The sequence below is a fragment of the Bradyrhizobium sp. IC3195 genome, assembly GCF_020193585.1.
Taxonomy (GTDB): Bacteria; Pseudomonadota; Alphaproteobacteria; order Rhizobiales; family Xanthobacteraceae; genus Bradyrhizobium; species Bradyrhizobium yuanmingense.
The window spans coordinates 1-111061 of sequence record NZ_JADYVG010000008.1 but is presented as its reverse complement, the minus strand read 5'-3'; the positions used below and the strand labels follow the sequence as shown (position 1 = coordinate 111061).

General features: G+C 63.4%; 109 protein-coding genes and 1 pseudogene. 65 read left to right on the top strand and 45 right to left on the bottom strand.

Annotation, left to right across the window (positions count from 1 at the left end; genetic code table 11):
- Nucleotides 1-18 precede the first annotated feature (18 nt).
- On the bottom strand, nt 19-219 hold the full coding sequence (locus I6F09_RS17830) for a hypothetical protein (RefSeq protein WP_036007702.1): 201 nt from the start codon (nt 217-219) through the stop codon (nt 19-21).
- 223 nt (nt 220-442) lie between these two features.
- Here I6F09_RS17830 and I6F09_RS17825 point away from each other — a divergent pair, with 223 nt between their 5' ends.
- On the top strand, nt 443-1417 hold the full coding sequence (locus I6F09_RS17825; protein ID WP_036007700.1) for a quinone oxidoreductase: 975 nt from the start codon (nt 443-445) through the stop codon (nt 1415-1417).
- A 164-nt stretch (nt 1418-1581) separates the two neighbouring features.
- Here the strand turns inward: I6F09_RS17825 and I6F09_RS17820 are convergent, their stop codons facing one another.
- Complete coding sequence (locus I6F09_RS17820; RefSeq protein ID WP_225188646.1) at nt 1582-1857, bottom strand: hypothetical protein; 276 nt, start codon at nt 1855-1857, stop codon at nt 1582-1584.
- A gap of 100 nt (nt 1858-1957) precedes the next feature.
- Nucleotides 1958-2566 (bottom strand): S24 family peptidase, encoded by a 609-nt coding sequence (locus I6F09_RS17815; protein WP_036045323.1) that lies wholly within the window; start codon nt 2564-2566, stop codon nt 1958-1960.
- A gap of 155 nt (nt 2567-2721) precedes the next feature.
- Here I6F09_RS17815 and I6F09_RS17810 point away from each other — a divergent pair, with 155 nt between their 5' ends.
- Together I6F09_RS17810 and I6F09_RS17805 are read left to right on the top strand one after the other, a co-directional pair.
- A complete protein-coding gene (locus I6F09_RS17810; RefSeq protein WP_036007691.1) occupies nt 2722-3258 on the top strand; it encodes a GcrA family cell cycle regulator in 537 nt (178 codons plus the stop codon).
- A 45-nt stretch (nt 3259-3303) separates the two neighbouring features.
- Nucleotides 3304-3879 carry a hypothetical protein gene (locus I6F09_RS17805; protein ID WP_225188645.1) on the top strand — a complete coding sequence of 192 codons (576 nt, stop codon included), beginning with the start codon at nt 3304-3306 and terminating at the stop codon, nt 3877-3879.
- Nucleotides 3880-3924: 45 nt separating this feature from the next.
- Here I6F09_RS17805 and I6F09_RS17800 read toward each other — a convergent pair whose 3' ends face one another.
- Nucleotides 3925-4281: a hypothetical protein gene (locus tag I6F09_RS17800; protein ID WP_036007687.1), complete on the bottom strand. Its 357-nt coding sequence runs from the start codon at nt 4279-4281 to the stop codon at nt 3925-3927.
- Nucleotides 4282-4851: 570 nt separating this feature from the next.
- Here I6F09_RS17800 and I6F09_RS17795 point away from each other — a divergent pair.
- Together I6F09_RS17795 and I6F09_RS17790 are read left to right on the top strand one after the other, a co-directional pair.
- The gene (locus I6F09_RS17795) at nt 4852-5037 is read left to right on the top strand and encodes a hypothetical protein (protein WP_036007684.1); all 186 of its coding nucleotides are present in this window, start codon (nt 4852-4854) and stop codon (nt 5035-5037) included.
- 133 nt (nt 5038-5170) lie between these two features.
- On the top strand, nt 5171-5512 hold the full coding sequence (locus tag I6F09_RS17790) for a phasin (protein ID WP_036007681.1): 342 nt from the start codon (nt 5171-5173) through the stop codon (nt 5510-5512).
- A gap of 287 nt (nt 5513-5799) precedes the next feature.
- Here I6F09_RS17790 and I6F09_RS17785 read toward each other — a convergent pair whose 3' ends face one another.
- Entirely contained in the window at nt 5800-6117 is a 318-nt protein-coding gene (locus tag I6F09_RS17785; protein ID WP_036007678.1) for a cytochrome c, read from the bottom strand.
- A gap of 531 nt (nt 6118-6648) precedes the next feature.
- The gene (locus tag I6F09_RS17780; RefSeq protein WP_225188644.1) at nt 6649-8445 is read right to left on the bottom strand and encodes a POTRA domain-containing protein; all 1797 of its coding nucleotides are present in this window, start codon (nt 8443-8445) and stop codon (nt 6649-6651) included.
- A 131-nt stretch (nt 8446-8576) separates the two neighbouring features.
- On the opposite strand from I6F09_RS17780, the gene I6F09_RS17775 reads away from it, so the two are divergent.
- The 5 genes from I6F09_RS17775 to I6F09_RS17755 all read left to right on the top strand — a co-directional run bounded on the left by I6F09_RS17775 (nt 8577) and on the right by I6F09_RS17755 (nt 17680).
- Nucleotides 8577-9818 (top strand): FecR domain-containing protein, encoded by a 1242-nt coding sequence (locus I6F09_RS17775; protein WP_225188643.1) that lies wholly within the window; start codon nt 8577-8579, stop codon nt 9816-9818.
- A gap of 47 nt (nt 9819-9865) precedes the next feature.
- Entirely contained in the window at nt 9866-12607 is a 2742-nt protein-coding gene (locus tag I6F09_RS17770) for an EAL domain-containing protein (RefSeq protein ID WP_225188642.1), read from the top strand.
- Nucleotides 12608-13263: 656 nt separating this feature from the next.
- Complete coding sequence (locus I6F09_RS17765; protein ID WP_249784521.1) at nt 13264-13719, top strand: ABC transporter substrate-binding protein; 456 nt, start codon at nt 13264-13266, stop codon at nt 13717-13719.
- Between the two features lie 237 nt (nt 13720-13956).
- Nucleotides 13957-15297 (top strand): adenylate/guanylate cyclase domain-containing protein, encoded by a 1341-nt coding sequence (locus tag I6F09_RS17760; RefSeq protein WP_225188641.1) that lies wholly within the window; start codon nt 13957-13959, stop codon nt 15295-15297.
- 445 nt (nt 15298-15742) lie between these two features.
- The gene (locus I6F09_RS17755) at nt 15743-17680 is read left to right on the top strand and encodes an adenylate/guanylate cyclase domain-containing protein (protein ID WP_225148124.1); all 1938 of its coding nucleotides are present in this window, start codon (nt 15743-15745) and stop codon (nt 17678-17680) included.
- Between the two features lie 5 nt (nt 17681-17685).
- Here I6F09_RS17755 and I6F09_RS17750 read toward each other — a convergent pair whose 3' ends face one another.
- Nucleotides 17686-18519 carry a metal-dependent hydrolase gene (locus tag I6F09_RS17750; RefSeq protein ID WP_050992072.1) on the bottom strand — a complete coding sequence of 278 codons (834 nt, stop codon included), beginning with the start codon at nt 18517-18519 and terminating at the stop codon, nt 17686-17688.
- Between the two features lie 190 nt (nt 18520-18709).
- Here I6F09_RS17750 and I6F09_RS17745 point away from each other — a divergent pair, with 190 nt between their 5' ends.
- Nucleotides 18710-18898 (top strand): hypothetical protein, encoded by a 189-nt coding sequence (locus tag I6F09_RS17745; protein WP_225188640.1) that lies wholly within the window; start codon nt 18710-18712, stop codon nt 18896-18898.
- Nucleotides 18899-19508: 610 nt separating this feature from the next.
- On the opposite strand, the gene I6F09_RS17740 is transcribed toward I6F09_RS17745, so the two are convergent.
- From I6F09_RS17740 to I6F09_RS17735, 3 genes are all read right to left on the bottom strand, one after another.
- Complete coding sequence (locus I6F09_RS17740) at nt 19509-19724, bottom strand: hypothetical protein (protein WP_036028847.1); 216 nt, start codon at nt 19722-19724, stop codon at nt 19509-19511.
- Between the two features lie 764 nt (nt 19725-20488).
- Complete coding sequence (locus I6F09_RS37565; protein WP_260343353.1) at nt 20489-20623, bottom strand: hypothetical protein; 135 nt, start codon at nt 20621-20623, stop codon at nt 20489-20491.
- Between the two features lie 328 nt (nt 20624-20951).
- Nucleotides 20952-21212: a hypothetical protein gene (locus I6F09_RS17735; protein ID WP_036007657.1), complete on the bottom strand. Its 261-nt coding sequence runs from the start codon at nt 21210-21212 to the stop codon at nt 20952-20954.
- Between the two features lie 262 nt (nt 21213-21474).
- Here I6F09_RS17735 and rocF point away from each other — a divergent pair, with 262 nt between their 5' ends.
- Nucleotides 21475-22452, top strand: coding sequence for an arginase (gene rocF / locus I6F09_RS17730; RefSeq protein WP_225188639.1), 978 nt, complete (start codon nt 21475-21477; stop codon nt 22450-22452).
- A gap of 72 nt (nt 22453-22524) precedes the next feature.
- Here the strand turns inward: rocF and I6F09_RS17725 are convergent, their stop codons facing one another.
- Nucleotides 22525-22941, bottom strand: a complete 417-nt coding sequence (locus I6F09_RS17725) for a hypothetical protein (RefSeq protein ID WP_063888446.1) — start codon at nt 22939-22941, stop codon at nt 22525-22527.
- 332 nt (nt 22942-23273) lie between these two features.
- Between I6F09_RS17725 and I6F09_RS17720 the strand changes: the two genes are divergently transcribed.
- The gene (locus I6F09_RS17720) at nt 23274-23483 is read left to right on the top strand and encodes a hypothetical protein (RefSeq protein ID WP_225111972.1); all 210 of its coding nucleotides are present in this window, start codon (nt 23274-23276) and stop codon (nt 23481-23483) included.
- 292 nt (nt 23484-23775) lie between these two features.
- A complete protein-coding gene (locus tag I6F09_RS17715; protein ID WP_225185414.1) occupies nt 23776-24054 on the top strand; it encodes a hypothetical protein in 279 nt (92 codons plus the stop codon).
- 94 nt (nt 24055-24148) lie between these two features.
- On the opposite strand, the gene I6F09_RS17710 is transcribed toward I6F09_RS17715, so the two are convergent.
- The 6 genes from I6F09_RS17710 to I6F09_RS17685 all read right to left on the bottom strand — a co-directional run bounded on the left by I6F09_RS17710 (nt 24149) and on the right by I6F09_RS17685 (nt 28689).
- Nucleotides 24149-25363, bottom strand: a complete 1215-nt coding sequence (locus tag I6F09_RS17710) for a mandelate racemase/muconate lactonizing enzyme family protein (protein WP_036007646.1) — start codon at nt 25361-25363, stop codon at nt 24149-24151.
- A gap of 138 nt (nt 25364-25501) precedes the next feature.
- Nucleotides 25502-26788, bottom strand: coding sequence for a divalent metal cation transporter (locus I6F09_RS17705; RefSeq protein WP_036007761.1), 1287 nt, complete (start codon nt 26786-26788; stop codon nt 25502-25504).
- 151 nt (nt 26789-26939) lie between these two features.
- Nucleotides 26940-27125, bottom strand: coding sequence for a hypothetical protein (locus I6F09_RS17700; protein WP_036007759.1), 186 nt, complete (start codon nt 27123-27125; stop codon nt 26940-26942).
- A gap of 211 nt (nt 27126-27336) precedes the next feature.
- Nucleotides 27337-27963 (bottom strand): hypothetical protein, encoded by a 627-nt coding sequence (locus I6F09_RS17695; protein WP_036028865.1) that lies wholly within the window; start codon nt 27961-27963, stop codon nt 27337-27339.
- Between the two features lie 50 nt (nt 27964-28013).
- Complete coding sequence (locus tag I6F09_RS17690; RefSeq protein ID WP_036028868.1) at nt 28014-28334, bottom strand: hypothetical protein; 321 nt, start codon at nt 28332-28334, stop codon at nt 28014-28016.
- 157 nt (nt 28335-28491) lie between these two features.
- Nucleotides 28492-28689 carry a hypothetical protein gene (locus I6F09_RS17685; RefSeq protein WP_036028871.1) on the bottom strand — a complete coding sequence of 66 codons (198 nt, stop codon included), beginning with the start codon at nt 28687-28689 and terminating at the stop codon, nt 28492-28494.
- 128 nt (nt 28690-28817) lie between these two features.
- Between I6F09_RS17685 and I6F09_RS17680 the strand changes: the two genes are divergently transcribed.
- From I6F09_RS17680 to I6F09_RS17660, 5 genes are all read left to right on the top strand, one after another.
- The gene (locus tag I6F09_RS17680; RefSeq protein WP_225130315.1) at nt 28818-29045 is read left to right on the top strand and encodes a hypothetical protein; all 228 of its coding nucleotides are present in this window, start codon (nt 28818-28820) and stop codon (nt 29043-29045) included.
- Between the two features lie 185 nt (nt 29046-29230).
- Nucleotides 29231-29422, top strand: a complete 192-nt coding sequence (locus I6F09_RS17675) for an SANT/Myb domain-containing protein (RefSeq protein ID WP_225188638.1) — start codon at nt 29231-29233, stop codon at nt 29420-29422.
- Nucleotides 29423-29753: 331 nt separating this feature from the next.
- A complete protein-coding gene (locus tag I6F09_RS17670; protein WP_225111968.1) occupies nt 29754-29945 on the top strand; it encodes a CsbD family protein in 192 nt (63 codons plus the stop codon).
- Between the two features lie 274 nt (nt 29946-30219).
- Nucleotides 30220-30468, top strand: a complete 249-nt coding sequence (locus tag I6F09_RS17665) for a hypothetical protein (protein ID WP_225111967.1) — start codon at nt 30220-30222, stop codon at nt 30466-30468.
- Nucleotides 30469-30585: 117 nt separating this feature from the next.
- Entirely contained in the window at nt 30586-30855 is a 270-nt protein-coding gene (locus I6F09_RS17660) for a hypothetical protein (RefSeq protein ID WP_057028648.1), read from the top strand.
- Here I6F09_RS17660 and I6F09_RS17655 read toward each other — a convergent pair.
- Complete coding sequence (locus I6F09_RS17655; RefSeq protein ID WP_225188637.1) at nt 30849-31073, bottom strand: hypothetical protein; 225 nt, start codon at nt 31071-31073, stop codon at nt 30849-30851. The two genes, I6F09_RS17660 and I6F09_RS17655, sit on opposite strands and share 7 nt — an antisense overlap.
- Nucleotides 31070-31270, bottom strand: coding sequence for a hypothetical protein (locus tag I6F09_RS17650; protein ID WP_036007627.1), 201 nt, complete (start codon nt 31268-31270; stop codon nt 31070-31072). Before I6F09_RS17650 ends, I6F09_RS17655 begins: the two co-directional genes overlap by 4 nt.
- A 329-nt stretch (nt 31271-31599) precedes the next feature.
- On the opposite strand from I6F09_RS17650, the gene I6F09_RS17645 reads away from it, so the two are divergent.
- The 4 genes from I6F09_RS17645 (at nt 31600) to I6F09_RS17630 (ending at nt 35765) form a co-directional block, all read left to right on the top strand.
- Nucleotides 31600-31773: a hypothetical protein gene (locus I6F09_RS17645; protein ID WP_225188636.1), complete on the top strand. Its 174-nt coding sequence runs from the start codon at nt 31600-31602 to the stop codon at nt 31771-31773.
- Between the two features lie 463 nt (nt 31774-32236).
- Nucleotides 32237-32962 carry a DUF4261 domain-containing protein gene (locus I6F09_RS17640; RefSeq protein WP_225133182.1) on the top strand — a complete coding sequence of 242 codons (726 nt, stop codon included), beginning with the start codon at nt 32237-32239 and terminating at the stop codon, nt 32960-32962.
- 251 nt (nt 32963-33213) lie between these two features.
- Entirely contained in the window at nt 33214-33837 is a 624-nt protein-coding gene (locus tag I6F09_RS17635) for a DUF1629 domain-containing protein (RefSeq protein ID WP_225188635.1), read from the top strand.
- A 317-nt stretch (nt 33838-34154) separates the two neighbouring features.
- On the top strand, nt 34155-35765 hold the full coding sequence (locus tag I6F09_RS17630; protein ID WP_225188634.1) for a hypothetical protein: 1611 nt from the start codon (nt 34155-34157) through the stop codon (nt 35763-35765).
- Between the two features lie 140 nt (nt 35766-35905).
- Here the strand turns inward: I6F09_RS17630 and I6F09_RS17625 are convergent, their stop codons facing one another.
- Together I6F09_RS17625 and I6F09_RS17620 are read right to left on the bottom strand one after the other, a co-directional pair.
- Nucleotides 35906-37429 (bottom strand): FAD-dependent monooxygenase, encoded by a 1524-nt coding sequence (locus I6F09_RS17625; RefSeq protein WP_225188633.1) that lies wholly within the window; start codon nt 37427-37429, stop codon nt 35906-35908.
- 187 nt (nt 37430-37616) lie between these two features.
- Nucleotides 37617-37832 (bottom strand): hypothetical protein, encoded by a 216-nt coding sequence (locus tag I6F09_RS17620; RefSeq protein ID WP_225188632.1) that lies wholly within the window; start codon nt 37830-37832, stop codon nt 37617-37619.
- 614 nt (nt 37833-38446) lie between these two features.
- Here I6F09_RS17620 and I6F09_RS17615 point away from each other — a divergent pair.
- Nucleotides 38447-38785, top strand: a complete 339-nt coding sequence (locus I6F09_RS17615) for a hypothetical protein (protein WP_225188732.1) — start codon at nt 38447-38449, stop codon at nt 38783-38785.
- A gap of 98 nt (nt 38786-38883) precedes the next feature.
- On the opposite strand, the gene I6F09_RS17610 is transcribed toward I6F09_RS17615, so the two are convergent.
- On the bottom strand, nt 38884-39579 hold the full coding sequence (locus tag I6F09_RS17610) for a hypothetical protein (protein WP_225188631.1): 696 nt from the start codon (nt 39577-39579) through the stop codon (nt 38884-38886).
- Between the two features lie 360 nt (nt 39580-39939).
- Between I6F09_RS17610 and I6F09_RS17605 the strand changes: the two genes are divergently transcribed.
- The 6 genes and pseudogenes from I6F09_RS17605 to I6F09_RS17580 all read left to right on the top strand — a co-directional run bounded on the left by I6F09_RS17605 (nt 39940) and on the right by I6F09_RS17580 (nt 45580).
- Nucleotides 39940-40758, top strand: a complete 819-nt coding sequence (locus I6F09_RS17605) for a M23 family metallopeptidase (protein ID WP_225188630.1) — start codon at nt 39940-39942, stop codon at nt 40756-40758.
- A gap of 18 nt (nt 40759-40776) precedes the next feature.
- Nucleotides 40777-41391 (top strand): annotated as a pseudogene (locus tag I6F09_RS37720) (phage terminase large subunit); the annotation flags it as partial.
- Between the two features lie 411 nt (nt 41392-41802).
- Nucleotides 41803-42231: a GNAT family N-acetyltransferase gene (locus I6F09_RS17595; protein WP_225188628.1), complete on the top strand. Its 429-nt coding sequence runs from the start codon at nt 41803-41805 to the stop codon at nt 42229-42231.
- Between the two features lie 212 nt (nt 42232-42443).
- Nucleotides 42444-43712 (top strand): CoA transferase, encoded by a 1269-nt coding sequence (locus I6F09_RS17590; RefSeq protein WP_225188627.1) that lies wholly within the window; start codon nt 42444-42446, stop codon nt 43710-43712.
- Nucleotides 43713-43777: 65 nt separating this feature from the next.
- On the top strand, nt 43778-45007 hold the full coding sequence (locus I6F09_RS17585) for an acyl-CoA dehydrogenase family protein (protein WP_225188626.1): 1230 nt from the start codon (nt 43778-43780) through the stop codon (nt 45005-45007).
- Nucleotides 45008-45016: 9 nt separating this feature from the next.
- A complete protein-coding gene (locus tag I6F09_RS17580) occupies nt 45017-45580 on the top strand; it encodes a flavin reductase family protein (RefSeq protein ID WP_225188625.1) in 564 nt (187 codons plus the stop codon).
- 7 nt (nt 45581-45587) lie between these two features.
- Here the strand turns inward: I6F09_RS17580 and I6F09_RS17575 are convergent, their stop codons facing one another.
- Nucleotides 45588-46496 (bottom strand): NAD(P)-dependent oxidoreductase, encoded by a 909-nt coding sequence (locus I6F09_RS17575; RefSeq protein ID WP_057028660.1) that lies wholly within the window; start codon nt 46494-46496, stop codon nt 45588-45590.
- 159 nt (nt 46497-46655) lie between these two features.
- Between I6F09_RS17575 and I6F09_RS17570 the strand changes: the two genes are divergently transcribed.
- The 6 genes from I6F09_RS17570 (at nt 46656) to I6F09_RS17545 (ending at nt 52973) form a co-directional block, all read left to right on the top strand.
- Nucleotides 46656-47639 carry an ABC transporter substrate-binding protein gene (locus I6F09_RS17570; RefSeq protein WP_225188624.1) on the top strand — a complete coding sequence of 328 codons (984 nt, stop codon included), beginning with the start codon at nt 46656-46658 and terminating at the stop codon, nt 47637-47639.
- A gap of 74 nt (nt 47640-47713) precedes the next feature.
- Entirely contained in the window at nt 47714-49408 is a 1695-nt protein-coding gene (gene ilvD, locus I6F09_RS17565; protein WP_225133170.1) for a dihydroxy-acid dehydratase, read from the top strand.
- A gap of 94 nt (nt 49409-49502) precedes the next feature.
- Nucleotides 49503-50348 carry an ABC transporter ATP-binding protein gene (locus tag I6F09_RS17560; RefSeq protein ID WP_050996053.1) on the top strand — a complete coding sequence of 282 codons (846 nt, stop codon included), beginning with the start codon at nt 49503-49505 and terminating at the stop codon, nt 50346-50348.
- On the top strand, nt 50345-51130 hold the full coding sequence (locus I6F09_RS17555; RefSeq protein ID WP_036028933.1) for an ABC transporter permease: 786 nt from the start codon (nt 50345-50347) through the stop codon (nt 51128-51130). Before I6F09_RS17560 ends, I6F09_RS17555 begins: the two co-directional genes overlap by 4 nt.
- Complete coding sequence (locus I6F09_RS17550) at nt 51127-51894, top strand: ABC transporter permease subunit (RefSeq protein WP_225188623.1); 768 nt, start codon at nt 51127-51129, stop codon at nt 51892-51894. Before I6F09_RS17555 ends, I6F09_RS17550 begins: the two co-directional genes overlap by 4 nt.
- A gap of 32 nt (nt 51895-51926) precedes the next feature.
- The gene (locus I6F09_RS17545; RefSeq protein WP_036028939.1) at nt 51927-52973 is read left to right on the top strand and encodes a peptidase M29; all 1047 of its coding nucleotides are present in this window, start codon (nt 51927-51929) and stop codon (nt 52971-52973) included.
- Here the strand turns inward: I6F09_RS17545 and I6F09_RS17540 are convergent.
- The 5 genes from I6F09_RS17540 to I6F09_RS17520 are packed head-to-tail and all read right to left on the bottom strand — an operon-like array spanning nt 52955 to nt 58688.
- Nucleotides 52955-53962, bottom strand: coding sequence for a 3-hydroxybutyryl-CoA dehydrogenase (locus I6F09_RS17540; RefSeq protein ID WP_036007580.1), 1008 nt, complete (start codon nt 53960-53962; stop codon nt 52955-52957). The genes I6F09_RS17545 and I6F09_RS17540 overlap by 19 nt on opposite strands.
- Nucleotides 53963-53965: 3 nt before the next feature.
- Complete coding sequence (locus I6F09_RS17535) at nt 53966-55054, bottom strand: NAD/NADP-dependent octopine/nopaline dehydrogenase family protein (protein WP_225188622.1); 1089 nt, start codon at nt 55052-55054, stop codon at nt 53966-53968.
- On the bottom strand, nt 55051-56586 hold the full coding sequence (locus I6F09_RS17530; RefSeq protein WP_225188621.1) for a long-chain fatty acid--CoA ligase: 1536 nt from the start codon (nt 56584-56586) through the stop codon (nt 55051-55053). Before I6F09_RS17530 ends, I6F09_RS17535 begins: the two co-directional genes overlap by 4 nt.
- 2 nt (nt 56587-56588) lie before the next feature.
- A complete protein-coding gene (locus tag I6F09_RS17525; RefSeq protein WP_225148152.1) occupies nt 56589-57878 on the bottom strand; it encodes an acyl-CoA dehydrogenase family protein in 1290 nt (429 codons plus the stop codon).
- Nucleotides 57879-57890: 12 nt separating this feature from the next.
- A complete protein-coding gene (locus tag I6F09_RS17520) occupies nt 57891-58688 on the bottom strand; it encodes an alpha/beta fold hydrolase (protein ID WP_225148153.1) in 798 nt (265 codons plus the stop codon).
- Between the two features lie 211 nt (nt 58689-58899).
- On the opposite strand from I6F09_RS17520, the gene I6F09_RS17515 reads away from it, so the two are divergent.
- The 3 genes from I6F09_RS17515 to I6F09_RS17505 all read left to right on the top strand — a co-directional run bounded on the left by I6F09_RS17515 (nt 58900) and on the right by I6F09_RS17505 (nt 62087).
- Nucleotides 58900-59661 carry an SDR family oxidoreductase gene (locus I6F09_RS17515; RefSeq protein ID WP_225148154.1) on the top strand — a complete coding sequence of 254 codons (762 nt, stop codon included), beginning with the start codon at nt 58900-58902 and terminating at the stop codon, nt 59659-59661.
- A gap of 41 nt (nt 59662-59702) precedes the next feature.
- On the top strand, nt 59703-60539 hold the full coding sequence (locus tag I6F09_RS17510; protein ID WP_036007565.1) for an enoyl-CoA hydratase family protein: 837 nt from the start codon (nt 59703-59705) through the stop codon (nt 60537-60539).
- A gap of 297 nt (nt 60540-60836) precedes the next feature.
- Nucleotides 60837-62087, top strand: coding sequence for a flavin-dependent oxidoreductase (locus I6F09_RS17505; protein ID WP_225130375.1), 1251 nt, complete (start codon nt 60837-60839; stop codon nt 62085-62087).
- Nucleotides 62088-62096: 9 nt separating this feature from the next.
- Here I6F09_RS17505 and I6F09_RS17500 read toward each other — a convergent pair whose 3' ends face one another.
- Nucleotides 62097-62552, bottom strand: coding sequence for a cupin domain-containing protein (locus tag I6F09_RS17500; protein WP_036007559.1), 456 nt, complete (start codon nt 62550-62552; stop codon nt 62097-62099).
- A gap of 106 nt (nt 62553-62658) precedes the next feature.
- The gene (locus I6F09_RS17495; RefSeq protein WP_036028956.1) at nt 62659-63834 is read right to left on the bottom strand and encodes an ABC transporter substrate-binding protein; all 1176 of its coding nucleotides are present in this window, start codon (nt 63832-63834) and stop codon (nt 62659-62661) included.
- Between the two features lie 278 nt (nt 63835-64112).
- Between I6F09_RS17495 and I6F09_RS17490 the strand changes: the two genes are divergently transcribed.
- The 3 genes from I6F09_RS17490 to I6F09_RS17480 all read left to right on the top strand — a co-directional run bounded on the left by I6F09_RS17490 (nt 64113) and on the right by I6F09_RS17480 (nt 66920).
- Nucleotides 64113-64604 carry a MarR family transcriptional regulator gene (locus I6F09_RS17490; RefSeq protein WP_036007554.1) on the top strand — a complete coding sequence of 164 codons (492 nt, stop codon included), beginning with the start codon at nt 64113-64115 and terminating at the stop codon, nt 64602-64604.
- 144 nt (nt 64605-64748) lie between these two features.
- Nucleotides 64749-66440, top strand: a complete 1692-nt coding sequence (locus tag I6F09_RS17485) for a benzoate-CoA ligase family protein (RefSeq protein ID WP_225188620.1) — start codon at nt 64749-64751, stop codon at nt 66438-66440.
- A 15-nt stretch (nt 66441-66455) separates the two neighbouring features.
- Entirely contained in the window at nt 66456-66920 is a 465-nt protein-coding gene (locus tag I6F09_RS17480; protein ID WP_192893131.1) for a RidA family protein, read from the top strand.
- A 12-nt stretch (nt 66921-66932) separates the two neighbouring features.
- Here the strand turns inward: I6F09_RS17480 and I6F09_RS17475 are convergent, their stop codons facing one another.
- Nucleotides 66933-67661, bottom strand: a complete 729-nt coding sequence (locus tag I6F09_RS17475) for a CBS domain-containing protein (protein WP_225188619.1) — start codon at nt 67659-67661, stop codon at nt 66933-66935.
- 219 nt (nt 67662-67880) lie between these two features.
- On the opposite strand from I6F09_RS17475, the gene I6F09_RS17470 reads away from it, so the two are divergent.
- Nucleotides 67881-69707 (top strand): alpha/beta fold hydrolase, encoded by a 1827-nt coding sequence (locus I6F09_RS17470; protein ID WP_225188618.1) that lies wholly within the window; start codon nt 67881-67883, stop codon nt 69705-69707.
- On the opposite strand, the gene I6F09_RS17465 is transcribed toward I6F09_RS17470, so the two are convergent.
- Genes I6F09_RS17465 through I6F09_RS17455 form a run of 3 tightly spaced genes read right to left on the bottom strand, consistent with a single transcriptional unit; the run spans nt 69704 to nt 73235 of the window.
- Nucleotides 69704-70690: a CHAD domain-containing protein gene (locus I6F09_RS17465; protein WP_225188617.1), complete on the bottom strand. Its 987-nt coding sequence runs from the start codon at nt 70688-70690 to the stop codon at nt 69704-69706. The two genes, I6F09_RS17470 and I6F09_RS17465, sit on opposite strands and share 4 nt — an antisense overlap.
- Nucleotides 70690-72228 carry a bifunctional aminoglycoside phosphotransferase/ATP-binding protein gene (locus I6F09_RS17460; protein ID WP_225188731.1) on the bottom strand — a complete coding sequence of 513 codons (1539 nt, stop codon included), beginning with the start codon at nt 72226-72228 and terminating at the stop codon, nt 70690-70692. The genes I6F09_RS17465 and I6F09_RS17460 overlap by 1 nt, the downstream gene beginning before the upstream one ends.
- 23 nt (nt 72229-72251) lie before the next feature.
- On the bottom strand, nt 72252-73235 hold the full coding sequence (locus I6F09_RS17455) for a zinc-dependent alcohol dehydrogenase family protein (RefSeq protein ID WP_225142913.1): 984 nt from the start codon (nt 73233-73235) through the stop codon (nt 72252-72254).
- 178 nt (nt 73236-73413) lie between these two features.
- Here I6F09_RS17455 and I6F09_RS17450 point away from each other — a divergent pair, with 178 nt between their 5' ends.
- Together I6F09_RS17450 and I6F09_RS17445 are read left to right on the top strand one after the other, a co-directional pair.
- A complete protein-coding gene (locus tag I6F09_RS17450) occupies nt 73414-74247 on the top strand; it encodes a universal stress protein (RefSeq protein ID WP_225130392.1) in 834 nt (277 codons plus the stop codon).
- Nucleotides 74248-74311: 64 nt separating this feature from the next.
- On the top strand, nt 74312-77005 hold the full coding sequence (locus tag I6F09_RS17445; RefSeq protein ID WP_109143021.1) for a bifunctional acetate--CoA ligase family protein/GNAT family N-acetyltransferase: 2694 nt from the start codon (nt 74312-74314) through the stop codon (nt 77003-77005).
- Nucleotides 77006-77014: 9 nt separating this feature from the next.
- Here I6F09_RS17445 and I6F09_RS17440 read toward each other — a convergent pair whose 3' ends face one another.
- Together I6F09_RS17440 and I6F09_RS17435 are read right to left on the bottom strand one after the other, a co-directional pair.
- On the bottom strand, nt 77015-77503 hold the full coding sequence (locus I6F09_RS17440) for a phage holin family protein (protein ID WP_036007507.1): 489 nt from the start codon (nt 77501-77503) through the stop codon (nt 77015-77017).
- Nucleotides 77504-77779, bottom strand: coding sequence for a hypothetical protein (locus tag I6F09_RS17435; RefSeq protein ID WP_036007505.1), 276 nt, complete (start codon nt 77777-77779; stop codon nt 77504-77506).
- A gap of 175 nt (nt 77780-77954) precedes the next feature.
- Here I6F09_RS17435 and I6F09_RS17430 point away from each other — a divergent pair, with 175 nt between their 5' ends.
- The 3 genes from I6F09_RS17430 to I6F09_RS17420 are packed head-to-tail and all read left to right on the top strand — an operon-like array spanning nt 77955 to nt 80968.
- Nucleotides 77955-79091 carry an ABC transporter permease gene (locus I6F09_RS17430; protein WP_225188616.1) on the top strand — a complete coding sequence of 379 codons (1137 nt, stop codon included), beginning with the start codon at nt 77955-77957 and terminating at the stop codon, nt 79089-79091.
- A 2-nt stretch (nt 79092-79093) separates the two neighbouring features.
- A complete protein-coding gene (locus I6F09_RS17425) occupies nt 79094-79861 on the top strand; it encodes an ABC transporter ATP-binding protein (protein ID WP_225188615.1) in 768 nt (255 codons plus the stop codon).
- Nucleotides 79862-79864: 3 nt separating this feature from the next.
- Nucleotides 79865-80968 carry an MlaD family protein gene (locus I6F09_RS17420; protein WP_225188614.1) on the top strand — a complete coding sequence of 368 codons (1104 nt, stop codon included), beginning with the start codon at nt 79865-79867 and terminating at the stop codon, nt 80966-80968.
- 7 nt (nt 80969-80975) lie between these two features.
- Here the strand turns inward: I6F09_RS17420 and I6F09_RS17415 are convergent, their stop codons facing one another.
- Nucleotides 80976-81293: a cytochrome c gene (locus I6F09_RS17415; RefSeq protein ID WP_081493895.1), complete on the bottom strand. Its 318-nt coding sequence runs from the start codon at nt 81291-81293 to the stop codon at nt 80976-80978.
- Between the two features lie 151 nt (nt 81294-81444).
- Between I6F09_RS17415 and I6F09_RS17410 the strand changes: the two genes are divergently transcribed.
- From I6F09_RS17410 to I6F09_RS17380, 8 genes are all read left to right on the top strand, one after another.
- Nucleotides 81445-82158, top strand: a complete 714-nt coding sequence (locus I6F09_RS17410) for a helix-turn-helix domain-containing protein (protein ID WP_036029009.1) — start codon at nt 81445-81447, stop codon at nt 82156-82158.
- Between the two features lie 95 nt (nt 82159-82253).
- Nucleotides 82254-82379, top strand: a complete 126-nt coding sequence (locus I6F09_RS37560; RefSeq protein WP_276573865.1) for a hypothetical protein — start codon at nt 82254-82256, stop codon at nt 82377-82379.
- A gap of 309 nt (nt 82380-82688) precedes the next feature.
- The gene (locus I6F09_RS17405; RefSeq protein ID WP_036007486.1) at nt 82689-83417 is read left to right on the top strand and encodes a Crp/Fnr family transcriptional regulator; all 729 of its coding nucleotides are present in this window, start codon (nt 82689-82691) and stop codon (nt 83415-83417) included.
- Nucleotides 83418-83715: 298 nt separating this feature from the next.
- Nucleotides 83716-84687, top strand: a complete 972-nt coding sequence (locus I6F09_RS17400) for a TRAP transporter substrate-binding protein (protein WP_036029010.1) — start codon at nt 83716-83718, stop codon at nt 84685-84687.
- Between the two features lie 65 nt (nt 84688-84752).
- On the top strand, nt 84753-85304 hold the full coding sequence (locus I6F09_RS17395) for a TRAP transporter small permease (protein ID WP_036029012.1): 552 nt from the start codon (nt 84753-84755) through the stop codon (nt 85302-85304).
- A complete protein-coding gene (locus tag I6F09_RS17390) occupies nt 85295-86587 on the top strand; it encodes a TRAP transporter large permease (protein ID WP_036029014.1) in 1293 nt (430 codons plus the stop codon). Before I6F09_RS17395 ends, I6F09_RS17390 begins: the two co-directional genes overlap by 10 nt.
- A gap of 22 nt (nt 86588-86609) precedes the next feature.
- Nucleotides 86610-87416 (top strand): SDR family oxidoreductase, encoded by an 807-nt coding sequence (locus tag I6F09_RS17385; RefSeq protein ID WP_225111932.1) that lies wholly within the window; start codon nt 86610-86612, stop codon nt 87414-87416.
- 165 nt (nt 87417-87581) lie between these two features.
- A complete protein-coding gene (locus tag I6F09_RS17380; RefSeq protein WP_225111931.1) occupies nt 87582-89708 on the top strand; it encodes a molybdopterin oxidoreductase family protein in 2127 nt (708 codons plus the stop codon).
- On the opposite strand, the gene I6F09_RS17375 is transcribed toward I6F09_RS17380, so the two are convergent.
- Nucleotides 89681-91060 carry a caspase family protein gene (locus tag I6F09_RS17375; RefSeq protein WP_225188613.1) on the bottom strand — a complete coding sequence of 460 codons (1380 nt, stop codon included), beginning with the start codon at nt 91058-91060 and terminating at the stop codon, nt 89681-89683. The two genes, I6F09_RS17380 and I6F09_RS17375, sit on opposite strands and share 28 nt — an antisense overlap.
- A gap of 166 nt (nt 91061-91226) precedes the next feature.
- Between I6F09_RS17375 and I6F09_RS17370 the strand changes: the two genes are divergently transcribed.
- On the top strand, nt 91227-92009 hold the full coding sequence (locus I6F09_RS17370) for an enoyl-CoA hydratase/isomerase family protein (protein WP_036007523.1): 783 nt from the start codon (nt 91227-91229) through the stop codon (nt 92007-92009).
- Between the two features lie 212 nt (nt 92010-92221).
- Here the strand turns inward: I6F09_RS17370 and I6F09_RS17365 are convergent, their stop codons facing one another.
- The 3 genes from I6F09_RS17365 to I6F09_RS17355 all read right to left on the bottom strand — a co-directional run bounded on the left by I6F09_RS17365 (nt 92222) and on the right by I6F09_RS17355 (nt 96468).
- Entirely contained in the window at nt 92222-92650 is a 429-nt protein-coding gene (locus I6F09_RS17365) for a heme-binding protein (protein WP_109143030.1), read from the bottom strand.
- Nucleotides 92643-95618, bottom strand: coding sequence for an FAD-binding and (Fe-S)-binding domain-containing protein (locus I6F09_RS17360; protein ID WP_225188612.1), 2976 nt, complete (start codon nt 95616-95618; stop codon nt 92643-92645). Before I6F09_RS17360 ends, I6F09_RS17365 begins: the two co-directional genes overlap by 8 nt.
- Before the next feature lie 103 nt (nt 95619-95721).
- Nucleotides 95722-96468: a GntR family transcriptional regulator gene (locus tag I6F09_RS17355; protein ID WP_225188611.1), complete on the bottom strand. Its 747-nt coding sequence runs from the start codon at nt 96466-96468 to the stop codon at nt 95722-95724.
- A 133-nt stretch (nt 96469-96601) separates the two neighbouring features.
- Here I6F09_RS17355 and I6F09_RS17350 point away from each other — a divergent pair, with 133 nt between their 5' ends.
- The 3 genes from I6F09_RS17350 to I6F09_RS17340 all read left to right on the top strand — a co-directional run bounded on the left by I6F09_RS17350 (nt 96602) and on the right by I6F09_RS17340 (nt 100006).
- Nucleotides 96602-97804 carry an alanine--glyoxylate aminotransferase family protein gene (locus I6F09_RS17350; RefSeq protein WP_225188610.1) on the top strand — a complete coding sequence of 401 codons (1203 nt, stop codon included), beginning with the start codon at nt 96602-96604 and terminating at the stop codon, nt 97802-97804.
- 147 nt (nt 97805-97951) lie between these two features.
- A complete protein-coding gene (locus I6F09_RS17345) occupies nt 97952-99151 on the top strand; it encodes an aminotransferase class V-fold PLP-dependent enzyme (protein ID WP_225188609.1) in 1200 nt (399 codons plus the stop codon).
- 57 nt (nt 99152-99208) lie between these two features.
- Complete coding sequence (locus I6F09_RS17340) at nt 99209-100006, top strand: enoyl-CoA hydratase/isomerase family protein (RefSeq protein WP_225152437.1); 798 nt, start codon at nt 99209-99211, stop codon at nt 100004-100006.
- A gap of 870 nt (nt 100007-100876) precedes the next feature.
- Here I6F09_RS17340 and I6F09_RS17335 read toward each other — a convergent pair.
- Nucleotides 100877-101338, bottom strand: coding sequence for a hypothetical protein (locus I6F09_RS17335; RefSeq protein ID WP_225130432.1), 462 nt, complete (start codon nt 101336-101338; stop codon nt 100877-100879).
- A gap of 266 nt (nt 101339-101604) precedes the next feature.
- Nucleotides 101605-101958, bottom strand: coding sequence for a hypothetical protein (locus I6F09_RS17330; protein ID WP_109143036.1), 354 nt, complete (start codon nt 101956-101958; stop codon nt 101605-101607).
- A gap of 279 nt (nt 101959-102237) precedes the next feature.
- Here I6F09_RS17330 and I6F09_RS17325 point away from each other — a divergent pair, with 279 nt between their 5' ends.
- The 4 genes from I6F09_RS17325 (at nt 102238) to I6F09_RS17310 (ending at nt 106535) form a co-directional block, all read left to right on the top strand.
- Nucleotides 102238-103212 carry a tripartite tricarboxylate transporter substrate-binding protein gene (locus I6F09_RS17325; protein ID WP_192893135.1) on the top strand — a complete coding sequence of 325 codons (975 nt, stop codon included), beginning with the start codon at nt 102238-102240 and terminating at the stop codon, nt 103210-103212.
- Between the two features lie 211 nt (nt 103213-103423).
- On the top strand, nt 103424-103966 hold the full coding sequence (locus tag I6F09_RS17320) for a tripartite tricarboxylate transporter TctB family protein (RefSeq protein WP_225188608.1): 543 nt from the start codon (nt 103424-103426) through the stop codon (nt 103964-103966).
- 15 nt (nt 103967-103981) lie between these two features.
- Nucleotides 103982-105499, top strand: a complete 1518-nt coding sequence (locus tag I6F09_RS17315) for a tripartite tricarboxylate transporter permease (RefSeq protein WP_225188607.1) — start codon at nt 103982-103984, stop codon at nt 105497-105499.
- Nucleotides 105500-105668: 169 nt separating this feature from the next.
- On the top strand, nt 105669-106535 hold the full coding sequence (locus I6F09_RS17310) for an outer membrane protein (RefSeq protein ID WP_036007452.1): 867 nt from the start codon (nt 105669-105671) through the stop codon (nt 106533-106535).
- Nucleotides 106536-106622: 87 nt separating this feature from the next.
- Here the strand turns inward: I6F09_RS17310 and I6F09_RS17305 are convergent, their stop codons facing one another.
- Together I6F09_RS17305 and I6F09_RS17300 are read right to left on the bottom strand one after the other, a co-directional pair.
- Nucleotides 106623-107816, bottom strand: coding sequence for a CoA transferase (locus I6F09_RS17305; protein ID WP_036032141.1), 1194 nt, complete (start codon nt 107814-107816; stop codon nt 106623-106625).
- 118 nt (nt 107817-107934) lie between these two features.
- Nucleotides 107935-108237 (bottom strand): hypothetical protein, encoded by a 303-nt coding sequence (locus I6F09_RS17300; protein WP_225185647.1) that lies wholly within the window; start codon nt 108235-108237, stop codon nt 107935-107937.
- A gap of 196 nt (nt 108238-108433) precedes the next feature.
- Between I6F09_RS17300 and I6F09_RS17295 the strand changes: the two genes are divergently transcribed.
- Nucleotides 108434-111061: matrixin family metalloprotease (locus I6F09_RS17295; protein ID WP_225188606.1), on the top strand; the 2628-nt coding region annotated here is incomplete at its 3' end.

Sequence of the window (111061 nt, the reverse complement as noted above, 5' to 3'; positions counted from 1 at the left end):
GCTTCGCTGTTGGCGCGATCAGTGCCGCAGCAGCTCCGGCTTGCGGATCGTCTGCCTGAGCTCGGCGCCGCAATCGGCGCATTCATAGACGAAGTCGATCTTGGCTAGGCTCCAATGCGGCTCGACCTCGCGCACATACATCGGCAGGAACCCCATACAGGTAGGGCAATTCACTGGCGCGATTTCGACGTCCTGATGATGCTGAACGTAAGCTGGCATCTCGGCTCTCCTTCGCAGGCGACCATCAAACCCCGCGCAAGGCTACTGCGGGTCGCCGCGGGGCCCTCATCAACTCTTTCGAACGGAGGCGGAACGGCGGCTGTTTGTGGTTCGCTGTGACATTCTTGTTACGGCTTCTATACTGTAACGGGCGGACCAAATGCCTATTTCACAGGCCGATCCGGTGTTCGAACTTTCATTTCAACGATAAAGGAGCACGCCCATGACGCATGCCATTCGCTTTCACAAAACCGGCGGTCCGGAAGTCCTGGTCTGGGAGGAGGTCAGCGTCGGCAAACCTGGGCCCGGCGAGGCGCGCATCCGCCACACCGCGGTCGGCCTCAATTTCGTCGACATCTATAACCGTTCCGGCCTCTATCCGGCGCAACTGCCGAGCGGGCTCGGCAGCGAGGCGGCTGGCGTCGTCGAAGAGGTCGGGCCTGGCGTCAGCGATCTGAAGCCGGGCGATCGCGTCGCTTATGGCGCCTCGCCGCTCGGGGCGTATGCGGAGGCGCGGTTGATCCCCGCCGACCGGCTGTTGAAATTGCCCGACGGCGTCGACGACAAGACGGCGGCGGCGATGATGCTCAAGGGGCTCACCACGCAATATCTGATCCGCCAGACCTATCGGGTGAAAGCCGGCGATACCATCCTGCTGCATGCGGCCGCCGGCGGTGTCGGCCTGATCTTGAGCCAGTGGGCCAAGCATCTCGGCGCGACCGTGATCGGCACCGTCAGCAACGACGAGAAGGCGAAGCTCGCCAAGGCGCATGGCTGCGACCATGTCATCATCTATACAAGGGAAGATTTCGTGAAGCGGGTCGACGAGATCACCGGCGGCAAGAAAGTGCCAGTGGTTTACGACTCCGTCGGCAAGGACACGTTCCTGAAATCGCTGGATTGCCTCGCCCCGCTCGGCGTCGCCGCGCTGTTCGGCCAGTCCTCCGGCGCGGTGGAGCCGCTTAATCTTGGCCTGCTCGCCCAGAAGGGCTCGCTCTACGTCACGCGTCCGACGCTGTTTACCTACGCCGCCAAGCGCGAAAATCTGGTGGCGATGGCGAATGAGCTGTTCGACGTCGTCAAGTCCGGCGCGGTCAAGATCGAGGTGCACCAGACCTACCCGCTGAAGGACGCCGCCAAGGCGCATGCCGATCTTGCGGCACGCAAGACCACGGGATCGACCGTTCTCCTGGTGTAATGCCCAACGGGACGGTGGCGCGAGCTCTAAAGCGCGATGCGATTAGGATGAATCGTCACGTCATCGCGCTTTAGGCTGTTGATTGATCATGATCGTTTCGGAAAACCGCTGCACACTTTGCGCTAACGCGGCCCTTCAGGTCCGGATCATGCTCTAGGCCTGCGTCACGTCCTCTCGTGCTTGCGCAGATCGCGGACGTGATCGAGGCGGATTGCCTGGCGATCGACGTCCTCGGGCTCGATCCGTGGGAGGGCCGCCTCGGCCAGGATGGCCGCGGTGACATCTTCGACCGAGTTCTCCACGATCTCGTGGATGAACGAGACGTTCCGATACTCACCCGAGGCGAGGCGGGAAATGACCTCGCGCCGGGTGATTTCGGGATCGACGACCGCCTCGCGGCCCCGCCGTCCGTAATCGATCATCACGACGAAGTATTGCATGAAACGACCCTGCCGCGCCCCATGGTCGGGACGCGGCAGATTATTTCCGAAAATCGGAACTATGTCAAGTGTGATTTCTATTAATCAGAAGCGGCGGCTCTCATTTGCCCTTCTTGCGCGGCCGCGCCGACTTCGCACGCAGCCGCTCAAGCTGTCCCTTGGGCATGGACAGGCAGATCTCCCCGACCCAGTCAAGCTTGACGCCGACGATCGGCTTGGCATTGAAGCTCGTGAGGTTGACCACTGAGGGAGATTTGCCCCGCTCGATGGTCTTCAGATAGCGCTCGCCGGTCTTGAGGCGGACCACTGCCTCTTCGCCGTAGAAGCTCGACAGCGGGTGGCGCTGGTCCTTGTAGACGACGATCACGTCGCCGCTTTCGTATTTGGGCAGCATCGAATCACCCACGATCTCGAATGCGATCGTCTCTTCCATGATCGGGAAGGGCAACGCGACGTCGCCGAGACCTTCCGGCGGAACCTGTTCGTAGTCCGGCTCGATCACGGCGCCGGCTCCGACGCGCCCCATGATCGGCGCGAGATTGAGCTCGAGATATTCCATGATCGGAATGATCTCCGAGGCCTTCACCAGGCGCTCGCCGCCGAGAATCTCCGAGACCGCGCCGGGCCGCACGCCCATGGCCGCAGCCAGGCCGCCCTTGCTCTTGCCCGTCTTCTCCAGGCCCCGCTCGATCATTGCTACGTCCAACATGGTGATTCCCTCGATTGCGCACCGTCTCGCCTCTTGTAATCCGAAATTCGGAATTGATGCAATTATGAATATCAGAAATACGGCTTGACTCTATATTCGGAAAAACGGAATGTGCGTTTCGCCTCCCGGGTGGAGGCGCATCACAGGACAGCAGCATGGAACCGGGCCATTGGCCGTCGGAGCACTCCGACGCGCTTCGCGACTATTTTCACAAAGGCATGTCTTATGCGGAGATCGGAAGACAGATAAACGCAAGGTTTGGAACGGCTTATACGCGCAGCGCGGTGGTCGGCCGCGCCAAGCGGCTCCGGCTCATCGTGCCGCAATGGATGACGAGCCCGGCGCTCGCGCCGCCCTTGCCGGGTGAACCAAGCCTGCTTTCGCCGCGCCGGGTGGCGTGGCCGAGCCTCAATCTGCCGCCGAAGTCCGCCATGAAGCCTGCGGCGCGGGTGAAGTTGCGCTGTGTCGGCATCCAGCCGCGCCTGATCCAATTGGTCGAGCTCGAGCCGGCCGACTGCCGCTATCCCTATGGCGGCGACAAGGACGGTGAGGAGATCACCTTCTGCGGCCACCCGCGCCAGCCGGGCTCGAGCTATTGCGCGCCGCATGGCCGTCTGACGCGCCGTTCCGAGGCTGCGTCGGCGGCCCGTGCCGCAGGCCCGGTCGTGCTGAAGCTGGTCTCGGCGCTCTGACGGTGCCGCCCTCCGTTCAACTCTCAGTCTTGCAAGGAGATCCGAGTGGCTCGTGCCCGACGCAACAAGTCCTACAAATTGGCGCAGATCTACGACCGGCGGTCGCGGGAGGTGCCGTTCAACGCCGAGATCGCGGAGGTGGAGGTCGACAATCCGCTCGCGCTCGATTCCGGCGAGAAGATCCTGGCGATCCGATCGGTCCGCGGCGATCCGCTTGGCCGGCTGCACGCGCACCATCAGATCGACGAGGCGCAGTACCGCGGCGGCCGCGCCTTCCAGAACGATTGGGAGCGGGCGGAGCGCGGCCCGCAGGCGGTGGATACGACGCGCGAATATATCGATGGGACGGGCACGCGTGAGCCCGTCACCGAAAGCCAGCGCCAGGCGGTGCTGCGGCTCAACAGGATCGAACGAGAGCTCGGCACCGACGGCGCCGCGCTGGTGCACGACGTGCTGGTGCTGGGTCTGACCATGGATCAGGTTGGGCAGCGTCGTGCCGTCCGCACGCAACGCTGGAACGATTACTTCGCGCGGCGTTTCCGCGAATGCCTGGACCGGCTGGCGCTGATCTACGGCTTCGCGACGGAGACGGGAACGGCGCGCGGGGGCCGACGTGGATGATTGCGGAGCGCCGGCGGTCTCGGCCGCCGGCGTCCCGCCCATTGCTTACGGGTGAGGGACGATCTGGTAAGGCGTGGTGTAGGGCTCGACGCGCAGCGAGGCATGGGCCAGCAGCCCGATCTTGGCTGTCGGTGCCTGCTGTAATTCGCCGTTGGGGCCACGATGCACGTTGTATTGCCAGACGGTGAGATCGCCCTTCTGTGCCAGCGCGTGTGCAACGGCGCTCGCATCATTGCCGCCGAGCGCCTGAAGCTCCTGCGCCGACAGTCCGACGACGATTTCGTCCTTGACGGTGACGATCTTGAACAGGTTCATCTTGGTCTCCTGCGCCCATGCGCCTTGTGTCGAGAGGGTGAGAAGCGCGATTGCGGCGCCCTTGATGAGATCGCAGCGAGAAAGCATGCCGTCGTCCTTTTGGTGCTGAGGCGCGCCCAAATCGAAGAGTTTTCAGCCATGGCGCCCGTGTCTGCGTGGCCGTGCCGCAACGGCTTGGTCGCTCGCGCGTGGACGGCGGTTCACGGTGGACCGGCCGCGAGATCGACTTTCACGCGCTTAATGCAACCGCCGGGACGGATTCAACAAATGCGTGTATCTTGCTGAAGAATCGCCAATTCGTGCGCGCTAACGTGCATTTAACATCGGAAACACGACGAAACCCCGTGTTGATTGACAGCAAGAGGGGCTGTGCGCGTGATTGATGACGCTTCTTGACGCAGGTGGGTGACGGCGATCGATATTCCTGTTATCCGGAAAACGCTGTGGCGCGATGCAGACCAAGCATCCCTATACCCACGGTTGGGCTTGCCGGATGGGTTGTTGCTTGGCATAGTTGCAACCAGATGGAAGCCGTCGTTTGGACGCGGTTCAGCCTGCAACCCGGCGGGTCCCTTCGGCCGAACGTTCGTCGCCATAGTTCTGTTGCGGCGTTCGGTTCTCGAGCGGATCACGACCGATGCTTGTCATAGGTGCGAGATGAAAAACCTCAATTTCGCGGCTGAGCTGCATCTCAAGCTCGGTGTGCCTGCAGGCAGCACCGTGGAAAGTCTGCGTCTGCTCCGGGCCTTCCTGAAGCTCGCGCCGCGACAGCGCTTCGAGGTGATCAAGCTGGTCGAAGATCTCGCCACCGACGAAGCTCTTCCCGAGCACCCCTTATCCTAGAGCCCGGCCGCGCGCCTATCCTGCCCATTTTCCTGCCAGAGCAGGCTCCCCGGCATCGTTCGCCGGAACGCTGGCGGCTGGATGGCGGTCAGGCAAATGTGGTATTCAGACGGAAAAAGGGAGGAGTGAGACCATGATCGAACCGAAAATCGAAGTTCCGGCCGAACTGCGTGATTTGGCCGAGAAGACCATCGACCAGGCCGAAAAGGCCTTCGGCATGTTCTTTGAAGCGGCGACCAAATCGATGTCGTCCGTTCCGGGGGCGGGGACAGAGGTGTCGAAGCAGGCGTTGGCTTTCACGGAGCAGAACATGAAGTCGGCCTTCGAGCATGCGCGCAAGCTGGTGCATGCCACCGACCTCCAGGAGGCGATGCGAATCCAATCCGATTTCCTCCGCAGTCAGTTCACCAGCGCCGGAGATCACATGCGTCAGATGACCGGCAGTCTCATGCAACCCGGCAAGGGCAAGTCCTGATTTTCGGTCTGTGTACAGCGTGCCCACAAATTGATCTTGTATGACGTGAAGATCCGCGCTTCGATACCGGTGCAGGTCCATGATGGGCCACCGAATGATCTCATTCGCCGTCTGTCATCCTTTCTGCTGATCCCTGCCGGTCCACCGGCAGGGATTTGCATTTGCAGCCTTCGTGCAGCCCGGCGTGACCATCCGGGATGAAGCTCAGACTATTGCTGAAGTATGACCTTCGGAAAAGCGCGCCGCTCGGTTTGCGCGAGCGCGGCCTTCGGCGGCCGATCAGGCATCTAACGCAGCGATGCGATGTAGGCCGCGATATCGCCGGCTTCGGTTCGGCTCAGGGGAAAATTCGGCATCTTCGGGTGCGGATCGAGCAGGAAGAATGCGAGCCTTTCCGCACTGAAATCCGGCCTGCGCGCGACGGACGCAAAGGAAGGGACGTCGGCGCTCGCCTGAGCCTGTCCGTTCGCCACGACATGGCAGCTCGCGCACCAGCGCCTGGCGAGTTCGGCGCCGTGACCGGCATCAGCACCGAGAGCGGACGACGAGCCGAAGCCAGAGACGAGGCCAAGCAGCAGGAAAATCCGTCTCACATGTCGGAGCATAGGGCAATCTTTCTGCATTCGCTTGCGGCTGCCGCGCTCATCCGCAGCAGGATCCTGGAAATTGCGAGAGATCGATGCGAGCGACGATCGAGCGCAGCAGCCTGCGGGTCGAACGATAGAGATGCCGCATGAATGCCGGCACCCTCGCCGCGGGCAGGCCCTTCGGAACAAGGCTTTTCGTACCAAGACTTCCGGTATAGTGCGACACGTGTCTCTCCGACAGCATGTGGTTTCTTAGCGTGCCGTGTCGGAGCCGCCTTGATCTGCCGCAAAGCGTCCCGGCCAATAGTCGCCCGGGTTCATGATCATTGGGCTCTTCGTATCCGCAGGCGTGAGCGCGCTGCTGGCGCTGTCACGCAGGAAGCGGTCGAGCGTCTCCTCACGATGAGGCTCATCAGCGTCTGTGCCCGTGGAAACTCCGGCCGCGCACTCCGGCCTCATTCTGAGGAGCCCGCCTCAAGCGGGAGTCTCGAAGGATGGCCGCGGGGAAAAGCTGTCAGGATGCGACATCCCGCCCGAAGGACCGGGCGGCTAGAGACAGCTCGCCCGGCCGCGTTCGGGGCAGAGCCGGAACGCGCTCGACAGCGTGAAAAGAAAGCGTGGGCTGCGACGCTCGTTGTCCGGCGCCCGGTAGCTTAAGGGGACGGCGACGCCGAAATCGGCCTGGAGGTCGTCCGGCAGGAAGAAGCGCACACCGGCTCCGGCCGATGTCAGCGACAGCCCGTCGCTCAGGCGATAACCGTGGTTCCAGACTGCGCCAGCGTCGCCAAAGGCATAGAGCTGGTAGCCGGTCCAATAGCGGAAATTGAGCTTCTGGTCGAAGCGCAGCTCGAGCGAGCCGGCAAGGCCGTTGTCGCCGCTGATCTCGGCTGCGCCATAGCCACGGCCGAAGGCCGCGCCGCCGAGATAGAATTGTTGCGAAGTGAACAGCGGGCGCGACGCCGTCTGGCTCGCGGCAGCGAGCTTGAGCGACCAGACATCGTTGAGTGTCTGGTAGCGCGTGAACCAGAGGTTCAGGACCGAGAAGTTCGAGGAGGCTCCGTCGCGTGACAACAGATCGTCCTCGAAATGTGAGGCGCCAAAAACGTCGAGCCCCTGACGGTAGGTCAAAGTCGCAAAATTGGTGCCGCCAAAAGGATCCAACAGCCGGTAGTCGGCGGTCAGGCTCGCCGTCCTGATGTGATCGTTGTACCAGGGCCCGTAAAGGTCATGCTCGGACACATTGCTGAAGGTCGTGGCGGCGGTCAGCGTGAGCGTGGAGGATTGCGACTGCAACGGGACCATGCTGGCACGCAGCTCGAACGCCTGGGTCGTGGTGATGTCGCTATCGAGCCGGCGCATATCGCCCGGCCTTACCGCGCTGTACAGCACGGAAGCACCCAGGCGGACACCGTCGACGCCGACGGGCGCATCGTACGACAGCCGTGCGAAGCCGAGTTGGCGGGGGTCGTTGGCAATGGTCGACAGGTTGACCGCCAATGCATCGCCGGGCGTGAGGTAAGAGTTGAACGCGCCGGTGGCGTAGGTTTGCCAGGGACCGACCGACGAGGATCCGAGATTGTCGAGGCCGAACGAGGAGAAGACGTGCCAGGTTTTCAAGTAGATGGTCAGGCGGAAGCGGCCCGTCGTACCGCCGATCTCCTCCAGCGCAGTGTCGGTGATCCGGACGCCCGGCCTGCCATTGATCAGGAAGAGCTGGCGTTCGAGCGTTGCCAGTCGCGAAGGATGTTCGGTCAGAACCGGCGCCAGCATCGGCCTTATGCCGAACCGCTCTGCACCGTCGCCCTTCAGCTCGGCCTGCACGATCGCACCTTCCAGGACCTGAATCCGGACACGGCCGTCGGCGATGTCTTGTGGTGGCACGATGGCGCGGCTCAGATGAAAGCCAGCTTCGCGGTAGAGGTCGCTGATGGCGCCTGCGATCGCGGCCAGATCCGCCTGCGAGACCTTCCGGCCGAGATAAGGCTGGTAGACAGCGGCGATGCGATCAGGGGAAACCGCATGGGCGCCGCCGACGCTGACGCCGCGCAGCACGAATTGCGGCTTGGTATCGCCGCCCGTCGTGGGCTGTCCGACGCTCGGCAACCGGACCGGCGGCCGGCCGAGCGATTCCTGCTCGGTCTGGTTATCAAAATATTTCTCGGGCTGGCGCGGGTCGAAACCCGGCTGGTTCGCCTGTTGAGCAAATGCCGCTGGAGTTGCCGCCAAAATTACTGTCGCCGATACCAATGCGGTAAGGCGATGCCGCGTCTCACCGCGCGCGTCGACTTTGTCTCCGTAGTTCAACGGAGGATCTGCCACGGGACGGTAAGGGTTCGTTAGCCGCATGATTTTTCATAGGTTTTTATGGTCAACGATTGGTTAATCCGGCCGCTCCGCTGGCCGCTTTCCGATAATCCTATCTTGAGTGATTTCGGATACCCCTCGGGCTTGGCTGTAAACGCGGGCTGAGGATCATCATGTTCGGCAGAGTTGGAATGCGGCGCGCCCTGGCGGCGGCGCTGATCCTGGGATCGGCCTCCAGCGCATTCGCGGCGGACGACGGTGTGTGGTCGGTCAGCAAATCCTCGGGCGAGGTCTGGCTTGCCACGAGCGGCGCCCAGCAGGTGTCGTTGACGTCAGAAGGAACGCTGAAACCTGGCGATACCATTCGCACCGGTCGCAACGGGCGCGTCCTCCTCGTCCGCGGCGAGGAAACGATCCTGATCTCTCCCAATTCGGTGGTGGGCCTGCCGGCCGAGAAGAAGGACGGCCTGTCGACCACCATCATCCAGCAGGCGGGTTCGATCCTGCTCGAGGTCGAGAAGCGCAACGTCAAGCATTTCGAGGTCGAGACGCCCTATCTCGCCGCCGTGGTCAAGGGAACGCAGTTCAGCGTCACGGTCGGTGCCGGTAGCACCAAGGTCGGCGTGCTCCGCGGCCAGGTCGAAGTCTCCGATTTCAAGACGGGACAGATTGCGCAAGTGATGCCCGGACAAGCGGCCACCGTGTTCGAACACGGCAAGCCCGGTCTCAGCCTCAGCGGTGCGGGGACGCTCAATCCGATCGAGCAGGGCAAGCCCCGTGCACCCACGATCGAGCGTGTCCCAGTGCCGAAGTCGGGCCTGTCGGCGCCGCGCCATGCGGCCAATGGCCATGCCATCCATGCGCTCGGCCCAGTCGACAAGGGAAGCAAGGCGGCCGGCGCACCCAAGGCCTCGGGGCAGGCGGCCGGGGGGCATGCCCCCAAGGCAGGAGCCGTGCGCATTTCGGCCGCGCTGGGAGAGGTCAAGCTGAACGTCCACAAGGCGACGCGCGGCCTTGCGCACGGCGGCGTTCCGCCGGGGCAGGCACGTAACGCGAATGCCAGGGGCGACAGTCAGACGGTCTGGAACGATGGCCAGACGAGCCCGGCTGCATCCAACGGTGCGGCAAGCAGCGGTGCCGCCAGCGCGAACGCCACGATCGCCGCAACGACGGCCGGCGCATCCAGCGATGCCCCGCGAGCAAACAACGGAAATGCCGGCGGCAACGGTAATTCGGGTAACAACAACGGCAACGGCGGCAACAGCGGCAACGGCGGCAATCAAAACAATAGCGGTAACGGCGGCAACAACGGTCACGGCAACAGCAGCCATGCCGACAACGGCGCCACCGGCAATGGCAGAGGCAACAACGGCCACGGCCACGGAAATGGCAGCAATGGGCACGGCAGACGCTGAACTCTAGGTTGACGCGTCCGTCGGGGCGGGTGTGGGGGGAGGCTCGGGTGAAACGCTATCGGCCGCATATTCTTGTCGTGATCGCGCTCGCGGTGGTGTTGTCCACGGGCTGGCACGCTGCGCTTCGCAATGCGCTCACCGATCTTCGATTCAAGTGGCAAACGCGTGCGGCCACCGGCGACATCGTCGTGGTTGGTATCGATGCGCCGTCGATCGACCATATCGGAGTGTGGCCCTGGCCGCGGCGTCTCCATGCCGAAATGCTGCAAAGGCTGGAAGCGGCAGGCGCGCAGGAGGTTGCCTTCGATGTCGATTTCAGCACGCCGTCGGATCCCGCCTCCGACGTGGCCTTCGCCAAGGCATTGCGAGACGTCGGCGGTTCGACGATCCTGCCATCCTTCAAGCAGCCGACACCGAGGGGCGGCCCGGCTCACGTCAACCGGCCGCTGAAGTCGTTCAGCAACCAATCGTGGCCGGCCGTCGTCAATGTCGCGATCGAATCCGACGGGCTGGTTCGCCGCTATCCGTTCGGCGAGAAGCTCGGCGACGCTTTCATGCCTTCGATGGCCGTCGTGCTGGCGGGCCAGGACGCCAATCGGCGACCGCCCTTTCTGATCGATTTCAGCATTCGCGCGCCCTCCATTCCCGCCGTCTCCTATGTCGACGTGCTGCGTGGCGATCGCGCCACGCTCGACAAGCTGAAAGGCAAGAAGGTCATCATTGGCGCCACGGCGCTCGAGCTCGGCGACCGTTTCAGCGTTCCCAACGGCAGTATCATCTCGGGGCCGGTCCTCCAGGCGCTCGCCGCTGAATCGATCCTTCAGAACCGGACCCTGCGCTGGACCTCCGATGTCGGCATGGTGGTCGGACTGGGCGCGATCTGCCTGCTGATGCTGTATTCGTGGCGCCGTATCGCGCCAGGACTTCGCGTCGCAATCCTGATCGCAGCCGGGGCGGTGGTCGAGCTGGCCGCAATCCTTGTGCAGGCAAGATGGCCCCTGGTCATCGATACGTCGCTGTTCCACATCGCCATCGTCGCTTACCTGACCGCGATTGCGCTCGACGAAATCGACTTCCGCAGCCTGCTCGGACGCATCGCCGAGAGCCGCTTTCATCGCATCGCGATGTCGCTCGGCGACGGGCTGGTCTGCACCGACGAGGATCACCGCATCACGGTCTGGAATCCCGGCGCCAGCGCGATCTTCGGCTACATGCCGGCCGAGATCATCGGCCGCCCGTTCGAAACGCTGTGCGCTTTGCCGGCACACGCCGGCGCAAGGCCGTCCATGCACGACGCCGCGCGCCAGGCGCTTCTGGTTCCGGGCGGCGCCGTCGTCGTCGAGTTCGAAGGCCGGCGCAAGAGCGGGGAAACCTTCCCGGTCGAGGCGAGCTTCTCGGGCTGGCAGGGAACGGACGGCTTTCAATATGGTGCGATCCTGCGCGATATCTCCGTGCGCAAACGTGAAGCCGAACGCATTCGATATCTCGCCGAACATGACGCGCTGACGGGGCTGGCCAACCGGAACATGCTGCATGTGGGCCTGACCGATCTGATCGCCGCGGCGGAGCGACGGTCTTCGAGCGTCGCGTTGCTCGTGCTCGGGCTCGACGGCTTCCAAGAGATCAACAACATGCTAGGTCACTCCGCCGGCGATCTCGTGCTGCGCGCGGTCGCCGAGCGGCTGCGGAGCGAGGTCGGTGGCAAGGCGATCGTCGCCCGGCTCAGCGGCGACGAATTTGCCATCGCGATCGATTGCGCAGAGATCACCGAGCCGGTCGCGGCGGTGACCGAGCGAATCGCGCGCGCGTTCGAAGCCCCTCTCGCAACCGGCACGCGCCAGCACCGGGTCAAGACCAGCGTTGGCGTCGCCGTCTATCCTGAAGGCGGGAGCAACGCCGATGATCTCCTGAGCAACGGCCATCTCGCGCTGACGAAAGCCAAGGCGACCAGGCGCGGCGGCCACGTCGTATTCGAAGCCGCGATCCGGCAGGAGCTCGAGAACCGCTTGAGGCTGGAGGGCGAGCTGGCGCTTGCCGCCGATCGCAGCGAATTCGAGTTGTTCTACCAGCCGCAAGTTCGTCTGATCGACGGCAGCCTGGTCGGAGCCGAAGCGCTGATCCGCTGGCGGCATCCGGTGCGCGGCTACGTCTCGCCGGCCGAATTCATGCCTGTTGTCAACACCTCTGCGCTGTCGGAGCGGATCGCGAACTGGGTGATGGAGACCGCCTGCCGCCAGGCGCGGGCTTGGGAATTGTCCGGCAGCGATGTGCGCGTCGCGATCAACCTCTCACCCTCGCAGCTTCAGTCCGGCGACCTCGCGCATTCCGTTGCAGCGCTGCTCGAAGAGACCGGGCTGGCGCCGTCGCTGCTCGAGATCGAAGTCACCGAAGACATCCTGCTGCATGACGAGCGCCGCGTGCTTGAAATGTTCAAGCGAATTCAGGAGCTCGGCGTCCGGATCCTGTTCGATGATTTCGGCACCGGTTATGCGAGCCTGAGCTATCTCAAGAAGTTTCCGCTCGACGGCCTCAAGATCGACCGGTCGTTCGTCTTTGGTCTTTTGTCGAATTCCGACGACGCCGCCATCGTCGGCTCGACCATCGGCCTCAGCAAGCAGCTCGGTCTCACCGTCGTGGCCGAAGGCATCGAGAACCGCGCAACGGCCGACTTCCTGGTCAGCATGGGATGCGAGGAAGGGCAGGGCTATTTCTTCGGCCGTCCGATGCCCGCCGAGGCGTTTGAGAGACAGTTCCTGGCGGCTGAACTCCAGACTGTCAGCGCCGCCTGAGCGAGCGGCTTTGGCCTGCGCGTTGACACCAGCACTCCGAATGGAGGCTCGTTGTTTTGGCGAGCACCGTCGCGCGGGTCAACATCCGGTATTCAGCGTCCAGTGACGGTGCCCCCACATTCCTTGCTTCCCGCGAGTTCGCATCGCGATCTGAGCTCGGAAATGCGCCACGGGGATTGGCCTCGCATGGTCTGCTTTCGAAAGCTGAGCGGGAGGCCTCTTGAAGTTGCGCAGGGCAGCTTTTGACCCAACTCGGACATCGGACCGCGGAGAAGCCGGTTTCATCCCTACCAAAACGCTGGCCTCAGCCATATGATGCCGTCGTCTGCGGTTGAGGTAGGTATGAGGCGCCGGGATTTGCTTGGTGCTCTTGCTGGTCTGGTGGCCGTGCGGCCGGTAACGGGCCGCGCGCAGCAATCCCCTCGATTGCCAACCATCGGGTTCTTGGGTCAGAGCACCCCTTCGGTCGAGCGCCAACGGCTTGCTGCATTCTTGAAGCGACTGAGTGAACTCGGATGGATCGAGGGGCGAACAGTCGCGATTGAGTATGCGTGGGGCGAAGGAAACAGTGAACGCTTCGCTAAATTTGCGACGGATTCGTTCGGCTTAGGGTCGACGTCATTGTAACCTCGGGGACCGCAAACGTTATCGCGGCGATGCAGGCAACATCGGTTATTCCGATCGTGTTCGCGGTGGCGGGAGACCCAGTTGCAAACAAACTGGTTGCGAGTTTGGCGAAACCTGGCGGCAACGTCACGGGCCTCTCGACGGTAGCAACCGATCTTGCCGGCAAGCGCCTAGCCGATCCGCTTGTGAATACCCACCGCGATCGGATCCAGACTTTAGCAATGGGAGCGCGACTGCCAACAATCTACAACGCCAGAGAGCACGTCGAAGCGGGTGGCCTCATGTCTTATGGGCCGAATTTTATGGATTTGTATCGCCGCGCTGCCGAATACGTCGACAGGATTTTGCGTGGAGCAAAACCCGCTAATCTTCCGGTGGAGCAGCCGGCCAAGTTCGACTTCGTCGTAAACTTGAGGACCGCCAAGGCCCTCGGCCTAGCTTTGCTGCCGTCGATGCTTGCCCGCGCAGATGAAGTGATCGAATAGAGCTGTTGTTTGCTGCGGTGCATGAGTCCGTTCATGGCCCATCGTGTCACATTGGTGAGCAAGATCGGCCGGACCGGTCGCGTTTGACCCGAAACGCACATCGCGGCCGCACCTGGTTCCCCAGTCGCGCCGGTACTTACGGGTGGGCGGCAGCCAAATTCTCCACCGAATTTCGCTAGCCTGACGCGGAATGAGGTGCGACACTCGCGCCCGCGGTTTGTCACGCAGTAGGCCACCATGGCTGACATCCCGGCCACTCACTATGTCAAAAGTGACGACGTCCATATTGCCTATCAGGTGATGGGCGACGGTCCGCGCGACCTGCTGTTCGTCCCAGGTTTTGTCTCCAATGTCGAAGCGCTCTGGCAATCGCCGGCACGCGCTTCCTTTTTCCGCAAGCTTGCAACGTTTGCGCGGGTCATCACGTTCGACAAGCGCGGCACCGGAATGTCCGATCGCGGTTCCCAGATCTTCACGCTTGAACAGCGGATGCACGACGTGCAGGCGGTGCTGGACCAGGTTGGTTCTCAGCGGGCCACCTTGTTTGGCGTGTCCGAGGGCGGTCCGATGTCGCTGCTCTATGCAGCTACGTATCCCGAACGCACGTCAGCTCTGGTGCTTTGTGGCACTTATGCGCGACGCTCGTGGGCCCCTAACTACGCATTCGCGTGGACCGATGCGCAGTGGAGCGCTTTCCTCGATGACATTGAGCACCATTGGGGTTCGGCAGATGCGATGAGTTTGCTGATGTGGGCGCCTAGCCTCGCTGGCAATAAACAGGCACTTGAGCAAACCGCCGCCTACTTCAGGGCCTCGGCAAGCCCAGGCGCGGCATCGGCGATCATGCGCATGAACCGGGAGATCGATGTCAGGGACATCCTACCCGTGACGCGTGTGCCGACCTTGATTTTGCATCGCACCGATGAGCGCGTCATTGACGTGAAGCATGCGCGCTACATGGCGCAGCAGATTCCTTGCGCCAAACTGATTGAGCTCAGCGGTCAGGACCATATGGTCTGGGTTGGCGATCAGGATGCAATTATCAATGAGGTCGAAGAGTTCGTCACCGGGCATCGGCAAGCAGCGGAGCCGGACAGGGTGCTTGCAACTGTGCTGTTTGTCGACATTGCGGGATCGACGGAGCGCGCGGCCGCTCTCGGCGACGGCGCCTGGCGCGTGCTGCTGGATGCGTTCTATGCCAAAGCTCGGGGCGTGCTCGGCCAGTATCGCGGCCGCGAAGTCAATACCGCCGGCGACGGTTTCCTTGCCACGTTCGATGGCCCTGCGCGCGCTGTGCGTTGCGCAAGCGCAATCGGCGACGCGGTGCGCCCACTCGATCTGAAGGTCCGTTGCGGTTTGCATACCGGCGAGTGCGAATTCGTCGCTCACGATATTGTTGGCATTGCCGTGCATATTGGTGCACGTGTGGCGGCGCTAGCTGCCCCGGGTGAAGTTCTGGTCTCACAGACGGTTCGCGATCTCGTGGCAGGCTCTGGATTGACGTTTGAGGAGCGCGGCCGCCACATTCTCAAAGGCGTGCCCGACAAATGGCGTCTGTTCCGTGCGGTAACGACCTAGCACGTCTTCACCCGCCATGCGGTCAACGCACCGATGACCGCTTTTGGCCACCGCTGACTTCGCCTCTTAGGCTCGCAGCGTCCGCTTCCGAGGGCTGAGGGGAAACCGTCGCCGGAGCCGCCGATGGCAGCCTTTGACCCAAAGCCGACCTGCCGCAATGGAATGAATGCAGACGACAAGGAGCTGCCGGAGCCAACACGGCCTTACTCGAACGTACCCGGCTAGGCTTTCCTGCCTGACGACGGATCACCGGTCGGACGTCAGCGACTGGGGTCCGGACGGAGTACATCAGTCCTGATTCAAGCCGGTCCAAGTGTCAGCGGTGGCGTCGACTCGCCGGACAGCCGACCCTCACGTACCAAAGCCTCGCTTCGTACCCCGCTGTGCCTTGAAACCTTGCATCTCAAGCTGCAGAATTGCCAAGCACCCCAAAGGCTGACGATGGATGCCGCTGCGGCAGGAACAACGGGTTGAGCGGCACCTTGCCGCGATTTTTGCGGCGGACGTCGCGGGCTACTCGCGATTGGTAGGCCTGGACGAACTTGGCACCTTGAAAAGCCTCGCCAGCGCGCGTGAGGTCATGGACACTCTCATTGAGGAGCATGGGGGCCGGATTGCCAACACCGCGGGGGACAGCGTCCTGGCGGAGTTCCCGAGCGCGGTCGATGCCGTTCAATGCGGCGTTGCGGTCCAGGGTCGACTGCTAGAAATGGGACGAGAGATCGCTCGAGACCGGCGTGTCCAGTTCCGGATCGGTATTCACGTGGGGGATGTCGTAGCGCGCGGGCGAGATCTGCTTGGAGATGGGGTCAATGTCGGCGCGCGGCTCCAAGAAGTCGCCGAGCCAGGGGGCGTGTGCATCTCGGGCGCCGTCTACGAGCAGGTCCACAAGGCGCTCCCATTCTCTTTCAAGAATCTGGGTCTTAAAAAACTCAAGAACATCGACCGAGCGGTCCAGGCCTACGCTGTTTCGAGCGAGAGCCTGGGTTCGGCGCGGACGGGCTTCGCCGACCCGACCGCGCACGATGGCGCGTCGCAGCGGGCGCGAAGCATTGCCCTTGCTGCGATCGCCGTCGCTTCCCTGGTGGTTGCGAGCGCGGGCGGAGCCGTGTGGTGGATGGGGGCCCAGCAGCGAGGCGGGGTGCAGAACGCGGGCGACAGCACCCCGGTGCGGTCCGACAAACCCTCAGTTGCCGTGCTGCCGTTCTCCAATCTCAGCGACGACAAAGCCCAAGAATACTTCTCGGATGGGATTACCGATGATGTGATCAACGAGCTTTCCAAAGTGGCCGGACTCTTCGTCGTCGCCCGCAACTCCACCTTTACCTTCAAGAACACTGCCGTGGACGTGCGAAAGGCCGCTGCGGATCTCGGGGTCCGCTACGTGGTGGAAGGCAGCGTGCGCCGAGCCGCGGACCGGATTCGCATCAACGTTCGACTGGTCGATGCGGCGAGCGGCGGGCAGCTCTGGGCAGATCGCTACGAGGGCGCGATGGGAGATGTTTTCGGGCTGCAAGATGAAATCGCCGGCAAGATCACGCGAACATTGGCGGTTCAGTTGACATCCAAGGAGCAGGGGCAAATCGCCACCAAGCGCACCGAAAACCCGGTGGCCTACGACGAATTCCTGAAGGGTTGGAACAGGTACCTTCAGCAGAATCCGAAGGCCGCGCGCGAGGCGATCGGCCACTTCGAGCGAGCGATCGAAATCGAGCCGAATTACTCTCGTGCTTTTGCTGCGCTCGCGGCCACATACTGGCAGATTGCAAGGAGACAATGGCAGGAAGAGAGGTTCGGGCTAAGATCGGTGCACGATGCGCGCTTGAAGGCTGAAGAGTACATCACAAAAGCACAACAGTCTCCGATTTCCCTCAATCATCAGGTCGCTTCGGCCATTCTGTCTCAGCAAGGAATGCACGAGAAGGCGATCAAAGAGGGAGAGCGAGCAATCAGCATGGATCCCAACGACGCGAACGCCTACGTCGCGCTCGCTGGAGCGTTGAGCTTAGCCGGTCAGCCGGCCAAGGCTCTTGAGCTCGTCCTCCATGGCATGCGGCTCAATCCATTCTCCCCACCTTCTTACTTTTATGAACTCGGATTGGCCCAATTCGGGTTGGAGCAATTTCAAAGTGCAGCGGCAAGCTTGGAGCGGGCTATCGCTCTCAATTCAGACGACCGATGGGCTTATCGTGTGCTTCTCGCCGCCTACGGCCATTTGGGCCGGAAAGCGGACGCTGAACGGATCTTTTCGTTGGCCGAGAAGAATCGACAGGGACTAGACCCACTCTCTATTCGAGGAACTGCTTTCTGGTATCCCTTCAAGGATTCAGCGGATTGGGAACGCATGGCGACGGGCCTTAGACTCGCCAACGTGCCCGATTAGCGGCCTCAAAATCTCATTACCTGACCTGGGGCGACGTCCAAGACCTGGACACTAGTAGATCCTAAAGCTTTCTTGAATTCGGCCGGGGTTCGGTTCAGCACCGGAAAGGTGCCGTAGTGTATTGGTATCACCGCTTTCGGCTTGATCAGCTCCCGAACCGCGTAAGCGGCTTCGTCAGGCCCCATGGTGAAAAAGCCCCCGATGCACACCAGCGCGAGGTCCGGGTTGTGGAGCTCCCGAATGAGCGCCATGTCGCCAAAGGCGCTGGTGTCGCCCGTGTGGTAGACCTTGAAGCCGTTCTCCATCTCAATCACGTAGCCAACGGAAACTCCGGCCCCTCCGCCTTGCCGGATGGATGCTGACTGGTCAGGGTTCCTTATGCCGAGAATATTGTAGTCGAGCGACGAGCTGTGATCGGCCGGCACCATATGGATCTTGACGCCCCGGCCGAGCGGCTCGGCCATGCCGCCCCTATTCATGGCAATGACGTTGTTCTCTTCAAGGAGACCCAGCGCGACAAGATTTCGTCCGAACTCGTAATTGGCAAGAACCTTGGCGCCCGTCAGACGTGCCAGATCGAGGAGATCGGAAATATGATCCTGGTGGCCGTGCGTCACTAGGATCAGGTCCACTTTTCCAATCGCCTTCAAGTCCCGGTACTCAGGCGGCGTCTTCGGGTTTCTGGTGAGGAAGGGATCAATCACTATCACTTTGCCGGCGACACTAGTGATGCGGGTCGTTGCGTGCCCAAGCCAAAGCACTTCCACCGGTTGGGCTGCGGGATAGCCCGGGACGATCACGAGAAAGAAGCTCACAAAGAGAGCCCACTTGGCTTTCATTGGAAACTCCGAACAACCGCTTCTGCTTTCGTGATTACTCTATCACGGTATTCGACGGAGTCGCACGCGATCCGACTGAGAGCCCCGCGGAACTTGGAACCATGTTCAGATGATCTAATTGGAACGTTGTCCATCCCAGCTGAGGACCAGCGGTTTCTTGGTAAGCATCTTGATGAGGAGGGAGCCAAAAATGGACGACGAACGAAAATCATCAAAAACGGGGAAACGGGCCGCTGAAGGCTTGCGCGAAGCAGCTTCCAAGGAGGAAGAAAAAACCGAGAGCAAGATGGGGCAGGATCTAGCTAAGGGCGCTGATCGTTTCGAAGAGCGCTCGAAAAGCTCTGATGGAAGAAGCGCAGGCGAGAAACAAAAAGACTGAATCCACCAGCAGACCCGTCCCGGCTTTCCGGCTTTCTGACAGAACGCACCCTCAAACGACTGCGCGGCGTTTACGCATAAGGCGATGATCTGCCTGCGCTGGCTATTCGTGCCAAGGAAAGGGGCGGCTCGCGCGTGAAGCGCGCTTATGACCCCACGGCAGACGTTAGGCTGTTCGCGTTGGCAAGTTGCTCAAGCGGCCGTGCTGCTGCCTAAAGCACGGCGACATCGCGAACGCAATCGGCGGACGCTTGCGCGAGCCGCGCTCAGCATTCGACCCTTCAAGGTGAAGTCTACCGTTGGCAGGTGCCACCGCGGCAATGCGACGAATAGTGCCTTCGGTACTCGGCTCCGGGACCGAACCGCAGCGCGAGCCAGTCCTGACGGAGGATGGTCTCACTAGGGGGCGGTCGCAGACAACAGCGTGGGACATTGGTTCGCGTCAGCTTTGGCTCCGCAGCGATTTTCACGATGCACCAAAGCGCGATGCGATTAGGATGAATCGTCATCGCGCTTTAGGTTATTGTTTGAGTATGATCTTATCGGAAAACCGCTACGCACTTTTCCGGATCATGCTCTAACGCACAGAGGCGTCGAATGCCGTCACCCGTTCAAGGCTGTAACAGCGAAAGGAGGCGTTGTCGGTCCTGATCAAGAACACGCTGGGCTCTGCGCAATGTGTCCAACTCTATTTCAGCGGTAGCGGTATCCTTTCCTTCCCGCTTCAACTGAAGGATCGCTCTCTCTTGCTCTGCAAGGCGTCGTTCTCCTTCAACTACATCGCGCTCGACCTGCCTCAACGCATCATAGACGAAGGTCTTGTCCATCCGTGTGCTCAGCTGGCGCCGCCAATCTCTTCTTTTTCGATCAACCTCAGCTCCGTCTCAACGTTCCCGCTCGCCACCGCTTTTCGCCGAAGCCAATCTCATGCGCCGGGCAGATTAAAGCTGCTTGTGCCCGCAGAGCACTGCGCTGGCGCCGGGCTGGTTCCTTGTCTGGCGATTCTTCAGAGCCGCCTCATCGATCCAGGTACCGCTTGGTCCCTCGGTGCCATTGCGAGAGAGAGCAGCCGCACGCGCTCGTTGTCACGCATGCCAGCATTCGGTCATCGTCTTGGATCCAGTCAGGCCCCGAGGCTTGCTTGCCGGCTGTCGCCAGCCACAGCTTGTGTCCCTCGCATGCTCGGGCAGATAGATAGCTCGCCGTAAAGAAACTAATTCCCCAGCGGACTGCATCGTTCAAGTCCTGGCGCAATTAAATATTAATATAATACGCCATTTTAAATGAATTAAATGCTGGACGAGATTTAAATTTGGATTAGAATGAGGGCCGCTTGGCGCCGGATGAACGCGTCAAGGACCTCCTAGAAGCGGCCCCATCATCCCGCCCTGTCGCCCCGTTCCAAGGATGTAAGGGCCGCTTCTAGGGCAAATTGTGAGGCAAATCATGCACCTGTCATTAGGTGATTTGTTTCTCATCTCCGCGGCAACGGCTACGCTCCTCATGATTGAGATCGGAGTCTTGATGATCGTGGGTCTGATCTGAGCCAGTGAAGAAGAGCGTAGGGACTGTTCTGAGGACCACCTACATATCACGTCTCGTTGTAAGCGTGTTCGGCCTCGATCGCGCGGAGCAGGGCGGCAAGGCTGGGATATTCCGCGCCATTGCGGACGTAGCAATTGACGTGCTCGGCATAGCGGGCCGATCCGTCGGGCTTGCCCTGCAAGTGAACAGCAGCACGGCACTGTTGGCGGAGCTCCGGCTCGTTGCTTTCCGGAAAGCATCCGGAACGGAGACGTTCCTATTATAAAGCGAGGAGATTTTCGCCGGGGGCGAGCAGCTTCACGTAAGTGCCGCTTTCGTGAAGCATCAGCTAGATTAGCCGTTCTCGACCGTATAAGGCGATGCTGGCGCCACCCTCTGTGGCGCTGACCTTTCGTTGGTAAAAGTAGCACTCCGCTTGGCTCTGACGTAGATCGGCTCCGAGGCCGGACCGCAGCGCCGAGCCAGGCCTGACGCAGGACGGTTTCACCCAGAGGGCGATCGCAGAACAGCTACCGCCGGCGCGCCACCGCGACGCCAAACAGGAAGGCGACGAACAGGCTGGCAAGCGGTGCTTCGCGCGTGATCGCGGAAACCGTCGCGAGTGCCCCGCCGGGCTTGCGCGATTCCTCGACTGCGGAGGTGAGGCGATCGACCGCTGCGTGCAGGCCTCCGGCGACTTCACCAATGGTGCGGGAGACGTCCGCGGCCGTATCGATGGCACGCTCGGCCATGCCGGGCTGGGACGAGGATTGCGGTATCTCCGTGCTCAAGGACGCGACCTCCTGGCGTGATGATCGAAGCCGGCACCTTTGGCTATCCGCGCGAGCGCTCGTTTTGAACAGCGGGTTCTCATGACCTTTGGCTATCCGCGACAGGCGCCGTGATTGACGGCGGGTGCCGGCCTTGGATGGGCAATTCAGCGCAGGGAATTTTGTTCCGGATGATATGCCGGCGGCTTGCGCGCTCCCCGGGAAACGACGGGTGCGAATCTCTGTTAGGCTGGGTGAACCTTGCTGACGTCAGGAGGCAGCCGTGACCGACCGGACCATGACGGATCGACCCCGGCGCATCGCCTTGCTCGGCGCTCCCATCGACATGGGGGCTTCGCAGCGCGGCACCTTGATGGGGCCTGCGGCGCTGCGCACCGCCGGCCTTGCCACATTGCTGGAAAGCCTTGATTTCGAGGTCGTCGATTATGGCGATCTGTCCATAGCCGAAGTCCGGGACCTCACCGACAGGCCGCCCGAACAGGCCAATCATTACCGCGAGATCCAGCGCTGGACGCGCGTTCTGAGCCGCAGAGGCTATGAGATCGCGACATCAGGTGCGCTGCCGATCTTTCTCGGCGGCGATCACACGCTGTCGATGGGGTCGGTCAATGCGATGGCGCGGCATTGGCAGGAGCGCGGCCGCGAACTGTTCGTGCTCTGGCTCGACGCCCATGCCGACTACAACACGCCGGAGACGACGATCACCGCGAACATGCACGGCATGTCAGCCGCGTTCCTGTGCGGCGAGCCCGGGCTCGACGGCCTGCTCGGCGACGATCCACGCGCCTCGATCGCCCCGGACAAGCTCGATCTGTTCGGCGCGCGTTCGATCGACAAGCTCGAGAAGGAGCTGATGCGCACGCGCCGGATCAGGATCGTCGACATGCGCCAGATCGACGAGTTCGGTGTCGCTGTCCTGATCCGCCGCGTCATCGAACGGGTCAAGGCGAGCAATGGCGTGCTGCATGTCAGCTTCGACGTCGATTTCCTCGATCCTTCCGTGGCGCCGGGCGTCGGCACCACCGTGCCGGGTGGCGCCACCTATCGCGAGGCGCATCTGATCATGGAGCTGCTGCACGATTCCGGCGTCGTCGGATCGGTCGACATCGTCGAGCTCAATCCGTTCCTGGACGAACGCGGTCGGACCGCGCGCACGGCGGTCGAATTGATCGGCAGCCTGTTCGGTCAGCAGATCACCGACCGGCCGACGCCGAGCAATGCCATCGCACCAGGCGAGTGATGGCCGCTGGCCTGCAAGCGAAAGGCCGCGCCCATGTCGAGCGCGGCTCTCGTGGCGCCTGATCGGCTGCTCTCACCAATGGCGGTGGTGCCGATGCCAGTGGTGCCGAACGACCGGATAGGACCCACCGTAATAGGCGTAGGCGGGGCGCACGACGCGGCGATAGCGATAGCCGTAGGATACAGGCGCCGTGTAGTAGGTGGTGGTGTAGCCACCGCCCCATCGATAGGGTTCGTCGTATCCGTAGCCGTAGGCGTAGGGGCCGCCGTAGTAACCGGCACTGTAATAGCGGGGACCGCCATAGTAGCCATAGCCAGGTCCCCAGCCGTAGGCGGAGGAGGCAAGGCCACCGATGACGGCGCCTGCGACCAGGCCGCCGGCGATGCCGGGTCCCCAACCTCGCCAATGGGCTTCGGCGGGAGACGTTGCTGCGATCGAGCTCAGGCCCAGAGCGCCGGCCATCAGGGCTGACATTGCAATCTTCTTCATCAACATACCTCTCACGTCACATTGCCCCAGGGAATAACGGGAAGAATAAGCAATGGTTGCTGCTGGCCGGTAACGACGCCAATGGGTGCTCGGCGTCGGGACGGCGTCACCGAGAATTCGGGCCTGGACGGCGACGCCTGCAGTTCCCATCAGTTCGACCAAATGCCTCCAAGAGGTTCGGGACTGCCCCGAGCGGCGCGCGGCGCGCCGAGAAAGAATCCGATCAAATCGCCCCTGAATCATTAAATGGTCGAACACCGGGAAAAACCGGAAACTTTGGAGCGTGTCCTTAAGTTGGGACGCCACGAGGTTCGGATTTCCGGAGAGCAGGCATGGACGACGACATGGTCTTGAAGAACGCCGCGGACACCGCCTGGACGGTGTACCGGGCGCGGCACCCCGAGGTCGCCGCGCAAGACACAAGGCGCTGTCTGCTGGAACGCCATCTGCAGAGGAGGTGGGAAGAGCACCCAAGCGATACCGAAGAGCTCGCCTCTTTCGGGATAGCCTACCTGCACCGCCTTCCCAGGGATGAATGTTGACGTGCATGAAGATGCTCGTTGTCCGCGTGGCCCGCAAGAGCACGAGGCCGAGTTGGACCCTGCTTGCGATTTCATGTCTCATCTCGGCGACCATCGTGACGGTTTTGCGCGTCGTGTGCGAGGGATAGAGCTTGCGCCCGGAGTGCCCGAGCCGGGAACTCCACGCAGCAACCCCGTCGCCTCGCGCGAGGCCACGACCGGCGCGGCATCGCCAACGCTACGAGCCCCAACAGTAGGGGAACCGGAGGGGGCTCGACCGAATTAACCTGCGAGGAAAAATGCGGATGCTTCAATGACAAATGGTCGCTTCGCGTACTCCATGTCCAGAGCTCTGCGCCATCCCGGCGTGATGGCGTTGATCGTGGCGGGCGTGACGATTGCGGCCATGCTGATCGTCGACCACGGCCCGTGGAGCCGGGCCAAGACACAGCCGGCCCACGTCGCGATGTACGCGACCACGGGTGAAGCGGCACGGGCCGCTGGCGCCCTGGTGCTCCCGACCGATCCGAAATCGCCGATCGAGCCGCAGCGGCCGAAGACGTCTCCAACCGTCAATCCCGTGACGCCGTAAAGCGCGATGAAGCGTCACCGCGCTTTAGGTTATTGTTTGAGCATGATCTTTTCGGAAAACCGCTAGACACTTTTCCGGATCATGCTTCAGCCTCTCAGCTCTTGCGGCCGTAGTTGAGGAGCCCGCCACTCGTCTTCGGCGGATGAGCCCGCAAGGCTTCCTCGTTCGGCTCGGTGCCCCAGCCGGGCCGGTTCGGGATGATGAGATGGCCGTTCTCGATCTCCGGCTCGTGCGTGAACAGCTCGCGATCCCAGGACAGGCGATCGATGTCGATCTCCATGATGCGCAGGTTCGGCACCGCGGCGCAGAAATGCGCGTTCATCATCGAGCAGAGATGGCCGTAGAAATTGTGCGGGGCGACGTTGACCTCGAAGGCTTCGGCCGCCGCGGCGATCTTCATCGACTGCCAGACGCCGTTCCAGGGCGTGTCGATGATCGCGACATCCATGGCCTGCGCGTGGAAGTAGGGCAGGAATTCACGCAAGGAGAGCAGCGTCTCGCAGGACGAGATTGGGTGCGGGCTTTGCTTGCGTATGTAGGCGAGCGCTTCCGGATTGAAGCTGTCGATCTCGACCCAGAACATGTCGAGGTCGGCGATGGTGCGCAGGATCTTCAAGTAGCCTTCGGTCTTGGCGTTGAAGTTGCAGTCGAGCAGGATGTCGACGTCGGGGCCGGCGCCGTCGCGGATCGCTTCCAGATGCATGTGCAGGTCGCGCAGGATCTTGCGGTCGACGTTGATCTCGGGCGCGAAGGGCGAGCCGAATCCGGGACGCCAGCCGGTCGGCTTGCCCTCGTCATAGGAGAAGATGTTGGTCTTGAGCGCGGTGAACTTCTTCTCGCGCACCTCGCGCCCCATCGCCTTGACGCCGTCGAGAGTTTCGATCGCCGGCTTGTACCAGGACGGGTGGTTGATGCGCCACGTGGCGCAATGCGACCAGTAGACCCTGACGCGGTCGCGGATCTTGCCGCCGAGCAGCTCATAGCAGGGGACGCCGAGCGATTTCGCCTTGGCATCGAGCAGCGCATTCTCGATCGCCCCTAACGCCTGCGCCACCACGCCGCCGGCCGCAGGACGCGTTGCTGCGAACAATTCGGCAAAGATGCGCTCGTGCTGGAAGACGTTCTGCCCGATGACCCGCGCCGAGAGGCGCTGGATCGCGGCGCCGACGCCGGGCGAGCCAAAGCCTTCGTCGAATTCGCTCCAGCCGACGATGCCGTCCTCGGTCGTCAGCTTGACGAAATGATAGTTTCTCCAGCCGGCATCGCAGGCGAGGATCTCGAGGCTCGTTGCTTTTGAAGATTTGGTCATGTCGCTCCCTGTCGCCCGGCCGGGCTTTTCTTGTCGCCCGATCTTGAGCCGGGCCCGGACCGCATTGTTAAGCCAAGCGCGGGGCGGCGGGAAGATGCAGAGATGCGGCGCGGCAGCGCGTCCGAAGCAGGCCTTGCGTCAGCCGATCACCGACGAGCCGAGCAAGGCGAGAACGGCGAGCGCCATGACTGCGGTGCCGAGCCAGCCCAGCGCGATCAGCCAGGAGCGGGCCCTGAAGCGGCCCATGATGGTGCGGTTCGAGACGATCAGCATCATCATCGCCATGATGGGGACGGCGACGATGCCGTTGAGCACCGCGCTCCACACCAGCATGTTGATCGAGTCGATGCCGGTGAAGCCGAGGCCGAAGCCGATCAGGGTTGCCGCGGCGATGATGGTGTAGAAGCCGGCCGCCTCGTCCGGCTTGGCCTCCAGCGTGGCGCGCCAGCCGAAGATCTCGGCAACGCCATAGGCCGCCGAGCCCGCCAGCACGGGAATGGCGAGCAGGCCCGTGCCGATGATGCCGGTCGCGAACAGGGCGAAGGTGAAATCGCCGGCCAGCGGCCGCAGCGCTTCGGCCGCTTCCGTCGCCGAGCCGATATTGGTGATGCCGTTGGCGTGCAGGACCGATGCGGTGGTCAGGATGATGAAGAAGGCGATGCCGTTCGAGAGCAGCATGCCGGAGATGGTGTCCGTCTTGATGCGGTCGAGCTCGTGATCGCCGCCGCGCTTGAGCTGGCGAAGCGGCTTGTCGCGCTCGCCCTGGTTCATCTCCTCGACTTCCTGCGAGGCCTGCCAGAAGAACAGATAGGGGCTGATGGTGGTGCCGAGCACGGCCACGACCATCAGGAGATAGTCGGCGCTGACGTTCGGCTTCGGCCAGACTGCGGCGAGCAGCGCTGTGCTCCAGGGAATCTGCACCGTGAAGGCGGTCGCGACATAGGCGAACAGCGCCAGCGTGAGGAATTTCAGCACCGGCGAATAGCGGCGATAGGGCACGAACACCTGCAGCAGGGTCGAGCCGGCCGCGAAGATCAGCGCGTGCTCGTGGTTGAGGCCGCCGATGACGAGCGAGAGCGCCTCGGCCATCGCGGCGATGTCGGCGGCGATGTTGAACGTGTTGGCGGCGACCAGCATGGAGACCAGCGCCAGCACCGCCCAGCGCGGCGCGACGCGCATGACGTTGGCGGCGAGCCCCTTGCCGGTGACGCGGCCGATCTGCGCGCTGACGAGCTGGATCGCGATCATGAACGGCGTGGTCAGAAACACGGTCCACAACAGACCGAAGCCGAATTGCGCGCCGGCCTGCGAATAGGTGGCGATACCCGACGGGTCGTCGTCGGCAGCTCCGGTGATCAGGCCGGGCCCCAGCCGTTGCAACAGCGTCGGCGCGGATTTCGTCGGGGTGAGGGCGCTGTCGCTCATCAACGGGCTCGAACGGGTGCGGGACGTCGTCTTTAGCAAATGCGAATCGAATGCCATAAGTTCCCGCTGCCGAAGCGGGCGGCTGGTTTCCGAAAATGCTAAGTCGAGTTTGCTCCGTCGGGCAAAACAGGGCTATATTGCCATCATCGGCCTACCTGATGCTGACGAACATGCCCCAGGCCGCGGCCAGCGCCGCGCCGGTGAAGAGAACCACCGGGTTGTCGCAGAACGTGCCGCCATACCTGCACACGTCCGCGCCGAATTGGCCGAGCTCATGACGGCTCGCGGAATAGAACAGTCCCGACAGCACCAGCAATGCAGCGGCGACGTAATACATCGAAGGTCTCTCCGGCTTGCCCCCGTCCATTCGACATGTCCCAGCATGAGGCGAAGAGATTTCACTTCGGCCAATCCGCTTTGCGGCATTTGAGATAAAGTTTGACCCGTCGGGCAAAACACCGGCAAGATGGCACAATCGACCGTGCCGGCGTCACGATGACAAAAAGGCCCCGCATCGCGGGGCCTTTGTCGTGTCAGAGCTTACCGCCCTATCGCCGCGAGCCTACGCCGTAGAGTTCGCGCTCGCGGACGACATCCTCCGGCGACAATGGCGGGCTTGCGGCGTCGAAGTCGGTCCAGCCGGACTTCTGCCATGCGGCGCTGCGCTCCTGAAGGTTGACCGATCGCTCGTGCAGAAGCGCATCGAGGCGCGCGCGGTCCTGGTCTGGCACCCTCGCGGACACCAGCGTGCCGCCGCGGCGGACGCCCTCGGCATAACGCGATGCGTCTTCCCTGGAGACGCCGGCCTCGGTCAGGGCGCCGATGATTCCGCCGGTGGCCGCGCCGGCAGCCGCGCCGGCCGCCGTCGAGGCGAGCCATCCGGCCGCGACCACCGGACCAAGGCCCGGGATGGCAAGGAGGCCAAGACCTGCGAGCAGGCCGGCGGCGCCGCCGAGCCCGGCCCCGATGCCGGCACCCGTGCCGGCGCCTTCGGCGCGATCATCGGTGCCGTCGCGGTCACGATCGACCTTGCCGGAGCGTGAGCCGTACCAATTGTCCGAATTGTTGGCGACGAGGCTGATGTCGGAATGCGGCACGCCGGCGCTTTCGAGCCGGGTCACGGCCCGCTCGGCATCGGCGTAATTGTCGTACAGGCGAGAGATGGTCGTCGTCATGTCTGGATCTCCTGATGTCGCGGATGACTTGCGCGAATTACTTGCGCGAATTACTTGGCGGGGTTGACGTTGCCCTGGAAGTCGACGCTGACGTCGGTCTTGGTGCCGGCCTTGTCGGCCTTGCCGCGCCAGACGCCCTCGTTGTCCTTCTGCAGGCCGGAGACGTTGGAATAGCCCGCGCCCTCGATCCGCGATTTCGCCTGTCCCTCGGTGAAGCTGTTGCGGCCCGCGACCGGCGCGTTGGAGTTGTTCTGGTCGGAGCTGTTCACGGCGTTGTTGCCCGGCCCGCTTTGCGCCGGCTGCGATTGGGCGCCCGCGGGCACCGAACCGAGCAGCACCAAGGTTGCGGCCAGCACTGTCATACGTTTCATGTTGTTGTCTCCTGCAAGTGATTGTGCGGGCGACAACAAGTGAGAGTCGGATTGGTTGCTATTGGTTTGGATGAGTTTGCTGCGGCTCTTCGGTCGCGGCTCTTGGTAACGACGACGAGCGAGTTGCCGCCGCGGCCGGACATGCGTCCGCCACCTGCTACTTTGAAGATTGCACAGACTCGGCTTGGCCCTTGGTGGGCTCCCACGGCGCCGGAAGGATCACGCGGATGGGGCGGGCTTCGGTGGCGCCCTGAACCACAGGTGCGGCCTGTTCCTTGACGGGCTCAGCCAGCGCCACGCTCATCAGTGCAACCAGCAGCGCCAGGGAAGTTGTCACCAGCCGCACGTCCAGCATCGAAGCCTCCTGTTTGCGTGCTAACGCAATCCGCCGGAGTTGGTTCGAGGCGGTGGCCGGGAACAAGTGGCAATTTGTCGGGTTTGTAGAAGACGAGCCTGGATACCGGGCTGCTGGAGGAGGACACGATGAACATCAAGGCGATCATTGCCGCGGCCGTGCTGACGTCGGTTGCGGCTCCCGCGTTTGCGCAAACGTTCTACGTGGTGCAGGACGTCAAGACCAAGAAGTGCACCATCACCGAGTCGAAGCCGACGACCACGGAAACGACCGTCGTCAGCGGCGACACCGTGTACAAGACCAGGTCTGAAGCCGAGGCCGGCATGAAGACCGTCAAGGTCTGCACCTCGAACTGATGCACTGAGAGCGAAAGTCTCACCCGAGCCTGCGCTCGAAACAAAGCCCGCGCGGAGCGATCCGCCGCGGGCTTTATTTTTGCAAAGTTCATTAGTGTCGGTCCGCCACGCGCGGCCAGATAGGAACTTGGTCCGTCCCGGTCGATTGTCGTCGCACTTGAATGACGGGTGAGCCAACTCCGACCATGCAATCACGCTATCCCTTGCTGAAGCGGTGGACGGCGGACGAGCATGAGCGGCTGAAAGCGCTGGCTGAAGCCGGACGCCGCCCCGACGAAATTGCCGAAGAGCTCAACCGGAGCGAAGCCGCCGTGCGGGTGCGGGCCTGGCAGCACGGCATCGCGCTGCGCACCGTCACGCAGAAGCGCGGCAAATAGCGCGTGCTGGGGGCGTGGACTCGTCAACACTCGGTCAGCGGGTCGGTGTCTGCTTCACGCTCAAGGCGGATTAGGCGCCAAGCGAAAAACCCGGAGTGTGAGCGTCCGGGCCGATCGCAAGTAAGAATTACAAGTCCAATGCAGGAGCTAAACCAAACCTCAACGGCCCTGTCTGTCCACTTTTGTACACCCGCGGCGAGCAGCAAGTACAAGCTGCGTAAACAGCTCATGGACATCGCAATCGACCGTTCTTCGTGTGGTGCGCGTCTCGCAGGAACGACAGCGCAGCGTTTTCGTTGTGCTCGTCTTCTAGACAAGGAGGATAACGATCATGGACCGTGAACATGTGAAGGGCGCCGCTGACAAGGCAAAAGGCGCGATCAAAGAGGGGGCTGGCAAGCTTAGCGGGGACAAGGACCTCGAAGCCGAAGGCAAGATGGATAAGGCCAAGGGATCCGCCCACAACGTCGCTGGAGATGTGAAGGACGCAGCGCGGGACGCCTCTGACGCCCTCAAGAAATAGCCAAAAACGGAAAGTCTGAAACTGGCCGCCTCAGGGCGGCTTTTCCTTTTCTGCCAAGCCCACGGCGACGACGAAACACGCCTGAAACAGTGCTGAAACCAGATCGTCCTGAACTCGGCGCCCGCCGGGGCCGACCAACCAAGCGAAACGGAGAGACAATCATGATCCAGATCGGTTCGAAGGAAGAAGTCGCGCTGCTGCTGGCGCTGTTTGGAACGCATACCCAGCCGGCGCAGCGGCCGAAGCCGAAATCGCAGCAGAGGTGAGTGACGCCATGCCCGGTTTGGCCGAATGCCAGAGCCTGCTCCGGCTTCTGATCGCCAGGGGCGATCCCAAGGCCATCCCGCTTGCCAAGGGCGCCATCGACCAGTACCTGAACACCGCACCGTTAAGCATGCGCGGGCGGGGTCTGCGCGTGCTCCAACGCGACGCGCTCGACCAGCACGATGCCGCGGTCGGCGTGCAGCGCTCGTTCGCCGAGACGGTGGACGCCTATATCGAGCACAAGCTCGCGGAGGAATAGGCGGGCCGGTCCGCAGATCGGTCCGTGTTCCCGGAACCCATTGGATCCCAAGAGATTTTTTAGTCCCGCCGGAAACCTTTGTCCGTGCTTCGGCCTATAGGGCAAAGGATTGCGCTCATGGCCCGATATTACTTCGACCTTCGCGACGACAAGGGTATTGCGCTGGACGAGGAGGGGCTGGAATTGTCGAGCCCGCGTGCCGTTCAGGCCGAGGCCGCCAAGTCGGTCGCCGACCTCGCGCGCGATGCGCTGCTCTCCGCGCCGCTCACCGGCGACCGGCGGGAGCTGGCGATCGACGTGCGCGATGCCAGCGGTCCCGTCATGCAGGTGAAGTTCTGCTTCCAGATCGAAGACCTGAAGTCGCGGCCGCGCTCACGCGGTCACTGACGCGTCAGCGTCGGGCGGGACGGCTCGGGCTGGGGCGGGCAGAGCTGCTCGGAGTCCAGCACGGCGATCTTTCGGCCGAGCTGCCAAACCTCGACCTTGCCGAGCCGCGTGAACCGCTTCGCAAAATCGACTGCGGAGGAATCGGACGGGGCTTCGAACGCTTCGGCGGAGCGGAAGACACCGTTCTCGCCGATGAGATAAGCGCGATATTGCATCATGTCGGCGCCCTCAGGCCGGGCGAGCGCAGCCAGGAATCGATCTGCATGGCGGTTTCGTCGCGGCGCGCCTGGCGCAGCAGCATGTCGCGGCGGGGGCCAGGGGCCAATTTGCGCGCTTCCTCGCGGCAGCGCTCCGCTTCGTCCGCGAGTCTCTCGCGCAAGGTAGTGGTCTGTTTGAAACGACGCCGCTTCTGCATGGGCGTGCTCCCTCGTTAGAGTAGGGCGGGAGCGCAACTGGCGTTCTCATCACCGATCTCTGCCACGGGCCTCGCGGTGATGGATTTACCTTATGCCTTCTGCAGCGGCGCGTCACATCATTTGATATGGTGCGCGGATTAATTTTCGCGAGAAGCTTGAGCGTGTTGAGTGGCTTACTCAATTTGCGCCGCGCGAGTCCTAAAGTTCAATATTGAACAGAAGCGACCTCTGTTAGTTGATGTTGCATCACCGGCCAAGGCTTTGTCCGTAGGCGTCGGTGGCTGAGAGACCGAGCGCGCTCCCGCCTGCAAAGCAAGGGAGCACCGCGATGACCGTCTATCGGCCGTTGCCAGCCGACCACGAGCAGACCGAATACATGCGCCAGATCGTGCGCGAATGCCGCGAGCTGCTGAAGCAGACGCCGCCCGATACGTTTCTGGGACGCAGGACGCACGAGCCTTTCCAGCGCGAGCCCGACGCTACGCCGAACGAGGAGCGTTGACCGTCAGCGCTATCGCGATGGTTGGCGAGAGGCCGGATTGCAGGGTGCGGGTTTGCGCGGCGTTGTCGCAGATCGCGCGGGCGATCGCGCGCTGACGTCAGGGCGAGGCGAAGCCGTTCTGCTTAGAGGAGGGCGGCATCGGCGCGCCAACAGAGGATCGGCCATTGATCCGTGCACGGGCGGTGCAACGCGGTGTGTTGCCGGTTGTTCATGGGAGGGCGGCCCCGGTGTGGCTCTGGCGACGGCGCGCGCGGTATTTCTTGTTGTTGCGTGAACCCCTCTATCTTGCGCTCACCCGGAGCGCGGAAAACGCCGATTGACATTGTTCCCTATTTGTTCTAAAGAGGATTTCAACCTCTGGGCGAACAGCCGAAGTTTGACTCACACTGGAATTTCTGCGGGGTCGTTGATGAGTAGCTCGCTTCTCTCTTTTGTCCTGTTGAGCAGACCGGTGACGCCTGACATGTCAGCAGTCGCCAAAGTTCTTCACGCCCGCCATCCGGAATTGGCAGCAGAGGCGCCGGACGATAACGAGCTGCAACCGGCTCAAGCGAATTCGCCGCTCATCCGCTGTGGCAACGAGCTTGTTGCGGTCATGTCGATGCCGGCGCCCATCCCGCAGGATCCGGGGCTTTGGGCGCGCGCTGCGCGAACTTGGCCCGAAAGCGAGGCTGTGGCAACGAACCATCAAGGCCACATTATCGTCTCGCTGCTCGGAAAATCTGAGCAGCCGCTGGTCGCCGCCCGCCTTACGACTGCAGTCATCGGTGCATTGATTGCCACCGTGCCGGAATGTTGCGGCGTGGTGTGGGCGGGCCGGGTGGCACAGCCGGCCGATCTATGGCTCGATGCGTCTCGCTGGTCGCTCGCACCGTATCCGGACTATCCCTTTAGACTATGGGTCGACATTCTTCCGTTCCGGTCAGGTGCGAAGATCGGAGCGATCACGATGGGCTTGTCCGCGTTTGTCGGCCGCGAGATCGAATTCGTGACCGGTAAGCTCGCGCTTCCGGCGTTGTTCGACAAGGTGGCAGGACTTTCCGTGTATCTGATCGAGCACGGAAACGTGGTGAAGGACGGTGATACGATCGGAGCAAGTGCGAGCGAGCGGATTGCAGTGCGCTACAAGAACTCTGATGTTTTTGGAGGTCTGCCGGTGTTCTATTGTACGGATGAATTCGAGCACTAGTCTCCCAAACTTCTTGCACGTGTCGAATGGTAGTTGCACTGCTCGAAATCGCTTTGACACGTCGGGCAAAACACTGGCAGAATGGCATCATGGAGAAAGGCCGATCAAGCTCGCGGGAAGCCGCGGGCTTTATTGTTGCGCGCAAGCCTTGTTCCACGTGCAAGTCCATGGTGCGCAAAGAAATCGGCTTGAGAACTTCAAAGCTCTGAGAAGCGCCGTGGGCCGAGCGATAGGCAAGGGAGCGACAAACGATGCCCGAGTCAGGTATTGCAGCGCGAAAGAAAAAGTCGTCAAAGCTATACAAGTTCGAACGGGATATTAGAGTTAGCACGTCGCCCGGTTGGAACATGGAAAATTTCGACGCCTTGGGCGTTGGCCCCGTGCTGTATTCACCACGAGGCAAGCGAAGCTTTCCTCCGCTCCTAGAAACGCCGCGGCTGCTGATCGCCAGATCTCTCGGGCGGCCGCCGGCCGACTGGGAGCCATTTCACGACTTTTGGCTCGTGTCCGATCGAATGAAAAACGTTCTCGAGTCGGTGGACAGAGAGGGGGTTGCTTTTCTGAGATGCGAAACGCGGTCGTTGAGAGGAGAAGCACCGGTATATTGGCTCTGCGACCTCGTCCGTGAGCTCGATGTCATCGATGAGGAGAAGTCGAACTTCAAAGTCCTGGAAGATGGGACTGATTTCAGGCGGTATGTCGGCACGGCGATGGATTCCACGTTCGTCTTTCGCGAAGAGGTCATCGGTTCGGCTCATATCTTCCGAGCCCGCTTTTTGAACAAAGTTGTTTGTAGTCAAGCAATGAAGGATGCTTGTAAGGCTGCAGGCCTGAAAGGTCTAAGATTCGGAAATCCCTACATCAATTGGGGTTGATTCCAGACGTAGCGCACTGAGATACCGTCGAAAGTCTCCCAAGACTCAATGATCTATCAACGCACGTGAACCGCCCGCGTCCGAAGGTGCTTGCGCGTTGTTGGCGCGGGGGATTCCCCCGATCTACGTGATGTAGCCAAGCCCTCCGCTGTCCCGAAGCCTTCCGGCAGATGCCGACGTCGGCAACAGCTTCGTGCCACAACGTTTACCGGCACGTCGGACGATACAACCCGCAAATCCAGCGGCCGGCCTCCCCCGTGCAGGCCATCCAAACAGCATTCAAACCAGAACGCCGGCTGCATTCAGGAGCAGCTCGGATGCCGGCGCACGGCAGGAGCCGCAATTTCATGTTTCAAAATCACCACATTTTACTTCAGCATTTCGCCGACCACCCGGTCGTCCGCTTTTTACGTGGACGGTTCGAAGTTGACGCAACTCGAAATCGTATGAGTTTGCCCTCCGTACAATCGGCGGCAAGCGATCTGGGTGCGAGCCCTCATACTGGAGGCCATCTCGGGGCGTATCATCAGGGGTTCGGCGACTACCTTAAGACGGTAGAAGAATCTCCGAGGTACGCGGCGGCTCTCGCGGGTGACTCGCATGAGCTCGATGAGCTGGTGTCGGACGTAAACGCACTCGTGGCGGCCGCCAAGTACGCGCTGGCGAGCGGTCATCTATTTGCCAATACTCCTACGGGAATGACCACCGAAAACGCAAATGCGGTGAACAAGCAATGGTTCGACAACTGGAGAGCATACGCCGCCGATCATCAGACGCAGATCCGGGAGATGCAGGAGACAGTGGACCAATTCCTCGCTGCCGGTCGCGCGGACGCGGCCTTGGACTTTCCGCTTCTCTCTCCAACCAGCGGTCTCAGCATGGCAGAGAGGATCGCAATCCTGAAGCGTTCGCCGAAAGGCTCTCCTATCTCGCTGCAATTTACCAACGTCGGACCTGTCCCCGATCTTCCGGGCCTAGTGCCGCCCTTCGTCAATACGCGTTTGCCAGGTTTTATTCCGCCGTCGCTTGAGGGAATCAACGAACCGGAAGGATTTACGCCTAGCAATCCGCTTATCACGTACGGGTTGCCGGGATTTCCGGCGACCAATCCTCGAGGCTTTGGACAACTACCTCCTACTACTGGGGTGGCCGAGGATCCTTTAGTGCTCAAGTTTGATCCTGCGACCGGTTGGCCAAATCCATTCTCCGAACGCTCACCGATATTGGACCCCGGCGCTCCGTCTCATGCAACGCCGCCCGCTGGCCTCTACATGGGAGCAGGACTTGCCGCGGCCGCGGTGTTAGTGCCGCAATTCTCGCCTGTCTGGGCTCGGGCAGCGGTCGCTGGGCTAGCTGCTGGCGTACCGACGCTGGCAACTGCTCGGACCAGCGACGGAGGAGTGTTCTCCACCGGAGCGCCCGCATATGATCCATTCAATCGCGACGAGACGAGCAGCTATGTTGGCGGCTTGAATGCGGGCCCTTGGTCGAACGAAGATGCCAAAACGATCGCAACGCCCTTGGCGATGGGGCACCGCGGAAATCAGGACGAGACCTCTGAGGGACCAACTGAGCAGCCGCAAGCGCTTCAATCAGGAGTCTCGCGCTTAAGCGCATCAGTCGCGCCCGAAGATGTCCGGCGTCTCGCCCGTGTGAATGAGACGAACGCGGGCAACGTGTTTATATCGGGCAGTGCGCCAGTCCCGTATCTGCCGTCTACCGCATTCGACGATCGGTATGGCAATTGGACTATCCCGGCCGCTCGCGGCCAGCAGCCGCAACCCAGCAAGCCGATCGGCGTGTTTGCAGACGAGCCGAGTTATCTCATTCCTCCACAGATCTTCGGAGTGGACGGCTCCCTCCATCCGCGCGATGATGGCGAGGAATGGTTCTCGCGCTGGATACGGCCTTTGCTTCCGCCGCAATGACGTTTGTGTAGTGGAGCGAGAGTGGTCGTTTGACACGTCGGGCAAAACACTGGCAGAATGGCATCATCGAAAAGTTCGGAACAAGCCCGCGGATCTGCCGAGGGCTTGTTTGTTTTGGCGGGGCACGAGACGTTCGCGCCCTACGCACCACCCGGCCCGAACCACTGCGTCAGCGCCTCCGCAAGTCCGTGTCCGTTCTCGTCGCCCACCCAGGCCACATGACCATCGGGCCGCACCAGTACCGCGCTCGGTGCGGTGACCTCGCCGATCGCCGGAAGCAGCCACCGGCCATCGTAATCGGCATCGACGATCACTATGCGCTCCGTCGAGAGAGAGATGTCGAGGCCGCCCGGCTTGCCGAAATTGATCAGCACGCCGCGCGCCCCGTGCAGCAGCGTGAACAATTTGAGCGGCCGCCCGTCGACCGCGAGATCGAGATCGGGCATGCGGCGGCCGAGCAGCGCGTGGCCTTCGCCGAGATCGTAAGCGATGTCGAGCCCGCTCATCATCGCGCCAAGGCGCTGTCGCGGCTCGTCCATGGCGAGCAGCTCGGCGATCACCTCGCGCGCGGCCTTGCGGCCGTCGTCGCCGCGGCGGAGCAGGGCGATCTGCGCCATGGTGTTCTTCAGGACGCGCGCGGCGACGGGATGGCGCTCGCTGTGATAGGTGTCGAGCAGGCTCTCGGGCGAGATGCGCTTCACCACCTGCGCCAGCTTCCAGCCGAGATTGACCGCGTCCTGCACACCGAGGTTGAGGCCCTGGCCGCCGACGGAATGATGAATGTGCGCGGCATCGCCGGCGAGCAGCACGCGGCCTCTGCGATAGGATGCGGCCTGCCGCGCCGCGTCGGTGAAGCGGGAGATCCCGGCGGGATTGTTGACGCCGAAGTCCGTGCCGTAGACGGCTTCGAGCGCCGCGCTGAGATCGCGCAAGCTCGGCTCGCCGCTGCGCGCGAGCTCGGCTTCCGTCACGACGACCAGCACGCGCCCGCTTCCCGTCTTGCTGAGGCCGTGGAAGCCGAGCGCGTCGTGACGCAGGCCGAATGGAGGCTCTTCGCGCATCTCGACCTCGGCCATGAGGTTGCTGAGCGAAGGTTCTGAGCCGGGGAAGTCGATGCCGGCGTTCTTGCGCACCGCGCTGCGGCCGCCATCGCAGCCGACGAGATAAAGCGCGCGCAAGCGCTCGCCGCTGGACAGCGTGACGTCGAGGCCGGTGTCGTCTTCCGCAAAGCCCGTCACCTCGCGGCTGCGATAGATCGGCACCGCGAGCTCGGAGGCCCATTCGGCCAGCAGGCGCTCGATCTGGTTCTGCCGCAGCGCGAGCCCATAAGGATGGCGGGTGGGGAGATCGCCGATGTCGAGCCTGGTCCAGGCGAAGCCGGCGAGCTGGGTGATTTGCCCTTCGCGCAGGAAGCGCTCGGCAATGCCGCGCTGATCGAGGATCTCGATGCTGCGCGCGTGAAGTCCGCCGGCGCGCGTCTCGACGATGTCCTGGCTCGCGCGCCGCTCGACGATTGCGACGTCGATTTGAGCCAGCGCGAGCTCGGCGGCCAGCATCAAGCCGGTCGGGCCGGCGCCGGCGATGACAACCTGATGGCCGGCGGCAGTTGCGCGTTCCGCGCTGGTTCGGCCGCGCGAGCGTGACGTCGGAAGCGGGAAAGGCATGTCGTGACCCCTCGACTGGTTGTTCAGGCCGAGGGGTCTTACGCGATCACCGGGGGCTTGAAGCAAGCCCCTTGCGCACCACATATCGAGGTGGGAGATGAGGCTCTCGCCTGTTCGGCGCGTTGACACGTCGGGCAAAACACCGGCACAATGGCATCATCGAGATGCGCGCCGCTTGTGCCGCGGGCTAATCGTCCTTCGCCAAATCGCCGGGTTGTGTAGGCAGATCGATGGTGCCGCCCTCGCCATGCGCGAGATCGCGGCCGTCGTCCGCCGTCACGTCGGCATCTTCGAGGATCGCCTGCTGCGTGGCGCGTTCCTTGTCGATGCGCGGCTTCGAGCCCGGACGATCTCGCAACGTCTCGTCTTGCGATGTGCCGGGTGAGGTCGTCTTGATGGTCATGGCCGGTCGCTCCTGATTGTCCAACGCGGCTCGTGCGAATTCGTTCGTTTGACACGTCGGGCAAAACACTGGCAGAATGGCATCATCGAAACGAGTTTGAGATGGCCCGCGCGGGACGCAATCCGCGGCGGGCTTTTTCAATTCAGCGGAAGGTTTGACACGTCGGGCAAAACACCGGCATAATGCCATCATCGAGACGAGCTTGGTTCACCCGCGCGGAACAGTCCGCCGCGGGTTTTTTCGTTCTCGATTTTGGAATCGGACGGCGGCGGCGCATTGCGGCCACGCCCTCGCTTGATAACGCGTTGAGAGAGCGCCGATCGGCGCGCCGTCGTCCGAAACCATTGCTGGCCGTGCACGCGCGAACGTGCCGGCCCGCGGCGCCGGGCATTTGCCTGCGCCGCTGCGGTCTCCGGGTTCAACGGAGATAGGGTTCGCGCCCGAAACGATCGCGCTCTTCGCGCGATCTGCCGCGCATTTCTTTTATAGGGAGAGACGATGACCGCCTACCTGATATCGCTCGCCGTCGCGGGCCTCGTTGCCATCGTGCTGTGGGAGACGTTCGCGTGAACGAGGACATCATCGAAGGTGAGCTCGAGCCTGCACCGGTCCGCTTGCCCGCGCGCGGGAAGACGCCGCGGGCGCGTAACCTGACCGAGATCCGCTCGCTCGCGCGCAGCCACACCCGAACCGCCATCAGGGTGCTCGTCGGCATCATGCGTAGCGAGGATGCAACGCCCGCGGCGCGCGTCTCGGCGGCCAACGCCATCCTCGATCGCGGCTGGGGCAAGGCCGCACAGCCGGTCGAGAACGGCGAGGACGGCGTGCTGGAATTGATTCACCGGATCGAGCGCATCATCGTGCATCCGGGAAGCTCGAACAGCGGCGACGCCGTCACGACGCTCGAGACAGTGGATATCCCGATCTGCAACCGCGTCTCGATTGAGCGTTGACCCGTCGGGCAAAACACTGGCAGAATGGCATCATCGACAGAAGTTGCTGTTACCCGCGCGGATGCAATCCGGCGCGGGTTTTTTGTTGGTGCCTTCGGCTAATTCCTGGTCTGCTTGCCAGCCCTGTGCTGCACGGCATAGGCGCGCTGCACCTGGTCGCTGCAATAGGACAGCTTTCGGCCGTCACCGGTGAAGCGCCCGTCCTTGATGATCCAGAGGACGACGGTCTTGTCGTCGATCTTCTTGAACATCAGGTTCTCGCGGTCCGGGGTGGTGCTCGGGTCCCGCACACTGACGGCGTCAGGGCCGGAAGCCGCCTGTAAGGTGCAGGTAGCGTTGATCCTGACGGTGTCTGGGAGTTGAACACGCATCCGGCGGATATCGCACTTGTTCGAGGCCGTAACGATCGACTTCTTGGCGAACGCAACGACGGTATCGCTGAGTTTCGCGCAACGGTCCTCGAAATCGGCACCCAGTGCGGCGTAGACGCCATCTTGCGGATGAGCGCTCTTGAGAGCGAGCTCCTCTTCGGCCTTCCGCTTGGCTTCCTCGGCCTTTTGCTTGGCCTCTGCCTCGGCTCTTACCCTCGCTTCAGCAAGCGCGCGCTGTGTACTCAGAGGGCAGTAAGCCGCGCGCCAGGGAGGATCCTTGAGCTTTCCGTTCAGGCTTTTCTGGACCGAGATCGCCGCCGCATCCAGTTGTTTGATGAACATGATCTCGTTGAACTGTCTGCTATCCCAGTTGGGATCGCGCGGGTTGAGGTTCTGCGCCAGATTGTAATCGTCACAGACCATTTCAACCTTCAGCGAGCCCGGGCCGAGATCGTTGATCTTCTTGACCTTGCAGCTCCATTCGTAACCGCTGACCGATTTCCTGCCGAGATCGATTGTCAGGCCGCCACTTTCATCACAGTCTAACTGGAAGTTCTTGCCAGGTTCGGCATAGACGCCGGCCTTGGGACGCCACTTGTCGGATGTCGGAGCAGGTGGTTCCTGTGCGAAGGCAGGAAGTGCGAGAGCGACCGTCGCGGCCGCAGTGAGAACGCGGCGGATAGCTCTTTTCATGTCAGCCCCTCATTCCTCGGCCACGCAAGATCGGCTCGATCAAGACACCGCACGCGAACTAGTTAGTCAACTACCGCAAAGGATATTCAAATGTGGGACGACATGATGCGGCGCATTCTTCAGCCCGTCGAGGGCATCTCGCCCCATGTCACGAGTCCATACGGCGCAGAGACAGGCAGGCCACGCGGATCAAGCAACCCACACCGGGGCATCGATTTCAATTATGTTGGTGGTCAAAGTGCTCGGCCGAACACGAGTCACCCAGAATTGCGATCTCCCGTGAATGGCGTCGTCGAGCGCGCCGGTGATGATCAATGGGGGACAATCTCGATCAGAGACAATAACGGCTTGCGTCACCAGATACTGCATACCAACTCTCGGAAGGTGAAGGTCGGCGATGTGGTTGCGGCGGGTCAGGTGATTGGCACGATGGGTAATACCGGTCTTTCTGACAAGAAGGGCAATCCAGGGCACCACCACGTCCATTATCAAATCAAGGATCTTGCAGGTAATGTTCTTGACCCAGGTGCGTTTGCGGATGCACTGGGACCGTTCGATCCAGTTCCCGCGCCGGCCTACATTCCGGAGTACAAGCGATATCTGCAAAACGCGGATATGATGCCGCGGTCCCGTTCCAAAGATGTGCGGGTTTTGAGGAGGATGCCTGCCGGAAACTCCGATCGATCTGCTTTCGACTCGAATGATCCCGCACCGATACCCGCTATTCCGCCTGATGCTTCGTTTCCGTCTTCGCCACAATCCGACTTCGAAGGACGGTACGGAAAATGGCCTTCGCCTTCCGGAGGCGGTGTCTTTGCGGGCTTCAATCAAGTGCCGCAACGACAATCCGACGCCCCGGGCAACGAAGACTGGCCCGCGATGTGGCGCAGGCGCACCGGCCTGCCCTAGGGCGAGCGAGCGCAGCCATTGTCCATCCTGAAAATTCCGACCGCTAAAATCTTCGAGCCATTGCTGCAACCCGCCCGCTACAAGGGTGTTTACGGCGGACGCGGCTCGGGCAAATCGCATTTCTTCGGCGAGCTCCTGGTCGAGACCTGCCAGGCCGAGCGCGGCACGCTCGCGGTCTGCATCCGCGAGGCGCAGCGCACGCTGGCGCAATCGTCGAAGCGCCTGATCGAAGGCAAGATCGCAAGCCTCGGGCTCGGACATGGCTTCAAGCTGTTCAGCGACAAGATCGAGACGCCCGGAGACGGGCTGATCATCTTCCGCGGGCTTCAGGATCACACCGCCGACTCGATCAAATCGCTGGAAGGGTTTCGCATCGCCTGGATCGACGAGGCGCAATCCCTAAGCGCACGCAGCCTCGCGCTGCTGCGGCCGACGATCCGCGCCAAGGACTCCGAGCTCTGGGCAAGCTGGAATCCGCGTCGCAAGAGCGATGCGATCGACGATTTTCTGCGCGGGCGTCGGCCGGATGGTGCCGTCGTGGTGAAAGCCAATTGGCGCGATAATCCCTGGTTTCCGGATGTGCTCGAGGAGGAGCGGCTGCTCGATCAGAAGCTCTATCCGGAGCGTTACGACCACATCTGGGAGGGAGATTATGCGCGCGCATTCGAGGGCGCTTATTTTGCCTCATTGCTGTCGGAGGCGCGCGGGCAGGGACGGATCGGCAAAGTTGCCGCGGATCCGCTGCTGCCGCTCCGTGCCTTCATCGACATCGGCGGCGCCGGCGCCGCGGCGGATGCTTTCACGATGTGGATCGTGCAATGGGTCGGCAGCGAGATGCGAGCCGATTTTCAGCACTTGCGGAGGTGGCGAAAGAGCGTGGAGCAGGCCCAGAGCTACACCTTCAAGGCAGTGATCACCGTGCTTGCCACTGGCCTGATGGGGGCCGTCTGGCTTGGTGTCAAGGTCGTGCTGGGCAAATGAGCCTTCATGGCGCCGGTGACGTCGCTCCGCGCCCGATCATGATCTGCTGCCAACGAGTCGCTCATGTACAGAATTCGTATTGTCGATGCCTCCGATGATGACGTTGCCGAGACCCTCGCCGATCTGCATCGGCTCACGTTCTTCGATACCGCGGCGATGCCCGCGTTCGACCTCGGCGCGTGGTGGATGGCTTATCACGACGAGGAAGCAGTCGCCTTCGCCGGAATTGTGCCCTCGACCCACGTTCGAAATGGCGGCTATTTCTCCAGAGTTGGCGTATTGCAACGGCATTGGGGACGCGGCCTTCAGCGCAGATTGATGCGTGTGGTCGAGGCGAGAGCGCGGCGTATCGGATGGGACAGCATTGTCTCCGATACGACGGACAACCCGGTATCAGCGAACAACTTCATTCAGGCGGGCTATCGGCTGTTCGAGCCCGAGACCCCTTGGGCCTGGGTGCATACGCTCTATTGGCGGAAGTGGCTGCACTGAGCAGGTTTGCCGCCGCACGGAACGCGCCGTCTATCTAATGGCCAGTACGCGCCTGGAACGTCCGAGGACCCGGCAGCCTGGGGGTGCCGGGTCCTTTTGGCGTATTGAAGCGATGCCGGCGTGGGACTTGCGAAGTCGGCGGCGCCGGGCTTTAAGTTTGCTCTTGCAGGAAATTCGGCGGCCATAAGCCGATGTAAGGGAGAGCGCGATCGATGCCCACCAAGCCTCAATTGCCGGTACGTGCCTCGCATGGGATGGGAGGCCCGACCGCGCTGGATGGCCTATTGGTCGTTGATTTCACGCGTGTGGTCGCTGGCCCGGCCTGCACCCAGACGCTCGCTGACTACGGTGCGCACGTCATCAAGATCGAGAATCCCGATGGCGGCGACGACACGCGCGCCTATGAGCACGCGGAGATTGGAGGCGAGAGCGCCGCCTTTCTCAGCCTGAACCGCAACAAGCGCGGCATCGCGCTCGATCTTGCCGTGCCGGAGGCGCGCGAGATCGCGCTGGATCTGATCCGCAAGGCGGATGTGGTCGTGGAGAATTTTTCGAGCGGGGTCATGAAGAAGTTCGGGCTCGACTATGAATCGGTCGCGCCGCTCAACCCGCGGCTGGTCTATTGCTCGATCTCCGCCTACGGACGCAGCGGACCGTTTGCCTCCCGGCCAGGCTTCGATCCGATCACCCAGGCGGAAAGCGGCTTCATGTCGCTCAATGGATTTGCCGACGGCCCGGCGGTTCGCACCGGCCCGCCCATCGTCGACATGGCGACGGGGATGTCCGCCTGCAATGCCATCCTGCTGGCGCTGCTGGCACGGGAGCGGCTCGGCCGCGGACAGCATGTCGAAGTTGCCCTGTTCGACGTCGCGATGGGAATGACCGGTTTCTACGGCATGGCCTATCTTATCAACGGCGAAAACCCCGGCCGGTTCGGCAATTCGCCGAGCGGGTCTCCCACCGTCGGCGTCTACGAGGCCTCAGATGGGCCGCTCTACATGGCCTGCGCCAACGACCGGCTCTACCGCCGGCTTGTGGTCGAGGTGCTGAATCGGCCCGATCTCATCACCGATCCGCAGTTTGCGACGCGCAAAGCCCGTTCGGAGAACAAGGAGCTCCTGCGGGCAGCCATTGCCGAAGTCTTCGCCAGCGATACGCTCGAGAACTGGATGGCGAAGATGAAGCTGGCCAATATCCCGGTCGGCTATCTCCGGACGGTCGAGGAGGGCTTCAACGCCCCCGAGGCTCGCGAGCGCCATCGTTTGAACCGGATTCCGCATCCGACAGCCGAGTGGGTGCCCAACATCGAGCCACCGATTACGATGAGCCTGACAGGCGCGGTCGACCCCGTCGCGGCACCTCTTTTGGGCGAGCATACCAAACAGATCCTGCACGATACGCTCGGCTACAACGAACGTCGGATCGCTGATTTTGTCGAGAAGGGCGCCTTTGGCCCGGTCAAGCCTCCAAGGTCGACTTGAGGCACTGGCTCGGCTTGATTTGGCGAAGGTCCCGCCGCATAAATGTGTGAAAGCGAGGGACACGAATGGCGCCTGGCCAGGAGCCGAGCATGACACAGCCCGCAGGCTTGCAAGCCGGCGGTGAGATCTATGCGTCAATGATCGCGAGGGCCCGGGCGCTTCTGCCGAGACTCCGTGAGCGGGCGGCACGGACGGAGGAGCTGCGGCATCTTCCGGCGGAAACCGAAAAGGACCTTCATGAGGCCGGCCTGTTCCGGATGCTGCAACCGGCCCGGATTGGTGGCGCTGAGCTCGACTATGTCGCCCTCGTCGATTGCGCTGAGCTGCTCGGGCAGGCGGATGCGTCGGTTGCCTGGAATCTCGCCAATCTGGCGAGCCATCACTGGATGCTCGGCATGTTCGAGCGACGCGCGCAGGATCTGGTCTGGGGCCGCAATCCGGATACTTTGATCGCGTCCTCGTTCATTTTCCCCGCCGGACGCGCCACGCGGGTCAAGGGCGGATACCAGTTGCATGGCAGTTGGCCATTCTCCTCGGGCGTTGCCTCCTGCGAATGGAATATGCTTGCGAGCGTGGTCTATTCCGACGACGATGCCGACGGCATCGAGTATCGAATCTTTCTGCTGCCGAGCGGCGATTACAAGGTGCTGGACACTTGGAACGTCGCCGGATTGCGCGGGACGGGGTCGTGCGACGTCGAGGTCAGGGATGCCTTCGTGGCTGACCATATGACGGTCGCCGTAGGGAACCTCTCAGGTGGCCCCACGCCGGGAAGCGCGGTCAATCCGAATCCTCTGTACACGCTGCCTGTCTTCTCGCTATTTCCTTACGTCCTCTCCGGTGTCGCGCTGGGGAATGCACAGGCGTGCCTCGACGACTATACGGAGGTCGCGCGTCATCGTATTTCGACGTACAACCGCGCCAAGCTGAGCGATTTTCAAAGCACGCAGATCAAGATCGCGGAGGCCTCGGCCAAGATCGACGCTGCGCGCCTGATCATGCGGTCGGCCTGTCTCGATGCCATGGAGGCCGCACGGCGCGGCCATATTCCTGACATGGCAACCAAGACCAGATATCGCCGCGACGGATCCTTTTCCGTGAACTTGTGCACGGACGCGGTCTCGATGCTGTTTGCCGCGAGCGGCGCTCGCGGGCTGTTCACGAGCGGCGTGTTACAGCGGCAGTTCCGCGATGCGCACGCGATCAACTCACATCTCGCGTTCAACTTCGATGCGGCCGGGACCAACTACGGACGGGTGGCCCTCGGCCTGCCCTCCGAGAATCTCACGCTGTGAGGTCGGCCGATGAATGACCTGCCGAAGCAGCCTCGCGCGCCGGATCCCGCCAATGAGTTCGCGAGCGACAGCTCGCAGATTGATCCTCGCGACTTTCGCAACGCGCTCGGAACTTATGCAACGGGCGTGACGATCATCACAGCGGCAGCGCCCGACGGCAAGCCGTACGGACTGACGTGCAATTCCTTCGCCTCGGTCTCACTGAATCCGCCGCTGGTTCTGTGGAGCCTCGTCGTCTATTCCTCGAGCCTGACCATCTTCCAGAACGCCAGCCATTTCAGCGTCAACGTTCTCGGCGCTTCACAACAAGCGCTTGCGAACAAATTCGCAAAATCGTCGGATGACAAGTTCACCGGCGTCGACTGGTCCCCCGGCCTTGGCAACGCTCCAGTGCTCGCCGAGAGCGTCGCCAACTTTCAATGCCGCTCCGTGAATCGCTATTATGGCGGTGACCATGTGATCTTTCTCGGCGCGGTCGAGGCATATACCTACAATGCGAAAGAGCCGCTGCTCTTTGCGCGAGGAGCGTTCGGTCGCTTCATGGCCGACGATGAGCGCAAGAACGGGCGGTAATGCGCCCCTAGAGCGCTTTGCGCTCTGCCGCCGAAAGCTTGTAGATCTCCAGCGCGTCCGCGTCCGCACCTCGCGCGGCCTTCGCCAGCCTGAAAAGCTGTCCGGCAAGCGCGGCCATCGGCACTGGCGTCGAGGTTGCCTGTGCAACATCGGCGACCGTATCGAGATCCTTGAGCATCGTGGCGATGTGGCCGAGCGGCGGGCTGTGAATGCCGTTGACCATTCGCGGCACGAACAGCTGGAGCGGGATGGAATCCGCAAAGCCGCCTGCGAGCGCTTCGGGCAACCGGTTGGCGTCAATTCCGGCGTTCACGGCAAGGCGGGTTGCTTCCGCGAGCACGGCCATCGCGCATCCGACGATCACCTGGTTGCACAGCTTTGTGGTCTGGCCGGCGCCGACCGGGCCCATATGCGTGAACCTGCGCGCCATGGCCAGCACATAGGGCCGCACCCTCTCGATGTCACCAGCTTCTCCGCCCGCCATGATGGCGAGCGTGCCTTCCTCGGCGCCCTTCGTGCCCCCGGACACCGGCGCATCGATCCAGCCCGCACCGTTCGCGTTCTTCAATCGCGTTGCGAGGTCGCGCGCTGCGTCTGGATGGATCGATGAGAAGTCGACCACAAGCTTGCCCGCGCCAGGGGCCGCTGCCAGACCTTCGGGCCCGAAGATCACCTCCTCCACCGCCGCCGCATCCGTAACGCACAAGAAGACAATATCCGAGCTCCCCAGGAGATCACGCGGCGTGACCGCGCGCTTGGCGCCAGCCTCGACCAGCGGCGCCATCTTGCCCTCCGAGCGATTCCAGACAGCGACCTGATAGCCGGCCTTCAGCAGGCGTCGGGTCATCGGCGTTCCCATGAGTCCGAGGCCGAGATAGCCGAGCTTCTCGGTGCCGTTCTTGCTGTCGTCAGCCATAGGTTGCCTCCTTCTGTCGCAGACGCCGCTTTACCATACATTGCGTACCTGCCGGCAAGATCGCCCACCTCGCATGGCTTGCCTGATTGTTTGAACCATGAAACATTTGAGGCGGTCGGGTTGGGGCGCCAGTCGGCGCCGGAGCAGCGGAGTGGAACGATGCGAACCGTTTCGAAGTGGATCCTGGCTTTGGGGGCGGCAGCCGCCGTGAGCGCGGGCGCAAGCCCGTCATGGGGGCAGCAGACGATCCGCGTCGGCTGGACCATCCCTGCGGAGGAGTCCAAGTACTGGATGATGCGCAGGCCGGCAGAGTTTCCCAATCTCGGCAAGACCTACAACATCGAATGGACCCAATTCCAGGGCACCGCGCCGATGACGCAGGCCCTGGCGGCCGGTGCACTGGACTGCGCGACGCAGGCGCCGCTCTCCCTCTCCAATGGGGTCGTCGGCGGCAATCTCAAGGCCTATATCGTCGCGCAGCATGTTTTCGAGATGCCCGGCGGCTTCTCGGTCTACTGGGCCGTCAAGGATGACTCGCCCATCAAGACAATCGCGGATCTCAAGGGCAAGACCGTCGGCATTTCCGTGATCGGTGGCGGTACGCAAGGGCCGTTCAATCTGCTCTTGAAGCAGAATGGCGTCGATCCGGCCAAGGACATCAAGCTGGTCGAGGTTGGCTTTGCCGTCTCCGAGGACGCGCTGCGCCAAGGCCGCGTTGACGCGGTCAATATGAACCAGCCGTTTGCTGCGCGCGCGGAGGCAAAGGGCGGCACAAGGAAGCTGTTCTCGCTCTCCCAGGCCATGCCGAACATCGTGCACATCCTGGAAGCCTGCCGTGCCGATTTCGTCGACAAGAACCCTGAGTTGGTCAAGGCCTATGTCCGCGATATTACCTCGGGCATGAAGAAGGCACTCGCGAACCGCGAGGAGACTCTCAAGGTCGTCAATGAAGTGCTGAAAGCCCCCATCTCGGTGCTTGAGACCTACTTGCTCAAGGACAATGATTTCGGCCGCGATCCGGGTGCTGCGCCGAACTTCCCGGCGATCCAGAAGATGCTGGATATCTATGCAGAAACAGGAATGCTGCCGAAGCTGGATGTCGCACAGTTCAAGCATCCGTCGATCGTCGCGCCGCTGCAATAGAAGCGGGACGAATTACCGAACTAACATCGTAGCGTTCCGGATCATCCGGGACGCTGCACGAAGAAGATGCATATATGAAGAAGTTGCGATCCCGAGTCACCACAGACGGCCTCGACCGAGCGCCGCATCGTGCATTCATGCGCGCCATGGGGCTCGACGACGCTGCGATTGCGAAGCCGATGGTGGGCATCGTCAGCATGAAGGGTGAGCAGACGCCCTGCAACATGACCCACGACTTCCAGGTAGCTGCAGCCAAGACCGGGATCGAGGAGGCCGGCGGTACACCGCGTGAGTTCTCGACTGTTTCGGTGTCCGACGGCATCAGCATGAATCATGAGGGGATGAAGTTCTCCCTGTTCTCGCGTGAGCTGATCGCCGACTCGATCGAAGCCGTGGTCCATGGGTTGGCCTACGATGCGCTGATCGGATACGGCGGGTGCGACAAGACCCTTCCTGGCGTGATGATGGGAATGGTCCGCTGCAACGTGCCATCCATCTTCATCTATGGCGGCAGCTCGCTGCCCGGGCGCGTGGATGGACGTACGCTGACGGTGCTCGATTCCTATGAGGCTGTCGGCAGCTTCATGACTGGCGAGATCGACGGCGCCACGCTCGAGCGCATCGAGCGCGCCTGCCTGCCGACGATCGGTGCGTGCGCCGGCCAGTTCACCGCGAATACCATGGGCATGGTATCGGAGGCGATGGGGCTGACCATTCCCAACGTCTCGATGGTGCCCGGTGTCTATTCCGAGCGTGCGCAGATTTCGCGACGCGCCGGCCGACTGATCATGGAGATGCTGGACCGCGGCGGGCCGCTGCCGCGCGACATCGTGACGCGGAAATCCCTGGAGAACGGAGCGGCGATTGTGGCAGCGACGGGCGGCTCGACCAACGCCGCGCTGCACCTACCGGCGATCGCGAATGAGGCCGGAATTGCATTCAGCATCGATGACGTGGGGGAGGTCTTTGCCAGGACGCCGTTGATCGGCAATCTGCGACCCGGAGGCAAGTATACGGCGAAGGATGTCTACGATATCGGCGGCGCTGCGGTCATCATTCGCGAGCTGATCCAGAGCGGTCATATCGATGGCGGCTGCTTGTCGATCACCGGCCGCACACTTGTCGAAGAGTACGGTGTGGCCAACGCGCCCGACGGAGAGGTTGTGTACACGGCTCGCGCGCCGATCATGCCTGACGGTGGTGTCGCGGTGCTGAAGGGTAACCTCTGTCCCGATGGGGCGGTGATCAAGGTGGCGGGCTTGAAGAGCCAATTCTTCGAAGGCGTCGCGCGTGTTTTCGAGGATGAAGAAGCCTGCGTCGCAGCCGTTCGTGACCGCAGTTACAAGGCGGGCGAGGTTCTCGTGATCCGCAATGAAGGGCCAGTCGGCGGACCTGGCATGCGTGAGATGCTTGGCGTCACCGCACTGATCTACGGGCAGGGCATGGGTGAAAAAGTGGCGCTGATCACCGATGGCCGGTTCTCCGGCGCGACCCGCGGGATGTGCATCGGCTACGTGTCCCCCGAGGCATTTGTTGGCGGTCCGCTGGCGCTCGTCCGGAATGGTGACAGAATCCGGATTGATGCCGCAAATCGACGGATGGATGTCCTGCTCGAGGAACAGGAGCTTGCCGCACGGCGACGCGATTGGAAGCCGCGCCCGCCTCGCCACCGCGCAGGTGCGCTGGCAAAATATGCCCGGCTGGTTGGGCAGGCGCCGGGCGGAGCCGTGACGCATGAAGGCCCGGCAGAATGGCCGTGGTTCGAATGACGCACCGCACGGGCGCGAAAGTGACAGCCTGTCTGGCAGGCTTCTTGCTAAGCTGATGCCGCTGAATCCTCGTGCGAGTGGGACGGAAGGCGGGATGACGGTAGTATCTGCGAGATCGAGCGAATGGGTGAGACCGGTGACGCAACAAGACCCGGCTTCCGCAATCATCGAGATCGACCGCGTGTCGCAGGTCTTTAAAACCTCGGCACGCAAGAATCACGTTGCGCTTTCGGACATTTCGCTGACGATCGAGGAAGGAGCTTTCGTCTCCATCCTTGGTCCGTCCGGCTGCGGCAAGTCGACACTGCTCTACATTGTCGGCGGCTTCGTCAGTCCAACCAGCGGCGCGGCGAAGATGAAGGGACAGGCGATCACGGGGCCCGGTCCGGATCGCGGACCGGTATTCCAGGAATTTGCGCTCTTTCCCTGGAAGACTGTGCTCGGCAACGTGATGTATGGGCCGCGTCAGCAAGGAATTCGCGGCACCGAGGCCGAAGCGCAGAGCCGGGCCCTGATCGAGATGGTCGGCCTCAAGGGCTACGAGAACTTCTATCCCAAGGAGCTGTCGGGCGGCATGAAGCAGCGCGTGGCGCTGGCGCGGACGCTTGCCTACCATCCCGAAGTGTTGCTGATGGACGAGCCGTTCGGGGCACTCGACGCGCACACGAGGACGCGCCTGCAGAACGATCTTCTGAACATCTGGGAGCGTGACCGCAAGACGGTGCTTTTCGTCACCCATTCGGTCGACGAAGCCGTCTTCCTCTCGGACAAGGTCGTCATGATGTCGAAATCGCCCGGGCGAATCCGGCAGGTCATCGACATCGACCTGCCGCGGCCGCGCCGCCGCAACGAGCTGTTGCTCGATCCGCGTTACCAGAAGTACGTCGTCGACATCGAGCGCATGTTCGACGAGAGCGACGAAGCCGGAGCGCCCGCGTGATGTCGGCGGCCGGCATGACCAAGCGCGCTGCCCCGGTGCTCGCCTGCATCGGATTGCTGGTGGTGTGGCAGGTCGCGTCACTGGCGCTGAAGAATGACAGCTTTCCGACCGCGATTGGAGCGATGAGAGCGATTCCGGACATCCTTGGCGACAGGGAATCCCTGATCAATATTCTGGCCTCGCTCCGGCGCATGGCGATGGGATTTGGCGCGGCCGTGCTCGTGTCGATTCCGCTTGGCCTGTTGATGGGACGTAGCGCCGCGATTGCGGCCTTCTTCAATCCGCTGCTGATGGTGATCTATCCGGTGCCGAAGGCGGCCTTGATGCCGATCATCATGCTCTGGCTCGGTGTCGGCGACATCACGAAGACGCTCGTGATCTTCCTCGGCGTCAGCCTGCCCGTGATTTATCACAGCTTCGAAGGCGCCAAGGCGGTCGAAGAGAAGATGCTGTGGTCGGGCGCTGCGATGGGGCTCTCGCCGGTGCAACGCCTGGTGCGTATCGTGCTGCCGGCGGCGCTGCCGGAAATTCTGACGGGGTGTCGTACAGGATTGGTGTTGGCGCTGATCACGATGATCACCAGTGAGATGATTGCCCGTCAGTCCGGCGCCGGAAACATCCTGTTCAACGCGCTCGACATGGGCCAATACGAAACCGTCTTTGCGATGATCATCATCGTTGGAGCGATGGGAATCTGCCTCGACGCGATTTTCGAGAAGGTTCGTGCTAGGCTCGTGCGCTGGTCCGAGCCGCAGTTCGACATGCCGCTGAGCTTCTCATGATGTCGCGGCTTCTCGCCCCTAATTTCGTTCTTGGAATTGCTCCGATCGCACTGGTGATCGCGCTGTGGCAAGGCTTGGTGTCTTTCGGCTTCGCGCCGGCAGTTCTGCTGCCGCCGCCTGGCTACGTCTTCGGCCGGCTGCTCCAGCAACTCGTAACCTCGACGTTCCAGCACGAGATCGCGGCGACCCTGATCAGGCTGTTTGCCGGCTTCGCGATTGCTGTCGTGCTCGGTGTCAGCATCGGCATTGCCGCCGCCGCCAATCCGGCGATCAACGCCGTGGTTCGGCCCATCGTGCGCGTATTGGCGCCTTTGCCCAAGGTCGCGCTCTATCCGGCCTTGCTGCTGCTGCTCGGATTTGGCCACGGATCGAAGATCACATTAGTGGCTGCCGACGCTCTTTTCCCGATCCTGCTGTCGACCTATTACGGTGCCTCGACCGTCGAGCAGAAGCTGGTCTGGTCGGCTATGGCTGCGGGATCGTCACGCTACGAGATTCTCTTCAAGGTAGTGCTGCCGGCAGCGATGCCGTCGATCCTGACCGGGTGCCGGATTGGCCTTGTCATTTCCTGCATCGTCGTGTTTCTGGCCGAGATGATCACGTCGACCGACGGACTGGGGCACGCGCTCGTGACTGCGGCCAGAACCTTCCAGGCCGTGGACATGTTCGTGCCGCTGATCACGATCTCGCTGCTGGGCTTGATCTTGAACGGCCTGCTGGGAGCCGTGCGCTCGTACTTGCTCCGGGGCTTCCCCGAAGCGTAACTAACAAGAATCCTGAAGACCGGGAGAGAACCATGCTGGCTGATCGTATCGAGGCAAAATGGATCGATGCGTTTTGCGAGATCTTTGAGCGATGCGCCGTCAAGGCCGGCGATACCGCGGCGATCCTGTCGGAGACCCAGTCACGCGCGTTGAACGTCCATCTCGCGGAGCTGGCCCTGCTGCGGATGGGCGCGCGGCCGTTTCATGTGGTGATGCCGACGCCACGTAACCGGCATATCGTTCCGGTCCGCTCCACCGGGGCGAGCGAGGCGATCCAAAAGCTTGGTCCAGTGATCACGGCGCTTCAGCAGGCCGGCTTCGTCGTGGATTGCACCATCGAAGGACTGATGCATGCGGTGGAGACGCCGGAGATTCTCAAAGCCGGCGCGCGGATCCTGGTGATCTCCAACGAGCATCCCGAAGCGCTGGAGCGCATGGTGCCGGATTCCGCGCTCGAAAAGCGTGTTCGTGCGGCGGCCAAAATGCTGCGCGGAACGAAGCGCATGCGTGTCTCCTCGAAGGCCGGCACGGCGCTCGATGTCGATATGGTCGGAGCGTCGACGGTCGGTGTGTGGGGCTGGACCGACAAGCCCGGCACGCTCGCGCATTGGCCCGGCGGCATCGTCGTCAGCTTTCCCAAGAGCGGGACCATCAACGGCACCCTGGTGATGGCGCCCGGCGACATCAACCTGACCTTCAAGCGCTACCTGACCTCGCCAGTGAAGATGACTCTGAAGGACGACTATGTCGTGGAACTCGAAGGCGAGGGCACGGATGCCGCGATGATGCGCGCTTATCTGGCCGCCTGGGGCGATCGCGAAGCCTATGCCGTGTCGCATGTCGGCTTCGGCATGAATCCCGGTGCGCGCTATGAGGCACTATCCATGTATGACCAGCGCGACACCAACGGCACAGAGATTCGGGCCGTTTCCGGCAATTTCCTGTTCTCGACCGGTGCGAATGAATTTGCAGGGCGCTACACGGCCGGACATTTCGACCTGCCGATGATGGGAACGACGATCGAGCTCGACGGCGTTGCGGTCGTCCGCGAAGGCGTGCTTCAGGACGTCTTCGGGTAGCCGCGATCGAGCACGGGCGGCCGGGCGAGGTCGAAGTGCCGGAGCAGGTCGACCATGGCCTGCAACCGCTTCACGCGATAAGCATCGACGTCCATCCCGGAGTAATCCAGGAAGCCGGCGCCCGTGCGCAGGCCGATCCGGCCTTCATGCATGTTGCGGGAAATGACCTCCGGCGCGCGATAGCGGTCGCTACCAAGCGCGCCTTCGAGGTAACGGCTGGCGTAGTATAGGATATCGCCGCCGCCCCAATCGATGAATTCGAGCAGCCCGAGCACGGCATAGCGGAAGCCGAAGCCGTAACGGATCGCCTTGTCGATCTCTTCGGCGCTGGCGACGCCCTCCTCGACCATGCGCGCGGCCTCGTTCATTGCCAGCGCCTGGATGCGCGGGACGATGAAACCCGGTGTGGCGGCGCAGACCACCGGCACCTTCCCGATGCCTTCGAGCAGCGTCTTGACCTCGTCGATGACGGCCGGGTCTGTCGCCTTGCCGGGCGAAACCTCGACCAGCGGGATGAGATAGGCCGGGTTGAGCCAGTGCACGTTTAGAAAGCGGCGCGGGTTCACGATCGCGCCCGAGAGATCGTCGACGAGGATGGTCGAGGTCGTCGACGCGATGATCGTTTCAGGGCCGACCTGCTTTGCCGCCGCCCCCAGCACCTCGCGCTTGAGCTCGACCACCTCAGGAACGCCTTCGAAGATCATTCCGGCTTCGGCCAACGCTGCGCCGCTCCGGCTCGCCGGCACCACCGAGACCCGCGCGATCAGCGGATCGACATCCGCGTCGGTCAGCAGCCCCAGTTTTGACAGGCTGGCGAAGGTCTTCCTGACTTCGCCAAGCGCGTCCGTTTCCAGCTTGGTGAAGTCCTCCGCGGAACGCGCCTTGATATCGATCATCGTGACCCTGTGCCCTGCATACGCGAAGGCAACGGCAATGCCCCGGCCCATGCGGCCAGCGCCGAGACAGGCGATATTGATGCGACTGGTCATTGATCAGAATCCATTGCGGAGCAGCGTCTGCAATTCAGCCTTGCTGAGCTCGCCGAGTCCCAGCGTCTGGAGCGTTCGGCCACTTCGCGCAAAATCTTCGCCGCAGACCGCGCCGCCGATTGACAGAAACGCTTTGGCCAGCGGTGTGTCCACGCCAGCGAGACCCGCGACGGACACCAGCAGCGACAGCCCAAGCCGCAGATCCTCGCGCATGTAACGGTGCTCTGTCAGCACGATCCGCTCGCGCCAATCACCGGAATCGGTCAGTCGGTCGTGCGAGCCGCGGCCATACATCCAGATCTCGCCTTCCCTCGCGTAGTGATGAGCCAGCGGGAAATGTGGCGCGCCGTAGCCGAGTGCCTCGCGCACTGCGATGCGTTCTGCGTCGAGCGTGTCAGTGACCCGGCGGATCGCGGCTTGCGTACCTTCCTTGTGAATGTCCCAGCGCTCGAAATGTTCGATCGGCCCTGCGTTCATCACGATCAACGGCGGGTGAATGATCGGACCTGCGTTCATCAGGGCGCCCGACAGCGCGTCTCCGCATGTCTCGATCGCGTCTGGGAAAGCGCGTCCGATCACAGCGAGCGCGTGAGGCGCTTGGTCAAGCGGGAACACGCCGACGGGGAGCCGCTTGGCGCGAATGGTGATCGCGACCTCGAAGGGTCCGTGCTTGCGGGTCAGCCACGGGAGTGTGCCCGTTTCGGCAAAGCTGGCCTTGGCATTGTTGCCGGCATCTCGGGCCGCCTGGGCGAAGATCATCGAGCCGAACGTCGCTGGCGGCAGGAACACGACCTGACCGTCCCGCAAATGCGGCGCGAGCAGGCGAGCGATATCTGCTTGAGCGAAGGCCGGAGCCGGGCACAGGATCAACTCCGTGCCATCGACGGCGTCCGCGATGTCGGTCGTGACCAGCGCCAGCTTCACGTCATGACGGCCGTTGTGATCCTTGACCAGGATGCGCGAGCCGGCGGCGCGATGCGCTGCGACCTGATCGGCATCGCGGCGCCAGAGCCGCACCTCGTGCCCCGACAGCGCAAAATCGCCCGCGGCCGCGAAAGAGCCGTTTCCCCCACCCAGAACTGCGATCTTCAAGATGCTTCTCCTTGCGCCCGTGACTGCGCATCAAGCTGCTTCAGCAGGAAATGCTGGACCTTGCCCAGCGCCGTCCGCGGCAGGTCGTTGACGAAGACGATCTCGCGCGGAATTTTGTAGCGCGCGAGTTGCGCCTGAAGATGCGCCCTCAATTCGTCCGCCTCGAGCCGGCAGCCGGATCTCGCAATGACATAGGCGACCGGCACCTCGTCCCAGCGCGGGTCCGGCCGGCCGATCACGGCGCATTCGCTGACGTCGGGGTGTTGGAGCAGGACGCGCTCGACCTCGGCCGGGTAGACGTTTTCTCCGCCTGAAATGATCATGTTCTTCTTGCGGTCGCGGACCCAGAAATAGCCGTCGGCATCGCACAGGCCGATATCACCGGTGCGATACCAGCCGTCTTGCAGCGCCTCGCGCGTTGCGGCGTCGTTTCCCCAATATTCGAAGAACACGTTGGGACCGCGCACCGCGATTTCGCCCGGCGTGCCCGCGGGCAGTTCTTCGCCGGCCTGGTCGATCACCTTTGCCTCGCAGCACAGGCCGGCAAGGCCGGTCGATCCCGCGCGCGAAAGATCGCCGCCAAGCCGCGTGTAGACGGCGATCGGGCAGGTTTCGGTCGAGCCATAGACCTGAAGCACCGGGACGTCGCGCGCGACGAAGCGCTCGATCAGGTGCGGCGGTACGATGGTCGAGCCGGTGGCGACGGCCTTGAGTGAGGAAAGATCAGCGGTCGCCCAGGCGGGATGCTCACTCACCGCCTGAAGGATCGCAGGAACCATCACCGTGAGTGTCGGCCGTTCCCCTTCAATGGCCGCAAGCGCGGCGTCCGGCGTGAAGCGCGCATGGACCGTGACGGTCGCGCCCAGCTGCAACGCCGGCGTAGTCTGGATGTTGAGGCCACCGACGTGGAAGAACGGCAGCACGGTCAGCACGTGGTCGTCGGACGTCATGTTGTGCATGTGCTGGCTCATGACACCGTTCCAGAACAGCGCCTCCTGGCGCAGCACCGCGCCCTTTGGCCGTCCCGTCGTGCCCGACGTGTAGACGATGAGCAGCGGGCAGGAGAGGTCGGTGTGTGGATTTCGGCTCGTGCCGTCACCGCGGGCCAGCAAATCTTCGAATGTCGTGCCGCGAGGTGGCGTGAAGTCGAGGCCGACGACGGATGTCCCTGCCGCGGTCTGTCCCAGCTCGGCAAGCACGCCGGAAAACGCCTGCTCGAGCACCAGGACCTTGGTGCCGGCATCGCCGAGAATGAACAGCTGCTCGGCGACGGCCAGTCGCCAGTTCAGCGGCACCAGCATCGCGCCGAGCCGCGCACAGGCGTAAAGCAGAACCAGATAATCCGGCCTGTTCAGGCTTAGAATCGCGACGCGATCGCCGCGGCCGACGCCGAGCTCCCCCTTCAAGGCAGTCGCGGTCCGTTCGATCCGTGCGGCGAATGCCGCATAACTCAGCCGCGTCCCTTCGAAGGCAATGGCCGTCTTGTCTGGCGCGAACGCCGCGTTGCGGTCGATCAGGCTACAGAGGTCCACGGTCAGTCGTCCGTTTCACCGGCCTCGTACAGCGCTTCGCGCCCGATCCGGTCGAGGCAGAGCTCGGCGGTCCAGGGCAGCATCAGCGAGCCGCAGCGGCTGTCACGATAGATTCGCTCCAGCGGCAGCGAGCGAAGCATGGCCTGACCGCCGCAGGTGCGGATCGCGAGCGCGGCGAGCTCATTGGCGCCCTCCATCACGGAATATTGCGCGGCATAGGCGCGCAGCACTTGCTCCTTGCTCGGATTGGCGCGCGCCTCGGTCACGGCCTGGAACCAGATTGCCTTAATCTGCTCCAGCTTGATCTGCATCTGCGCCACCGCGATCTGCTTGGTCGGGTACATCCGCCGCTTGACCGACGGCATGCCCGGGACCTCGCCGCGCAAGTAACGCACGGTGAAGTCGTAGGCGGCTTGCGCCAGGCCCATATAGGTCGGCGACAGCGTCAGGAACATGTGCGGCCAGCGCTGAGCTGCCTGGAAATACACGCCGCGCGGCATCAGCGCCGAATCTTCCGGAACGAACACATCCTTGAACAGCAGCGTCCGCGAAACCGTGCCGCGCATGCCCAGCGGGTCCCAGTCGCCGACGACCGAGACGCCTTCTGATTTGGCTGATATCGCCAGGTAAAGCGTGTTGCGGCGCGACGCCTTCTCGCCTTGCTCCATCTCGGTGCAAAGCACGCCGTAATAGTCGGCGTGGCCCGAAAGCGAGGCAAAGATCTTCTTGCCATTGACGATCCAGCCACCCGCGACTGGCCTTGCTTCGGTACCGAAAGCAACGCCGCCCGCAGCGGCAGCTCCACCCTCGGAGAAGGGTTGCGAATAGATCGCACCGTCCTCGACGATGCGCTTGTAGTGCACCGCGCGCCGCCGCTCATGCTCGGCACGAGTCTCAGCATCCATGTCGAGATCGTCGGCGAGGGGACCCGACCACAGGGTCGAGCAGACATGCATGTTCCAGGTCAGTGCAGTAGCGCCGCAATAGCGGCCGATCTCGGCTGCCGCCAGGGCATAGGTCTGGTAATTCGCGCCGAGGCCGCCGTGCTTCTTTGGCACGGCGATGCCGAGCAGGCCGATGCGATGCAAATCGCGGTAATTTTCAGTCGGGAAAGTCGCCTCGCGATCGTAAGTGGCGGCGCGACCGGCAAACACGGTCTGGCCAATCTCTCTCGCGCGGGTGATGATGCCGGCCTGCTCGTCGTTCAAGCGGAATGCGACCGGATCGAAGATCGGCGCATCCAGCGCGACCTTGTCGGTCGTGCCAATCGTCTTGCTGACTTGCATGGTCATCGCGCAGTTACCTTAAGCTTTGGTCGCGAGCGAGTTCAGGAACCGGCCGAGAGCTTCGTCGAAGGCGTCGGGGCGTTCGAGATTGGCGAGATGGCCGACGCCAGGCAGCTCGACATATTCGGCCCCCGGGATATAGGTCGCCGTCTTTGCCATCATCGGCGCGGGCGCGTTGTTGTCCTTTGAGCCGGACAGCAACAGCGTGGGAACGGAGATATTTCCGAGCGTGCTGCGTTGATCGAAGCCGATGAGAGCCAGCATCATGGCGCGATAGCTCGCTTCGGGCACGCTCCCCATGCATTCGCGGGCAACCTCCATCCCGTTCGGATCGGGATCGTCGCCGACGAGCTCCTTCACCAGGGAGGGGGCCAGCGACTTCATCGTCTCGCCGCGATCGAGCGGTCCCAGTCGCGCTGCGATGAATGATTTCTGCCAGTCGCCGTCCGCCTTTCCGAACGCAGGGCTGGTCTGCGCCAGCACGACTGCGCGTGCCAGCTTGGGGGACTGAACCAGCCACTTCTGAACGATCATGCCGCCGATGGAATGGCCGACCAGAACAGGCCTGCTGACGCCGAGTTGCGCGATGAATTGCTGCAGCGCCTCCGCCAGGGCAGCGATACTGACGCTCGCAAGCGGCGCCGATCCTCCATAACCGGGCATGTCCCATGCGATCGCGCGGAAGCGGCCGCCAAATGTCGCAAGCTGCCCCCGCCAAGCCCGCGCCGCGCCGCCGATGCCGTGCAGGAAGATCAGCGGTATCGCGCCCGGATCGCCCGCGGCTTCGTAGGCGAAGCGTCCGTCCTTTGTTGTCATTGGCACAGGCTGCGACACGCGACATCCTTCTGCTGGGCCCCTCGATGCTAACAGGCCTTTCGGAGATGGAAAGCGATAATTTTATACTTAAAGCAATTTTCGGGCCGTTGCTCGTGCCGCATCATTCGCCGCCCACGCGCCGCTTTCGTTGCAAAAACTTGAAGGTTAAAATATATCGAACACTGGTCACGAGATCCGAGGGAGCCAGCGCATGTCCGGATTGCCGCATTCGCCGCACACGCTGGTCACCGGTGGCGGGCGCGGCATCGGCCGAGCGATCGCGTCCGCTCTCGTCGGCGCCGGTGCGACCGTGACCGTGCTTGGCCGGAACGCGGCGGTTCTCGACGAGGCGGTCAATGCAGGCGCCGCGCACTTTGCGGCTGTCGCTGATGTCTCGAACGAAGCGTCTCTGAAAGCCGCGATCGCCGGGGCAAGTGCGCGCAAGCCGATCGACATCCTGATTGCCAACGCGGGCAGCGCTGAATCGGCGCCGTTCGCGAAATCGGACAGCGCGCTCTTCAGCCGGATGATGGATGTCAATTTCATGGGCGTCGTGCATGCCGTCCAGGCCGTGCTGCCGGGCATGAAGGATCGTCCCTACGGCCGCATCGTCGCGGTAGCGTCCACCGCAGGCCTCAAGGGCTACGCCTATGTCAGCGCATATGCAGCGGCCAAGCACGCCGTCATCGGCCTCGTGCGTTCCCTTGCTCTCGAGATGGCCGGAAGCAACGTCACCGTGAACGCGGTGTGTCCCGGCTTCACCGACACCGACCTCGTCGCCGGGAGCATCGACAACATCGTGAAGAAGACGGGCCGGACCCGCGAGCAGGCAATTGCCGAGCTCGCGAAGCACAATCCGCAAGGGCGCCTGGTTACGCCTCAGGAGGTCGCAGACGCGGTTCTCTGGCTGTGCGGGGAGGGCGCGAGCTCGATCACCGGACAGGCGATCGCAGTGGCCGGTGGCGAAGTCTAGCCTGCCTGGCAGGCGCGGAAAAAGAAAGCCAAGGAGATCCCATGAGCAGACCAGCCAATCCCGTTACCGTGCCGCTTGCGGATTACTCACCGCAGCATTTCCTGCTCGCCGCGGTCGACGGCGTTGCGACGGTCACACTCAACCGTCCCGAACGAAAGAATCCGCTGACGTTCGAGAGCTATCGGGAACTGACCGACTTCTTCCGCGCCTGCGCCTTCGACGACGCGGTCAAGTCCATCGTCGTGACGGGTGCCGGCGGCAATTTCTCGTCCGGCGGCGACGTGTTCGAGATCATCGGCCCGCTGGTGAAGATGGACACCAAGGGTCTGACCGCCTTCACGCGCATGACCGGCGACCTCGTCAAGGCGATGCGGGCCTGTCCGCAGCCGATCGTAGCCGCGGTCGAAGGTATCTGTGCCGGGGCCGGAGCGATCATCGCGATGGCGTCTGATATGCGCCTTGCGGCGAGCGGGGCCAAGGTGGCGTTCCTGTTCAACAAGGTGGGGTTGGCCGGCTGCGACATGGGCGCTTGCGCCATCCTGCCGCGGATCATCGGGCAGTCCCGCGCCTCCGAGCTGCTCTACACCGGCCGGTTCATGACGGCGGAAGAGGGCGAGCGCTGGGGCTTCTTCAGCCGCATCGTCACGCCAGAGCAGGTGCTGCCCCAGGCGCAGGTTCTGGCCAAGCAGGTCGCGGAAGGCCCGACCTTCGCCAACACCATGACCAAGCGGATGCTGGCCATGGAATGGGCGATGTCGGTGGAGGAGGCGATCGAGGCGGAGGCCGTGGCTCAAGCCCTGTGCATGACAACGGCGGATTTCGAGCGCGCCTTCGAGGCTTTCGCCAACAAGGTCAAACCGGTCTTCAGGGGCGACTGAGCCGGTCGCAATTATCTGCAGCCAATCCAGCGAATAGGGGGACTTGCGGGAGATTATTTTAGGCTTAAAATAATTTGATTGCCGCCTGCGTGAGATGAAGTTCGCCAATCGCGCGGTGATGTCGCCGATGCGCATGTATTCGGGTTCCGCGACCGGCAGGATCTCGAGGAGCTGATAATTAAGGCTAAGCCTAAGACCAGGGCGGAGCTCAAGGCGGAGGCGACAAAGCCGCTTGCGGCGGAGTGACCGCCCGTGCGACCTTAACCCATTGCCTGCGGTTCGAGTGGAGTTAGGGCGATGAAGGCGATTATCGTCGGTGGCGGTATCGGTGGTCTCACGACGGCTTTGATGTTCCGCTCGCGCGGCCTGGATTGCGAGATCTTCGAGCAGGCCGACACCATTCGCGAGCTCGGCGTCGGCATCAACACGCTGCCGCACGCGATGCGGGAGTTGGCCGGCCTCGGCCTGCTGCAGAAGCTCGACGAGGTCGCCATCCGCACCGATCAGCTCTATTATCTCAACCGCCATGGCCAGGAGGTCTGGCGCGAAGCTCGCGGCATCGACGCCGGCCACGATGTGCCGCAATTCTCGATCCATCGCGGCCGGCTTCAGGGCGTCATCCATCGTGCCGTCGAGCAGCGGTTGGGCCGTGAGGCGATTCACACCGGCTGCCGGCTCGGCGCCTTCACGCAGGACGAGGGCGGCGTCACCGCTTACTTCTTCGATCGCGCCGGCGCCCATGTCCACACCGCGCGCGGCGATATCCTGATCGGCGCCGACGGCATTCACTCGCGCGTCCGCGAGACGCTGTTTCCGAACGAAGGGCCGCCGTGCTGGAACGGCCTCATGCTGTGGCGCGGTGCGCGCGACTGGCCGCTGTTTCTCACCGGCAAATCGATGATCGTGGCCGGCGGTCTCAATGCCAAGGTGGTGATCTATCCGATCGCGGAAGGATCGAGCCCGGCGAGCCGCCTGACCAATTGGGCGGTGCTGGTGAAGGTGGGCGAGGGCAACGCGCCGCCGCCGCGGAAGGAAGACTGGTCGCGGCCGGGCCGCCGCGAAGAGCTGATGCCGCATGTGGCTCGCTTCTCGGTGCCCTATATCGACGTGAAGAGCCTGATCTCGGCAACGCCCGAATTCTACGAATATCCGACCTGCGATCGCGATCCCTTGCCCTATTGGTCATTGGGCCGGGTCACGCTGCTCGGCGATGCCGCGCATCCGATGTATCCGGTTGGATCGAACGGCGCCTCGCAGGCCATTCTCGACGCGCGCTGTCTTGCGGATGTGCTGGTGCGCGCCGAACACCCGCGTCAGGCCTTGCTCGAATACGAGAAGAAGCGTCTGCCGATGACGGCCGAAATCGTCCGCTCCAACCGGCGCGGCGGGCCGGAGGGCGTTATCGACGCCGTCGAGCAGCTCGCGCCCGACGGCTTCGACAATGTCGACAACGTCCTAAGCTATTCCCAGCGCGAGGCCATCGTGCGCGGCTATGCCACCAAGGCAGGCTTCGCCGCGGTGCCGGGACTCGCGGCGGTGCGCGCTTAAGACAGGCTGCTAGCCGCCGGGCGGCGGCGGCAGGAAGTGGATGTTGAACTCGGCGGCCATCGCCACGACGTCCTCGGGCTTCTGCTCCTTCATGTTGTGGAGACCCCAGAACAGGTCGAACAGCTTGCGGCTCGGCGAGACCCAGAACAGCACCTTGGCGGTCTGCTCCGACTTGTTGAAGATGCCGTGCGGCACGCCCATGCCGAGGCGGATCAGGTCGCCTGCACTGGCCTGCGCCTCCGAATTGCCCAGCATGAAATCGAGCTTGCCCTCCAGCATATAGAGATACTCATCCTGGTCGGGGTGAATGTGCGGCGGCACGAAGGTGCCCGGCGGTAGCGTCGCGTGCCAGGAGAAGCTGTTCTCCGCGTAGCTCTTCGGCACGTAGGTCTGGCCGAGGATGTTCCAGGAAATGCCCTGGATTCCTTCATTGGCCCGCGTGATGCCGGTGATTTCGCTCTTCATTGCAGTCCTCCCGTAGCGCGCTGCGCGGCTATTGTCAGAGCATGATCTTCATCGGAAAACCGCTGCGCACTTTGCGCTAGTGCGGCCCTTCGGGTCCGGATCATGCTCAGTTCGACGCCTTGCAGTCCTTGGCATAGCGGTCGCCGTAATTTTCGAAGACCTTCTGCACGATCTCGGTCTGGAACTTGCCGTCCGGACGCTTGGCGACCTTGGTCAGGTAGAAATCCTGGATCGGATAATTGTTGTTGTTGAACTTGAAGGCCCCGCGCAGCGAGGTGAAGTCGGCCTTCTTCAACGCGGCGCCAACGGCCTCCTTGTTGGAGAGATTGCCCTTCACGGCCTTGACTGCGCTGTCGATCAGCATCGCGGCATCATAGGCCTGGAAGGCGTAGGTGCCGGGAACGCTGTTGTAGGCGGCCTCATAGGCGGCAACGAACTTCTTGTTCTGGGGATTGTCGAGATTGGGCGCCCAGTTCGCGCCACCGAACATGCCCACCGCCGCATCCTGCTGTGCCGGCAGGGTCGATTCATCGACCGTGAAGGCCGAGAGCACCGGAATAGTATCGGCGAGCCCGGCCTGCCGGTACTGCTTGACGAGATTGACGCCGAGGCCGCCCGGCATGAATGTGAACAGTGCATCGGGCTTCTGCGAGGAAATCTTGGAGAGCTCCGGCTGGAAATCCAACGTGTTCAGCGGCATGTAGGACTCTTCGACGATCTCGCCCTTGTAGTCCAGCTTGAAGCCCGCCACCGAATCCTTGCCAGCCTGATAGTTCGGCACCATCAGGTACATCCGCTTGTAGCCGCGGTCCTGCGCGACCTTGCCGAGGATCTCGTGCACCTGATCGTTCTGATACGAGGTCACATAGAAGAACGGGTTGCAATCCTTGCCGGCGAAGGTCGACGGACCGGCATTGGGGCTGATCAGGAAGGTTTTCGACTCCGTGATGGGCCGGTGGATGGCCTGCAGGATGTTGGAGAAGATCGGCCCGACCACGAAGTCGACCTTCTCACGTTCCAGAAGGCCCTTCACCTTGGTCACCGCAGCATCCGGCTTCAGCTCATCGTCGACGACGACGACCTCGACATCGCGGCCACCCATCTTGCTGCCGAGATCCTTCACGGCGAGCGCGAAGCCGTCGCGAACCTGCTGGCCCAGCGCTGCGGCGGGCCCCGATAGGGTCACGATCACACCCAGCTTGATTTTTTCCTGGGCGAGGGCAGGGGTCACCACGGTGCCGAGTAGCATCGCAGCTGCGGCCAAGGTTATTTTCGTCTTCATGATCTGTCCCTCGTGACGATTGGCTTGCGCTGCAAGCCACGTACTCCAATCCAAAGCTTATGCCGATGACGGCGGCCGCGGCAAGCCGAGCGCGGGGCGTCGCATCCTGCGGGTAGCGATGCATGCAAGCTGCGCGCCAATTATTTGAAGCCTAAAGAAACTGGCGTGCGGTCGATTGTTGCAGCTTTGGACTTGCGGCCGACGCGGATTTATTTGAAGCTCAAAACGTTGGGGAATCCGTGCCCGCGCCATGGCCGGCCGTGAGTGACTGCATCGACATGCTCGATTCCGAGACCAAGGTTGTCGAAACACCGGAGGACCACGCCGAAGAGCTTCGGCTGTGGCTGCGGCTCCTGACCTGCACGACGCTGATCGAGGGCGAGGTGCGCGGCCGGCTGCGGCAGCGGTTCGACGTCACGTTGCCGCGTTTTGACCTGATGGCACAGCTCGACAAGGCGCCTGACGGCATGACCCTGTCAGATGTCTCCAAGCGCATGATGGTCTCGAACGGCAATGTGACCGGGCTCGTGGAGCGCCTGGTGGAATCAGGCCATCTCGACCGGCGGACCTCAGACACCGATCGCCGCGTCCAGGTGATCCGGCTGACCAAGCTCGGGCGTGCCGAGTTCCGCAGGATGGCCGCCGAGCACGAGACCTGGATCGCCGATCTGTTCGCCGATCTCTCCCCGAAGGATGTGCGCGAATTGATGCGCCTCCTCGCCAAGACCAAGGCGTCCGCGCAGAAATCGGCCGCCCGCCGCCGGCCGTAGCCTGCGGGCGCGACAGCCCGACACCCTTTGCCGCATGAAAAAGCACGGGATGCCCAAAATCCCCTATTGCGCCGAATTGTTTTAAGCCTAAAATGTTTTCCAGATCGTGCTGCCGGGTGCAATCCATGCTGAAAGGAGCGTGCGATGGCCAACGCCGCCAAGATTCAAGTGACGGGCTCGTCTGACGGCAGCGCCGCGACGGCCCATGTCGATGCGTTCGCGCGGCAACATCTGCCGCCGCGCGAGCTCTGGCCCGAATTCATCTTCACGCGGCCGGAGCTGAACTATCCGCCGCGACTGAACTGCGTCAGCTATTTCCTCGATCGCTGGGTCGAGCAGGGCCATGGCGATGCCCCTTGCGTCATCAGCCCGGCCGTCAGCTACACCTATCGCGAGCTGCAGGCGCTGGTGAACCGCATCGCTAATGTGCTGGTTGGCAAGCTCGGTCTCGTCAGCGGCGGGCGTGTGCTGCTGCGCTCGGCCAACAATCCGATGATGGTTGCGACCTATCTCGCGGTGATCAAGGCCGGTGGAATCTGCGTGGCGACGATGCCGCTGCTGCGCGCCAAGGAGCTGTCCTATCCGATCCAGAAGGCGGAGATCACGCTGGCGCTGTGCGACGGAAAGCTCGCCGAGGAGATGGAGAAGGCGAAAGCTGCTGCGCCCGGTCTCGAGCGGGTCGTCTATTGGGGCAATGGCGCGGCGGATTCGCTGGAAGCGCTGATCGCCGATGCCAGTCCGGAGTTCGAGGCGGTCGATACCGCCGCCGACGACATCTGCCTGATCGCCTTCACCTCGGGCACGACCGGCGATCCCAAGGGCACCATGCATTTCCACCGCGACATGCTCGCGGTCTGTGACGGCTATGCGCGCAACATTCTGCGCGCCGAGCAAAACGATCGCTTTATCGGCTCGGCGCCGCTCGCCTTCACCTTCGGCTTCGGCGGCGTGCTGTTTCCGATGCATATCGGCGCCTCCTTCGTTGTACTGGAGAAGACGACGCCGGACGACATTCTGAATGCGATCGAGCAGTACAAGACCACGGTCTGCTTCACGGCGCCGACCGCATACCGTGCCATGCTTGGCAAGCTCGCAGGCCGCGACATTTCTTCGCTCCGCAAATGCGTGTCTGCGGGCGAGACCCTTCCCAAGCCAACATTCGATGCCTGGCTCAAGGCGACCGGGATCAAGCTGATGGACGGCATCGGCTCGACCGAGATGCTGCACATCTTCATCAGCGCGACCGAGGACGAGATCCGCCCCGGCGCCACCGGCAAGCCCGTGCCGGGCTATGAAGCCAAGATCGTCGATGACGAGGGCCGCGACGTGCCGCCCGGAACGATGGGCTTTCTCGCCGTGCGCGGGCCGACCGGCTGCCGCTATCTGGCCGACGAGCGGCAGCGGAAATACGTCCAGAACGGCTGGAACATCACCGGCGACACCTATTTGATGGATAGCGACGGCTATTTCTGGTACCAGTCGCGCTCCGACGACATGATCGTGTCGGCTGGCTACAACATCGCAGGAACTGACGTCGAAGCGGCGCTGCTTACGCATCCGGCGGTCGCCGAGTGCGGTGTGGTCGGTGCGCCCGACGAGGCGCGGGGCATGATCGTCAAAGCCTATGTCGTTGCCGCGCCCGGCGTGACCCCTGACGCTCAGCTGGTGGCCGAGTTGCAGGAGCACGTCAAACGCGAGATCGCGCCGTATAAATATCCGCGCGCCATCGAGTTCGTCGCGCAATTGCCGAAGACCGAGACCGGCAAGCTGAAGCGCTTTGCCCTGCGGCAGCTGGCGCAGGCTGCAGTGACGTCCTCAGGCGTCGCCGCGGAATGAGAGAAGGATAGAGAATTGTCTGTGACGACGCCGAAAAGCCCGCAACTCGCGGTCCTGCCGACCGCAGCCGAGGATGGAACGCGCACCAAGGCGCAGATCCTGCAGCCGTCAGGCTGGCCGCTGCCGAAGGGCTATGCCAACGGCATGGCTGCCGAAGGACGCATCGTCGTCACCGGCGGGGTGATCGGCTGGGACGCCGAGGAGCGTCTCGCCGATGGCTTCGTCGCGCAGGTGCGCCAGACCCTGGACAACATCGCAGCGATCCTGGCCGAGGCCGGTGCCCGGCCCGAGCACCTCGTGCGCCTGACCTGGTACGTCGTCGACATGGACGAGTATCTGGCCAATCTGAAGGAGCTCGGCAGGATCTACCGCGACGTCTTCGGAACGCACTATCCAGCGATGGCCCTGGTACAGGTCGTCCGCCTCGTCGAGAAGGCGGCGCGCGTCGAGATCGAAGCCACCGCCGTCATTCCGAGCTGAACTCCGCGGCGATCAGCTCGCTTTGGCGAGCTCGTCGTCTTCGGGCGAGTTGAGATAGACGCCGGATATGGTGTCGACCCAGCAGAGATGATCGTGCACCTTCTTCACGCCCTCGACGTTCTCCGCGGCGACGATCGCGGCTTGCCGAGCGCGCTCTTCGGTGATGACGCCGCTGAGATGAACGATACCGTCGCGCACGATGACGTTCAGCCCGAACGGGCACCAGTCGTTCTTCTCCATGGTGTCGATGATGCGGCTGCGAATGTGGTCGTCATCGGCGGTTGGATCCGGCACTTCGCGGGCGAGCCCGGCCACGGCCTGTAACAGGTTGGCGCGGGACACGATTCCGACGACCTTGTCGCCGCGCACCACCGGCAGCCGCTTGACGTTGTTCCGCTCCATGAGATCGACGATCTCCGCAAGCGCCATATCCTCGGTGATGGTCACGGGCAGGTCGGTCATCACTTCCGAGACCTTGCGGCCGTGCTCATGGACGAAGTCGCTGGCGGATTTGCCCGGACCGAGGATGAACCGCAGCCAGCGCCCGCGCTTGCGCCCGGTGCCGATCTCGCTGCGGCGGATGAAATCTCCTTCCGACACCACGCCCACAAGCTTGCCGGTAGTGTTGACCACCGTGAGGCCGCTCACATGTCGCTTCAGCATGATATTGGCCGCCTCGACGATGCTGGTGTCGGGGGTGACCGAGATGACCGACCGGGTCATGATCTGGTGGGCGCGCATGGACAACTCCGCTGGCATGTCAATTTCAATGGACAAAGCCTAGTGAAACCGTCCGGGTGCGGTTTGACCCAGGTCAAGCGACAAAGTTCAAGCGGACAAAGCTTGCCTTGATTGACCGATTTTGATCCGTGCCGCGATTTGATGCAGCTCAACGCGCGGCGGAAGCGTCGCCATATCCTGCCGGAGGCGTAGAACAGAAGCCCGCAGGAACAATGAGCCATGAGCGTCGTGAAGATCTTCCCGCGGGCCGAAGCGCCGCTGCAAGCTCCCGCTATCAGGCCGGCTGCTGGGATTTCCGAAAGGGTCGCAGGCACGCCGGCTGACTGCACTTGCCCGCAAACAACGGATTCGTATCCACTCGATCGCGCGTTTCATGCCATGCTGGCGCGGTTCACGGGCGGAATCTCGCCTGTTGCCTTGTCGCTCGCCTGGCTCGACTGGGGCGCGCATCTTGCGGCGGCGCCTCAGCACCAGATGGAGCTCTTCCGCAATATCTTCCGCGACTCAGGCCGCTTCCTGGAAGCTGCCGCTCACGCGACATCCAAAGAACCATGGTCCGTCATTCGGCCGCAGGCGCGGGATCGCCGCTTCAAGGACCGGCAATGGGAAGCCGCGCCGTTCAATCTGCTTGCGCAGGCGTTTCTGCTCACCGAGCGCTGGTGGCACGATGCCACGACCGGCATACGCGGCGTGTCGCACGCAAATGAGGCCATCGTCGAGTTCTCGATGCGCCAGATGCTCGACATGCTGGCGCCCTCGAACTTCGCCGCCACCAATCCGCAGGTGCTGGAAAAAGCGTTCCAAAGCGGCGGGGAGAACTTCGTGTTCGGCTGGCAGAACTGGTGCAGCGACCTGATGCGCCTGCTCTCCGGCTCGAAGCTGGCCGGCGAGGATCAGTTCGTCGTTGGCAAGACGGTGGCGGCTTCGCCCGGCAAGGTCGTCTACCGCAACAGCCTAATCGAGCTGATCCAGTACCATCCGACGACTGCGCAGGTGCGGCCGGAGCCGATTCTGATCGTGCCGGCCTGGATCATGAAGTACTACATCCTCGATCTGTCGCCGCAGAATTCCCTGGTCAAATACCTGACCGCTCAGGGCTTCACCGTCTTCGCGATCTCCTGGCGCAATCCGGATGCGAACGATCGGGATGTTGCCTTCGACGACTACCGCAAGCTGGGCGTGATGGCCGCGCTGGACATGATCGGGCAGATCGTGCCGGGCCGGAAGATCCATGCGCTCGGCTATTGCCTTGGCGGGACGTTGCTGTCGATTGCCGCGGCGGCCATGGCGCGGGACGGCGATAGCCGTCTCGGCACCGTCACGCTTCTCGCCGCACAAACCGATTTCACGGAGGCCGGCGAACTGACGCTCTTCATCAACGAGAGCCAGGTTGCCTTCCTCGAAGACATGATGTGGCAGCGCGGTTATCTCGACACGACACAGATGGCGGGCGCGTTCCAGCTCCTGCGCTCCAACGAGCTGATCTGGTCGCGGCTCTCGCGTGATTATCTGATGGGCGACGGCTCGCCACCGAGCGACCTGATGGCCTGGAATGCCGACGCCACGCGGCTACCCTATCGCATGCACTCGGAGTATCTGCGTAAGCTGTTCCTGAACGACGATCTGGCGGAAGGTCGCTATCGGGTCGAATGCCGGAGCGTCTCGCTGTCCGACATTCACACACCGATGTTCGTGGTCGGCACGCTCGCCGATCACGTCGCGCCCTGGCGATCCGTCTACAAGATCCATTATCAGGTCGATGCCGACGTGACGTTCCTGTTGACCAGCGGCGGTCACAATGCCGGTGTCGTGGCGCCTCCGCAGGAGGAGGGCCACTTCTATCAGGTGCTGACCAAGGCTGCCGATGCGCCCTATGTCGGTGCCGACGAATGGCTGAAGCTGGCCCCGCGGGTCGAGGGCTCATGGTGGCCGGAATGGACCACTTGGCTGGCGGCACGTTCCGGCGCCCCCTGCGATCCGCCGCAGATCGGACTTGGCGACGCCCTCGGCCTGCCGGACGCGCCGGGGGACTACGTCCACACCTAAGCCTCCGGCTCCGATCTCGGCGTGAGATCCGAGGAGCGGAACGGTTTGGCCTTGTCCAATTTGCGATAGGCCGTTGACGCCTTCCGCAACAACTTCTTCTCGCGTTTGCGATTGAGGAAGCGACGGCTGGCCTCGATCCCGGCGCCATTCAACGATGCCGCCAGCGCTTGTCCGCGGGCATCGTCGTTCAATTGACCAAGCGAGCGTTGTGCCTTGCGCAATTGCTTGAGGATGGACTTCTGTTTCGTCGCCGCCCCATCGGCGAACAGATCCGCAAGCGACTCGACCGAGTAGGTCATCCGTTTGTTGAGGAGCCGCAGCTTGTGACGTTTCTCGACATCGAGCTTCTTCAGCTTACGGGCCTTCTTGAGCAGCGTCGTCTCCCACTCGGTCAGCCGCTCCGTCGCATGGTCGGCGAGGGTGCAGCGGCGCAACCGGATCGCTTCCTTGCTGCGGCGGGTCGACCAGGGGCCGCTTTCGATCCACGTCGAGGTTTGCTCGACCAGGCGGCGATACCGCGCCGATTGCAGCGCACGCGCCAGCAGCCGATGGCTCTCCGCGCGTTTTTCGTCCCAGCGCTGAAGCTCGGCGACCACCGCGAGCTCGTCGCTACTCTCTGCGACGATCCGCTCGATGGCCACATCGAGGTCCCGCACCATGCCGAGCTGACTGTTCAGCCATTTCAGTTCGGCCCAGACTTCCGGTCGCACGTTATCGTCGACCATTGGCGAGAAGAAGCGGATGGCAGTCCGCAGATGAGTCAGTGCGATCCGGATCTGGTGCAGCGCATCCGGATCGCCGCGGCAGGTGCCGTCGTGCTGAGCGATCACCGCGCCGAGGTGTCGGCGGGCGATGATGCGGAAGGCCGTGTCGCAGGCCATGCCGGGGCTGAGGCGGGCGGGCAGGACATTGCGCCGCGTTGCTGGCTTGGCATGCGCATTTGCCGTCGAGCGCGTGGTGGATCGCGACTTCCTTGCCCGCATTAGTCTGATTGCCTTGTTTGCCCCTCAGCGATGACGTTCCGGCAGTTCTGAAGCGTCTGCTCCTGTGTCCCGGATGCATCGATGGTCGCCCAGCCGACATGGCCGATATTATAGTGCTCTTGCAGCGCGGCAACCTCCGGCGTGGCGTCCGATGCGTCTCCCCGGCGGTCGCCGATGCGCGCTTGCCGGGTTGCAAGGTCTGCGACGAGGAACAGCCCGTTCAACGTCACGTTGCACTCGCGCGCCAGCGCCGCGATCGCATCGCGTTCGTCCTCGCGCGCGAATACGCCGTCAACGATCGCCGAATGGCCCTGCGCCAGCACCCGCCGGGCCTGCTGCACCAGCGTGTCATAGACGCGGGCCGTGACCTCCGGCGTATAGGCTGAAGGCGGCAAGCGGTGGGTGTCTTCGACCCCGAACATCTGCTTGCGGACGAGATCGCTGCGCAGCACGACGGCGCCCGGCTCCGGTGCCACGACCGGCGCGAGCGCGTGCGCCAGGGCGGTCTTTCCGGTGCCGGACAGTCCGCCGACCGCAATCAGACGCGGAGCAGGAGGACGGATCAGCGTCCCGGCGAGGTCGAAATAACGCCGTGCCTGGTCGACGATGCCGGGATCGTCGGAGTGCGGCGGTTTCAGTCGCGCCAGCGCCACCTGGGCGCGGATCGCCGCCCGGATGGACATGAACAGCGGCAGGGTCGAGAGCGCATCGAGATTGTCCGCCGGCGTCGCGGCGAGATAGCGGTTCAGCACCATGTTTGCCGCGCTCGGCTGGTGGTGCTGCAACAGGTCCATCAGCGTGAATGCGAGATCGTAGAGCACGTCGACCGTCGCCATCTGCGCGTCAAACTCGATCGCGTCGAACAGCACGGGTCGATCATCGATCATAACGATGTTTGCCAGATGCAGATCGCCATGGCAGCGGCGCACGAAGCCCCGGCGGCTGCGCTCTGCGAGCAGGGGACGAATACGCAGACAGGCCGCATGCGAAGCGTTGGCGAGTTGCTCGATCTCGTCTGCGCTGAAATGGCCGCCGGCCCGCAGACCATTGGTGTTGCCGTCGATCAGGGCCGGGATGGAGGAGACCCATGCTTTTCCGTCGGCGCGTGTCGCCGCCGCGTGCGACGCCGCGATGGCGTCGGCGGCGGCGGAGGCAAGCTTCGCGTCCAGCGGGCCGGCCTCGGCCAGATGATCCAACGTCCTGCTTTCGTCGAAGCGCGACATGTCGACCGCATACTCGATCGGCCGGCCGGCGCCCTCGACCTTCACCGATCCATCCGCCTCTTCCGTGATCGCCACGACACCACGATAGATCTGCGGCGCCAGGGGCCGGTTGATCCGGATCTCCTCCTCGCAGGCCGCCTTGCGCTTTTCGAGCGTCGAATAGTCGAGGAAGGGAAACCGGACGGCGCGCTTGATCTTCAGCGCACGCTTTGCGTCCAGGAACACCGAGGCGGCATGCGTGTCGATGCGCATCACGCCGGGATGGTCGGTCAGCATCCGAAAGATGCGCTCCTGAGCCGCCGTGTCATCCTTCATCGAAGCGGACATGGCAAGCACCATCAGGGCGTCAGCACGGCCGCGCCGAGGATCTGGCCATTCCGCAGCATGGTCAGGACCTCATTGGCCTGATCGAGCGGAAACGCCGTCGTCTCGGTCCGCACGCCGGCTTGCGGCGCGACCTTGAGAAAATCGAGGCCATCCTGCCGGGTCAGGTTGGCGACCGAGACCAGCTGCCGTTCCTGCCACAGCAGATCATACGGAAAGCTTGGAATGTCGCTCATGTGGATGCCGGCGCAGACGACGCGACCACCTTTGCGCACGGCGCGCAACGCCGCCGGGACCAGCTCGCCGGTTGGCGCGTAGATGATCGCGGCGTCGAGCGGCTCGTCGGGCACCTGGTCCGATGACCCCGCCCAGACAGCGCCGAGACGGCGGGCAAGATCTTGTGCAGCGGCATCGCCGGCCCGCGTGAATGCATGGACGGAGCGTCCCTGCCAAGCCGCGACTTGCGCAATGATGTGGCCGGCCGCGCCGAAGCCATAGAGACCGAGCCTCTCGGCGGGGCCGGCCAGGACCAGCGAGCGCCAGCCGATCAACCCCGCGCACAGCAGGGGCGCAATCTCCACGTCGCTGCCGGACTCGCCGAGCGGAAAAGCGTAACGTGCGTCGGCGATGGTGTGGGTCGCGTAGCCGCCGTCGCGCGTGTAGCCGGTGAACAGCGGTGCATCACAGAGGTTTTCCATACCCTCGCGGCAGAAGCGGCATTTTCCGCAGGTGAAGCCGAGCCAGGGAATGCCGACCCGGTCACCAGGCGCATGTGTCGTCACATTCGCGCCGATGAGGTCGACCCGGCCGACGATCTCGTGGCCAGGCACGATCGGATAGCGGATGCCGGGCAGCTCGGCATCGACGAGATGAAGATCGGTCCGGCATACACCGCAGGCGCTGATCTTCACCCGGATCTGACCCTCGCCCGGCATCGGGTCGGGCCGCTCCTCCATCCGGAGCCGCGCTCGTGGGGTCGGCAACACCATCGCACGCATGTCTGTCTCCGGGGCGAACCGCTCCGACTGAAGTATCCATAGAACGGCCGGGTGGCCAGTCCTTGACGTCAGTCAACGCCTGTTTCCCGGGCTGATCGGACGGAGTTTCCGCCGGTCTTGACGCGGATCAAGGGTCTCGACGACAGCCCGCCTATCATGGTGGCTCAGGAGAATTCCGATGCCCATCAAGGATGTGTTTCTGCCCCTTGTCGGCCAGCCGCGCGGGCCAGCCCTGGTTGCGATCGAGAAATGCGTTTCTGTCGCCGCCGATCTCGGCGCCAGGATCACCGCGCTCGCGCTCGAGGAAGATGTTTTCGAGCGACCGAAGGTGATGCTGCCTGACGATCGCGAATTCGCGCAGGCCAGCCTCGAGGCGAGCGACATGCAGCAGCTGCTGAATGCATTCACCGATGCGGCTTGCTGCGCCAACGTCCGCGCGCAGGGCCGGTCGGGCAAGGTGCCTGCGGATCAGATCGGAGCGATCCTGGCCGAGCACGCCCGCTTCAGCGACCTCGCGCTGGTTCCCGTGAAACCGCATGACAGTCGAACGGAGACCATCGTGGAGGCGTTGTTGTTCGAATCCGGCCGGCCGCTTCTGCTCTGTCCCGAACATCGCGCCGACGAGCTCAGGCCCGAGTTCGAGAACGTCGTGATTGCCTGGGATCATTCTGCACGGGCCGCGCGTGCGGTCGGCGATGCGTTGCCTGTTCTTCAGGCTGCCAGTTCGGTTCGTGTGCTGACCGTGGCGGAGGACGAGACGGACGCGGTCGTCCGATCCGGAACGGCACTCGTCAACCATTTGCGGGAACACGGCGTCTTTGCCTCGTTCGAAACCACGAAGGGGGGCGGCCGCTCGACCGGCAAAGTATTGGGAAGCTGGGCGAATTCCCATGGCATCGATGCCGTCGTGATGGGCGCCTATCATCATTCGCGCCTGAACGAGATCGTGTGGGGCGGTGTGACAAAGACCGTCATTGGCCAGCCACCATGCTGGGTTATGATCTCGCACTAGGCGTCTTCTTCCAGCCGGATCGTCCAATTATCGGAACCGCCGCTGGCGCGGCGCATTTGTTTTCATGTCGACTTATCGTCTGAACAACCTGCTGTCGCCGCGCTCGGTTGCGCTCGTCGGCGCGAGCGCGCGTCCGGCGTCCGTTGGACGCGCGGTCCTGGAAAACATTCGGAAAGCGGGATTCAAGGGGCGGTTTGGCCTCGTCAATCCGCGCCACGCCGAGATCGGCGGCCTCGCCGCGGTGAAGAGCCTGGACAGGCTGGACTTCGTGCCCGAGCTCGTCGTCGTCACCGCGCCCGCGGGCGAGATTCCAGGCATCGTCGAGCAGGCCGGCCGTCGCGGATCTGCGGGTGCGCTGATCGTCTCCGCCGGTCTCGGCCAGGGACCGGGATCGCTGCACGAGGCGACCAGCGCTGCCGCCCGCAAACACGGCATGCGGCTGATCGGGCCGAACTGCCTCGGCATCATGATGCCCGGCGTCAGCCTGAATGCCAGTTTCGCCGCGCACATGCCGGGGGCCGGCAACCTCGCGCTGATCTCGCAATCGGGTGCCATTGCCGCCGGCATGGTGGATTGGGCCGCGCAGCGCGGCGTCGGCTTCTCCGGCATCGTCTCGATCGGCGATCAGATCGACGTCGACATTGCCGATTTGCTCGACCATTTCGCGATGGATCACAAGACCCGCGCGATCCTGCTCTACATCGAGGCGATCAAGGACGCGCGCAAGTTCATGTCGGCGGCGCGCGCGGCCGCGCGGGTGAAGCCCGTCGTCGTGGTGAAGTCCGGCCGCATGGCGCAGGGTGCGAAGGCCGCTGCGACGCATACCGGGGCGCTCGCCGGTGCCGACGCCGTCTATGACGCGGCGTTCCGCCGCGCGGGCGTGCTGCGGGTGTCCGACCTGCGCGAGCTGTTCGACTGTGCCGAGACACTCGGCCGCGTCGAATCGCCGACCGGAAAGCGTCTCGCCATCCTGACCAATGGCGGCGGCATCGGCGTCCTCGCCGTCGATCGATTGGTCGAGCTCGGCGGTATTCCGGCGACGATCTCGACTGATGCGCACAGGAAGCTCGATGCGGCGCTGCCGCCGACTTGGTCGGGTGCAAACCCCGTCGACATCGTGGGCGACGCCGATGCTGCGCGCTACGCAGCGGCGCTGGAGGAACTGCTGGCCGATCGCGACAACGACGCAGTCCTCGTCCTCAATGTGCAGACCGCGATCGCATCGGCCGCCGAGATCGCCAAGACCGTGACGGAGCTCGTGGCTAAGTATCGCGAGCAGCACCGCCGATGGGCAAAGCCCGTGCTGGCGGCCTGGGTCGGGGCCGATCAGCACATCATCCAGGCACTCTCCAGCGCCGGCGTGCCGAACTATCCGACCGAGGACGACGCCGTGCGCGGCTTCATGCATCTGGTCCGGCACCGCGAGGTGGTGGAGGAGCTGACCCAGGTGCCTCCCGCGATGCCCGACACGTTCGTTCCGGATGCGAGGGGGGCGAGAGAGATCGTCACCGCCGCGATCGCGGATGGCCGCCAGTGGCTCGAACCCGTCGAGATCAAGCACCTGCTCGAAGCCTACGATATCGCGATGGTGCCGACCTGTGCGGCAGCCGATGTCGAGCAGGCGGTAGCCTATGCAAAGGACATCTTCGCGCAAGGCGGCACCGTCGTGCTGAAGATCATGTCGCGCGACATCACCCACAAATCCGACGTCGGCGGCGTCGTGCTCAATCTGACGTCGCCGGAGGCCGTCCGTGCGGCGGCGACGGACATTCTTGCGCGAGCGCGGAAGCTGCGGCCCGAGGCGCGCATCGGCGGCGTCATCGTCCAGGCCATGGTCGTCAAGGCAAAGGCGCGCGAGCTGATCCTCGGCCTTGCCGACGATCCGACCTTCGGCACGGTGGTGGTTTTCGGCCGCGGCGGCACGGCGGTGGAGATCATCAACGACAAGGCGCTGGCGCTGCCGCCGCTCGATCTGCAACTGGCCCGCGATCTGATCGACCGCACGCGCGTGTCGCGGCTGCTGAAGGCCTATCGGGACGTGCCGGCGGTGAAGCACGACGCCGTCGCCATGGTGCTGGTCAAGCTGGCGCAGATGGCGGCCGACATTCCCGAGATCCGCGAATTCGACATCAACCCGCTGCTGGCCGACGAAACCGGCGTGACCGCGGTGGATGCCCGCGTCGCGGTCGGGCCGCCACAGCGGAAGTTCGCCGGCTCCGGCCCGGCCAATTTCGCCGTTCGCGCCTATCCGTCGCAATGGGAGCGCCGCCTCAAGCTCAAGGAGGACTGGCGCATCTTCGTGCGGCCCATGCGCCCCGAGGACGAGCCGACCATCCACGAATTCCTGCGTCACGTCACGGCGCACGACCTTCGCCTGCGCTTCTTCGCCCCGATGAAGGAGTTCACCCACGAATTCATCGCACGCCTGACCCAGCTCGACTATGCGCGCGCGATGGCCTTCATCGCATTCGAGGAGGCCAGCGGCGAAATGGTCGGCGTGGTCCGGCTCCATTCCGACTCGATCTACGAGACCGGCGAATACGCGATCCTGCTGCGGTCCGACCTCAAGGGCAGGGGGCTCGGCTGGGCCCTCATGCAGCTGATCATCGACTACGCGCGGTCGGAAGGATTGAAGACCATATCGGGCGACGTGCTGCAGGAGAATACCGTGATGCTCGACATGTGCCGGCAGCTCGGCTTCGAGGTCAAGCCGGACCCGGCCGAGCCTGAGATCTGCGACGTCAGGCTCAAGCTCTGAGCGTGTCGGCTACGATTGCGCCTCGGCCGAACTGGCATCATTGGACGACCTGGCCGTCGTCCGCAGAGTCTTGATGATGATCGCGATCAGCGGCAGCAGCACCGGCACGATCGTGCTCAGCGGGTGGTGCACCGCGCCCGACACCTGGGCCTGGAGCGCACGGGCCTCGAGCTGGAGGGCTTCGATGGAGGTGTCGTGAATTTCGTTGGCGAGTTCGATGTCACGCCCCGACGGAGCGCGGCCGGCGATCAGGAAGAGAGCGGCCGCGATGACGAAATTGACGGCGCCGAGGATGGCAGCCGCGGTAATCGCGCTCCAGATCTGCACCAGTGCGAAATAGGCCGACAGCTCCAGCATCAGCAGCCCGAACGCGGCGATCAGCGCCGCGAAGGCACGCAGGCCGAGGCCGATCAGCAAATGGCGCAGCCTGATGTCGGCGATGATCCTGTCGGTGCGCCACAGCACGCGCAGATGTTTGACGACATTCTCGGTATTCACCTAGTGTCTCCTCAGCATGAAGCCGACAACCACGCCCAGCGCGAAGGCAGAGGCGAGCGATGTGATTGGACGCTCCGCAACGAGGCCCTGGAGCGTCTCCCTCTCCTGTTCGACGGTCTCGCCGAGCTCGGCGAGTGCGGCCCTGATCTGATCGGCGAGCGCATCAGTGCGAGCTTTCGAGCTCTCGAACATCTCCTCGCCGGCGGTGCTCAACAGGTGCGTGACGTCGACCTTCAGCGTGCGCAATTCCTCGCTCATCCTGTCACTGTCGAACATGGATTCGGTGTCCTCTAGATTTATACAAGTCTAAGACCAGCCCGTGCGATCGCGCTTGATTTGCGTCAAGAGGCGGAGCCCGTTCGGGGTCTTGAGACAGGTCAATCCGGCCGCCACATGCTGGCCTAGAAATGCCGGCTGAATGGGGACCGATTGTCCCGATGAGGTGGAAAGCGTGAATCACGAACCGCTGCTGCACGCGACGCCGTCCGGCGACGTGCTGAAATTGCGCCCCGAGGGGCCCTGGACCGCCGCGAACGTGGTGACGCTCGAGACCTTGTCCCGCTCGGTCGGGGCCGACGTCGATCGTTCGCGCGCCGTATCCTTGGACATGTCGGGGATCAGCGCGCTCGATACGCTCGGCGCCTGGGTCCTGGAGAAGCTGTCGCGCAGGGCCGCCTCGTCAGGCAGGCCAGCCGAATTCGTCGGCGTCGCCGATCATTTCAGCGGGCTGATGGACGAGGTGCGCCAGGTCAACCGCCGCACGCCGGCTTCGGCGGCCGCGCCCAATCCGGTTCTGGCGCGGCTGGGTGATCTCGGCAAGTCCGCGGTCGGCGCGCGGGAGGACGTCACGATCTTCCTCCAGATGCTCGGCGCCTTGTTCATGGCCGTGGTCGGCGTGCTGCGCCGGCCGCGTTCGCTGCGGCTGACCTCTCTGGTGTATCAGCTCTACCGCATCGGATGGCAGGCGATCCCCATCGTCACGCTGATCACCTTCCTGATTGGCGCCATCATCGCGCAGCAGGGCTTCTTCCACTTCCGTAGATTCGGCGCGGAATCATACACGGTCGACATGGTCGGCATCCTGGTGCTGCGCGAGCTCGGCGTGCTGATCGTCGCCATCATGGTCGCGGGACGGTCGGGGAGCGCCTACACGGCCGAGCTCGGCTCGATGAAGATGCGCGAGGAGATCGACGCGCTCTCGACCATGGGGCTCGATCCGGTCGACGTCCTGATCCTGCCGCGCGTCGCGGCCCTGGTCATTGCGCTGCCCATCCTCACCTTCATCGGATCGATCGCCGCGCTCTATGGCGGCGGGCTGGTCGCGCAGTTCTATGGCGACATGGGGCCGGCGATCTACATCGCGCGCCTGCACGAGGCCATTTCCGTCGCACATTTCGAAGTGGGCATCCTGAAGGCGCCGTTCATGGCGCTGGTGATCGGGATCGTGGCCTGCAGCGAGGGATTGCGCGTCAAGGGCAGCGCGGAGTCGCTGGGGCGGCAGACCACGACGTCGGTGGTGAAATCGATCTTCCTGGTGATCGTGCTCGACGGCCTGTTCGCCGTGTTCTTTGCCTCGATCGGAATGTGACGATGGACGGACCACAAGACGAGTTCGCCATCCGCGTCCGTGACCTCGTGGTCGGCTTCGGCCGTCAAACCGTGCTCGACCATCTGTCGCTCGACGTCCGCCGCGGCGAGATCCTCGGGCTGGTGGGTGCCTCCGGCGGCGGCAAATCGGTCTTGATGCGGACCATCATCGGCCTCATCCCGCGCCGGAGCGGGACCATCGAGGTCATGGGACAACCCGCCGGCGGCCAAGGCCGCGGCGCAGCGATGGCCTGGGGCATCCTGTTCCAGCAGGGCGCGCTGTTCTCCTCGCTGACGGTGCGCCAGAACGTCCAGTTTCCCTTGCGCGAAAATCTCGTCCTGTCGCAGGAGCTGATGGACGAGATCGCGATTGCCAAGCTCGAGATGGTCGGTCTGCGTGCGGAGGACGCCGACAAATATCCGGCGGAGCTGTCCGGCGGCATGACCAAGCGCGTGGCGCTGGCGCGCGCGCTCGCGCTCGATCCGCCGATCCTTTTCCTGGACGAGCCGACCTCGGGCCTCGACCCCATCGCCGCTGGCGAGTTCGACGCGCTGATCAAGACGCTGCAAAAGACCCTGGAGCTCACCGTGTTCATGGTGACCCATGACCTTGCGAGCCTGACCACGGTCTGCGACCGCGTCGCCGCGCTCGCCGACGGCAAGATCGTGGCGATCGGCCCGATGCGCGAATTGCTGCAATCCGAGCATCCCTGGGTGCGCGCTTACTTCCACGGCAAGCGCTCGCAGATGCTGCAACACGAGATGAGATGAGAGATGGAAACCCGCGCTCCCTATGTGCTGATTGGCAGTTTCGTGCTGGCCGCGATCGTCGCAGTGTTCGGCTTCGTCTATTGGCTGAACAACACCGGCGGCATCGGCCCGCGCACCAGCTACCACGTGCAATTCCAGGGGCCGGTGCCCGGCCTGCTGGTCGGCGCCGGCGTGCTGTTCAACGGCATTCGCGTCGGAGAGGTGACCCAGCTCGGACTCGCGCCTGATAACCCGCGCTTCGTCAATGCGACGATCTCGGTTGCCACCGCGACGCCGGTGCGTGCCGACACCAAGGTCGGCCTCGAATTCCAGGGCCTGACCGGCGTTCCCGTGGTGACATTGGAGGGGGGCGTGATCGTCGCCAAGTCCGGCGAGCTGCCGACCTTGATCGCGGAGGCCGGCGCAGGCCAGAGCATGACGCAGGCGGCGCGCGATGCGCTGCGGCGGGTCGACACGGTGCTTCAGGACAATTCCGGCCCGCTGAAGGACACCATTGCCAATTTCAAGACCTTCTCCGACGGGCTCGCGCGCAACACCGGCAAGATCGACGGCATTCTGGCAGGCCTCGACAAGATGACCGGCGGTGGTACGCCCGCGCAGAAGGTCACCTACGACCTGCGCACGCCGCAGAATCTCGGGCCGGCCGGCAAGACCCTATCGGCCTCACTGGCCATTCCCGAGCCGACGGCGGTGGCGATGCTGCAGACCGAGCGCATGCTGTTCGCGCCTAGCGGCGACAGGCCGGGCTTTGCGGACTTCCTCTGGGCTGACAGCATTCCGAAACTGGTGCAGGCGCGCCTGATCGACAGTTTCGAGAACTACGACATCGCCCACGCCCCGCTGCGCACGTCGGATCTCGGGCCGGCGGACTACCAGCTCCTGCTCGACATCCGGCGCTTTCGGATCGCGACGGATGGGGAGGCTCGGGCCGAGATCGGACTGTCGGCTCGGATCGTCGACAAGAATGGCAAGGTGATCGCATCGCGGCTCATCGAGGCCAGCGAAAAGCTCGACAAGGTCGAACCGGCCGCTTCAGTCGCCGCCTTCGATGCCGCCTTCGCGCGCATCGCCAAGGAGCTGATCGGATGGACCGTGCAGGCGGTGTGAGGGGCGACTATTCCAGCGTCTTCAGATAGGACAGCAGGTCGTGGATCTGGTCCGGGCTGAGCGCGAAGGCCGGCATGTCGGCATGTCCGGTGGAGATCCCCTCGGCCAGCGCCTCGCCAAGGCTGTTGATCGGATAGCGCCGATGCAGGGTGCGTAGCGGAGGCGCGATCTCCAGCGGGCTCTTGGAGGCGCGGTCGATCGCGTGACAGCGTGCGCAATTGGCTCGGGCGAAAGCCTTGCCGCGTTGTTCGGCGGCCGGGGCCGCGAGCGCAGGCGTGATCAGAAGCAGCCCAATCAGGCCGTGACGCAGTGCTCTTTGCAGCATGGAATCATCCCGTCGAACCGTGGACGCAGAATAAGAGCGGGATGCCAGCCAAATTTGATCTGGGTCAATCGGCTGCGGCACGGTGCAGTAAAATGCAGCCGCGCGGTGGACTCGGCCTGACGTCGGGAGCGGCCGGCGTGGGGAGCGATGGATGAAGCCTTCCGTGGTCACGAGTGAGCCGAACGGACATCATTGCGACGATTGTGCCGTGCGTGGAGCGGCGGTCTGCTCGTCGCTCGATGCAGCCGAACTCCGGGAGTTCGAGCATCTCGGCCGCCGCGTCCATTTCGATTCGGGCGAGACCGTGTTTTCCGAGGAAGACATCACGACCTCGTTCTACAACGTCCTCGAAGGCGTCATGCGGCTGTACAAGCTGCTGCCTGACGGCCGGCGGCAGATCGTCGGCTTTGCCTTGCCCGGTGACTTCCTCGGGATGAATCTGTCCGGCCGGCACAATTTTTCGGCCGATTCGATCGGCGTGGTGAAAGTGTGCCAATTCCCAAAAGGGCCTTTCGGCCGTTTCATCGAAGACCGGCCGCAATTGCTCAGGCGCATCAACGAGCTGGCCATTCGCGAGTTGAGCCAGGCGCGCGACCATATGGTCCTGCTCGGACGCCGCTCGGCCGACGAGAAGGTCGCGACCTTTCTGCTCGGCTGGCGTGAGCGGCTGGTCGCGCTCAACGGTCCGTCCGACATGGTCGCGCTTCCGATGAGCCGTCAGGACATCGCCGATTATCTCGGCCTGACCATCGAGACCGTCAGCCGCACCTTTACCAAGCTTGAGCGTCTCGGCGTGATCGAGATCATTCACGGCGGCATCAGCCTGCTCGATCCGGCCCGTGTCGAGGCCATGGCCGCAGCCTGACCTCATCTCCGGGACTCTCTCGGCAATTTGATCCCGATCAATGACGGCGGCCATGCCCCGCAAAATAATGCCGGAGACAAATCCGGGAGGGGATGATGCCTGCTGACGCGTTGCTGGTGACCGTTGTCGTCGTCGCGATCTTTGTGGTGTTCGCCGCAGTTCTGGCCTGGGCTGACCGGCAAACCGCGGCGGGCCGGCTTGATCCGGATTCCAGGCACTGAAGCCTTCTGCAGGTCCAGGTCCAGGTCCAAGTCCAAGTCCAGGTTTAGGTCCGAGTCCGGCGCGCCAGGGCCGATGCTCGCCTGGGCGGGCGCCCCCCGTCGGCAGCGTTTCGACGCAATCACAGTTTGCGTAATCCGCAACTCTGCGTCGAAGAAGACGCATCGCCGCAGCTTTTGGCTGCTGACTTCCTCGTTACGGGCCTTTTCGTGGCATTTGCCTCAAATCGCGCGCGTGCTTTCCGGTTGAAATGCCTGGTAACGTTGACTACGCAGGAACTCAGTGCCTCGTAGTCTTAGGAGCCCCGCGGCGTGCCTCAGGACAAGACCGGCGATCCCCGACAACCGGCGGGCAACAAACTATCGGTCCTGCGCAAGCACCCGATCTTCGCGGATCTGGAGCCGGAAGCGCTCGATCAACTCTGCCGCTACGCCAAGCACACCACCGTCAAGCGTGGCGCGACGATCGCCGCCAAGGGCGATCCCGGCAACAGCCTGTTCGCGGTGATCGCGGGGACAGTCAAGATTTCCTCCTCATCGCCTGATGGGCGGAACGCTATTCTCAATCTGATCGGCCCCGGAGAAATCTTCGGCGAGATTGCCGTGCTCGACGGCGCGCCCAGGTCGGCGGATGCGACCGCAAATACCAATTGCGAGCTCTACGTCATCGATCGCCGGGACTTCCTGCCGTTCGTGAAGAGCCAGCCGGCGCTGGCGATGAAGTTCATCGAGCTGCTGTGCGCGCGTCTGCGCTGGACCAGTCAGCAGGTCGAGCAGGTGATCCTGCAGAATCTGCCGGGCCGGCTTGCCAGTGCACTGCTCGGTCTCACCGAAGAGCGCAAGCTGGATTCCGGCAGCGGCACGCTCGCCATCACGCAGCAAGAGATCAGCGAGATGGTCGGGATGACGCGCGAGAGCATCAACAAGCAATTGCGCGCCTGGGCCGGCCGCAACTGGGTCCGCCTCGAGCACGGCGCCATCGTCGTGCTCGATACGGACGCGCTGCGCGAGCTCGCCGAGAGTGGCCTCGGCGGCGAGTGACGCCGTCGGCCTAACCGTCGATGCTGGCGACCGCGGGGCCTCGATTGGAGGCGTCAAGTCACGGGCTAGCGACGTCGAGCCAGGCCGCCATACCCACCATAGTGCGAATTGCGCCAGAAATCGATCGATGCAAGTCTTGCATCGATCGATGCCGGATTTGGCTTGGACAGAGAATGCCGCCCGCCCTAGGGACGACATTGGCGCTTGACTTCACACCTGAAGCGGAGCGACCCAAGGCGGCCTGCAGCCGGGCCGACAACGATATAATCGATCTCAATCAACCCAGGAGGAAGCCCACATGAAGACGCTCACCGGTATCATCACAGCCGTTGCACTGGCGGTCTCAGCACCCCTGGCCACTGCACGCGATTTCCGCTCGGCTGACGTTCACCCCGCCGATTATCCGACCGTCGAGGCGGTCAAGTTCATGGGCCAGCAGCTCGCGGCGGCGAGCGGCGGCAAGCTTGGCGTGAAGGTGTTTCCGAACGGCGCCCTGGGCTCGGAGAAGGACACGATCGAGCAACTCAAGATCGGCGCGCTCGACATGATGCGGATCAACGCATCGCCGCTGAACAATTTCGTGCCCGAGACCATTGCCTTGTGCCTGCCCTTCGTCTTCCGGGACACGCAGCACATGCGCACCGTCCTCGATGGTCCGATCGGCGATGAGATCCTGGCAGCCATGGAGCCCGCGGGCCTGGTCGGCCTTGCCTATTACGACAGCGGCGCGCGCTCGGTCTACACCGTCAAGGCACCGGTCAAATCGCTTGCCGATCTCAAGGGCCTGAAGATCCGCGTCCAGCAATCCGACCTGTGGGTCGGCATGATCCAGAGCTTGGGGGCCAACCCGACGCCGATGCCCTATGGCGAGGTCTACACCGCGCTCAAGACCGGCCTCGTCGACGCTGCCGAGAACAACTGGCCGTCCTACGAATCCTCCCGGCACTTCGAAGCCGCCAAGTTCTACAACATCACCGAGCACTCCCTCGCGCCCGAAGTTCTCGTGATCTCGAAAAAGGTCTGGGACGCGCTGAGCAAGGAGGACCAGGCGATGGTCCGCAAGGCAGCCAAGGAATCGGTGCCCGTCATGCGCAAGCTCTGGGACGCGCGCGAGCAGGCCGCCCGCAAGACCGTCGAGGCCGCTGGCGTTCAGGTGGTCACGATCGGCAACAAGGCGGAGTTCGTCGATGCAATGAAGCCGGTCTACCAGAAGTTCGCCGGGAACGAGAAGCTGCAGAGCCTCGTCAAGCGCATCCAGGACACGAAGTAAGACAATTCGGGAACCGGGTCCGGCGTCGCCGCCAGGCGGCACCGGATCCCGTAAGGAGGCGCGGGATGACAGACCCACACGTCGCAAGTCACGAGCAGGGGGCCGTAGCAACACGCCCGTCCACCGGCTTGCTGTCGCGGGTCAATGCCCCCATCGCGCGCCTTGGCATGTACCTGTCGGTGACAGGCCTGCTCGTCATCGTCGCCATCGTCTTCTACCAGGTGTTCGGACGTTACGTGCTCAACTCCAGCCCGACCTGGACGGAGAACCTGGCGCTGGTCCTGATCCTCTACGTCACGCTGATCGGCGCCGCCGTCGGCGTACGCGATGCCGGGCATATCGGCATGGACAGCCTGCTGGTCATGCTCCCCGATCACGCGCGGGAGAAGATCGAGATCGTGATCCACGTTCTGGTCGCCGGGTTCGGCCTCGCAATGGCCTATAACGGCTGGATCCTCGGCGCGTCGGTCGGCACCGTGAAGATCCCCAATCTCGGCCTGCCCGAGGTGATCCGCTACGTGCCGCTGTTCGCCTCCGGCGTCCTGATCGTTTCGTTTTCCATCGAGCACATCATTGCTCTCCTGCGCGGCGAAGAGGTCGTCCCCTCATGGAACTGATCATCCTCGGCGCCACCTTCTTCGGCTTTCTGATCCTCGGCGTACCGGTCGCCTTCGCGATCGGCCTGTCGGCCATCTGCACCATCCTCTACGAAGGCCTGCCGGTCGCCGTCATCTTCCAGCAGATGATGTCGGGGATGAACATCTTCTCCTTCCTCGCCATTCCGTTCTTCGTCTTCAGCGGTGAGCTGATGCTGCACGGCGGCGTGGCCGACAAGATCGTGCAACTCGCCAAGAATCTCGTCGGGCACATCCGCGGCGGGCTCGGCATGTCGAACGTGGTCGCGTGCACGCTGTTCGGCGGCGTCTCGGGCTCGCCCGTGGCCGACGTGTCGGCGATGGGCGCGGTGATGATCCCGATGATGAAGAAGGAGGGATACGACACCGACTACGCCGTCAACGTCACCACCCACGCCTCGCTCGTGGGCGCCCTGATGCCGACCAGCCACAACATGATCATCTATGCACTCGCGGCCGGCGGCAAGGTCTCGATCGGCGCGCTGATTGCGGCCGGCCTGCTGCCGGCGCTGGTGCTGATGGTCTGCATGTTGGTTGCCGCCTACGCGGTCGCGGTGAAGCGCGGTTATCCCGCCGGCAAATTCCCGGGCTGGGCCGAGGTGGTCCGCTCGCTGGCGGCCGCGGTGCCTGGGCTTCTGATCGTCGGCATCATCCTGGCCGGCATCCTGTCCGGCGTCTTCACGGCAACCGAATCGGCGGCCATCGCCGTCACCTACTCGATCCTGCTGACGTTCTTCATCTATCGCACCATGACCTGGGGCAACTTCCTGCGCGCCGCCGCCAAGGCGGTGAAGACGACCGGCGTGGTGCTGCTGCTGATCGGCGTCTCCACCATGTTCCAGTACCTGATGGGACTTTACGAGGTGGCGGATCTCGCCGGCGCGATGATGAACAAGTTGTCGACGCAGCCCTGGGTGATCTTCCTGCTCATCAACATCATCCTGTTCGTGCTCGGCACGTTCATGGACATGGCGGCAACGATCCTGATCTGCACCCCGATCTTCCTGCCGATCGCGATGAAGGCGGGCATGGATCCGGTGCAGTTCGGCATGCTGATGTTGATCAATTGCGCCCTCGGGCTCAACACGCCGCCGGTCGGAACGACGCAATTCGTCGGCTGCGCCATCGGCGGCATTTCGGTCGGCGCGGTGATGCGCACCATCCTGCCGTTCTATGCCGCGTTGATCGCAGCACTGATGTTCGTGACCTACGTCCCTGCATTCTCGTTGTGGCTGCCGCGCCTCTTGATGGGCTACAAGGGCTAGTAGCATTAGGGAGACAATGTCAGTGGCGGACTATCGCAAGCTCTTCGATCTCACCGGCAAGACCGCGCTCGTGCTCGGCGCCGCATCCGGCATCGGCAGATCGTCGGCCGAAGCACTTGCGGATCTCGGCGCCCGCGTCGTCTGCGCCGATCGCGCGCTCGAGGCAGCGGAGGCGACCGCCGCCGGTATTCGCGACAAGGGCGGCTGGGCGGAAGCAGCTGGCTGCGACGCCGCAAGCGCCGCGGATGTCAATGCGCTGGCCCAAACCGTGATGCAGAAGTTTCCGCGGCTCGACATCGCCGTGACGACGCCCGGCCTCAACATCCGCAAGACCATCCTCGACTACACCGAGGAGGATCTCGACCGCGTCCTCAACCTCAACGTCAAGGGCACGGTCTGGTTCTTCCAGGCCTTCGGCCGCATCATGGTCGCGCAGAAGGGCGGCAGCATCATCGCCTGCTCCTCGATCCGCGCGGTGACCATCGAACCCGGCCTCGGCATCTACGGCTCGACCAAGGCGGCGATCGGCCTGCTGGTGAAGGGCTTTGCCTCCGAGGTCGGGCACGCCGGCGTGCGCGTCAATGCGATCGCCCCGAGCATCGCCGAGACCGCGCTGACCGGCCCTTTCAAGCAGCGCCCCGACATCTACAATCTCTACGCCGGCCACACCGTGTTCAACCGCTGGAGCAGCGCCGACGAGGTCGCGACCGCCGTCGCCTATCTCGCCTCGGATGCCGCAAGCTATGTCAGCGGCAGCACGCTGTTCGTCGACGGCGGCTGGACCGCCGTCGACGGCCCGCCGACCGGTCTCACCCAGTTGCACAAATAGCAAAGGATGTAGCTCGGGTTGCGCTTGCACGTCGCGCGGCTCACTGGCAGGCCTCCTTCGCAACCGCAGCAGGAAGCTCCGGCGCGCGCGGCTTGAGCAAATCGCATGGGGCTTGCCGGATAAATGCGCTCGGCTGGCCGGTATTTTGGTGTTACGAACTGGGACATGAACCAGCACGCCAAGATCAACGCGAAGATCGAGATCCGCCATTCGACCTGTCCGCATGATTGCCCCTCGGCCTGCGCCCTCGATGTCGAGGTGGTCGAAGGCCGCAGCATCGGCCGCGTCCGCGGTTCGAAGAAGCAGACCTACACCGCCGGCGTCGTCTGCGCCAAGGTCGCCCGCTATGCCGAGCGCATCCATCATCCCGAGCGGCTGATCTATCCGCTGCGCCGCACCGGCCCCAAGGGTTCAGGTCAGTTCGCGCGGATCTCCTGGGACGAGGCGCTGGACGAGATCGGGCACCGATTCAATGCGGCCGAGCGCGAGTTCGGTGCGGAATCGATCTGGCCCTATTACTACGCGGGGACAATGGGGCTCGTGATGCGCGACGGGCTCAACCGTCTCACGCATGTGAAGAAATATTCGCGCTTCTATCAGACCATCTGTGCCAACGTCGCGCGCATCGGCTTTGCGATCGGCACCGGCAAGATCGCCGGCGTCGACCCGCGCGAGATGGCGCTGTCCGATCTCGTCGTGATCTGGGGCACCAATCCCGTCAACACTCAGGTCAACGTGATGACGCACGCCTCGCGCGCCCGCAAGGAGCGCGGCGCGAAGATCGCGGCGGTCGACATCTATGACAACGAGACCATGAAGCAGGCCGACATCAGGATCATCCTGCGGCCCGGCACCGACGGCGCCTTCGCCTGCGGCGTCATGCATGTCCTGTTCCGCGACGGCTACGCCGACCGAGCCTACATGGACAAGTATACCGATTGCCCCGCCGAGCTCGAGGCGCATCTGAAGTCGCGCACGCCGGAATGGGCCTCGGCGATTTGCGGCGTTCCGGTGTCGGAGATCGAGGCTTTCGCCAAGGCCGTCGGCGAGACCAAGCGGACCTTCTTCCGTCTCGGCTATGGCTTCACCCGCTCGCGCAACGGCGCGACGCAGATGCATGCGGCGCTGTGCATTCCCGCGGTGACCGGCGCTTGGCAGTATGAAGGCGGCGGCGCCTTCTTCAACAACTACGCGCTGTGGCACTTCAACGAATCCATCATCGAAGGCCACGACGCGATCGACAAGTCGACGCGCGCGCTCGACCAGTCGCAGATCGGACGCATCCTCACCGGCGATGCCGGAGCTCTGCAGGGCAAGGGTCCGGTCAAGGCGATGCTGATCCAGAACACCAACCCGATGACGGTGGCGCCGGAGCAGGCCCTGGTCCGGCAGGGCTTTGCGCGGGAGGATCTGTTCGTGGTGGTGCACGAGCAGTTCATGACCGAGACGGCGCAGATGGCCGACATCGTGCTGCCGGCGACGATGTTCATGGAGCATGACGACCTCTATTACGGCGGCGGCCATCAGCACATCTCGGTCGGTCCGAAGCTGATCGACCCGCCGGGCGAATGCCGCTCCAACCACGAGGTGTTGCAGGCGCTGGCGCCGCGGCTGGGCGCCAGGCATCCGGGCTTCGAGATGAGCCCGCGCGAATTGATCGACGCGACCTTGAGGCTGAGCAATCACGGCGACATCGCCGGCCTTGAAGCCGACATCTGGCGCGACCTGCAGCCGGATTTCCGCACCTCGCATTATCTCGACGGCTTCGCCCACGCCGACGGCAAGTTCCATTTCAAAGCCGATTGGGCGCATCCGCCGTTCGGCGTCACCATGGGCGACTACGACAAGATGCCTGGTCTGCCGGATCATTGGGCAGTGATCGAGCACGCCGACCGGGCCCATCCGTTCCGGCTTGCGACCAGCCCCTCGCGCAGCTTCCTCAACACCACTTTCAACGAGACGCCGTCCTCGCAGGCGCGTGAGGGCCGGGCCAGCGTGATGATCCACCCGCTCGACGCCGCCGCGCTCGGCATCGCCGATGGCGATGCGGTGACGCTCGGCAACGGCCGCGGCGAGACCACGCTGATCGCGACGCTGTTCGAGGGCGTGCGGCGCGGTGTCCTGATCGCCGAATCCGTTCATCCCAACAGCAACCATATCGGCGGCCGCGGCATCAACACGTTGACGGGCGCAGATACGATCGCGCCGATCGGCGGCGCGGCGTTCCACGATAATAAAGTCTGGATCAGGAAGGCGGCCTCAGCTCAAGGCGTGCACTCCGTGACGCCGTAGCCCGCGAATTCCTTTGCAATGTTCGGGTTCATCGACTTCGCCTGCGCGATATCGGTGGCGCCGTCGCCGCCGCTTCTGCGCGCAGCGATGCCGCGGCCGAACAGCGAGGACGAGGAGCGCGGGTTGCGCTGGATCGCGTCGGTATAATCCTTGATCGCCTCGGCATTGCGCCCGAGCTTGAGGTTGACGAGCCCGCGGCTGTCGAGTGCATCGCTCAAGCCCGGGTTGATCTGGAGCGCCAGATTGCAGTCGGCGAGCGCGCCTTGCGGGTCGCCCGTCGCAGCCCGGCTCCAGCAGCGGTTGTTTAGGGCTTCCGCGTCCTTGGGCGCGCGGCGGAGCACCGCGTCGAAATCCTGTATCGCGAGCGCATAGGCGCGCTTGATCGCGTAGACCTGGCCGCGTTTGTAACGCGAGGTGACGTCGTTGGCGTTTGCGGTGATCTTGCGGCTGAGATCGGCGATGACAGGATCTCGTGCCAGCTCGTCCGCATTCGGGGCGGGCTCCGCCTGCGGTACCTCGCAGACCGGCTTTTGCGGCTCGGGTGTCTGCACCTGTGGCTTGGCCGCGTCGTCCCGCGGCCGCCTCGCCGGGCCTGCGAACGAGAACTCGGTCGTCAGCGAGGAGGACAGCCAGGGCACCTGTTCGCGGTTGGTGGCGGCAACCACGCCGTTCTTGGTGTTGGTCAGGGCCTGCTCGGCGCTGATGTTCGGCGCGCGCATTTCGCGCAGCAGCTCGGCGACAAAGAGGCTGCGATCGGTCTTGCCGGTCGCCGTGACCGCGCCGAGCGCAGCGGAGTAGAGCACCAGCGTATTGCTCGGTGCGATCGCCGGTGCCAGGCCAGCCGAATAGCGGCGGAAGCGCCGCTCGAACGGGTTGCGGCGGGAAGCGTCGATCAGCGCGATCTTGATGGCGGCACCGCGCGTGTTCATCTCGGCGAGGATGGCGTCGAGGCCGAAGCCGTCGCGCGAGACGTCCGGCTCGGTCCAGATCTGGGCGTCGACCGGCAGCAGATAGGTCTGACGGTTGGACTGGATGGCAAAGCCGTCGAAGAAGATCAGCGCCACCGCGCCGCGCTCGATGCGGTCGTAGAAGCGGCCCAGCACCTGCCGCATGGCATCGCCGGTGAGATTGCTCTGCCTGTCGACGACGAAGCCGCCGCGCTTCAATTCCTCGGCGACGTCCTGGGCATCGTTGGCGACCTCGCTCAGGACGAACTCATTGTCGGGATATTTCGCGTTGCCGATCACCAGCGCGATCTTCGCGGCGTCGGCCGCATGGCATGCGGCGCCGCCGCTCAGCACGACCAATCCTGCCAGCAACAACATCAATGCGGCGCGCATGAAATGGCTCATCGGTGATCAAATCTCCGGTCAGGATAGCGCGCGCAAGCCCCAGTTCAATCGCGAAGCGAAGTTGCGCCCACACGCTATGGTGAGGCGACCCTGCAGATTGCCCTTGCGCGCGCCGCCGGTCCTGCCGCAAATGGCTGCAAAACGGGACCAAGCGAGCGAGCATGTCATGACAGACACCACAGCCGTCATCACCGAGAAGCGCGGGCAGGCGTTCTGGATCACCATCAACCGGCCGGAGAAACGCAACGCGCTGAACGGCGAGGTCATCGCCGGGATCACAAGAGCCTATCGCGACGCGCATGAGGACAAGGACGTCCGCGTCATCGTGCTGACGGGCGCGGGCGACAAGGCGTTCTGCGCGGGCGCCGACTTGCAGAATTCCGGCGCGGCTTTCGCGATGGATCATTCCAAACCAAATGTCGACTATGCCGATCTGTTACGTTTGTCACAGAACGCCACGAAGCCGGCGATTGCGCGCCTCAGTGGCGTCTGCATGGCCGGCGGCATGGGCCTTCTGTGCATGACCGACATGGCGGTTGCGGCCGATCACGTCGTCTTCGGCCTGCCGGAGGTGAAGGTCGGCGTGTTCCCGATGCAGGTGCTGAGCCTGCTGCAGCGCATCGCTCCGCCCCGTCTCGTCAACGAATGGGCGCTCACGGGCGAGCCGTTCGACGCCAGGGCCGCGCAGGCCGCTGGCCTGCTCAACTACATCGTGCCGGCCGCCGAGTTAGATGCCAAGGTTGACTGGCTGATCGCCCGCATCGTCGACAAATCCCCGACCGCGATCCGCCGCGGCAAATACGCCATGCGCGCGATCGCCTCGATGTCGTTCGACGAGAGCATCGCCTATACCGAAAGCCAGATCGCACTGCTCGCGATGACCGAGGACGCCAAGGAAGGGTTGAAAGCGTTCAGCGAGAAGCGGAAGCCGGTCTGGACGGGGAGGTGAGGGGATCCGCTCTCGCATCCCGGACGCGCCGCAACGCGTCGGCGTCGCTGCGCAGAGCCGGGACCCAGGGCGGCACGAACGAGAATGTAGCCGCATCCTCCGCCGTCATTCCGGGGCGCGCGTAGCGCGAGCCCGGAATCCATCGTGCAGCAAGTGATGCGGAGAAATGGATTCCGGGCTCGCGCCAAGGGGCGCGCCCCGGAATGACAATCTCACCCCGCGTTCGCCTTCAGTCCCGCCGCCTGAATCCCCGCCACCGCGCAGGCTTCGTCATTGTCGGACGTATCGCCGGAGACGCCGACCGCGCCGAGCAGGGTGGTGCCATCCATGATCAGCACGCCGCCGGGGACCGGTACCAGCGCGCCCTTCGCGATCGTGTTCACGGCATCGACGAAATAGGCCTGCTCCTGCGCGCGCTGGAACAGAGCACGCGAGCCCATGCCCATGGCGAGCGCGCCATAGGCCTTGCCATGCGCGATCTCGGCGCGCATCAGGCTGGTTCCGTCCTGCGCCGCCGCGAGCTTGAGCACGCCGCGCGCGTCCAGGATGGTGACGACCAGCGGCTTCAGCTTGAGCTCGCCGGCTTTCGCGAAGGCGGCTTCGAGGATTTTTCGGGCGGTGTCGAGGGTGAGATCAGCCATGGCTGGTTTCCTTTGCAGCTGGAGAGGTGGCGTTGGATTTGGCGCGATCGAGGCTCATGGCCAGCACGCGGGCGACGTGAAGTGCTTCGCGCTGGGCGCCGTCGTGGATCTGGTGCCGGCATGAGGTGCCGTCGGCGACGACGAGCGTATTCCGGTCAGCCTTCCGCACGGCCGGCAGCAGTGACAGCTCGGCCATCTCGATCGAGGCATCATACGTGTCCGCGCCATAGCCGAAGGCGCCGGCCATGCCGCAGCAGCTCGACTCGATGGTCTTAACCTCAAGGCCTGGGATGAGGCGCAGCACCTGCTCGACAGGCTTGAAGGCGCCGAAGGATTTTTGATGGCAATGGCCGTGCACCACGGCCTTGTCCGCGACGATGCCGAGCGGCAGTTGCAGCCTTCCGGCCTCTGCCTCGCGCGCCAGAAACTCCTCGAACGTCAGCGCGTGGGCGCCCACCGCCTTGGCTTCGTCGTCCTTGCGCAGTGAAGCGAGCTCGTCGCGCAGCGTCAGGAGGCAGCTCGGCTCAAGGCCGACGATCGGCACGCCGCGCGCCGCGTATGGCGCGAAGGCCGAGACCAGCCGGTCGAGCTCGACCTTGGCTTCGTCGACGAGGCCAGCTGACAGGAATGTGCGGCCGCAGCACAGCGGACGGCACCCGCTCACCGGCTTCGGCAGATGCACGCGATAGCCGCCGGCCGTGAGCACGCGCAGCGCGGCGTCGAGATTCTCGCGCTCATAGATGCGGTTGAAGGTATCAGTGAACAGCACGACCTCGCGACCGTCCGTAGGCCCGACGCTTTCGGACGGCGGCACGAACACATCGCGGCGAAAGGCGGGGAGGGCCCGGCGCGCGCTGATGCCGGCGAAGCGCTCGAACAGCTTTCGCAGCAGCGGGCTGCCGTTGCGCAAATTAGCCAGCGGTGCCAAGCGCGACGCAAGGCCGGCATAGCGCGGCAGATATGCAACCAGCCGGTCGCGCAGCGTCAGGCCGCGGCTGGCGGCGCGCGCCGCGAGCACCTCGATCTTCATCTTGGCCATGTCGACGCCGGTCGGGCATTCATGGCGGCAGGCCTTGCAGGAGACGCAGAGTTTGAGCGTCTCCATCATCTCGTCGGACGAGAGCGCATCCGGGCCGAGCTGGCCGGAGATCGCAAGCCGCAGCGTATTGGCGCGGCCGCGGGTAACGTCCTTCTCGTCGCGCGTGGCGCGATAGGACGGGCACATCACGCCGCCCTCGAGCTTGCGGCAGGCGCCGTTGTTGTTGCACATCTCGACCGCGCCCTGGAAACCGCCGCCGGCGCCGGGATAAGCCGACCAGTCGAGCTTCGTCTTCAGCTCGCCGACCCGATAGTCCGGCTTGAAGCGGAACAGCGAGCGGTCGTCCATCCTGGGCGCATCGATGATCTTGCCGGGATTGAGCACGCCGCCGGGATCGAAGCGCTGCTTCACCTCCCTGAAATCGGCGACGAGGCGCTCGCCGAACATGGCCTCGTGGAATTCGGAGCGTACCAGACCATCGCCGTGCTCGCCGGAATGCGAGCCTTTGTACTCGCGCACCAGCGCAAAAGCCTCTTCGGCGATGGCGCGCATCGCCTTGACGTCTTTCTCCAGCTTCAGGTTCAGAACGGGGCGCACATGCAGGCAGCCTTCGGAGGCGTGCGCGTACATCGTGCCGCTGGTGCCGTGCTTGGCGAACACTTCGTTCAGCCGCGCGGTGTAGTCGGCGAGGTGCGGCAGCGGCACGGCGCAGTCCTCGACGAAGGAGACCGGCTTGCCCTCCTGCTTCATCGACATCATCACGTTGAGGCCGGCCGCGCGGAAATCGGCGATGCCGCTCTGCAGCGCGGGTTCGGTGATCTCGACCACGCCGCCCCATTTGCGCGTGTCGTTGTTCCAGCCAAAGCCGAGATCCGCCATCAGCTCACCGAGCTGCTTGAGGCGCACCAGATTGTCCGACTGGTCCTCTTCAGCGAATTCGACCACCAGCACGGCATCCGGATCGCCTTTGATCGCCGCGGAGATGACGGGTGCGAACATCGCAATGTCGCGGCCGAGCGCGATCATGGTGCGGTCGACCAGCTCGACCGCAATCGGCTTGAGCTTGACGAGGTGCTGGGCCGCATCCATGGCCTCGTAGAAGCTGCCGAAATGGCAGACGCCGAGCGCCTTGTTGCGGATCACGGGCCACAGCTTCAGCTCGACCTTGGTGGTGAAGGCGAGGGTGCCTTCGGAGCCGACCAACAGATGCGCCATGTTGTTCGGCGCGTTGCGCGGCACCAGCGCATCGAGATTGTAGCCGCCGACGCGGCGCTGCACCTTTGGGAAGCGCGCGGCGATCTCGTCGGCCTCGCGGGTGCCAAGGTCGAGCATGTCGCGGAACAGGGCGCGGGTGCTGTCGCTCGCCTCGAGTTCGGAGAGATCGCGCGCGACCTCGCCAAAACGGCTCAGCGTGCCGTCGGCGAGCGAGGCCTCCATCGACAGCGTGTTGTCGCGCATGGTGCCGTAGCGCAGCGAGCGGCCGCCACAGGAATTGTTGCCAGCCATGCCGCCGATGGTGGCGCGGGAGGCCGTGGAGACGTCAACCGGAAACCACAGGCCGTGCTTTCTGAGCTGACGGTTGAGGTCGTCGAGCACGATGCCGGGCTCGACCACGCAGGTGCGGCCTTCGACATCGAGCGACAGGATCTGGTTGAGGTGCTTGGATAGATCGATCACGAGGCCGTCATTGACGGTCTGGCCGCATTGCGAGGTGCCGCCGCCGCGCGGGGTGACCTTCAGCCCCTCGTCGCGCGCAATCGCCAGCGCCCGCAAGGCCTCGTCCATGGTCTTGGGGACCACCACGCCCGTTGGCATAATCTGGTAGAACGAGGCGTCAGTGGCGTAGCGGCCGCGGCTGAAGCCGTCGAACAGCACGTCGCCGGTCAATTCCGACCGCAGGCGCCGTTCGAGCGAGGAGGCGTTCGTCATCCCTGATCCCGGACTGACCCGGCGAGGCTCAGCCTTGCTGGGATATTCATTGTGGTTCCTGACCGACTATATTGTGAATGCAAAATGAGCAAGCCTGGCGCCTTCAAGGCGATGCCGGCGCGCCCTCTTGGGGCTCGGTCAGGTGCTCGATCGCTGCCGTCCGTTTGTTGCGCAGATGCTGGAACAGGACGTCGCTGAGCTCGCTCCCGGCGCGGCGGCGCAGCGCATCGAGGATGGCCTCGTGCTCGCGCATGGCTTCCGCCCAGCGCTGCCGCTTGCGGGCGAAATTGGCGGAGTAGCGGACGCGTCGGATCCGGCCGGCGAAATTGACGTAGGCAATCTTCAGCGTATCGTTGCGCGCGGCATCGACGATGCTCTCGTGGATGCGCTGGTTGGCCTGGAAATAGCCGTGCATGTCGCGATGCAGGTAATGGCCGTACATCTCGTAGTGCAGCTGCTCGATCGCCGTGATTTCCGCATCCGTTATGGCTTCGCAGGCGAGGCGCCCCGCCAGGCTTTCCAGGCCCGCCATGACGTCGAACAGTTCTTCGAGGTCGCGCTGGCTGAGCTGGCGCACGCGCGCGCCGCGGTTGGGCAGTAGCTCGATCAGGCCCTCGGCGGCGAGCACCTTGAGCGCCTCGCGCAACGGCGTGCGGGAGATGCCGAGCATCTCGCAGAGTTGCCGCTCGGGAACGCGCGCGCCTTCGGGAATATTGCCTTCGACCACGTAATCGCGCAGCCGCAGCAGGATCTCGCCATGCAGCGAGGCCTCGTGACGGTTTTCCTGGCGATCGCCATTGCCGGGGGACGGGGTGATCGGAACCCCGGTGTCGGGAATCGTGGATTTCATTTGCAGCACAGTAGTTTGCCCGGTTGATCGCGTCGACGCTCGCAATCGAATACCAGATTTCGATTGAAGGGACAAAAAATGAATGCAAAATAGCCGGCAGAGCCGGCCATAACCCGCCGAAAGGGAGCTTTGCATGCCTCAGGGACGCCATTTCCTGCAGATTCCGGGCCCGAGCCCGGTCCCCGAGCGCGTCCTGCGCGCGATGGACATGCCTGTCATCGACCATCGCAGCGCCGAATTCGGCGAGCTCGGCCGCACCGTGCTCGAAGGCAGCCAGCAGATCTTCCAGACCAGGGGGCCGGTGGTGATCTTCCCCTCGTCGGGGACCGGCGCCTGGGAAGCCGCGATCGTCAACACGCTGTCGCCGGGCGACAAGGTGCTGATGGTCGAAACCGGCCACTTCGCCACGATGTGGCGGCAGATGGCCGCCCGCTTCGGCATCGAGGTTGATTTCGTCCCGGGCGACTGGCGCCGCGGCGCCGATCCCACGGTGATCGAGGCCAGGCTCTCCGAAGACGCCGCGCGCACCATCAAGGCGGTGATGGTCGTGCACAACGAGACCTCGACCGGCGCGACCAGCCGCATCGCCGAGATCCGCGCCGCGATCGACCGCGCCTCGCATCCGGCGCTCTTGATGGTCGACACCATCTCCTCGCTCGGCTCGGTCGACTATCGTCACGACGCGTGGAAGGTCGATGTCAGCGTCAGCTGCTCGCAGAAGGGTTTCATGCTGCCGCCCGGTCTCGGCTTCAACGCGATTTCGGACAAGGCCTTGGCTGCGTCCAGAACCAACAAGATGCCGCGCTCCTATTTCGACTGGGAGGAGATGCTCAAGCCCAACGCCAAGGGCTTCTTCCCCTATACGCCCGCGACCAATCTGCTCTACGGCCTGCGCGAGGCGATCGCGATGCTGCTCGAGGAGGGGCTCGACAATGTTTTTGCGCGGCATCAGCGCTTGGCGGCCGCGACGCGGGCCGCGGTCAACCATTGGGGTCTCGAAGTGCTGTGCCAGGAGCCTTCGGAGTTCTCGCCGGTGCTCACGGCCGTGCTGATGCCTCCGGGGCATGATGCCGATCAGTTCCGGAAAGTCGTGCTCGACAATTACAACATGTCGCTCGGCTCGGGCCTGTCGAAGGTCGCCGGCAAGGTTTTCCGCATCGGCCATCTCGGCGAATGCAACGCGCTGACGCTGCTCGGCGCGCTCACCGGCATCGAGATGGGTCTGTCGGTGGCCGGCGTGCCGCACCGCGCCGGCGGCGTGGACGTCGCGATGAAGCTGCTGGAGCAGCGCCCTCAGGGCAATGCCGCGCCGCATCTGAAGATCGTCGGCACGTAAAGGTCGGCCCGCAAAGGTGGTCGCGACGGAGCGGCCGAGGGCAGGCCGGCCCGCTATGCGCGAGGGGCCCTTTGGAGGAGAGGACAAGCCGGTCAAATGGTGCTATTCGGCGCCCACCAAACCAAGGCAAGACCGGGAAGGACGCCGATGACCGTGCATACTGGAAGGCATTTCTTACAGATTCCAGGACCGACCAACGTGCCCGATCGGGTGCTGCGGGCGATGGATATGCCGACTTTGGACCATCGCGGTCCGGAGTTCGCCGAGCTCGGTTTTGCCGTGCTTGCCGCAATGCAGCGCGTATTCCGCACCAAGCAGCCCGTGATCATCTTCCCCTCGTCCGGTACCGGCGCCTGGGAAGCGGCGATGGTCAACGTGTTCGCGCCCGGCGACAAGGTCTTGATGTGCGAGACCGGCCAGTTCGCCGTGCTGTGGCGCGGCATCGCCGACAAGTTCAAGCTCGATGTCGACTTCATCCCGAGCGACTGGCGCCATGGCGCCGATCTTGCCGAGATCGAGAAGCGTCTTGCCGCCGACAAGCAGCACGCCATCAAGGCGGTCTGCGTCGTGCACAACGAGACCTCGACCGGCTGCGTGACGCCGCCGCTGGAGGTGCGCAAGATCCTCGACCGCACCAAACATCCGGCGCTGCTGATGGTCGACACCATCTCCGGCCTCGGCTCGATGGAATATGAGCACGACGCCTGGGGCATCGACGTTTCGGTCGCCGGCTCGCAGAAGGGTCTGATGCTGCCGCCGGGCCTCGGCTTCAACGCGGTCTCGGAGAAGGCGCTCGCGGCCGCCAAGGCCAACCCCGGTATGCGCTCCTACTGGGACTGGCAGGAGGTCATCAGCTTCAACAAGCTCGGCACCTTCCCCTACACGCCCGCAACGAACCTGCTCTACGGCCTGCGCGAGGCGGTGAAGATGCTGGAGGAGGAGGGGCTGGAGAACGTCTGGACCCGCCACAAGCGCCACAGCGCCGCGGCGCGTGCTGCGGTCAAGGTCTGGGGCCTCGAGACGCAATGTGCCGATCCCGCCGCGCATTCGCCGGCGCTGACCGGCGTGCGCGTGCCCGAGGGCTTTGATGCCGACGCCTTCCGCAAGGTCGTGCTGGAAAACTTCGACATGTCGCTCGGCACCGGCCTGAACAAGGTCAAGGGCAAGGTGTTCCGCATCGGCCATATCGGCCATTTCAACGATCTGATGCTGATGGGCACGCTCGCCGGCGTCGAGATGGGCCTCGACCTCGCAAAGATCCCGCATCGGAGCGGCGGCGTATTGGCGGCCATGGACGTCCTGAAGGGACGCGACGTGGTGCCGATGACCAAGGCTCAAGTCGCCTAAGGCTCAGGTTGCCTGAGGGCGGCCTGACTGAACTCTAGTGAAGAAAGTGAGCGCGCGATGAACGCACCGACGACTGCCAACGAAGACCTGCTCTACTCCGTCACGGACGGCATCGCGCGGATCACCTTCAACCGCCCGCAGGCGCGCAACGCCATGACCTTCGCCATGTATGACCGCATGGCGGAGATATGCCAGGAGATCAACGTCGACCGTTCGATCAAGGCGCTGATCCTGACCGGCGCGGGCGACAAGGCGTTCGCCTCCGGCACGGACATCTCGCAATTCCGCGCCTTCAAGACCGCGCAGGATGCGCTCGACTACGAGGCGCGCATCGATCGCGTGCTCGGCACGCTCGAGCAGTGCCGCGTGCCGGTGATCGCGGCGATCGCCGGCGCCTGCACCGGCGGCGGCGCGGGGATCGCGGCCTGCTGCGATCTTCGCATCGGCACCGAGACGACGCGGATGGGCTTTCCGATTGCGCGCACGCTCGGCAACTGCCTGTCGATGTCGAACATCAGCCGCGTCGTCGCGCTGGTAGGTCCCGCCCGCACCAAGGACATGATCTTCAAGGCGCGCCTGGTCGACGCGCCGGAGGCGCTGGCGCTCGGCCTGCTCAACGAGGTCGTGCCTGACGTTGAGACGCTGCAGCGCCGTGCCGACGAGACTGCAAAGCTCGTCGCCAGCCACGCGCCGCTGACGCTGGAAGCGACCAAGGAAGCGGTGCGCCGCATCCGCCGCACGCTCTCGCGCGAGGAAGGCGAGGACCTGATCCTGAAAGCCTATATGAGCGAGGATTTCCGCGAGGGCATGGATGCCTTCCTCAACAAGCGGGCGCCGGTCTGGAAGGGCAAGTAGCGCGCATCTTCAATACCCGCTGCAGCGCCTCCGTATCCAGTCCCACCCAAAGCGCCCCCCGACAGCCGCCGGCAAGCACGATCTCGACAATGCCCGTGCCTGCACGTTGCGCAGGCGTGAATATACCGGTTGTGGGTCACTGGAGATCGTGGCGAGGCGCGGCCAGCGCATTCGAGGTGCGTAGTGGCCTGGCTGAACGGCCTCCAGCTAAGACAGCCGCTTGCAGTGCATCTTCACCTCGGGCCCTCCAAGCACCAATGAAGACCGTCGCCGCTTAGGGGGTGCGGTTGCCTATCTTGCTGTCCCAACAAAATATCCGTCTGCGTCACCGTCCTTAGTGAATCTGGGACAGACGCAAAAGCCGCCCGGTGAGCTGCGAGTTGGACACATGACCTCTGGTGTTTCCGGCGGTAGTTCGGAGGCCTTCACAACGCATTGCGGTCTAGGTTTTGGATCCTGCGGCACGCCCTTGGCGAACACGGTTGTACCAATGCTGGCTAGCAGGAACACCAGGACACCTTGAAGGAAGCACATGCGTACAACTCCTCGAACGATTGCCGAAGATGCTGGGCGACATCCGTCAACGAGTGACCTGAGAACCGTAAGCCAATTGCATGCCATGGTGCATGCGCTCTAAATCACCGCCGCAATGCAGCATGGCTGGCGTCCCATCAGGACCAGCGCAAACGGTTTTCGCTTATGAACCGATCTGCTTTGGTCGTTTGTTGTGCTCGCAATCGAGTTGAGCGGTTCTCCAACAGGATCAAGCAATGTCTTTGACCAGGCAAATCCTCGTCCTAGATTGATGCTGTAGAGCCGGAATATGTGGCGGAGATTCATTCCTCGCGCCCGACAACCATCCCGGCCCGTCTACGTCTCGCGACTTTCTTGGTAACCGGTAGCTTCATCTATGAGGCGCATAGTGCATGAGCGTTGAAGCCGCTCGGCGATAATTCCGGCGCGGTGAGCAACGTTGCGCTGAACGGCCTTTAGGACTCCGGCTCGTTGGGCGCGCGCAAAGACATCGCAGACCTCCGGCAGGAAGTTCGCCGCGTACCCGAATGCCTTAAAGCCCTGCTTGGTACGAAATTCGATCTGGTTAGCCATCATAACCAACTCTTCGCCGATAAAGGGCTTTAGGTTCTGCACTGTCAAAAAAGCAGGGAGATTGGCGCCGCTCCTGTAATACTGACGTCCCTTGGGGGGGCGAATGCGACCTAGGCCCACCATGAAGCCACTCTGAGTCACTAGGCGCTGTCCGTCATCGAGAACGGCAACCTCAATCTCGATGCCTCCAAACCGGATGACGCCTTCATGCGTCGCCCGCGGCAAGTGTCTCGCCCAACGGGCCTTGGCGGCCTTCCGCGCAATTTCGCGTCGCTCGTCACCGGATAGCGCGGCTGCTCTGGCTGTGCCGCCAGCGGCTCGGGCGGGAACTCCCCACTTCACTTTCCACCGCGTTCTCTTCCGCTCGTGGCCGTGGTTCAAACTCAGTTTTCTACCGGTACTCATATTTTCAGGGATATGGTTGGAAAACGAAATTGCAAGCGCGGACGAAGCAGAATGCCTGTTAGGAGCCGTGCTTGCGGCTGGTAATGTTACCCTTCGAGCAGACCCGGGTCATTCAAAACGTCCTTAACACGTGCGGGTGAAGAGCTGTGCCAGACCGCTGTGCAGAATGCCTTGAGGATCACGTCTCTGCATTGAATTTGTGGAACCGGCCGAAACGTCGCGGCGAGAGCTTGAGCCACACTGAGTGCGCGGTAGACATCCCGCTCCTGATAGAGCTTCAGACCAAGCAGGCTTCCCAACAATCCACCCCAGAAGCTGTGTTTGTGAGAGCGTACCAAGACGCCCCTGCTGCCAACAGAGACCCAACAGGCGTCCCCGCTGTCCAGGATGATCGTTGCGTCATGGCCAAATTTCTCATTGATGTAGAGGAGGCGCGGCATCACTTCAGCACTTCAAGTACATTTCGCAAACTCAGAAAGGCCGGACGGCTGAGGGCCCAAGATCTTTAGGCCCAAGAAGATCATTGATCTACCTTCGCCTCCGATAGGACCAGCTCCCTTGCAGCTCGTATAGCGCGTGACTTGTCTTATTCCAAAGTCATAGCCGGGATGATGCGGGATGGCTTGAACTCGGCCGGATTCGCCAGCACAATGGGCCGAGTTCATCGCTGAATTTCCAATGTAAACAAGAAGATAGGGAAGACGCACGTGGGACATGGAATGAAGGCCGCAATCGCGCTTGCAACCGCGCTTTGTGGCGCGCCGGCTGTTGCGGGCTGGGAGCCGACGAAACCGGTGGAGATCGTAGTGGCGGCGGGCGCGGGTGGCGCCTCCGACCAGATGGCCCGGATGATGCAGGCCGCGATCCAGAAGAACAATCTGATGAAGCAGCCGATGGTGGTCTCGCTCAAGGGCGGCGCCTCCGGCGCGGAAGCACTGATGTACATGAAGTCCAGCGAGGGCGATCCCAACAAGGTGCTGATCGCCTATTCGCTGATCTACATGCTGCCGCTGTCGGCGAAGATCCCGTTCAACTGGCGCGAGCTGACGCCGGTCTCCGTGGTGGCGCTCGACCAGTTCGTGCTGTGGGACAACAGCGCGGGCCCCAAGACGTTGAAGGACTTCGTCGCGGCCGCCAAGGCTGCGAGCGCGCCGTTCAAGATGGGCGGCACCGGCTCCAAGCGCGAGGACCACGTGCTCACCGTGTTCCTGGAGCAGAAGACCGGCGCGAAATTCTCCTATCTGCCCTACAAATCCGGCGGCGAGGCCGCCACTCAGCTGGTCGGCAACCACACCGAAGCCAACGTCAACAACCCATCCGAAAATCTCGAGGTCTGGCGCGCCGGCCAAGTGCGTCCGCTCTGCGTGTTCGACAGGGAGCGCATTGCCTACACGACCAAGGTGACCGACACCCAGTCCTGGGCCGACATCCCGACCTGCAAGGAGGAGGGCGTCGACGTGCAATATCTGATGCTGCGCGCGATGTTCCTGCCCGGCAAGGTCACGCCGGAGCAGCAGGCGTTCTACGTCGATCTGTTCCACAAGGTGACGCAGACCGCGGAGTACAAGGACTACATGGAGAAGCAGGCCTTGAAGCCGATCTTCCTCTCCGGCAAGGACATGGTGCAGTTCCTCGAAGAGGACGATGCGCTGAACAAGCAGCTGATGACGGAAGCCGGCTTCGTAGCGAAGTAGCTCTCTTCCCTCTCGCCCTGTTCTTACGGGGAGAGGGCAGGGTGAGGGGCTCTCTCGACGAGTTGAGCTCGTGGAGAGAGCATCTCACCCGGCGCTTTGCCGTAGCCAGAGCTTCGCTTCGGCGTTCTAGAGAACGGCCGCGGATCCGGCCTCTGCCTCTCCCCGTCAGCACGGGAAGAGATGCACAATCCCCAGCCTCGCATCTGAGCCCATGTCCCAAACCGATATCGAAATCGTCGTCGAGGATCCTACCGCGCCCGAAGACGATTCCCCCTCCGTCGTCTCTTCCGGCACGATCGAGATCGTCGTCTGCCTGCTGCTGCTCGCGCTCGCGGTCACGCTCGGCTACGACAATTGGCGCACCGGCGCGTCCTGGGATGCGACCGGGCCGGAGCCCGGCTATTTCCCGTTCTATCTGTGCGTCATTCTCGCCGGCGGCAGCCTCTACGGTCTGATGGCCGCGCTGCTGGCGCGGCGCGTCTCGCCCGCAACCTTCGTCACGCGCGCGCAAGGCCGCCGCGTGCTCGCGGTGTTCGTGCCGACGCTGCTGTTCTGCCTGGCGACGCAGTTCCTCGGCCTCTATGTCGCGAGCTTTCTCCTGATCGCGGGCTTCATGCGCCTCGTCGGCCGGATCGCGCTGTGGAAGTCGCTGCTCACCGCGTTTGCGTTCACGGCCATCATGTTCGTCACCTTCGACCTCGCCTTCGACGTCATCATGCCGAAGGGGCCGCTCGAAGCGGCCCTCGGCCGCTAAGCGGAGCCGCGCGCGATGGAAGCTCTCGGTCTCCTGCTCCACGGCTTTGTCGTCCTGCTGACGTGGAAGACGCTCGTGCTGATGATGGTCGGGCTGGTGCTCGGCATCTTCGTCGGCGTGCTGCCCGGGCTCGGCGGTCCCAACGGCGTTGCGATCCTGTTGCCGCTGACCTTCACGATGGACCCGACCTCGGCCATCGTGATGCTGTCCTGCATCTATTGGGGCGCGTTGTTCGGCGGTGCCATCACCTCGATCCTGTTCAACATCCCGGGCGAAGCCTGGTCGGTCGCGACCACTTTCGACGGCTATCCGATGGCGCAGCAGGGCAGGGCGGCGGAGGCGCTGACTGCGGCGTTCACCTCTTCCTTCGTCGGCTCGCTGGTCGCGGTGCTCCTGATCACCTTCCTCGCGCCGATGATCTCGTCCTTTGCGCTGAAGTTCGGCCCGCCCGAGTTCTTTGCGGTGTATCTCCTCACCTTCTGCTCCTTCGTCGGCCTCGGGCGCGAAGCCAAGCACAAGACCGTCATCTCGATGTCGCTGGGCCTGCTGCTAGCCGGCATCGGCATGGATACGGTGTCCGGCAGTCTGCGCATGACCTTCGGCTCGCCGGAGCTCTTGCGCGGCATCAACTTCCTGGTGGCCGTCATCGGCCTGTTCGGCATCAGCGAGATCCTGCTGACGATGGAGGAGCGCCTTGCGCTGCGCGGGCATGCGGCTAGCATCTCGCTGCGCGTCGTGCTCGGCGTCTGGAAGGATCTGCCGAAATACTGGGTGACGCTGCTGCGCTCCTCTTTCATCGGTTGCTGGCTCGGCATCACCCCTGGCGGTGCGATCGCGGCCTCCTTCATGGGCTACAATCTGGCAAAGCGCTTCGCCAAGGAGCCCGAGGGCTTCGGCACGGGCCGCATCGAAGGCGTGTTCGCGCCGGAGACGGCGGCGCATGCCTCCGGCACCTCGGCGCTGCTGCCGATGCTGGCGCTCGGCATTCCCGGCTCGGGCACGGCCGCGATTCTGCTCGGCGGGCTGATGGTGTGGGGTCTCAATCCGGGGCCGCTGCTGTTCGTCGAGCACAAGGATTTCGTCTGGGGCCTGATCGCCTCGATGTATCTCGGCAACGTCGTCGGCCTCGTGCTGGTGCTGACGACGGTGCCGATCTTCGCCTCGATCCTGCGCGTGCCGTTCGCGGCGGTGGCGCCGATGATCGTGGTGTCCTGCGCGATCGGCGCCTATGCCATCCAGAACGCGATGTTCGACATCTGGCTGATGCTGGGCTTCGGCGTGGTCGGTTACGTCTTCAAGAAGATCGGCATTCCGCTGGCGCCGTTCACCCTGGCGCTCGTGCTCGGCAACCGTGCCGAGGATGCCTTCCGCCTGTCGATGATCGGCTCCGGCGGCACCCTGAAGGTGTTCTGGTCGAACGGCCTGGTCGGCTCGATCACGACCCTGGCGATTCTGCTGCTGTTCTGGCCGGTGATCGACAATCTCCTCGCCCGTGTCGGGTTGACGCATGGGACCAGGGCGACATCGCCTTAGGATGGTGGAGAAATTTTCTATGAAATCAATAGCTTATGTCGAAGGTAGCTTTCTAGTCGGGATGCCAGCGCGACCTCCGATTGTTTCCGAATGTTGCCGCGGCGGCACAGCTCTTGGGTGAGGATGCGCGTATATTTCGATCACAAGATCGTGCAAGGGGGAATTCTCCATGAAGCGGATAGTGATTGGAATGGCGGCTGCGATGTCGCTGTTTGCCACGGGCGCGCTGGCCGCCGATCTCGCGGCAAAGCCGTATGTCAAGGCGCCTATGGTCGATCCGGTCTGGAGCTGGACGGGCTTCTATGTCGGCGCCAACGGCGGCTACAGCTGGGGCCGTTCGCGCACCGACGTCACCTACACCAACACGGCGACCGGTGCGGTGATCGTGCCGCCGGCCGGATCCGTCACCAGCGCCTCGTTCGACATGAACGGTGCCGTCGCCGGTGGCCAGGCCGGCTACAACTGGCAGAGCACGAATTGGGTGTTTGGCATCGAGGGCGACCTGAATTGGTCGGACGAGAAGGGCCGCGCCGGCTTCAACTGCGCCCCCACCAGCATTGCAGGCGGCGCCTGTCTTCCGGGCCTGACCTTTCTGCCCCCCGGCGCTGCTGTCGGCACCACTCTGACGCTCGACCAGCATCTGCAATGGTTCGGCACGGTGCGCGGCCGCGTCGGCTTTCTGGCGACACCGAAAGTGCTGTTCTATGGCACCGGCGGCGTGGCCTTCGGCGAGATCAAGACCACGGGCACCATCTCCGGCTTCACGCCGGCTGGTGTCGCGGTCGCCTCGACCAGCTCTTCGTCGGATACCCGCGTCGGCTGGACCGTGGGTGCGGGTGTGGAAGGCAAGATCACTCAGAACTGGAGCGCCAAGCTCGAATATCTCTATGTGGATCTCGGCCGGTTCTCGTCAGGTCCGTTCTCGCTGGCGCCGTTGCCCACGATTGCGGCCAGTGCTTCCTCCCGCTTCACCGACCACATCCTGCGCGCCGGCATCAACTATCAATTTGGTGGCCCGGTGGTCGCGAAGTACTAAGCGAAGTACTGAGATCAAGAAGGCGTCAATAAGAAGCAAAGCCCGGCTCGCGCCGGGCTTTGTCGTTGCAGACGGGGCGCGCGAGATTCACACCACCTTCGCGTCTCTGAGCCCTGCGATCTCGTCCGCGCCGAAGCCGAACTCCTTCAGCACTTCGTCGGTCTGCTCGCCGAATTCCGGCGGCCGCGCCACCATCCTGCTCGGCGTGCGCGACAGCGTCACGGGCTGGCCGACCAGGCGGATATCCCGGCCTTCATCGTTCGGCACGTCCTGCGCAATGCCGAGATGCCTGACCTGCGCGTCCTCGAACATCTGGTCGATGGCGTAGATCGGCCCGCAGGGCACGCCGGCCTCGTTGAGCTCGCGGACCCAGGTCTCGGTCGACTTCGTCACGGTGCGCTTCTCGATCTCGGCGTTGAGCGCATCGCGATTCTTCGAGCGGGCGGGAGCCGTCGCATAGTCGGGATGAGTGTAGAGCTCCGGCGCGCCGATCGCCTGCGCACAGCGCTCCCAGATCCGCCCGCCCGTGGTGGCGATGTTGATGTAGCCGTCGGAGGTCTTGAACACGCCGGTCGGAATGCTGGTCGGATGGTTGTTGCCGGCCTGCTTGGCGACCTCCTTCTCCATCAGCCAGCGCGCGGCCTGGAAGTCGAGCATGAAGATCTGGGCCTGCAGCAGCGAGGTCTGCACCCACTGGCCCTTGCCCGAGACCTCGCGCTCGAGCAGGGCGGTGAGGATGCCCATCGCGCAAAACAGACCGGCACTGAGGTCGGCGACGGGGATGCCGACCCGCATCGGGCCTTCGCCCGGCGCGCCGGTGATCGACATCAGCCCGCCCATGCCTTGCGCGATCTGATCGAAGCCCGGCCGCTTGTGGTAGGGGCCGTCCTGGCCGAAGCCGGAGATGCTGCCATAGACGATGCGCGGGTTGATCGCGGCGAGGCTGTCGTAGTCGATGCCGAGCTTCTTCTTCACGTCGGGCCGGAAATTCTCGACCACGACGTCGGCCTTGACGGCGAGGCGCTTGAACACCGCGAGCCCGCGCTCGTCCTTCAGGTTCAGCGTCATTGCCCGCTTGTTGCGGTGCAAATTCTGAAAGTCGGAACCGCGCCGCGGCCCGCCCGGCTGCTCGCCGCCGGCATCCTCGGTCAGCGCGTCGATCTTGACGACGTTGGCGCCCCAGTCGGCGAGCTGCCGCACGCAGGTCGGCCCGGAGCGGACACGGGTCAGATCGAGCACGGTGAAGCGCGACAGGGCTTCCGAGGCATGCGGGAAGGGCATCGTGAAAGGCTCCGGGACAGATTGGGCGCCTACCATAGTGCCCAGAGATCACGCGACAAGCCGGGCCGGCGCCGATGCCGCCTGCTGAAATGCCTTGCCTGAGGCGCTGTCTGCGAGATCAGCGCGACAGGCGCTTCAATTCGGCCCGCGCCTGCGCGGCAAGGGGATCATCGCCATGGCGCGCAATGAAGAGTTCAAGGGCCTCCCGCGTTCCCTTCCGGCGGGCAGCTTCATATTCCTCTGCCACCGCAGCGGCAGGATCTCGCGCCATCGGCATGGAGGGCGCGCGCCCTGCCTTGCTGCTGTCGTCTGCCTTGGCCTTCTCCACCATCACGGGCAGTCCTCCGAGAGGTTGATGGGACAGTCCAGCAAGCGCAATCAAGGCGCCAAACAGGCTGGCCGGGAGTGTGCGTCGTTTCATGAAACCCTGCAAATCACGGTGTTCCGGGAACGAAACTCTATGCTGCCGTTCCGTATGACTACGGGATTTAATGGCTAACACGGCCTTATGGGAGCAGCGCAAACGCCGCTGCCCCATTTAAACCAAACGTTTAACTCTCTAGCTAGAATCATGTGCCCCCGCGGCGAATCACACGACGCGTTGTTTGGAGAGTCCATTGGCCACCGCCGTTTATGTCAGTGCCACCAACAATGCCGAGATTGACGGCCTGCTGTCCGGCGTCAAATGGTCGGGCACGATCACCTACAGCTTTCCTGACGCGCCGAGCGACTATTCGAATCCTTATTCCGGCGGCAGCGGCGAGCCAACCACCTCGGGCTTTGCCTCGGTGCCCACGCAGATCCAGGCGGCGATCAACTACGCCGTTGGATTGATCCTGAGCTACACCAACGCCAACATCCAATATGCGGGCACGAACGGCGCCGACCTCATGATTGCGCAGTCGCCGGCCGCCAATCCGACTGCCTACGCCTACTATCCCGGCAATTATGCGCCCGGCGGCGACATCTGGTTCGGGACTCAATACAATTTCTCGCTGGCCAAGCTCGGCAATTACTACTTCACCACCGCGCTGCACGAGCTCGGCCATGCCCTCGGCCTCAAGCACAGCCAGGAGGCCGGCGGCCCCGGCAACGTCGCGGTGCCCACCGCGCATGACAGCAGCGAATACACCGTCATGAGCTATCGAAGCTATGCCGGCGCGTCGACCACGGGCGGCTATACCAACGAAGCGTACGGATATTCGCAGACCTACATGGCGAACGACATCCTCGCGCTTCAGACCATGTACGGCGCGGACTACACGACCCAGAGCAGCAGCACCGTCTACACCTGGAATCCGACCACAGGGCAGCTCTTCATCAACGGCGTCGGCCAGCTCGCACCGGGCGGAGGCGCCGGCGGCTCGGCCAACCGCATCTACGAGACGGTCTGGGATGGCGGCGGCATCGATACCTACGACCTGTCGAACTACACGACAAACCTGAGCGTCAACCTCAATCCCGGTGCCTCGTCGGTGTTCTCCTCCGTGCAGTTGGCCTATCTCGGCGCCGGCCACTACGCATCGGGCAACGTCTACAACGCCTATCTCTACAATGGCGACGCGCGCTCCTACATCGACAACGCCACCGGCGGGTCCGGCAACGACACGATCGTCGGCAACGCCATCGCCAACACGCTGAACGGCGCCGGCGGCAACGACACGATCACCGGCGGTGCGGGCAACGACACCATCAACGGCGGCGCCGGCACCGACACCGTCGTGTTTTCGGGCAGCAAGGCGAGCTACATTATTTCATACAACGCGAGCGCCCAGACCTTCGCCATAGCCGATCAGCGCTCCGGCTCGCCTGACGGTACCGAGACCGTGACCGGTGTCGAATATTTTCAGTTCGCGGATGGCACGATAGCAAGCGTCAGCGTGATCAATCTTGCGGTCGAGGCGGTCGGGTCGACTAGTCTGGTGCAGACGGGAGATAATTTCTATCTCAAGGCCATCAGCACGGGCAGCGGACCTGTCCTGAAGATCTCCGGATCGCCGGTCAGCGCCACCGTGTATGGGACTTGGGCACCCATCGCAGCCGAGCAGACCGGCGGCGGATACGTCGTGGCCTGGAGGGACTCGGTGACAGGTCACTACACGGTCTGGAGCACGGACAGCAACGGCAACTATACCGGCAATATCGTTCCCGAGGTCACGGGCACGAACGCATCACTTCGATCGCTCGAGACCACCTTCCAACAGGATCTCAATGGCGATGGGACCATCGGTATTCCCAACGTCACGATTGAGGCACAGGGCTCCATCAAGCTGGTGCAGACCGGAGACAACTTCTATCTCGAGGCCATCAGCACGGGCAGCGGGCCCGTCCTGAAGATCTCCGGCTCGCCGGTCAGCGCCGCCGTGTATGGGACTTGGGCACCCATCGCAGCCGAGCAGACCGGCGGCGGATACGACGTGGCCTGGAGGGACTCGGTGACAGGTCACTACACGGTCTGGAGCACGGACAGCAACGGCAACTACACGGGTAATATCGTTCCCGAGGTGACGGGGACGAATGCATCACTTCGATCGATCGAGACCATCTTCCAACAGGATCTCAATGGCGATGGGATCATAGGTATTCCCAACGCCACGATTGAGGCACAGGGCTCCGCCAAGCTGGTGCAGATCGGAGACAACTTCTATCTCGAGGCCATCAGCACGGGCAGCGGGCCTGTCCTGAAGATCTCGGGATCGCCGGTGAGTGCCGCTGTGTATGGGACCTGGGCGCCCATCGCAGCCGAGCAGACCGGCGGCGGATACGTCGTGGCCTGGAGGGACTCGGTGACAGGTCACTACACGGTCTGGAGCACGGACAGCAACGGCAACTATACCGGCAATATCGTTCCCGAGGTGACGGGGACGAACGCATCACTTCGATCGCTCGAGACCACCTTCCTACAGGATCTCAATGGCGATGGGACCATCGGTATTCCCAACGTCACGATTGAGGCACAGGGCTCCACCAAGCTGGTGCAGACCGGAGACAACTTCTATCTCGAGGCCATCAGCACGGGCAGCGGGCCCGTCCTGAAGATCTCCGGCTCGCCGGTCAGCGCCGCCGTGTATGGGACCTGGGCACCCATCGCAGCCGAGCAGACCGGCGGCGGATACGACGTGGCCTGGAGGGACTCGGTGACAGGTCACTACACGGTCTGGAGCACGGACAGCAACGGCAACTATACCGGCAATATCGTTCCCGAGGTGACGGGGACGAATGCATCACTTCGATCCCTCGAAACC

What these genes read in the sequence shown, in the direction of transcription:
- I6F09_RS17450 (WP_225130392.1), top strand. Translation starts at nt 73,414, where the DNA reads ATGCCCATCAAGGATGTGTTTCTGCCCCTTGTCGGCCAGCCGCGCGGG.
- I6F09_RS17610 (WP_225188631.1), bottom strand. Translation starts at nt 39,579, where the DNA reads ATGGTCTGTGACGATTACAATCTGGCGCAGAACCTCAACCCGCGCGAT.
- I6F09_RS17435 (WP_036007505.1), bottom strand. Translation starts at nt 77,779, where the DNA reads ATGTTCGACAGTGACAGGATGAGCGAGGAATTGCGCACGCTGAAGGTC.
- I6F09_RS17395 (WP_036029012.1), top strand. Translation starts at nt 84,753, where the DNA reads ATGACAGACCCACACGTCGCAAGTCACGAGCAGGGGGCCGTAGCAACA.
- I6F09_RS17620 (WP_225188632.1), bottom strand. Translation starts at nt 37,832, where the DNA reads ATGACCATCAAGACGACCTCACCCGGCACATCGCAAGACGAGACGTTG.
- I6F09_RS37560 (WP_276573865.1), top strand. Translation starts at nt 82,254, where the DNA reads ATGCCTGCTGACGCGTTGCTGGTGACCGTTGTCGTCGTCGCGATCTTT.
- I6F09_RS17605 (WP_225188630.1), top strand. Translation starts at nt 39,940, where the DNA reads ATGTGGGACGACATGATGCGGCGCATTCTTCAGCCCGTCGAGGGCATC.
- I6F09_RS17300 (WP_225185647.1), bottom strand. Translation starts at nt 108,237, where the DNA reads ATGAAACGACGCACACTCCCGGCCAGCCTGTTTGGCGCCTTGATTGCG.
- I6F09_RS17820 (WP_225188646.1), bottom strand. Translation starts at nt 1,857, where the DNA reads ATGCAATACTTCGTCGTGATGATCGATTACGGACGGCGGGGCCGCGAG.
- I6F09_RS17690 (WP_036028868.1), bottom strand. Translation starts at nt 28,334, where the DNA reads ATGAAACGTATGACAGTGCTGGCCGCAACCTTGGTGCTGCTCGGTTCG.
- I6F09_RS17590 (WP_225188627.1), top strand. Translation starts at nt 42,444, where the DNA reads ATGCCCACCAAGCCTCAATTGCCGGTACGTGCCTCGCATGGGATGGGA.
- I6F09_RS17695 (WP_036028865.1), bottom strand. Translation starts at nt 27,963, where the DNA reads ATGACGACGACCATCTCTCGCCTGTACGACAATTACGCCGATGCCGAG.
- I6F09_RS17415 (WP_081493895.1), bottom strand. Translation starts at nt 81,293, where the DNA reads ATGCTGCAAAGAGCACTGCGTCACGGCCTGATTGGGCTGCTTCTGATC.
- I6F09_RS17655 (WP_225188637.1), bottom strand. Translation starts at nt 31,073, where the DNA reads ATGATGCAATATCGCGCTTATCTCATCGGCGAGAACGGTGTCTTCCGC.
- I6F09_RS17595 (WP_225188628.1), top strand. Translation starts at nt 41,803, where the DNA reads ATGTACAGAATTCGTATTGTCGATGCCTCCGATGATGACGTTGCCGAG.
- I6F09_RS17550 (WP_225188623.1), top strand. Translation starts at nt 51,127, where the DNA reads ATGATGTCGCGGCTTCTCGCCCCTAATTTCGTTCTTGGAATTGCTCCG.
- I6F09_RS17445 (WP_109143021.1), top strand. Translation starts at nt 74,312, where the DNA reads ATGTCGACTTATCGTCTGAACAACCTGCTGTCGCCGCGCTCGGTTGCG.
- I6F09_RS17350 (WP_225188610.1), top strand. Translation starts at nt 96,602, where the DNA reads ATGCCTCAGGGACGCCATTTCCTGCAGATTCCGGGCCCGAGCCCGGTC.
- I6F09_RS17710 (WP_036007646.1), bottom strand. Translation starts at nt 25,363, where the DNA reads ATGACCAAATCTTCAAAAGCAACGAGCCTCGAGATCCTCGCCTGCGAT.
- I6F09_RS17765 (WP_249784521.1), top strand. Translation starts at nt 13,264, where the DNA reads ATGCAGGCAACATCGGTTATTCCGATCGTGTTCGCGGTGGCGGGAGAC.
- I6F09_RS17790 (WP_036007681.1), top strand. Translation starts at nt 5,171, where the DNA reads ATGATCGAACCGAAAATCGAAGTTCCGGCCGAACTGCGTGATTTGGCC.
- I6F09_RS17470 (WP_225188618.1), top strand. Translation starts at nt 67,881, where the DNA reads ATGAGCGTCGTGAAGATCTTCCCGCGGGCCGAAGCGCCGCTGCAAGCT.
- I6F09_RS17670 (WP_225111968.1), top strand. Translation starts at nt 29,754, where the DNA reads ATGGACCGTGAACATGTGAAGGGCGCCGCTGACAAGGCAAAAGGCGCG.
- I6F09_RS17585 (WP_225188626.1), top strand. Translation starts at nt 43,778, where the DNA reads ATGGCGCCTGGCCAGGAGCCGAGCATGACACAGCCCGCAGGCTTGCAA.
- I6F09_RS17485 (WP_225188620.1), top strand. Translation starts at nt 64,749, where the DNA reads ATGGCCAACGCCGCCAAGATTCAAGTGACGGGCTCGTCTGACGGCAGC.
- I6F09_RS17705 (WP_036007761.1), bottom strand. Translation starts at nt 26,788, where the DNA reads ATGAGCGACAGCGCCCTCACCCCGACGAAATCCGCGCCGACGCTGTTG.
- I6F09_RS17685 (WP_036028871.1), bottom strand. Translation starts at nt 28,689, where the DNA reads ATGCTGGACGTGCGGCTGGTGACAACTTCCCTGGCGCTGCTGGTTGCA.
- I6F09_RS17560 (WP_050996053.1), top strand. Translation starts at nt 49,503, where the DNA reads ATGACGGTAGTATCTGCGAGATCGAGCGAATGGGTGAGACCGGTGACG.
- I6F09_RS17545 (WP_036028939.1), top strand. Translation starts at nt 51,927, where the DNA reads ATGCTGGCTGATCGTATCGAGGCAAAATGGATCGATGCGTTTTGCGAG.
- I6F09_RS17760 (WP_225188641.1), top strand. Translation starts at nt 13,957, where the DNA reads ATGGCTGACATCCCGGCCACTCACTATGTCAAAAGTGACGACGTCCAT.
- I6F09_RS17830 (WP_036007702.1), bottom strand. Translation starts at nt 219, where the DNA reads ATGCCAGCTTACGTTCAGCATCATCAGGACGTCGAAATCGCGCCAGTG.
- I6F09_RS17640 (WP_225133182.1), top strand. Translation starts at nt 32,237, where the DNA reads ATGTCAGCAGTCGCCAAAGTTCTTCACGCCCGCCATCCGGAATTGGCA.
- I6F09_RS17715 (WP_225185414.1), top strand. Translation starts at nt 23,776, where the DNA reads ATGACAAATGGTCGCTTCGCGTACTCCATGTCCAGAGCTCTGCGCCAT.
- I6F09_RS17475 (WP_225188619.1), bottom strand. Translation starts at nt 67,661, where the DNA reads ATGCGCGCCCACCAGATCATGACCCGGTCGGTCATCTCGGTCACCCCC.
- I6F09_RS17740 (WP_036028847.1), bottom strand. Translation starts at nt 19,724, where the DNA reads ATGGACAAGACCTTCGTCTATGATGCGTTGAGGCAGGTCGAGCGCGAT.
- I6F09_RS17775 (WP_225188643.1), top strand. Translation starts at nt 8,577, where the DNA reads ATGTTCGGCAGAGTTGGAATGCGGCGCGCCCTGGCGGCGGCGCTGATC.
- I6F09_RS17635 (WP_225188635.1), top strand. Translation starts at nt 33,214, where the DNA reads ATGCCCGAGTCAGGTATTGCAGCGCGAAAGAAAAAGTCGTCAAAGCTA.
- I6F09_RS17455 (WP_225142913.1), bottom strand. Translation starts at nt 73,235, where the DNA reads ATGCGTGCGATGGTGTTGCCGACCCCACGAGCGCGGCTCCGGATGGAG.
- I6F09_RS17795 (WP_036007684.1), top strand. Translation starts at nt 4,852, where the DNA reads ATGAAAAACCTCAATTTCGCGGCTGAGCTGCATCTCAAGCTCGGTGTG.
- I6F09_RS17490 (WP_036007554.1), top strand. Translation starts at nt 64,113, where the DNA reads ATGCTCGATTCCGAGACCAAGGTTGTCGAAACACCGGAGGACCACGCC.
- I6F09_RS17645 (WP_225188636.1), top strand. Translation starts at nt 31,600, where the DNA reads ATGACCGTCTATCGGCCGTTGCCAGCCGACCACGAGCAGACCGAATAC.
- I6F09_RS17325 (WP_192893135.1), top strand. Translation starts at nt 102,238, where the DNA reads ATGAAGGCCGCAATCGCGCTTGCAACCGCGCTTTGTGGCGCGCCGGCT.
- I6F09_RS17815 (WP_036045323.1), bottom strand. Translation starts at nt 2,566, where the DNA reads ATGTTGGACGTAGCAATGATCGAGCGGGGCCTGGAGAAGACGGGCAAG.
- I6F09_RS17625 (WP_225188633.1), bottom strand. Translation starts at nt 37,429, where the DNA reads ATGCCTTTCCCGCTTCCGACGTCACGCTCGCGCGGCCGAACCAGCGCG.
- I6F09_RS17465 (WP_225188617.1), bottom strand. Translation starts at nt 70,690, where the DNA reads ATGCGGGCAAGGAAGTCGCGATCCACCACGCGCTCGACGGCAAATGCG.
- I6F09_RS17660 (WP_057028648.1), top strand. Translation starts at nt 30,586, where the DNA reads ATGGCCCGATATTACTTCGACCTTCGCGACGACAAGGGTATTGCGCTG.
- I6F09_RS17340 (WP_225152437.1), top strand. Translation starts at nt 99,209, where the DNA reads ATGAACGCACCGACGACTGCCAACGAAGACCTGCTCTACTCCGTCACG.
- I6F09_RS17800 (WP_036007687.1), bottom strand. Translation starts at nt 4,281, where the DNA reads ATGCTTTCTCGCTGCGATCTCATCAAGGGCGCCGCAATCGCGCTTCTC.
- I6F09_RS17510 (WP_036007565.1), top strand. Translation starts at nt 59,703, where the DNA reads ATGAGCAGACCAGCCAATCCCGTTACCGTGCCGCTTGCGGATTACTCA.
- I6F09_RS17665 (WP_225111967.1), top strand. Translation starts at nt 30,220, where the DNA reads ATGCCCGGTTTGGCCGAATGCCAGAGCCTGCTCCGGCTTCTGATCGCC.
- I6F09_RS17460 (WP_225188731.1), bottom strand. Translation starts at nt 72,228, where the DNA reads ATGAAGGATGACACGGCGGCTCAGGAGCGCATCTTTCGGATGCTGACC.
- I6F09_RS17745 (WP_225188640.1), top strand. Translation starts at nt 18,710, where the DNA reads ATGGACGACGAACGAAAATCATCAAAAACGGGGAAACGGGCCGCTGAA.
- I6F09_RS17420 (WP_225188614.1), top strand. Translation starts at nt 79,865, where the DNA reads ATGGAAACCCGCGCTCCCTATGTGCTGATTGGCAGTTTCGTGCTGGCC.
- I6F09_RS17725 (WP_063888446.1), bottom strand. Translation starts at nt 22,941, where the DNA reads ATGAAGAAGATTGCAATGTCAGCCCTGATGGCCGGCGCTCTGGGCCTG.
- I6F09_RS17380 (WP_225111931.1), top strand. Translation starts at nt 87,582, where the DNA reads ATGAACCAGCACGCCAAGATCAACGCGAAGATCGAGATCCGCCATTCG.
- I6F09_RS17650 (WP_036007627.1), bottom strand. Translation starts at nt 31,270, where the DNA reads ATGCAGAAGCGGCGTCGTTTCAAACAGACCACTACCTTGCGCGAGAGA.
- I6F09_RS17700 (WP_036007759.1), bottom strand. Translation starts at nt 27,125, where the DNA reads ATGTATTACGTCGCCGCTGCATTGCTGGTGCTGTCGGGACTGTTCTAT.
- I6F09_RS17370 (WP_036007523.1), top strand. Translation starts at nt 91,227, where the DNA reads ATGACAGACACCACAGCCGTCATCACCGAGAAGCGCGGGCAGGCGTTC.
- I6F09_RS17425 (WP_225188615.1), top strand. Translation starts at nt 79,094, where the DNA reads ATGGACGGACCACAAGACGAGTTCGCCATCCGCGTCCGTGACCTCGTG.
- I6F09_RS17315 (WP_225188607.1), top strand. Translation starts at nt 103,982, where the DNA reads ATGGAAGCTCTCGGTCTCCTGCTCCACGGCTTTGTCGTCCTGCTGACG.
- I6F09_RS17755 (WP_225148124.1), top strand. Translation starts at nt 15,743, where the DNA reads ATGCCGCTGCGGCAGGAACAACGGGTTGAGCGGCACCTTGCCGCGATT.
- I6F09_RS17310 (WP_036007452.1), top strand. Translation starts at nt 105,669, where the DNA reads ATGAAGCGGATAGTGATTGGAATGGCGGCTGCGATGTCGCTGTTTGCC.
- I6F09_RS17540 (WP_036007580.1), bottom strand. Translation starts at nt 53,962, where the DNA reads ATGACCAGTCGCATCAATATCGCCTGTCTCGGCGCTGGCCGCATGGGC.
- I6F09_RS17495 (WP_036028956.1), bottom strand. Translation starts at nt 63,834, where the DNA reads ATGAAGACGAAAATAACCTTGGCCGCAGCTGCGATGCTACTCGGCACC.
- I6F09_RS17675 (WP_225188638.1), top strand. Translation starts at nt 29,231, where the DNA reads ATGCAATCACGCTATCCCTTGCTGAAGCGGTGGACGGCGGACGAGCAT.
- I6F09_RS17345 (WP_225188609.1), top strand. Translation starts at nt 97,952, where the DNA reads ATGACCGTGCATACTGGAAGGCATTTCTTACAGATTCCAGGACCGACC.
- I6F09_RS17825 (WP_036007700.1), top strand. Translation starts at nt 443, where the DNA reads ATGACGCATGCCATTCGCTTTCACAAAACCGGCGGTCCGGAAGTCCTG.
- I6F09_RS17375 (WP_225188613.1), bottom strand. Translation starts at nt 91,060, where the DNA reads ATGAGCCATTTCATGCGCGCCGCATTGATGTTGTTGCTGGCAGGATTG.
- I6F09_RS17570 (WP_225188624.1), top strand. Translation starts at nt 46,656, where the DNA reads ATGCGAACCGTTTCGAAGTGGATCCTGGCTTTGGGGGCGGCAGCCGCC.
- I6F09_RS17400 (WP_036029010.1), top strand. Translation starts at nt 83,716, where the DNA reads ATGAAGACGCTCACCGGTATCATCACAGCCGTTGCACTGGCGGTCTCA.
- I6F09_RS17785 (WP_036007678.1), bottom strand. Translation starts at nt 6,117, where the DNA reads ATGCTCCGACATGTGAGACGGATTTTCCTGCTGCTTGGCCTCGTCTCT.
- I6F09_RS17360 (WP_225188612.1), bottom strand. Translation starts at nt 95,618, where the DNA reads ATGACGAACGCCTCCTCGCTCGAACGGCGCCTGCGGTCGGAATTGACC.
- I6F09_RS17305 (WP_036032141.1), bottom strand. Translation starts at nt 107,816, where the DNA reads ATGCCCTTCCCGCATGCCTCGGAAGCCCTGTCGCGCTTCACCGTGCTC.
- I6F09_RS17410 (WP_036029009.1), top strand. Translation starts at nt 81,445, where the DNA reads ATGAAGCCTTCCGTGGTCACGAGTGAGCCGAACGGACATCATTGCGAC.
- I6F09_RS17780 (WP_225188644.1), bottom strand. Translation starts at nt 8,445, where the DNA reads ATGCGGCTAACGAACCCTTACCGTCCCGTGGCAGATCCTCCGTTGAAC.
- I6F09_RS17810 (WP_036007691.1), top strand. Translation starts at nt 2,722, where the DNA reads ATGGAACCGGGCCATTGGCCGTCGGAGCACTCCGACGCGCTTCGCGAC.
- I6F09_RS17720 (WP_225111972.1), top strand. Translation starts at nt 23,274, where the DNA reads ATGGACGACGACATGGTCTTGAAGAACGCCGCGGACACCGCCTGGACG.
- I6F09_RS17390 (WP_036029014.1), top strand. Translation starts at nt 85,295, where the DNA reads ATGGAACTGATCATCCTCGGCGCCACCTTCTTCGGCTTTCTGATCCTC.
- I6F09_RS17680 (WP_225130315.1), top strand. Translation starts at nt 28,818, where the DNA reads ATGAACATCAAGGCGATCATTGCCGCGGCCGTGCTGACGTCGGTTGCG.
- I6F09_RS17630 (WP_225188634.1), top strand. Translation starts at nt 34,155, where the DNA reads ATGCCGGCGCACGGCAGGAGCCGCAATTTCATGTTTCAAAATCACCAC.
- I6F09_RS17330 (WP_109143036.1), bottom strand. Translation starts at nt 101,958, where the DNA reads ATGCCGCGCCTCCTCTACATCAATGAGAAATTTGGCCATGACGCAACG.
- I6F09_RS17750 (WP_050992072.1), bottom strand. Translation starts at nt 18,519, where the DNA reads ATGAAAGCCAAGTGGGCTCTCTTTGTGAGCTTCTTTCTCGTGATCGTC.
- I6F09_RS17500 (WP_036007559.1), bottom strand. Translation starts at nt 62,552, where the DNA reads ATGAAGAGCGAAATCACCGGCATCACGCGGGCCAATGAAGGAATCCAG.
- I6F09_RS17365 (WP_109143030.1), bottom strand. Translation starts at nt 92,650, where the DNA reads ATGGCTGATCTCACCCTCGACACCGCCCGAAAAATCCTCGAAGCCGCC.
- I6F09_RS17355 (WP_225188611.1), bottom strand. Translation starts at nt 96,468, where the DNA reads ATGAAATCCACGATTCCCGACACCGGGGTTCCGATCACCCCGTCCCCC.
- I6F09_RS17580 (WP_225188625.1), top strand. Translation starts at nt 45,017, where the DNA reads ATGAATGACCTGCCGAAGCAGCCTCGCGCGCCGGATCCCGCCAATGAG.
- I6F09_RS17515 (WP_225148154.1), top strand. Translation starts at nt 58,900, where the DNA reads ATGTCCGGATTGCCGCATTCGCCGCACACGCTGGTCACCGGTGGCGGG.
- I6F09_RS17525 (WP_225148152.1), bottom strand. Translation starts at nt 57,878, where the DNA reads ATGACCATGCAAGTCAGCAAGACGATTGGCACGACCGACAAGGTCGCG.
- ilvD (WP_225133170.1), top strand. Translation starts at nt 47,714, where the DNA reads ATGAAGAAGTTGCGATCCCGAGTCACCACAGACGGCCTCGACCGAGCG.
- I6F09_RS17520 (WP_225148153.1), bottom strand. Translation starts at nt 58,688, where the DNA reads ATGACAACAAAGGACGGACGCTTCGCCTACGAAGCCGCGGGCGATCCG.
- I6F09_RS17575 (WP_057028660.1), bottom strand. Translation starts at nt 46,496, where the DNA reads ATGGCTGACGACAGCAAGAACGGCACCGAGAAGCTCGGCTATCTCGGC.
- I6F09_RS17505 (WP_225130375.1), top strand. Translation starts at nt 60,837, where the DNA reads ATGAAGGCGATTATCGTCGGTGGCGGTATCGGTGGTCTCACGACGGCT.
- I6F09_RS17320 (WP_225188608.1), top strand. Translation starts at nt 103,424, where the DNA reads ATGTCCCAAACCGATATCGAAATCGTCGTCGAGGATCCTACCGCGCCC.